A 114,094-nucleotide genomic window follows, 5' to 3' on the forward strand; every position below is an offset into this window, starting at 1 on the left:
GGGTCGAGCACGTAACCGGCCGCCCAGAGTTTGTTGGCCAGCACCTGCAAGACCACTTGCGGTTCGATGGCGGTTTCGCCGATGGCGGTGCCGGCGAGCACGGCCATCAGCAACACGGCGAGGGCGAGTAGGGTTCGCATCATTTCGACAGGTCGTAGCCGTCGATGGCACCGGCCAGTTGTTCCAGGCCATCGAACATGCGCAGGCTGGCCTGCAACGCCAGGGCATCAATAATGAGGATGCGGTTGTTTTTCACCGCTTCCATGTTGCGGGTCACCGGGTCGCTGCGCAGGAAGGCGAGTTTCTTTTCATGGTCGTCGGCCGGGTAGCGACGGCGGTCCATGCGCGCGATCACCAGGAAGGTCGGGTTGGCCTTGGCGATGGTCTCCCAACCGACGGCGGGCCATTCTTCGTCGGACTGCACCACGTTGTGCAGGCCGAGGGTTTGCAGCATCAATTCGGGAATGCCCTTGTGGCCGGCCACATACGGGTCGGCCGCCATCTCGCTGCTGGAAAACCACACCAGTGCGCTGGCGTGCTTGAGGCCTTTGCCTTGCGCGGTGGCGACCGACTTTGCCAGGCGTGCCTTGAGTTCGTCATTCAACTGTTGGCCACGCGCTTGCACGTCGAAAATCTCAGCCAACTGGCTGATGCTTTTATAGATCGTGTCGATGCGAAACGGCTCCAGCCGCGTGCCATCGGCGCCCACCAGGTTGTCCTTGCCTTCGCAGTCGGAGGGCAGCACGTAGGTGGGAATCTTCAGTTCGTGGAATTGCTCGCGGGTACCGACCACGCCTTGCGGGCCGACCACCCATTCCAGCTCGGCGGCCACCAGTTGTGGGCGTTTGGCGATCACAGCTTCGAAGCTCGGCTCGTTGTCGGCCAGGCGCTCGATCTTGTCGTTTTGCGCTTTGAACTGCGGTAATACGCTGTTGAACCACAGCGAGGTGCCGACCACTTTATTCGCCACGCCCAGGGCGTAGAGCATCTCGGTGGCGGCCTGGCCAATGGTCACGCTGCGTGCCGGGGCCTGTTGGAAGGTGACGCTGCTGCCGCAGTTTTCCACCGTGAGCGGGTAGTGAGTCGGCGTGGCGTGGGCCAGGGCACAAAAGCCCAGGCCGGTGATCAGGGCGCAAACGCGTAGCAGCATGGGGCAATCTCCGAGTGAACCGTACGGGAAACAGGGCAGGTACGGCTCGGAAACACACCTTTGAACGCTGCAGGTTTGCAGGGCGCGGATGTCCTTCCCGGACACCCCGCCGGTGAGTGATAACGCTGGGCCGGCAGGTCTCCTGACTGATGCGTCGTCGCCTCGCTCCGGCCTTCCCGGACGTGGTCCAGTGGCAATGGGGAGCAGGCTCGGCACCTACAGTTGCGGGGGCAGTTTCGATTGGCGCGATGGGCCGCGCTTCGAATTCCCTATTAGTCCCGTTTGGGAACCGGCGCGGTATGGTAGTCGATTGCGGGGTGCGGGGGGAATTGGCGCCATTCCTGCGAAGAATAAGAGCTATGCCTTGGGCCTGCCTACTGCTCGCCGGTTCAGTTGGGGACGCCTGCGCTTTTGAAGGCCTGGAGAAGGTGACCATGCCTACCAACCGAGTAACGCGCGAGCAAGTGCTGGAAGCGAGTAAAGGCAAGCTGCAAAAGCAGTGGGCAACGTGACGGTCGACTAATCGATAAGCACCGCAGATCAAAGGTGGGAGCTGGCTTGCCTGCGATGGCAGTGGGTCAGCCAAGGAGTTGTCACTGATGCACCGCTATCGCAGCATAGGTATCTACACAACTTTTTAAAGCAGCCTATTTCTCCTGTGGTGTCTGGGTTTGGGGCCGATTCGCGGCCCAACGCAGGACAAGTCTGCTCGCCACAACAGCCCACTGGCCACTAACCGGTTGTGTAGATACCTATGGCTATCGCAGGCAAGCCAGCTCCCACAGTTGAAGGGTGTTGCCGGTTTTATTTGCGATCCAGCCACACGGTCTGTGCGTTGCAGAATTCACGCACACCAAAGTGAGACAATTCCCGCCCGAACCCACTCTTTTTCACGCCGCCAAACGCCACGCGTGGGTCTGACACGCTGAACGAGTTGACGAATACTGCGCCGGTTTCCAGTTGGTTGGTGATATCCCGTGCCTTCGCCGAGTCGGTGGTGAAGACACTGGCGGTCAAGCCGAACTCGCTGTCGTTGGCCAGGGCCACGGCGTGGTCAGCATCGCGGGCGGTGATGATCGAGGCCACGGGGCCGAACAGTTCCTGTTTGAACGAGGTCATCTGGTCGGTGACGTTGGCCAGTACGGTCGGCTCATAGTAGTTGCCGGCGCCGGGCACTTTATTGCCGCCCAGCAGCAGGGTCGCGCCTTCTTCCAGGGTGGCCTGGACTTGGCCATGCAGCTCGTCGCGCAGGTCGAAACGGGCCATCGGGCCGACGTAAGTGAGGGTCGAGGTCGGGTCGCCCATTACCAGCGCGCGGCTGGCCTCAAGGAATTTGGCTGTGAAAGCTTCCACCACACCTGCTTCGATGATCAGGCGCTTGGCGGCGGCGCAGACCTGGCCGCTGTTCTGGAAGCGCCCGATCACGGCGGCCTGCACGGCGGCATCAAGGTCGGCGTCGTTAAGCACGATAAACGGGTCGGAGCCGCCCAATTCCAGCACGCATTTTTTCAGCGCTGCACCGGCTTGGGAGCCGATGGCGATACCGGCGCGCACGCTGCCAGTGAGGGTGACGGCGGCGATGCGTGGGTCGGCGATGGCCTTGGATACGCCCTCGTTGGTGACGTTGACCACTTCAAAAATACCTTCGGCAAAACCAGCTTTCTGGAACGCCTGCTGGATCAGGTAGGCGCTGCCCATCACATTCGGCGCGTGTTTAAGCACGTAGGTGTTACCGGCCAGCAAGGTCGGCACGGCGCCGCGCAGTACTTGCCACACCGGGAAGTTCCACGGCATGACGGCGAAGATCAGGCCCAGCGGGCGATATTCGATCTGCGCGCTGCCGTTGTCCACCAGGGTCGGTTCCGGTGCGAGCATGGCTGGGCCTTGGGCGGCGTACCACTCGCTGAGCTGTGCACATTTTTCGATTTCGGCGCGGGCCTGGGCGATGGGTTTGCCCATTTCCAGGGTGATCATCTGGGCCATGTCTTCGGCTTGCTCGCGCAATGCACCGGCCAGGGCCAGCAGCAGTTCAGCGCGTTGGCTCACCGGCTGGCGGCGCCAGCTGCGGAAAGCGTCAGTGGCGCGGTCTAGGGCGGCGTCCAGTTGCGCCGCGGTTTCGTAGGGGTAGCTGGCGACCATTTCGCCATTGGCGGGGTTGATCGACAAGGCGTGGGTCTGGTGAGTAATAGCGTTCATGGCACCGTCCGGCTGAATGAGTGGAATGGGGTCAGCCTACGGGGATGCATGTTTTCTGGAAACTGAATAATATTAAGTGATACGTTCTCGAATTGAGAATGGATGTTGGATTTTGGACGCGGAGCGTCCTTGGCGGCATTCCCACGCAGAGCGTGGGAACGCTCACATACGTTCACGATTGGAGAATGACTTGGATCTGGTGCAGCTGGAAATCTTCAAGGCCGTTGCCGAGCAAGGCAGCATCAGCGCCGCCGCGCAGTTGATTCATCGCGTGCCGTCGAACCTGACCACACGCATCAAGCAACTGGAGCAGGATTTGGGCGTGGAGTTGTTTATCCGTGAGAAAAGCCGCCTGCGCCTGTCACCAGCCGGCTGGAATTTCCTCGGTTATGCGCGGCGCATTCTTGATTTGGTGCAGGAGGCCCGCGCAACCGTGGCCGGGGAGGAGCCTCAGGGCGCGTTTGCGCTTGGCTCGCTGGAGAGTACGGCGGCTGTACGCATTCCGGCGCTATTGGCGGCGTATAACCAGAAACACACCAAGGTCGAGCTGGACCTGAGCACCGGGCCGTCGGGCACGATGATCGAGGGCGTGCTGTCGGGGCGCCTGGCGGCGGCGTTTGTCGATGGGCCGGTGCTGCATGCCACGCTGGAAGGCGTGGCGGTGTTTGAAGAGGAGATGGTGGTGATTGCGCCGCTGCACCATGCGCCGATCACGCGGGGCCAGGATGTGGCGGGGGAGAGCATCTACACCTTTCGTTCGAACTGCTCGTATCGCCATCACTTCGAACGCTGGTTTTCACAGGATGGCGCGGTGCCGGGCAAGATTTTCGAAATGGAGTCGTACCACGGCATGCTCGCCTGCGTCAGTGCCGGTGCCGGCCTGGCGCTGATGCCGCGCAGCATGCTGGAGAGCATGCCGGGGTTTACGGCGGTGAGTGTGTGGCCGTTGACCGACGCGTTCCGCCTCCTCAATACCTGGCTGATCTGGCGCCGGGGTACGGTGTCGCAGAGTTTGAACAGCTTTGTGAAGTTGCTGGAGGAACGCGGTCTGCAGGCGAAGTAGAACCAGTGTGGGAGCAGGCAAGCCAGCTCCCACATTGTGATCGTGTTTTTAACCGCCAAATTGCAGGGTGCCCATGGCCAGCTTGGCCATCAGTGCCGTGGCGCCCAACTGCACCAGCCACAAGGCCAACCCACCCAGAAACACACCCAGCGCCACTTGCAGCACCAGACTTTTCTGGCGCTTGGCTTGTGGGGCACGGGGTGTGTAGTCGTGCAGTTCGTCGCGGTCGGCGCGCAGGTCCAGGTCGTCGTTTCTCATAAGGCTCTCACAGCTAAGGGGCAGTCGGTCTTCAGTCTAGTGGCTTGGCCAACAAAAAGGGGGAAGCCATCGGCTTCCCCCTTCGTACGACGCTGGCAGGTTTATAGAACCTGAACAATCGCTTTTGTTACCGCACCAATGTTCGACTGGTTCAACGCGGCCACGCAGATACGGCCGGTGTCGAGCGCGTAGATGCCAAACTCGGTGCGCAGGCGGGTGACTTGCTCAACGGTCAGGCCGGAGTAGGAGAACATCCCACGCTGGCGGCCGACGAAGCTGAAGTCGTGGCCCGGTGCAGCCTTGGCCAGTTCGGCGACCATCTGCTCGCGCATGCCGCGGATGCGCAGGCGCATCTCGGCCAGTTCGGCTTCCCACTGGGCGCGCAGCTCAGGGTTGTTCAGCACCGCAGCCACGATCGCCGCGCCGTGGGTCGGCGGGTTGGAGTAGTTGGTGCGGATAACGCGTTTGACCTGGGACAGGATGCGCGCGCTTTCTTCCTTGGATTCGCTGACGATCGACAGCGCGCCCACGCGTTCGCCGTACAGCGAGAACGACTTGGAGAACGAGCTGGAGACAAAGAAGGTCAGGCCCGATTCAGCAAACAGGCGCACAGCAGCGGCGTCTTCGTGGATGCCGTCGCCAAAGCCCTGGTAGGCCATGTCGAGGAACGGCACCAGGTTCTTGGCCTTGATCACGTCCAGCACGTTTTGCCAGTCGGCCGGGCTCAGGTCAACGCCGGTCGGGTTGTGGCAGCAGGCGTGCAGCACCACGATGGACTGTGGCGGCAGGGCGTTGAGGTCTTCGAGCAGGCCGGCACGGTTGACGTCGTGGGTGGCCGCGTCGTAGTAGCGGTAGGTCTGCACCGGGAAGCCGGCTTTTTCGAACAGGGCCTGGTGGTTTTCCCAGCTCGGGTCGCTGATAGCGACGACGGCGTTGGGCAGCAGTTGCTTGAGGAAGTCCGCGCCGATTTTAAGCGCGCCGGTGCCGCCGACCGCTTGGGCGGTGATCACACGGCCGGCGCTCAGCAGTGGCGACTCAGCGCCGAACAGCAGCTTTTGCACGGCCTGGTCGTAAGCCACGATACCGTCGATCGGCAGGTAGCCACGGGCGGCGTGTTGCGCCACGCGAATGGCTTCCGCTTCGGCAACGGCACGCAAGAGTGGAATCTTCCCCTCCTCGTTGCAGTAAACGCCCACGCCAAGGTTGACCTTGGTGGTTCGTGTATCGGCGTTAAATGCTTCGTTGAGGCCCAGGATTGGATCGCGTGGTGCCATTTCGACAGCGGAGAACAGGCTCATTTTTGCGGCAGCTCTATGGGGGAATGGAGGGACGTGTCGCGCTCCAGCCGAATGCACTAGAGCGGTGCACAAACGGGGAGCTAGTATAGAGGCCATCCAGGCTCAGGGCGACAACCGAAACGGCTTTTCGGCCAAGTTTTTCGGTTTATTTGCCCACCGTTAGTCTTATTGCAATATTGATCAGCGACGGCAGGTAGGACGATTGCCTTGAAACCCGTCACATTCGCCACCACTTCTACAGCTATCATGGTTTTTTCCTGCAACCTGCGAAGTCTTTTCGCGGGTTGCTGAGCTATTTCGTCCCTGGCGGTTTCGAGTCTGGGGTGACTTCACGAGGTACGTTATGTCGGATTTCCAGCTCGTCACCCGTTTTGAACCCGCCGGCGACCAACCCGAAGCCATTCGCCAGATGGTCGAAGGCATCGAAGCCGGCCTGGCGCACCAGACGCTGCTCGGGGTGACCGGTTCAGGCAAGACCTTCAGCATCGCCAACGTGATCGCGCAGATCAACCGCCCGACTCTGGTGCTGGCGCCGAACAAAACCCTGGCCGCGCAGTTGTACGGTGAGTTCAAGGCGTTCTTCCCGAACAACGCGGTGGAGTACTTCGTCTCCTACTACGACTACTACCAGCCCGAAGCCTATGTGCCGTCGTCCGACACCTTTATCGAGAAGGATGCGTCGATCAACGACCATATCGAGCAGATGCGGTTGTCGGCGACCAAGGCGTTGCTGGAGCGCAAGGACGCAATCATCGTCACCACGGTGTCGTGCATCTACGGCCTGGGCAGCCCGGAAACTTATTTGAAAATGGTGCTGCACGTCGATCGCGGCGACAAACTCGACCAGCGCGAACTGCTGCGCCGCCTGACAAGCCTTCAGTACACCCGCAATGACATGGATTTTGCCCGCGCCACCTTCCGTGTGCGTGGCGATGTGATCGACATTTACCCGGCCGAATCCGACCTGGAAGCGATCCGCATTGAGCTGTTCGACGATGAAGTCGAGAGCCTGTCGGCCTTCGACCCGTTGACCGGCGAGGTGATCCGCAAACTGCCGCGCTTCACCTTCTATCCGAAAAGCCACTACGTGACGCCGCGTGAAACCCTGATGGGGGCGATCGAAGGCATCAAGGCCGAACTGGTAGAGCGTCTGGAATACCTGCGCGCCAACAACAAACTGGTGGAAGCCCAGCGCCTGGAGCAGCGCACCCGCTTCGATTTGGAGATGATCCTGGAGCTGGGCTACTGCAACGGCATCGAAAACTACTCGCGCTACCTGTCGGGGCGCGAAGCCGGCGCCGCGCCGCCGACGCTCTATGATTATTTGCCCGACGACGCGCTGCTGGTGATCGACGAATCCCACGTCAGCGTGCCGCAGGTCGGCGCCATGTATAAGGGCGACCGTTCGCGTAAAGAGACGTTGGTGGAATACGGCTTCCGTCTGCCATCGGCACTGGATAACCGGCCGATGCGTTTTGACGAGTGGGAGGCCATCAGCCCGCAGACCATCTTCGTGTCTGCAACCCCAGGCAACTATGAAGCCGAACATGCCGGCCGTGTGATTGAGCAGTTGGTGAGGCCGACCGGGCTGGTGGACCCGCAGATTGAAATCCGCCCGGCGCTGACCCAGGTCGATGATTTGCTCTCGGAAATCACCAAGCGCGTGGCCCTGGAAGAGCGCGTGCTGGTCACCACGCTGACCAAGCGCATGTCCGAAGACTTGACCGATTACCTGGCCGACCACGGCGTTCGCGTGCGTTATTTGCACTCGGACATCGACACCGTGGAGCGTGTAGAGATCATCCGCGACCTGCGCCTGGGTGTGTTTGATGTGCTGGTGGGCATCAACTTGCTGCGCGAAGGCCTGGACATGCCGGAGGTTTCGCTGGTGGCGATTCTGGATGCGGACAAGGAAGGCTTCCTGCGTTCCGAGCGCTCGTTGATCCAGACCATTGGCCGTGCCGCGCGTAACCTCAATGGTCGCGCGATTCTGTACGCGGATCGCATCACCGGCTCCATGGAACGGGCGATTGGCGAGACTGAGCGCCGTCGTGACAAGCAGATTGCGTTTAACCTGGAGCATGGCATCACCCCCAAAGGGGTGTTCAAGGACGTTGCCGACATCATGGAAGGCGCCACCGTGCCGGGCTCGCGCAGCAAGAAGCGCAAGGGCATGGCCAAGGCGGCCGAGGAGAGCGCCAAGTACGAGAACGAACTGCGCTCGCCGAGTGAGATCACCAAGCGGATTCGGCAGTTGGAAGAGAAGATGTACCAGTTGGCGCGCGATCTTGAGTTTGAGGCGGCGGCGCAGACGCGCGATGAGATCGGCAAGTTGCGGGAGCGGTTGTTGGCTGTTTGATTTTTCGCTAGCCGGTCTGGCCTCATCGCGGGCAAGCCCGGCTCCCACAGTTGATGTGTGAACACAGTCAAAATGTGGGAGCTGGCTTGCCTGCGATAGCGACACCGCGGTCTGCCAGAACCCCCCGCGCTGGTGTTACCATTCGCCCCTTGTTTCAATTTTCAGTTTTATCGCCCATTCGAGACCTGCCATGACCACCGTCCGCACGCGCATTGCGCCATCGCCTACTGGGGATCCCCACGTCGGTACTGCCTACATCGCCCTGTTCAACTACTGCTTTGCCAAGCAGCACGGCGGTGAATTCATCCTGCGGATCGAAGACACCGATCAGGTGCGCTCCACCCGTGAGTCGGAGCAGCAGATTTTCGATGCCTTGCGCTGGTTGGGGATTACCTGGGCCGAAGGCCCGGACGTCGGCGGCCCGCACGGCCCGTATCGTCAGAGCGAGCGCAGCGACATCTACAAGCAGTACACCCAGCAACTGGTCGACATGGGCCACGCCTTCCCGTGCTTCTGCACCGCCGAAGAACTCGACCAGATGCGTGCCGAGCAACAGGCCCGTGGTGAAACCCCGCGTTACGACGGCCGCGCGCTGCTGCTGTCCAAGGAAGAAGTGGCCCGGCGCCTGGCCGCCGGCGAGCCGCACGTGATCCGCATGAAAGTGCCGAGCGAAGGCGTGTGCGTGGTGCCGGACATGCTGCGCGGTGACGTCGAGATCCCGTGGGACCGCATGGACATGCAAGTGCTGATGAAGACCGACGGCCTGCCGACGTACTTCCTGGCCAACGTGGTCGACGACCACCTGATGGGCATCACCCACGTGCTGCGCGGCGAAGAATGGCTGCCGTCGGCGCCCAAACTGATTCTGCTGTACGAGTATTTCGGCTGGGAGCAACCGCAGCTGTGCTACATGCCGCTGCTGCGTAACCCGGACAAGAGCAAGCTGTCCAAGCGCAAGAACCCGACGTCGGTGACGTTCTACGAGCGCATGGGCTTTATGCCTGAGGCGATGCTCAACTACCTGGGCCGTATGGGCTGGTCGATGCCGGACGAGCGCGAGAAGTTCTCGCTGCAGGAAATGGTCGACCACTTCGACCTGTCGCGCGTTTCCCTCGGCGGGCCGATCTTCGATATCGAGAAGCTGTCGTGGCTCAACGGCCAGTGGCTGCGTGATTTGCCGGTGGAAGAGTTTGCCAGCCGTGTGCAGCAGTGGGCGCTGAACCCCGAGTACATGATGAAGATCGCGCCGCTGGTGCAGGGCAGGGTAGAGACGTTCAGTCAGGTCGCACCGCTGGCCAGCTTCTTCTTCGCCGGTGGCGTGAACCCGGACGCCAAGCTGTTTGAGTCCAAGAAGCTCTCCGGTGATCAGGTTCGCCAATTGATGCAGTTGATCCTGTGGAAGCTCGAAAGCCTGCGCCAGTGGGAGAAAGATGCCATCACCGCGACGATCCAGGCAGTGGTGGAATCGTTGGAACTGAAATTGCGCGATGCCATGCCGCTGATGTTTGCCGCGATCACCGGGCAGGCCAGTTCGGTGTCGGTGCTCGATGCGATGGAAATTCTCGGCCCGGACCTTACGCGTTTCCGTCTGCGCCAAGCCCTTGATTTGCTTGGGGGTGTTTCGAAGAAAGAAAACAAAGAGTGGGAAAAGCTGCTGGGCGCTATCGCTTAAGCAGGCTGTTGTTACGACGAAACCCCGGTTTTCCGGGGTTTCGCCGGTAAGTGATTGTTATCCCGGCAAAAAAGTTTGGAAATTGTTGAAAATAAATTTGACACACTTCCAAACCGCCATTAAGATTCGCCCCGTCCTCACCGATGAGGGGCTATAGCTCAGCTGGGAGAGCGCTTGCATGGCATGCAAGAGGTCAACGGTTCGATCCCGTTTAGCTCCACCAATTTACAGGTTCAAGGTCTGGCCACACCGTCCTTGAATTGATCAGAACTCAGCTCTGATCGGTTGTACAGAAGGTTTTGTCCCCTTCGTCTAGTGGCCTAGGACACCGCCCTTTCACGGCGGTAACAGGGGTTCGAGTCCCCTAGGGGACGCCAGTTTAAACAAGCAGCTCGAAAGGTCTGCTGCGTCGCGAGACGAAAAATCCGGGGCTATAGCTCAGCTGGGAGAGCGCTTGCATGGCATGCAAGAGGTCAACGGTTCGATCCCGTTTAGCTCCACCAATTTACAGGTTCAAGGTTCTGGCCACACCGTCCTTGAATCGATCAGTTCTCAGCGCTGATCAGTGTATAGAAGGTTTGTGTCCCCTTCGTCTAGTGGCCTAGGACACCGCCCTTTCACGGCGGTAACAGGGGTTCGAGTCCCCTAGGGGACGCCACGATTACCCGCTCTGCGGGATTTTTAAGGGTCATTCAATTATTGAATGGCCCTTTTGTTTGTCTGGCGTTTGGCCAATTCTCTCCTCAGTGCCCCTTATTCTGTCCTGACCAGCGGTCATGCCTGTCGCTTGCTAAATATTATTATGGTAATAATATTCAACCCATGAGAGACGGAGGCACTGATGAGCGATAAAAAAGCGCAAACCCGCGAACGCATTTTGCAGGCTGCCAGCGCGGCGTTGATCCAGCGCGGCCCGGCTGAGCCGAGTGTCGGCGAAGTCATGGGCGCAGCCGGGCTCACGGTCGGCGGTTTCTACGCGCACTTTGAAAGCAAGGACGCGCTGATGCTGGAGGCCTTCACCCAGTTGCTGGCTCGGCGGCGTGCGTCGATCGACGACATGGACGCGCAACTGACCGGTGAGGAGCGCAGAAGCCTGGTGGCGGCGTTCTACCTGTCGCGCAAGCACCGCGACTCCACCGACCACGCCTGCCCGATCCCCGCCACCGTGGGCGAGATGAGCCGCCTGCCGGACGAGTTCCGCCTGGCGCTCAACGAGCACACCGAATTGATGGCCGCCCAACTGGCCGCCAGCCCCGAAGACACCGACAAGGCCTTGGCCGACATGGCCTTGATGATCGGCGGCCTGGCGCTGGCCCGCGCGCTTGGCCCGGGTGAATTGTCCGACCGCGTGTTGCGCGCCGCCAAGTCGGCAGTGCGTTAAAAAGGAGTCGCATGATGGGCGCATTAACCTGGATTCGTGGTTTCCATGGCACCGTTGGCCGTTTGGCGCCGCGAACGGTGGCCAGCAAATTGCGCCGCACCTTCATGACACCGCGCAACTTGCCGCCGCGAGATTGGGAGCTGCCGCTGCTGGCGCAATCGGAGCGCATCACCTTGCGTTTCGGCTTGTCAGCGTTGTGCTGGGGCCAAGGCCCAGCAGTATTGCTGATGCACGGTTGGGAAGGGCGCCCCACGCAGTTCGCCAGCTTGATCACCGCGTTGGTGGACAATGGTTATTCGGTAATAGCCCTGGATGGCCCGGCCCATGGTCGCTCGCCGGGGCGTGAAGCGCATGTGTTGCTGTTTGCCCGCGCCATGCTCGATGCTGCCGCTGAATTGCCGCCGCTGCATGCGGTGGTCGGGCATTCCATGGGCGGCGCCAGTGCGATGCTGGCGGTGCAATTGGGGTTGCGCACTGAAGCGCTGGTGAGCATTGCCGCGCCCTCGCGCTTCCTGGATGTGCTGCGTGGCTTTACCCGCATGGTGGGCTTGCCGCCGCGTGCGCGCTCGGCGTTTATCCAGGAGGTCGAACAGACTTTCGGCATGCCGCTCAAGCACCTGGATGTGGCCCACTACCAGATGAACCTGCCGGGGTTGATCGTGCACGCTGAAGACGACACGTTCGTCCCGGTCAAAGCCTCGCAAGCCATTCATGAGGCTTGGTTCGACAGCCGCCTGCTGCGCCTGGAGCAGGGCGGTCATCAGCGGGTGCTGGCCGATCCACGGGTGATCGAGGGTGTGTTGGCCCTGTTGGCCGGCAGTCGTTTACAGGAGCGGCAAACCGCCTGATACACTGCCCGGCGACATTCATCGACTGGAGCAAGGCATGGGCTGGGATCTGGCAGCGCCGTTTATCATCGACCTGCAGGTCGCCGCTGAAGACATCGATGGCCTTGGGCACGCCAATAATGCGGTGTACGTGTCCTGGCTGGAGCGTTGTGCGTGGCGTCACTCCCAGCGTCTGGGGCTGGACCTCGCCGAGTATCGCCGGCTCGACCGCGCCATGGCCGTGGTGCGCCATGAGATCGACTACCTGGCGGCTGGTTATGAAGGTGACGAGTTGCAATTGGCCACCTGGATCGTTGACTGGGACCAGCGGCTGAAGATGACTCGGCGCTTCCAGTTGGTACGCCCCAGCGATGGTGCGACCCTGCTGCGTGCGCAAACCACCTTTGTTTGCATCGAGCTGTCCAGCGGCAAACCCAAGCGCATGCCCGCCGAGTTTCTCGATGGCTATGGCCCGGCGCTGACAGGGGGTTAACGGTTACTGTGGGAAACCCAGTAAACTGCGCCACGATTTTTGTTGAGTGTTTCCCATGCAAATTGCTTTGGCGCCCATGGAGGGGTTGGTCGACAACATCCTTCGGGACGTGTTGACCCGCGTGGGCGGTATTGACTGGTGCGTGACCGAGTTCATTCGCGTCAACGACCGCCTGCTCACCCCGGCCTATTTCCACAAGCTCGCCCCCGAACTGCTGCACGGTGCCCACACCGCAGCGGGCGTGCCGTTGCGCGTGCAGTTGTTGGGCTCGGACCCGGTGTGCCTGGCGGAAAACGCTGCGCTGGCGTGCGAATTGGGTTCCGAGGTGATCGACCTGAACTTCGGCTGCCCGGCCAAGACCGTCAACAAATCCCGTGGCGGTGCGGTACTGCTCAAGGAGCCCGAGCTGCTCAACCAGATCGTCGAGCACGTGCGCCGCGCCGTGCCGGCGCATATCCCGGTCACCGCGAAAATGCGCCTGGGCTTCGACAGCCCCGACGGTGCGTTGGTGTGCGCCACGGCCCTGGCTGAAGGCGGCGCGGCGCACATCGTGGTGCATGCGCGCACCAAGACCGATGGCTACAAGCCGCCGGCCCATTGGGAGTGGATTCCGCGGGTGCAAGACGTGGTCAAGGTGCCGGTGTTTGCCAATGGCGATATCTGGAGCGTCGAAGACTGGAAGCGTTGCCGCGAAGTCAGCGGCGCCGAAGACATCATGCTTGGCCGTGGCCTGGTGGCCCGCCCGGACCTGGCGCGGCAGATTGTGGCGGCGAAGGCAGGCGAAGAGGTGGTAGAGATGACGTGGGCAGACATGCAGCCGATGCTCCAGGAGTTCTGGCGCCAATCGGTGGTGCAACTGACCGAAAAGCAGGCGCCGGGCCGTTTGAAGCAGTGGCTGGCGATGCTCACGCGCAACTACCCCGAGGCAGTCGAGTTGTTTACCGCGCTGCGCCGCGAAACCGGGTTGGAGCAGGTCAGCCGCTTGCTGGGTATGAAGCATCCCGACCCGGCGTAGTGAAGCGATCACAGCCGCCTTTGTTTCAAAAATGCTCCGTATTGAAAGATACGGAGCATTTTTGCATTTAAAGGTATTGCCGGGGAGGCTCGCCAAGCTTGAGAGGTGGCGTTTTTTCGCTGTCGGAAGCTTTTTTAGTGCTGGAAAGCAACAGTCGCTGCCAACCCGGGTTTGGAAATTGATACAGAGTTGTTCTAAATAGTCAGTCGTTTTCTAATCAAGTAATAAATGTTGCGACAGGTGTTTCATTGAGTGCGGAGTATCACACGTTGTCGTTTTGTTGGTTAGTTAATCATGTCGCTTAATTGCAGCCTTGGCAGTTTATAAGTGCATGTGTCCGCTGTTATGCGGATAGGGGCGAGCGACGTCTCGGTTTTTCGTGAATAACAACGGGGAAAAGTCCTAAAGGTTGATTTGGTTTCCTTATATGAAGCGCGATTTCTGGAACTCAATAATCTCGCGCTTCACAAAAGTAGGGTCTGTGAAGCAGCGCTGTTGCTTGCAGCACTTATAATGACTGTCGCTGTTCTGGGTTTTAATTGCCCAGGCTGCGCTTAATTAGGAAATTGCTAATGTCTTTTTCGATCAACCATTCGCCCTCTATCAACTCTGATACGTTGCCCCTTGACCTGACAGTCTCGAAAGAACCCAATGTCGGTAAGCCTGTTGGCCTGCACGGGGCTGGTTTGGGGCACACTCCACCCGCCCCCCGAACTGAGTTTTCCACGGCTCTGCAGCGTGACGGGTTGAATAATGCCAACATGCTCACGAAACTGTTTGATATGTTTGAACAACTTGTCAGCGCCCTGCGTGAGATGTTTTCGGGCAAGGCCGAAACAGTTGCCCTAATGCCTCACACCGATACAACAGCCAATACCACGCAAGGTATATACCCTCAGAACGACGTGGCTGTGCACACCCAACCTCTGCTGAAGGACGCTGCGGCTGCCGCGTCTCAATTGAAAGGCAAGCTGCAAACAGGCTCGCTGTCCAAGGTTATTTCGGACGTTGCGGATCAACTAAAAGAGAAGTCGGATGAGGATTCGCATCCAGCAGCGCAACCAGTCCTCGGGAGCCGTGTTTCACATCCGATGCGCGAATCCGGTGTGAGCGTAACCAATCAGGCAAAACCGCAGGTCAAGGTGGAGGTCAATATCAACCATTGCCACTGTCCCGAGACCTTGGTTGAGCGCGATGGAATAACAACCGGTGTAAGTGTACCGGTTGATCACCGCCCTCGGACGCGGATAAACCTTAAGCCTGACAGCCCTGCCGAGCCGCACCCCACTGTTGGCGAGACGCTCAAGACGGTTTCGCCTATCACGCCTGTAGCGCCGGCACCGATTGACGACCACGACCACGACCACGACAGCCATAGCAAACCGCGCCACATCCATAGTGAGGTGCCAGGCTCGCCCAGGAAGACCCCGCAGGAAGACTTGGAGGTACTCACTAAGCCCAAGGTTGGCGTCACGAGCCCAGGCCCTGCTGAAAATGAGAATGATCGTTGGGACCAGGGCTTCTCCAGCCGCTCCCGGCTGAGGAACTGACACCCGCCAGGGTGTTTTTACTTCGCCGATAACGCCGCGTTTCCCCGGGCCCAAGGTTCGGGGAACCGTTTGAAAAACGTGGAGCAAGTCATGGTGTATTACCGAATTGATAACATCGCTTACCCAGATGTGCGTCAGCTGCCAAGCATGGATTTGCATGGCGCACCCAATGAGCGCGCGTCCTTTTACGCGCCAAAACATGCCGGTTCGCGGTGGAACTCGGTGCCGGTGCCCAGTGATAGGCCTGGGCAACAAAGGGCTCAAAGCCTGGTGGACAGGGTTGCCGCATTTTTAGCGCAAGTGGCCAGTGGTCCCTCGCAGCCAAAGGCTAAGGTCTTTCCCGATGTGCCCCCACAACCCCAAGTGAATCCCCAGGCGGTGAGGCGTGCCGCGCCAGCTGACTCGGCGCCCGTGCTGACTTGCGTGCCTGCGCAGGCGCATGGAGGCGATATCCCGGGTTTGTCCGATAAGCGTAATGGCGCAAAGCCATTGAATATTTGGAGTGGGTTCCGTCAGGGGCCAGGCGGTAACTGTGCCACGGTAGCGACGATCAAGGCTGCCATGCACACATTCGGTCAAAGCCCGACAGACATCTACCGCGAAGTCAGGCGGCTGGACGGTGGTTATCGGGTAACGATGCGCGACAATTACACGCTCACATTGACCGACCGAGAGTTGGCAGTCGCCTCGCGCGCTTCGCAGTTCATCGGCCCCGATAAAGGCATGCTCAAGGATGCGCACTTTTTGTTTGCCGTCAGTGCCAAGCGTGCACATGAGGAGAACAACGACACAACGGCGGGTGAGAGCTTTGACGCGGGTGTGGAGAGTTTGAATGATGGTGAGGATGAGGAAAAGCCTGGCGAGGGCTTCCTGCGGTTAGGGCTAATTCACTATATGAAAAACGTCAGCGTGCGTGAGCTTGCCGAAGGTCACGTGGGCGTGAGTAATCGGCGGGGGCACTCGGTAGCAGTCATCAATGGCCTTGAAGAGATCTGGGGGCGGCCCGGGGCTGAGCCTCGGCGAGGGGAGGCTGTGGCACTCAAGCGCACTCCTTGCTGTCAAGGCCTGGCCTCGCTGGGCGCGAATGATCAGGTAATAAAAGATAAGCGTTGACCGTAACTTTCTACTTATCGCAACTCATTGATTTAACTCTTCTTCTCAACGTGTATTGATTGACAGACTGCAGGAGTCATTTTTGTGGACGTAGCCAGGCTTAACCTCTCTACTCGTTCAACACCCGTACATTCCCTGCCTTTTACAGGGCCGATCTCACACTCCACAGACGTTAAATTGCTGGACGTTGTCAACGCATTCAATGCCCCTCAAAGACGCTTTGGTGAGGACTATGACGCCAGTGCTCACTTAGCGGTTATCAAAATGATGATGGTTACTTTTGGTCAACGCCCTTCGGACTTGTTTACGAAGGTCAAACGTGCCGAGCAGGGGTATGAGGTCACGCTTAGAGATGGCAACAAAGTTCAAGTGTCCGATCTCGAGTTACGGCAAACAGCCGCCGGCTCAAGAATTGTTGGACATGACCCGGCGGCGATCAGTGATGCGAACTTTGCATTGGCTGTGTTTGTTAAACGTAAACAACTAATGGGCGTTCAGGCACGTAATAGTCAGGGGTTTAAGAGTGCATTATCAAATTCGTTGCGTGGTGAGACGACTTATAATGTGCTCAAGGGCCTGGGCATGGCCGGTTTTTTACGCCAAGTACCGTCGGCGCAGTTGGCAGGCAGCGGGGTCGGCGTCATGCAAACCCATACATTTGGCGGTGCCCTGGTCTATGGGGGCGTGAGCCATGAATATGGGGGCCAGCGACCTGTCGAGCGTCCCTATGTCTACGTGCTGGTTAATCACAATACGTCCGTTGAGGTGCAGGGTAATGCCTCTGGTTTGAGTGCCAGCGCTCAGCCTCAGAGCCCCTCCGACCCCGGCGTGCCGCCAATGAGCGATTTGTCTTCCGACATCCCTGTTCGAGCAAAGGGGCAGAAACCTGTCGATATGGTAAGAAGTTTTGACGTCGCTGAACGACGGTTCGGTGAGGGCGATACCCGTCGGCATGCGTCAGTGATCAAAATGATGATGATGAGGTTTGGTCAAAGTCCGCAGGATGTGTTCGACAAGGTCGTGGCGGCCGCAGAGGGCTATGACATCACCATGAAGGACGGTTTTTCTTTACATCTGTCCAACGAAGAATTGAGTCGCACGGCCGGGGTCTCGCGGTTTACCGGCGGTGACGGCGGTATTGTGATGGATGCCAATTTCATCTTGGCGGCCTATGTAAAACGTGTGCAACTGTCCAGTACGGACCCTGATAAACAGGGGAGCTTCGAGCGCGCGTTATCCGCGGTCATGCTTAATGATACGGTGTACCGGGCATTAAAAGGGATGGGGATGATCGGTTTCCTGCGCATTGTCGAACCCGAAAAAATGTTGAAAAAAGGCGCCGTTGCCGTCTTGGATAATTACGCTGGTGAGTTTGTACTGGATGGCATCAAATACTCGTCGGGAAAACAACAGCCTGTTGTCAAAGACTATGGCTATATGCTCGCCATGCAGCCGTCGAACACTTCGTCGGCGCCACCGGGCGGGAACATTTCAAACCTCTCCAGTCGTCAGGTGGGCGTCAAGCCTGACAATATCTGGAGTGGGTTCTATCAAGGTTCAGAACTCAACTGCGTCACCGTCTCTGCGATCAAGGCCGCGATGATGAAGTACGGTCAAAATCCCCAGGGCATTTATAAACGCATTATTGAGACACCCGAGGGTTATACCGTGACCATGCGTGACTCATGCACGGTACACCTGACCCACGATGAGTTGAAAAAAGCGCAAAAAGGTTCGCACTTCTTCGGTGAAGATAAAGGTCTTTTGCACGACGCGATTTTCATGTTCGCGGTGAGCGCAAAGCGCGCGCAAATGGAAAATCACGAGTTTCGGGCTGAAGCGAGTTTTGAGGCCGCCATGGGGACGCTCAATGATAGAGAAACCCCTGGCGAAGCACTTCGGCGCCTTGGCTTGTATGCCTTCACGCGTAGCAGCACTGCCGAGGAATTGGCCAGTGGCGTTGCGGGCACTCTTGCCAATCATGGCCACTCCGTAGGCGTTTTTGACGGAATTATCGATTTTTATGGGTCAACAATAAAATTGGCCGGTTCGGACTGGGAGAAAGGCGCTCACGCGTTAAAACTGGTGTAGACCGGGTGAGGGCGGTTGGACCAGTAACTGCCTGAACGCCTTGATCGGCAACGGCCGGCTGTGCAAATACCCTTGGAACAAATGGCACCCCAGCTTTTGCAGGAACGCCAGTTGCTCCGGCGTTTCCACGCCCTCGGCAATTACATCAAGGTTGAGGCTGCGGGCCATGGCCACGATGGCGCGGATGATTTCCGCGTCGTTGGGGTCATGGGTGGCATCGCGCACGAAGGACTGGTCGATCTTCAGCGCATCCACCGGCAGGCGTTTGAGATAAGTCAGCGACGAATAGCCGGTGCCGAAGTCATCCATGGCAAAGCTCACGCCGAGCTTTTTCAGGCGGCGCATCTTGGCCACGGTGTCGTCCAGGTTCTGGATGACGATGCCTTCGGTGATCTCCAGCTTTAACAGGCTGCAGGGCAGATGATGCTGTTTGAGGCTGTGTTCTACCCGCTCCACAAAGTCGTTCTGGCGAAACTGCCGGGGGCTGATATTCACGCACAGGCTGAAATTTAGCGGGTCTACCAGGCCCTCGGCAATCAGCTGCGCAAAGGCGCCGCAGGCCTCATCGAGAATCCAGGTGCCGACCTCCAGGATCAGGCCGCTGTCTTCCAGTACCTTGATAAATTCGGTGGGTGACTGCGCGCCCAATTGTGGGTGCTGCCAGCGCACCAGCGCCTCGGCGCCGACAATTTTGTTGCCGCGTGCATCCACCTGGGGTTGGTAATGCACGCTGAACTCACCGCGTGACAGCGCCAGGCGCAGGTCGGTCTCCATGCGCAGACGCTCACTGGCGGTTTTCTGCATGCTGTTGTGGAACATTTGCGTGGTGTTGCGCCCCGAGTCCTTGGCGCGATACAGCGCAATATCGGCGCGCTTGAGCAGGTCGGCCGGTGTGGAGCCATGATCGGGTATAAGCGCCACGCCGATGCTCGGTGTGACCTGCAAGCGGTGGCCATCCAGGAACATCGGCTCCGACAGCAGTTCGCGCAGCGTGTCGGCCAATACTTGTACTTGGCCGCTGACCGCTGTACGTGTGCCTTCCAGGCCACTGAGCAACACCACGAATTCATCGCCGCCCAGGCGCGCCACGGTGTCTTCCAGGCGCACGCTGGCTTCCAGCCGTGCAGTGACTATTTTCAGCACGGTGTCGCCCACCGGGTGACCGAGGGAATCATTGATGTGCTTGAAGTGGTCAAGGTCGAGGAACAATAACGCGCCGCGCAGGTTATGGCGTTTGAGCAGGGCGATCTGCTGACTGAGACGGTCCATCAGCAGCGCGCGGTTGGGCAGGTTGGTCAGAGGGTCGTGGTAGGCCAGGTGACGAATCTGCGCCTGGGCGTTTTTCAACAGGCTCACATCCCGTGCAGTCAACAGCAGGCACGGGGTTTCATTGAGGGTGATGGGTTCGACCGAGACTTCCACCGCCAACACTTCACCGCGCTTGTTGTGCCAGAGCATTTCCAGGTGATGAATGCGGCCCTTGATCTGCAGTTCGGCCAACAATGCCGCGCGCTGGTTTTCATCGGCCCAGATGCCGATCTGGTAGAGCGTGAGGCCGATGGCTTCTTCGGCGCGGTAGCCGGTCAGGCGGCAGAAGCCGTCGTTGACCTCGACGTAACGGCCGGTGTCGCGCTCGGTAATGGAAATCGCGTCAGGGCTGGAGTGAAAGGCCTTGGCGAACTTCTCTTCACTGGCCTTGAGCGCGGCTTCCGAGCGCTGTTGCTGGGTGATATCGCGCAACGTCGTGACAATGCAGGGTTGGTCACCGACCTTGATCAACCGGCTGGAAATCACGCAGGTCAGGCTGTGGCCGTTCTGGTGATGCACCACCAGGGCCACATTGCTCAACGATTGTTCGCGGATCACCTGCTCAATGCGTTGCAGGCGCTGGCTCGAATCGTCCCACAGGCCGATCTGCTCGGCGCTGTTGCCGATGACGTCGGCAGCGGTCCAGCCGAAGGTCTGGGTAAAGGCCGGGTTGATCTCGATAAACACGCCGCTGTCCAGGCAGGTTACGCAGATTGGGTCGGGGCTGGCCTGGAACAGGCTGGCGAATTTTTCCTCGGAGGCGGTCAGGCGTTGTTCGCGTTCAACCTGGTCGGTGATATCGAGCAAGGTGCCGGCCATGCGCAGCGGCTTGCCGGCGTCATCGCGATACAGGCGTGCACGGCTTTCCAGATAGCGCGGGCTGCCATCTTCCATTTCCACGCGGTAGGTCAACTGATAGTTGCCGTCCGGGCCTTCGCGCAGGCTGCGGTAGGCGTTGCGCATGCCCTCGCGGTCGGCATCGGACATGCCTTCAAAAAACGCATCGAAGGCTTCGTGGAACGGTTCGGGCGGCAGGCCGTGCAACTGGGCGGCGCGGGCCGAACCGTAGAGCATGCCGGTGGGGATATGCCAGTCCCAGGTGCCCAGTTGCGCCGAATCCAGGGCCAGGTCGAGGCGCTCCTGGCTGTCCTTGAGGGCCTGCTCGGCGTTCTTGCGGTCGGTGGTGTCAAGAAAGGTGCTGATCAGGTAAGCCTCGCCCTCAAGCTCGACCTTTTGCGCGCTGAGGGTGCCATCGTGAATCTGGCCGTTGCTGGCGCAGAACTGCACGTCCATGGTGATCGGCTCGCCCTTGCGCTGGGTGGCCTTGACCAGCAGCGCGCGCTCCTCGGGGTGGCGCCACAGGCCCAGCTCCAGGGTGGTGCGGCCGATGGCCTCGGCCACGGGCCAGCCAAAGTGAATCTCGAAGTACTGGTTGGCTTCGCTGATGCGGCCGTCGGACTGGCGGGTGAGCAACACCATGTTGGGGCACAGGTGAAACAGCGTGGCGAAGCGTTTTTCCGATTGCATGAGGGCGTGTTCGCGCTCGCGTTGGCGAGTGGTTTCGCGAATTACCCCGATCATGCGGCGCCGGCCGGTTTTGTCCGGCGCCAGGCTGCCGTTGATTTCCAGCCAGTGATGGCTGCCATCCGGCCATTGGATGTGGTGGTGCATGGCCTGCTCGAACGGCTCGCCCGCCAGCACCGCATGGAACGCGCGCACCACCCGGGCGCGGTCCTGCGGCGCCAGCAGGTCCAGGTAGTCGAGGTCTTTGGGCAAGGGTTGCCGAGGGTCGTAGCCAAACAACGCCTGGGTGCCGCGTGACCAACTGATCCTGCCGGTATCGATTTCCCAGCACCACGCGCCAAGGCGGGCAGCATTGAGGGCCGCCAGCAATTGTGGAGCACTTTCCCAGCTTTGTTCCGCCTCTTGAGGGTCCAAGGCGTAAATGCGCGGCAGGGGCGGTACGGAATCGACGGGGTTGCGCATTATCAATGGGCCTTGGCTCAATGGGCGTTCGGCGCGGGATTATTCAGGCTTTATGGGCCGCACAGCTTCATGCCGGTATCCCTGGCAGATCGACCTGTGCATCCAATAGGCTCATGAAAGCCCGCGCAGCGTTCGACAGCGTCCTTTCGGTGTGCACGATATAGCCTAGCTGGCGACTGAGCTGTATGCCCGGCAAAGCGATACTTGCCACCTGATCATCGAGCATGGTGCGCGGCAAAACGCTCCAGGCCAGGCCGATGGAGACCATCATCTTGATGGTTTCCAGGTAGTTGGTGCTCATGGCGATGTTGGGCGTGAGGCCCTGGGCCTCGAACAGCCGTCTGACGATATGGTGGGTAAAGGTGTTGCCGCCGGGAAAGACCGCCGGGTGTTTGGCAATGTCGGCAAGGCTGACCATACCATTGCCGGTCAAGCTGTGTTCCGGTGCCACCACGAAGTCCAGCGGGTCGTCCCACACCGGCGTGGCGCGCACCAGGTTGTGCGGTTCAGGTGCCAGGGTGATGACCGCCACTTCGGCACGGCCATGGAGGATTTCTTCGTAGGCCACTTCCGAATCAAGGAACTGAATATCCAGTGCCACATTGGGATATTGCCGGGTAAAGGTGCGCAGAATGGGCGGCAGGCGGTGCAGGCCGATGTGATGGCTGGTGGCCAATGTCAGCCGGCCGCTGACTTCGCCGGTCAGGTTGGTGAGCGCCCGGCGTGTATCGTCCAGCACATTCAAAATCTGATAAGCGCGTGGCAGCAGGGCGCGCCCGGCTTCGGTCAGGCCGACTTCACGGCCCAGGCGATCGAACAGGCGCACCTTTAATTGTTGTTCCAGCCCGGCGATGCGTTTGCTGATCGCAGGCTGGGTCAGGTGCAGGCGATCACCGGCGCCGGAAAAGCTGCCGGTCTCGGCGATAGCGATAAAGGCGTTGAGGTTGGCCAGGTCCATGGTGGTATTCCAGTTGGTAATCCAAAGCATAAAAAATATGAATTTGAGTTATTTAATGTAGCGCCATACCATCAGCCTCACAAGCCAAAGGGTTATTGAAAAGCCCGGCGTATAGATGCACCTGTGATGAGGACCGACTGATGGCCGGCAAAACGCTTTACGACAAGCTTTGGGATTCCCATGAAGTGAAACGGCGCGACGATGGCTCGTCGCTGATCTATATCGACCGTCACATCATCCATGAAGTGACCTCGCCCCAAGCGTTCGAAGGCCTGCGACTGGCCGGGCGCAAGCCTTGGCGCGTCGACTCGATCATCGCCACCCCGGACCACAACGTGCCGACCACTCCGGAACGCAAGGGCGGGATCGACGCCATCGTCGACACCGTGTCGCGCCTTCAGGTGCAGACCCTCGACGACTACTGCGACGAATATGGCATCACCGAATTCAAGATGAATGATGTGCGTCAAGGCATCGTCCACGTGATCGGCCCGGAGCAGGGCGCCACCTTGCCGGGCATGACGGTGGTCTGCGGCGACTCCCACACGTCCACCCACGGCGCGTTCGGCGCCCTGGCGCACGGCATCGGCACCTCCGAGGTGGAACATGTGTTCGCCACCCAGTGCCTGGTCGCTAAAAAGATGAAGAATATGTTGGTCAAAGTCGAAGGCACCTTGCCTTTCGGCGTGACCGCCAAAGACATCGTGCTGGCCGTGATCGGCAAGATCGGCACCGCCGGCGGTAACGGCCACGCCATCGAGTTCGCCGGCAGCGCGATTCGCGACCTGTCCATCGAAGGCCGCATGACCATCTGCAACATGTCCATCGAAGCCGGTGCCCGCGTGGGCATGGTGGCGGCGGACGAAAAAACCGTTGAATACGTCAAAGGTCGCCCATTCGCACCGGCGGGCGCCGATTGGGATGCCGCCGTTGAAGCCTGGAAAGACCTGGTCTCCGACACCGACGCGGTGTTCGACACCGTGGTCGAGCTCGACGCTGCCCAGATCAAGCCGCAAGTGAGCTGGGGTACCTCGCCGGAAATGGTCCTGGCGGTTGACCAGAACGTGCCGGACCCGGCTAAAGAAACCGACTTGGTCAAGCGCGGTTCCATCGAGCGCGCCCTGAAATACATGGGCTTGCAAGCCAACCAGGCGATTACCGACATTCAGTTGGATCGCGTGTTTATCGGTTCCTGCACCAACTCGCGGATCGAAGACCTGCGCGCTGCGGCGGTGATCGCCAAGGGCCGCAAAGTGGCTTCGACCATCAAGCAAGCCATCGTGGTGCCGGGTTCGGGCCTGGTGAAGGCTCAAGCTGAAGCCGAAGGCCTGGACAAGATCTTCCTCGAAGCCGGTTTTGAATGGCGTGAGCCGGGCTGCTCGATGTGCCTGGCGATGAACCCGGACCGTTTGGAATCGGGCGAGCATTGCGCGTCCACTTCCAACCGAAACTTCGAAGGGCGTCAGGGCGCCGGCGGGCGCACTCACCTGGTCAGCCCGGCCATGGCCGCTGCGGCTGCCGTCAACGGTCGTTTCATCGACGTTCGCGAATTGATCTGAGGAATACCCGATGAGAGCTTTTACCCAACACACCGGCCTTGTCGCCCCTTTGGATCGCGCCAACGTCGACACCGACCAGATCATCCCCAAGCAGTTCTTGAAGTCGATCAAGCGCACCGGTTTCGGCCCTAACCTGTTCGACGAGTGGCGCTACCTGGACGTGGGCTACGCCTACCAGGACAACTCCAAGCGCCCGTTGAACAAGGATTTCGTACTCAACGCCGAACGCTATCAGGGCGCCAGTGTATTGCTGGCGCGGGAAAACTTTGGCTGCGGCTCCAGCCGTGAACACGCGCCGTGGGCGCTGGAAGAATATGGCTTTCGCAGCATCATCGCGTCAAGCTACGCCGACATCTTCTTCAACAACAGCTTCAAGAACGGCTTGCTGCCGATCATCTTGAGCGATGCCGAAGTGGATGAGTTGTTCAAGCAGGTGGAAGCTGATGTGGGCTACCAACTGACCGTTGACCTGGCCGCGCAGACCGTGACCCGTCCGGACGGCAAGGTGTATCACTTCGAGGTGGATGCGTTCCGCAAGCATTGCCTGATCAATGGCCTGGACGATATCGGCCTGACCTTGCAGGACGGCGATGCGATTGCCGCGTTTGAAGCCAAACACCGGGCGAGCCAGCCCTGGCTGTTTCGCGATGCCTGATTGGCGGTAACCGTGCGGGCCCCATCGCGGGCAAGCCCGACTCCCACCCTGGAATGCATTCCACTGTGGGAGCTGGCTTGCCTGCGATAGCGCCCGTACAACCACCCCAACACCCAAGGAAAGCCACCATGACCACCACCGCCCACACCCAAGTCGTGCAAAAACAATTCGGCGAGCAAGCCTCCGCCTACCTGAGCAGTGCCGTGCACGCCCAAGGCACCGAATTCGCGCTGCTCCAGGCCGAACTGGCCGGGCAGGGCGCTGCACGGCTGCTGGATTTGGGCTGCGGCGCCGGGCATGTGAGTTTTCAGGTGGCGCCACTGGTTAAAGAAGTGGTGGCCTACGACCTGTCCCAACAGATGCTCGACGTGGTTGCCGCAGCTGCTATAGACCGCAACCTGGCCAACATCCGCACCGTACACGGCGCCGCCGAGCGCCTGCCATTCGCCGACGGCGAGTTCGACTTCGTGTTCAGCCGCTACTCGGCCCACCACTGGAGCGACCTGGGCCTGGCGCTGCGCGAAGTGCGCCGGGTGCTCAAGCCCGGTGGCGTGGCGGCCTTCGTCGACGTCTTGTCACCGGGCAGCCCGCTGTTGGACACTTACCTGCAAACCGTCGAAGTGCTGCGTGACACCAGCCACGTGCGCGATTATTGCGCCGCCGAATGGATGCAACAGCTCAGCGAATCCGGCTTGCATGTGCGCACCAGCAGCCGTCAACGCCTGCGCCTGGAATACACCTCGTGGGTCGAGCGCATGCGCACGCCAGAGGTATTGCGCGCGGCGATCCTTGCGCTGCAACAGGCAATGGGCCAGGAAGTGCGCGATTACTACGAGATTCAAGCCGACGGCACCTTCAGCACCGACGTGCTGGTGGTTTTCGCTGAACGCTGATTGATTTTTCCCGACCTGCCCACGGGCGGGTCGCTTGATGAAATGAGGAACGCATGAGCAAGCAGATTCTGATTCTCCCTGGCGACGGTATTGGTCCGGAAATCATGGCCGAAGCGGTCAAGGTCCTGGAACTCGCCAACAGCAAGTACAGCCTGGGCTTTGAGCTGAGCCACGACGTGATCGGCGGCGCGGCCATCGACAAGCACGGCGTGCCGCTGGCTGACGAAACCCTGGACCGCGCCCGTGCGGCCGATGCCGTGCTGCTCGGCGCCGTGGGTGGCCCGAAATGGGACAAGATCGAGCGTGACATCCGCCCTGAGCGCGGCCTGCTGAAAATCCGCGCGCAACTGGGCCTGTTCGGCAACCTGCGCCCGGCCATCCTCTACCCGCAACTGGCTGACGCGTCGAGCCTCAAGCCGGAAGTGGTCGCGGGCCTGGATATCCTGATCGTGCGTGAACTGACCGGCGGTATCTATTTTGGCTCGCCACGCGGCGTGCGCGAGTTGGAGAATGGCGAACGCCAGGCCTACGACACGCTGCCGTACAGCGAGAGTGAAATCCGCCGTATCGCCCGTGTCGGTTTCGACATGGCCCGTGTGCGCGGCAAAAAGGTCTGCTCGGTCGATAAAGCCAACGTACTGGCCTCCAGCCAACTGTGGCGCGAAATCGTCGAGGAAGTCGCCAAGGACTACCCGGACGTCGAGCTGAGCCACATGTACGTCGACAACGCTGCCATGCAACTGGTGCGTGCGCCCAAGCAGTTTGACGTGATCGTCACCGATAACCTGTTTGGCGACATCCTGTCGGACCAGGCCTCGATGCTCACCGGCTCCATCGGCATGCTGCCGTCGGCGTCCCTGGACACCAACAACAAGGGCATGTACGAGCCTTGCCACGGTTCGGCGCCGGACATCGCGGGCCAGGGCATTGCCAACCCGCTGGCGACGATTTTGTCGGTCTCGATGATGCTGCGTTACAGCTTCAACCTGAGCGAAGCGGCGGATGCCATCGAGAAGGCCGTAAGCCTGGTGCTGGATCAAGGTTTGCGCACCGGTGACATTTGGTCACAGGGTTGCACCAAAGTCGGCACGCAAGAAATGGGCGACGCAGTAGTCGCCGCGCTGCGGAATCTGTAATCTCTCCGGCCCGCTTGCAGTTGTTGCTGCAAGGCGGCCCACTTTTTAACAAGGTGTAGTTGCGATGAAACGTGTAGGTCTGATCGGTTGGCGCGGTATGGTCGGTTCCGTGCTCATGCAGCGGATGCTGGAAGAGCAGGATTTCGATCTTATTGAGCCGGTGTTTTTCACCACTTCGAACGTAGGTGGCCAAGGGCCGTCCGTGGGCAAGGATATCGCCCCGCTCAAGGACGCCTACAGCATTGAAGAGCTGAAAACCCTCGATGTGATCCTGACCTGCCAGGGTGGCGACTACACCAGCGAAGTCTTCCCCAAGCTGCGCGAAGCCGGCTGGCAGGGTTATTGGATCGACGCCGCCTCCAGCCTGCGCATGCAGGACGACGCGGTGATCATCCTCGACCCGGTGAACCGCAAGGTCATCGACCAGCAACTGGATGCCGGCACCAAGAACTACGTCGGCGGCAATTGCACCGTCAGCCTGATGCTGATGGGCCTGGGCGGCTTGTTCGAAGCCGGCCTGGTTGAGTGGATGAGCGCCATGACTTATCAGGCGGCGTCCGGCGCCGGTGCGCAGAACATGCGTGAACTGATCAAGCAGATGGGCGCGACCCACGCCGCTGTTGCCGATCAACTGGCCGATCCTGCCAGCGCGATCCTCGACATCGACCGCCGCGTGGCCGAAGCCATGCGTAGCGACGCTTACCCGACCGAGAACTTCGGTGTGCCATTGGCCGGCAGCCTGATCCCGTGGATCGACAAGGAACTGCCAAACGGCCAGAGCCGCGAAGAGTGGAAGGCCCAGGCCGAGACCAACAAGATTTTGGGTCGCTTCAAGAGCCCGATCCCGGTCGACGGCATCTGCGTGCGCATCGGCGCCATGCGCTGCCACAGCCAGGCGCTGACCATCAAGCTGAACAAAGACGTGCCGATCGCCGATATCGAAGGGTTGATCAGCCAGCACAACCCGTGGGTCAAGCTGGTGCCGAACAACCGCGACATCAGCATGCAGGAGCTGAGCCCGACCAAGGTCACCGGCACCCTGAATGTACCGGTGGGCCGTCTGCGCAAGCTGAACATGGGCAGCCAGTTCCTCGGCGCGTTCACGGTCGGCGACCAACTGCTGTGGGGCGCTGCCGAGCCGCTGCGTCGCATGCTGCGGATCTTGCTTGAGCGTTGATCGCTTGAAGCCGTAAGAGAAACCCGCGTACTGGTGACAGGCGCGGGTTTTTTGTTGCCCTTGAGGCCGCCATCGCAGGCAAGCCAGCTCCCACATTTTGTTTTGTAAACACATTCAAGGGTGGGAGCTGGCTTGCCTGCGATGAGGCCATCAGCCTCACCACAAAGGCCAGCTTAATTGCCTCACCCCGAGCCACCCGGTAAAGTGCCGCTCCCCCCGCAATGCCCGAGGCAGCCTCCATGACCCAGACCTTTGAAATCGCCGTGATCGGCGCCACTGGCACCGTCGGTGAAACCCTGGTGCAGATTCTCGAAGAACTGGATTTTCCGGTGGGCACCCTCTATCTGCTGGCCGGCAGCAATTCGACCGGCGCCTCCGTGCCGTTTCGCGGCAAGAACGTGCGGGTCAAGGAAGTCGATGAGTTCGATTTCAAAAAAGCGCAGCTTGCCTTCTTTGCGGCCGGCCCGGCCGTTACCTTGAGCTTCGCCCCGCGCGCCACCGCTGCCGGTTGCGCGGTGATCGACTTGTCTGGCGCCTTGCCTGCTGAACAGGCGCCTCAGGTGGTGCCGGAAGCCAATGCCCATGTACTGGACAGTTTGAAAAAGCCCTTCCAACTGAGCAGCCCAAGCCCATCGGCGACCAACCTGGCCGTGGTGCTGGCGCCGTTGCGTGAATTGTTGGAGATCCAGCGTGTCAGCGTCACCGCCAACCTGGCGGTATCCGCCCAGGGCCGTGAAGCCGTCAGCGAGCTGGCGCGACAGACCGCCGAACTGTTGAACGTGCGCCCGCTGGAGCCCAAGTTCTTTGATCGGCAAATGGCCTTCAACCTTTTGGCACAAGTCGGCACGCCAGATGCGAAAGGTCATACAGCCCTGGAGAAACGTCTCGTACACGAACTGCGCGCAGTGCTGGAAACTCCATTGCTGAAGATTTCTGCAACCTGCGTTCAAGCCCCGGTGTTTTTTGGCGATAGCCTGACGGTGTCGTTGCAATTGGGCGCGCCGGTCGATCTGGCAGCGGTGAACCGTGCATTGGAAGCGGCGCCTGGCATCGAACTGGTTGAAGAGGGCGATTACCCCACGGCTGTGGGCGATGCGGTCGGCCAGGATGTGGTCTACGTCGGCCGTGTGCGTGCAGGTGTGGATGACCCGGCGGAACTAAATCTGTGGCTGACGTCAGATAACGTACGCAAGGGCGCGGCACTCAACGCCGTACAGCTGGCGCAGTTGTTGATAAAAGGCCTTGTGTAAAAGATACTTGGCGGCAATTTGTAGATTGATTCTAGCCAGGCGCTATGCTTGGCCCCAAGCGGTAAAGAAGCGCGTCGGTAACCTATCGGCTCGCCATGCCTTATGGCAGCGGTTACCAACCTTCTCGCAGGCCGGGGAGTGTTCAGACAAAGGATGAGGCTATGGTTCAAGTTCGCAAACTGGTGTTAGCAATAGCGGCCGCCTCGGCGCTGTCCTCCGGTATGGCGCAGGCGCTGCAACTTGGGGAGATGACCCTCAAATCGAAGCTGAACCAGCCGTTGTCGGTGGAAATCGAATTGCTCGACGTAGGCGGCCTCACGGCTGCCGAGATCACCCCGAGCCTGGCCTCCGACCAGGCGTTTGTAGATGCAGGCGTTGACCGCCAGGCGTTTCTCAATGACCTGACGTTTACCCCGGTGGTCAACCCCAGCGGCCGCAGTGTGGTGCGCGTCACCTCCAGCAAGCCGCTGCCCGATTCCTACGTACGTTTCCTGCTGCAGGTGCAGTGGCCCAATGGCCGCTTGATGCGCGACTACAGTGTGTTGCTCGACCCGGCCAAGTTCGAGCAGCCGGCGCCGACCGCCAACGCGCCCGCGCCGCGCTTGAGCGCACCGGCCAGCACTGCGGCCGCCAGCCCGGCGAAGACCGCCAGCAAATCCGCTCAACACACCACGACCTCTCACGACACCTTGTGGGAAATTGCCGAAAAGAATCGCAACGGTGCGTCGGTGCAGCAAACCATGCTGGCCATCCAGGCGCTTAATCCTGATGCCTTTGTCGACGGCAACATCAATCGCCTGAAAACCGGCCAGGTTCTGCGCCTGCCGGACCGCCAGCAAGCCACCAGCTTGCCGCAGCCCGAGGCGATTGCCGAAGTGACTGCGCAAAATGCTGCCTGGCGCGCAGGTCGTCGCGCAGCCAGTAACCCGGTGGCGGGCAAGCAACAGCTGGACGCGACCAAGCGCACCCAGGCGGGCAATGCGCCGTCGAGCACCACGGCCAAGGACAACTTGAGCCTGGTCTCGGCGGAGTCGGCCAAAAAAGGCGCAAAGGGCAAGGCCGGTGATAGCCGAGCGGTGAGCGATAAACTGGCGATGACCCAGGAGCAGCTGGACACCACCCGTCGCGACAATGAAGAGCTCAAAAGCCGTGCGGCCGACCTGCAAAGCCAACTGGACAAGCTGCAAAAACTGATTCAACTGAAAAACGATCAACTCGCCAGGTTGCAGGCCGGTAACCCTGAGCCGGCGGCGCAGGCGACAGCGGCGATGCCGGCTCAATTGGCAACTGAAGCTACGCCAACGCCTGCACCCGCTGAGGCGGCGCCCGTTGCCGCAGCACCCGCGCCTGAGCCAATCAAGGCGCAGGACACGCCTGCCACCAACGAAGGCAAGTTCAACGAGCTGCTGACCAATCCGATCGTCCTTGGTGTAATCGGTGGCGCGGCTGGCTTGCTGGTGTTGTTGCTTCTGCTGCTGTGGGCGCGCCATCGCAATGCGCGCCTCGAAGAGGAAAAGCACCTGCGCATGGCACGCGCGCTGGCCGAAGAACCGGCATTTACGCCAAATGTGGATCACGATCTGCCTGCGGATAGCTTCGAAGGCCTTGAGGTGGCAGCGCCGAACGTTAAATTGGCTGCTGCTCCTGCGCCGGCTGCGGTTGCTGAGCCTGTGGTGGTGCCATCGGTCGCCTCCGTGCTGGCGCCTTTGGCCGTTGCCGTCGCCCCGGAAAACTCCAGTGATGCATTGGCGCAAGCGCAATCCCATATCGACCGTGGCCACCTGAACCAGGCCGCCGATGTGCTGGAGCAGGCGATCAAGCGCGAACCCAAGCGCAGCGACCTGCGCCTGAAGTTGATGGAAGTCTATGGCCTGCAAGGCGACAAGGACGGTTTCGTCACCCAGGAGCGTCAACTGGTGGCCAATGGTGAAAACCATGCTCAGGTCGAGCAGCTCAAAAACCGCTTCCCGGCCATGGCCGTGTTGGCTGCGGGCGTCAGTGCTGCGGTGGCAGCGGCGGCCCTGGATGCTCAATACGTCAAGGACTTGCTCGAAGACAAGCCCGCCGCGCCTGCCCCGGAGCCTGAGGCGTTCGACACCGATTTCGACCTGAGTCTGGATGACCTGGAAGCGGCGTCACCCACCGTAGTCAGCCCGAAAGACGCGCCGAGCTTTGAGTCGGTGCTGCAACAGCAGACCGAAGCCAAGGCCAGCCCTGATGACCTGTCGGACTTCGACCTGGACTTGCAGCTTGAGGCTCCGTCTTCGCAGGCCGATGACGACTTCCTGTCGGGCCTGGAAGATCAAATGAAGGACGTGCCGGCTGTTGAGCCGCCGACCCTCAAGCCGGCTGCGCTGGACGATTTTGACCTGCCGGAGGACTTCGACCTGTCCCTGGCGGACGAGCCGCAAGCCCCGGCCGTTGCCAAGCCTGATGCATTCGCCTCGGAGCTCGATGACGTCAACGCAGAACTCGATCGCCTGTCTTCGAGCCTCGAGCATCCGCCGATCGAGCCTTCCTTCACCGCTGAAGACGCGGCGTTGGGCGCTGATGAGCCGGAGTTTGACTTCCTTTCCGGCACCGACGAGGTCGCCACCAAGCTGGACTTGGCCCAGGCCTACATCGACATGGGCGATGCGGATGGCGCAAAGGACATCCTCAATGAAGTGCTGACCGAGGGCAGTGAAGAGCAGCGCGATGAAGCCAAGGAAATGCTCGGCAAAATCTAACAATTGATACAAACCCCCTGTGGGAGCGGGTTTGTGTGGGAGCTGGCTTGCCTGCGATGGCGTCAACCGGGTCTCAACTGTAGACCGAGGTGCCTGTATCGCAGGCAAGCCAGCTCCCACACAACAAAAGCGCCCCGCATAGCTCCAGCGCCTTTATAATGCCCGCCTTCGCGCAACTCATCGGGCTCTCAGTTCTTGGCAAATATAGATAACGCGGCTGCCGAAATGGCGGCCGCAGGCTTTAACCGCATCGCCTTGGGCGTGGAATACAAAGGTTCGCGCTATCGCGGCTGGCAGCGCCAGGCTTCAGGTGTGCTGACTGTGCAGGAAACCCTCGAAAACGCGTTGTCGAAGGTGGCGGATTCGCCGGTCTCGCTGATGTGTGCCGGGCGTACCGATGCCGGTGTGCATGCCTGTGGCCAGGTGGTGCACTTTGACACCCAGGCCGAGCGCACGCTGAAAGCCTGGGTGATGGGCGCTAATATCAATTTGCCCCATGACGTCAGCGTGACCTGGGCCAAGGTCATGCCTGCGCATTTTCATGCGCGCTTCAAGGCCATTGCCCGGCGCTACCGCTATGTGATCTACAACGATCAGATCCGCCCGGCGCACCTGAATCAGGAAATCACCTGGAACCACCGCCCGCTGGATGCCGAACGTATGGCCGAGGCCGCCCAGCATCTGGTCGGCGTGCATGATTTCAGCGCCTTCCGTGCGGGGCAATGCCAGGCTAAATCGCCGATCAAGGAAGTCCATCACCTGCGCGTGACCCGTCACGGCAAGATGATCGTGCTGGATATCCGCGCCGGTGCTTTCCTGCACCACATGGTGCGCAATATTGCCGGTGTGCTGATGACCATCGGCACTGGCGAGCGCCCGGTGGAGTGGGCGCGGGAAGTGCTGGAGAGCCGCGTTCGCCGCACCGGCGGTGTCACGGCGCACCCGTTCGGCTTGTACCTGGTGGATGTGGAGTACCGCGACGAGTTTGAATTGCCGCAGCGCTTTATCGGTCCACATTTCCTCACAGGTTTCAGCGAACTTGACGGCTGACGCCTGCAAGCGCTTTTGTTACCATCCGGGACTTTCTCGGCCCAACCCCTGAGGTTTCCACGACATGCCAGCCGTTCGCAGCAAGATTTGCGGGATTACCCGCATAGAAGATGCGCTGGCGGCAGTCGAAGCGGGGGCGGATGCCATCGGTTTCGTGTTTTATGCCAAGAGCCCGCGCGCGGTAAATGTGTTGCAGGCGCGGGCGATTATCGCTGCGCTGCCGCCATTCGTGACCACCGTGGGGCTGTTCGTCAACGCCAGCCGTTGCGAACTCAACGAAACCCTGGATGCCGTGCCGTTGGATATGCTGCAATTTCACGGTGACGAAAGCCCCGATGAATGCGAAAGCTACCAGCGCCCGTACATCAAGGCGCTACGCGTCAAGGCCGGGGATGACATTGCTGCTGCGTGCGCCGCCTATACTGGCGCTCGCGGCATTTTGCTGGATACCTATGTCGAAGGCGTGCCCGGCGGCACGGGTGAGGCGTTCGACTGGACGCTGATTCCCGAAGGCTTGAGCAAGCCGATCATCCTCGCAGGTGGGCTCAATCCCGCGAATGTCGCGGCGGCCATCGAGCAGGTCCGGCCTTATGCGGTGGACGTCAGCGGCGGAGTGGAGCAGGGCAAGGGCATCAAGGATCACCACAAGATTCGCGCATTCATGCAGGCCGTGCGCAACAGCAGTGGCGCGATGTGACGGCTGGCAGTCTGCCGCCGTCCATAACTACCACTGTGTAGAACAGCACCGGTGCCGCCTGCGGGAGGCCCGGAAATGAAGTGGCAACCCTGCGTTGGCAGGTTGTCTGGAAGGCTGAGGATACAGGCGGGAAATGGCCGGTCGAACGTCTGACCCCGTCCAGCCTGTGTCATCGCCACATATGAATTTAGCTCAAGGGCATACGCGGGGCTGTGTTCAAGCCACCGGTACTGGAGAAAGAAAGCATGAGCAACTGGTTAGTAGACAAACTGATCCCTTCGATCATGCGGTCCGAGGTGAAGAAAAGCTCGGTTCCTGAAGGTCTGTGGCACAAGTGCCCATCCTGCGACGCGGTGCTGTACCGCCCGGAGCTGGAAAAGACCCTGGACGTTTGCCCCAAGTGCAACCATCACATGCGCATCGGCGCCCGTGCGCGCATCGACATCTTCCTTGATGCCGACGGCCGTAACGAGCTGGGCGCAGACCTGGAGCCGGTTGACCGTCTCAAGTTCCGCGACGGCAAGAAGTACAAGGACCGCTTGACCGCAGCGCAGAAGCAGACCGGCGAAAAAGACGCGCTGATTTCGGTCAGCGGCAAGCTGCTGGGTATGCCGGTGGTAGTGTCCGCGTTCGAATTTTCCTTCATGGGCGGTTCCATGGGTGCCATCGTCGGCGAGCGTTTTGTACGTGCCGCCAACTACGCGCTGGAAAATCGTTGCCCGATGATCTGCTTCGCTGCCTCTGGTGGTGCGCGCATGCAGGAAGCGCTGATCTCCTTGATGCAAATGGCCAAGACCTCTGCGGTACTGGCACGTCTGCGTGAAGAAGGCATCCCGTTCATCTCGGTACTGACTGACCCGGTTTACGGTGGTGTTTCCGCCAGCCTGGCGATGCTGGGTGACGTAATCGTCGGTGAGCCCAAAGCACTGATCGGCTTTGCCGGCCCGCGCGTGATCGAGCAGACCGTACGTGAAAAGCTGCCGGAAGGCTTCCAGCGCAGCGAGTTCCTGCTGGAGCACGGTGCGATCGACCTGATCATCCCGCGCGGTGAACTGCGCCCACGCCTGGGTAACCTGCTGGCGCAAATGATGGGCTTGCCGACGCCTGTGTACGTCGCACCTAAAATCGAACCTATCGTTGTTCCGCCGGTGCCAGCAAACCTATGACCCAACGTACCCTGGGCGAATGGCTCGCTTACCTTGAGCAGTTGCATCCGTCAGCCATCGACATGGGCCTGGAGCGCTCGCAACAGGTAGCGGCCCGCCTCGGGTTGGGCCGCCCGGCGCCGCGTGTAATCACGGTGACCGGCACCAACGGCAAAGGCTCTACCTGTGCCTTTGTCGCGGCGCTGCTGCAAGCCCAAGGGCTTAAAGTAGGCGTCTACAATTCTCCGCACCTGCTGCGTTATAACGAGCGGGTGCAGCTCAATGGCATCGAAGCCACTGACGCGCAGCTTTGCGAAGCCTTCGCTGCACTGGATGCCGGCCGTGGCGAAATTTCCCTGACTTACTTTGAAATGGGCACCTTGGCGGCTTTCTGGCTGTTCGAGCGTGCGCAGTTGGATGTGGTCGTGCTGGAAGTCGGGCTTGGCGGGCGTCTGGATACCGTTAACGTGGTGGACGCCGATATCGCGCTGGTAACCAGCATTGGTGTCGACCATGCGGACTATCTGGGCAACACTCGCGAGTCGGTGTCTTATGAAAAGGCCGGGATCTTCCGCCAAGGCAAGCCGGCGCTGTGTGGTGACCTGAACCCGCCCCAGCCTTTGCTGGACAAGGTGCGCGAGCTGGATTGCCCATTTTACCTGCGGGGCCGCGAATTCAATCTCGAAGTTGGCGACCAGCATTGGCAGTGGCGCGGGTGTGATGCGCGTGCCCAGGTGGTAGAGCTGCGGGATTTGCCGCTGCTGAACCTGCCGATGGAAAACGCCGCGCTGGCGCTGCAAGCGTACCTGTTGATGGATCTGCCGTGGAATCCCGAGCAGATTGCTGCCACGTTGCTGGCTACTCGTGTGGTGGGGCGCCTGGATCGCCGCACATTCGAGTGGGAAGGCAAGCGTTTGAACCTGCTGCTGGATGTGGGGCACAACCCGCACGCCGCCGAGTACCTGGCGCAACGTCTGTCACGCACGCCACCTGCCGGTCGTCGCCTGGCGGTGTTCGGGCTGTTGGCTGACAAGGATCTGGACGGTGTGGTTGCGCCGTTACTCGGCAATGTCCAGGCTTGGGCGGTAGCGCCGCTGGACACGCCGCGCAGTCGCCCGGCTGCCGAACTGCAAGTGGCATTGCAGAACCTTGGTGCGTCGGCGGCGTCGTATGCAAGCGTCACTGCAGCGCTTGAGGCGCAATGTGCGGTGGCGACGGCCGAGGACGAGATTCTGTTGTTCGGATCATTTTATTGTGTTGCCGAGGCGCTTGAGTGGTTGGCCCGGCGCTCCACGGAGGAAGCTGCACATGGCATTACTGGATAGCGCATACAAGCAGCGAATGGTCGGAGCCCTGGTATTGGTGGCGTTGGCGGTGATTTTCCTGCCGATGCTGTTTTCGCGCCAGGACGAACAGCGCCAGGTCGTGGTCGAGGCACCGGCAGCGCCACAGGCCCCATCGATGCCGCAAGTTCAGGTGGAGCCGGTGGTGGTGCCTGAGCCGCAGACGCTGCCTGAAGAACCGGTGCCGAGCGATGATGAGGTGGCTGCGCAAACGGCTCCAGCGGCGCCAGCAGTGCCGGTGCAACAGAGTGTGCCGGTGGTCAAGCCGGCGCCCGCTCCAGCGGCCCCGGTGGTGGCTGCCAAACCTGCTGCGCCAGCCCCTGCGCCCAAGCCGGTAGCGCCACAACCTGCCGCGCCGGGCAAGCCGGATGTCGGTCAAAGCCGTATCGACCCGAATGGTCTGCCGATCAGTTGGTCGATCCAGCTCGCCAGCCTGGCTAACCGTGAAAGCGCCGATGCCTTGCAGAAAAAGTTGCGTGCCCAGGGGTATAACGCCTATATCCGCAGTGCCGACGGCAAAAATCGCGTATTTATCGGGCCGCTGATCGAGCGCGCCGAAGCGGACCGCCTGCGTGACCTGCTGGGGCGACAGCAGAACCTGAATGGGTTTGTGGTGCGGTTCCAGCCTGAGCGCGGCTGAGTAAAGGGTTGGAATGCAGGGCAAATGTGGGAGCTGGCTTTTGTGGGAGCCAGCTCCCACATTGTTTTTGGGTGGTCTTGAGATTGCTCAACCCATTGATTTGCAAAGCACCCACAATCACAGCTTACCGATAGCCCAGCGCTCTGCTAAAATGCGCCGCCTTATCCGTACGTAGGCTGCACTGTGCCATTTACCTGGGTTGATTGGGCGATCGTAGCAATCGTCGCCATCTCCGCTTTGATCAGTCTAAGCCGCGGCTTCGTAAAAGAAGCACTGTCGTTGCTGACCTGGATCATCGCAGGAGTTGTAGCCTGGATGTTCGGTGGTTCACTGTCGGTTTACCTGGCCGGGTATATCGAAACACCTTCGGCTCGCGTGATTGCGGGCTGCGCCATCATGTTCATCGCCACGCTGTTGGTGGGGGCAATGGTCAATTATCTTATTGGCGAGTTGATACGTGTCACCGGCCTCTCCGGGACCGATCGATTTCTCGGCATGGCCTTCGGCGCCGCGCGTGGCGGCTTGCTGGTGGTTGTGGCGGTCGGGCTGTTGAGCCTGGGGCCGGTACAGCAGGATTCGTGGTGGCAGGAGTCGGTACTCGTGCCAAAATTTCTATTGGTTGCAGATTGGTCCAAGAACCTCATATTGGGGTGGAGCAGTCAGTGGCTGGCCAGCGGAATCAGCGTACCCGCTGATCTTCCGTTCAAGGAACACCTCTTGCCGGCCAAAACGCCTCAGTAAGTAGTGTTCAGTCAAGATTCATTAAGTAGGGGTTGCGTCGCATGTGTGGCATCGTCGGTATCGTCGGTAAGTCGAACGTCAATCAGGCGCTGTATGACGCGCTAACCGTCCTCCAGCACCGCGGCCAGGACGCTGCCGGTATTGTGACCAGCCACGACGGCCGGTTATTCCTGCGCAAGGACAATGGCCTGGTGCGTGACGTGTTCCATCAGCGTCACATGCAGCGCCTCGTCGGGCACATGGGCATTGGCCATGTGCGTTACCCGACTGCCGGTAGCTCGACCTCGGCCGAAGCTCAACCGTTTTACGTCAACTCGCCTTACGGCATCACCCTGGCGCACAACGGTAACCTGACCAACGTTGAACAGCTGGCCAAGGAGATTTACGAATCTGACCTGCGCCACGTCAACACCAACTCCGACTCGGAAGTGCTGCTCAACGTGTTCGCACATGAGCTGGCCCAGCGCGGCAAGTTGCAGCCGACCGAAGAAGATGTATTCGCTGCCGTGACCGACGTGCACAACCGTTGTGTCGGTGGTTATGCCGTCGTCGCAATGATCACCGGTTATGGCATCGTCGGTTTCCGTGACCCGCACGGCATTCGCCCGATCGTGTTCGGCCAGCGTCACACCGACGAAGGCGTCGAATACATGATCGCGTCCGAAAGCGTGTCCCTGGACGTGCTCGGCTTCACCCTGATCCGCGACCTCGCACCGGGCGAAGCCGTATACATCACCGAAGACGGCAAGCTGCACACCCGTCAGTGCGCGATTGCGCCGAAACTCACTCCGTGCATCTTCGAACACGTCTACCTGGCGCGTCCGGACTCGATCATCGACGGTGTTTCGGTGTACAAGGCGCGCCTGCGCATGGGCGAGAAGCTGGCCGAGAAAATCCTGCGCGAGCGTCCCGAGCACGATATCGACGTGGTGATCCCGATCCCGGACACCAGCCGTACCGCTGCGCTGGAGCTGGCCAACCACTTGGGCGTCAAGTTCCGCGAAGGTTTCGTCAAGAACCGTTATATCGGCCGTACCTTCATCATGCCTGGCCAGGCGGCGCGCAAGAAGTCGGTGCGCCAGAAGCTCAACGCCATTGAGCTGGAATTCCGCGGCAAGAACGTGATGCTGGTCGACGACTCCATCGTGCGCGGCACCACCTGCAAGCAGATCATCCAGATGGCCCGCGAAGCCGGTGCGAAGAACGTGTACTTCTGCTCCGCCGCGCCTGCCGTGCGTTACCCGAACGTGTACGGTATCGACATGCCGAGCGCCCACGAGCTGATCGCCCACAACCGTTCGACCCAGGATGTAGCCGACCTGATCGGTGCCGACTGGTTGATCTATCAGGACCTGCCAGACCTGATCGAGGCGGTCGGTGGTGGCAAGATCAAGATCGCCGAGTTTGACTGCGCCGTGTTCGACGGCAAGTACGTGACCGGTGATGTCGACGAGGCTTACCTGAACAAGATCGAGCAGGCGCGTAACGACTCGTCGAAGATCAAGACCCAGGCGGTCAGTGCGATCATCGATCTGTACAACAACTGAGTAAACACCGGCCCTGAGGGGCCGGTTTTGTATCTTAAATAGAGTATTGAGTAAGGAGTCGCAGCATGAGTCAGGAATGGGATGCCGGTCGGTTGGACAGCGACCTCGATGGCGTAGCTTTCGATACCCTGGCTGTGCGCGCCGGTCAGCACCGCACCCCGGAAGGTGAGCACGGTGACCCGATGTTCTTCACCTCCAGCTATGTGTTCCGCACCGCAGCCGACGCGGCTGCGCGCTTTGCCGGTGAAGTGCCGGGCAACGTTTACTCGCGTTACACCAACCCGACCGTGCGTGCGTTCGAAGAGCGTATCGCGGCCCTGGAAGGCGCTGAGCAGGCGGTGGCCACGGCGACCGGTATGGCTGCGATCCTGGCAGTGGTGATGAGCCTGTGCAGTGCTGGCGACCATGTGCTGGTGTCGCGCAGTGTGTTCGGCTCCACCATCAGCCTGTTCGAGAAGTACTTCAAGCGCTTCGGCATCGAAGTGGACTACGTGCCCCTGGCGGATCTGTCCGGCTGGGATGCGGCGATCAAGGCCAACACCAAGCTGCTGTTCGTCGAGTCGCCGTCCAATCCGCTGGCCGAGTTGGTAGATATCGCCGCGTTGTCCGAAGTGGCCCACGCCAAGGGCGCGATGCTGGTGGTCGATAACTGCTTCTGTACGCCGGCGCTGCAACAGCCGTTGAAGCTGGGCGCGGACATTGTTGTGCACTCTGCCACCAAGTTCATCGACGGCCAGGGCCGTTGCATGGGCGGCGTAGTCGCCGGCCGCAGCGAGCAGATGAAGGAAGTGGTGGGTTTCTTGCGCACCGCCGGGCCGACTCTGAGCCCGTTCAATGCGTGGATCTTCCTCAAAGGCCTGGAGACCCTCAGCCTGCGGATGAAGGCCCATTGCGCCAATGCCCAGGCCCTGGCCGAGTGGCTGGAGCAACAGGACGGGATTGAGAAAGTCCATTACGCCGGTCTCAAGAGCCACCCGCAACACGCGCTGGCCCAGCGTCAGCAGCGTGGTTTCGGCGCGGTGGTGAGCTTTGAAGTAAAAGGCGGCAAAGACGGCGCCTGGCGCTTTATCGACGCAACGCGCCTGATCTCCATCACGGCCAACCTGGGTGACAGCAAGACCACCATCACCCACCCCAGCACCACCTCCCACGGGCGCCTGGCGCCACAGGAGCGTGAAGCGGCCGGCATCCGTGACAGCCTGATCCGCATTGCAGTGGGCCTGGAAGACGTAGCCGACCTGCAAGCTGACCTGGCTCGCGGGCTGGCTGCCTTGTGATCGAGTGGTCCATGGAAACAGCAGCGGCCGGTAACGGCCGTGTTGCGCTGGTGACGGGCGCCGCCCGAGGCATTGGCCTCGGCATCGCGGCATGGCTGATCAGCGAAGGCTGGCAGGTGGTGTTGACCGACTTGGACCGCGAGCGCGGCTCCAAGGTGTCCAAGGTGCTGGGTGACAACGCCTGGTTTATCAGCATGGACGTGGCCGACGAGAAGCAGGTCGCCCAGGGCGTTGCCGAAGTGCTCGGCCAGTTCGGTCGCCTGGACGCGTTGGTGTGCAACGCCGCCGTGGCCGACCCGCGCAATATCACCCTCGAAAGCCTCGACCTGGCGTACTGGAACCGCGTGCTGGCGGTAAATCTCAGCGGGCCGATGCTGCTGGCCAAGCACTGTGCACCGTACCTGCGTGCCCATGGCGGCGCGATCGTCAACCTGGCCTCGACCCGCGCGCGTCAATCGGAGCCCGACACCGAGGCCTACGCGGCGAGCAAGGGCGGGCTGTTGGCCCTGACTCACGCGCTGGCCATAAGTCTTGGGCCGGAGGTGCGGGTCAATGCCGTCAGCCCTGGCTGGATCGATGCGCGTGATCCAGCGGCGCGGCGTGCCGAGCCTTTGACCGATGCCGATCATGCCCAGCATCCGGCGGGCAGGGTGGGCACGGTTGAGGACGTGGCGGCGATGGTGGCGTGGCTGCTGTCGCGTCAGGCAGGGTTTGTCACTGGCCAAGAGTTTGTGGTCGACGGCGGCATGAGCAAGAAGATGATTTACAGCGAGTAGGGCGGGTAGCCGCCTTGAAGCAATTTTGTCTTTTTCAGAAAAACTTCAAGCAGGCTATTGACTTAGGTCTGCTACCTGCGTAAATTTCGCGGCCTCAACGAAGCAAAGGGTGATTAGCTCAGCTGGGAGAGCATCTGCCTTACAAGCAGAGGGTCGGCGGTTCGATCCCGTCATCACCCACCACTTCTTGAGAGTTTTGCCTTCGGGCAAGACGCAACGTTAAAGGTTGCACCGACGCGCAGCGGTAGTTCAGTCGGTTAGAATACCGGCCTGTCACGCCGGGGGTCGCGGGTTCGAGTCCCGTCCGCTGCGCCATATTTTCCAGGTCCGATTTGTCGGGTTTGAGATTGAAAGGCTTAGGCTGATCAGTCAGACGTTTAAAGACAGTTGAGGGTTTAGGCTCAACTGGTGAAGCGATACGCAGCGGTAGTTCAGTCGGTTAGAATACCGGCCTGTCACGCCGGGGGTCGCGGGTTCGAGTCCCGTCCGCTGCGCCATATCTGCCCCAAGGCCCACTGAACGCCTTGGAGCACAAAGCAAGTGTTAAGCTGCTTTGATCCGATAGCAAAGACCCTGGTCGAAAGACCGGGGTTTTTTGTGTCTGCGATTTGATATTTTGGGTTGAGCTTCTTCTGAAGCTGCCACTGGTCAATGTGGGAGCTGGTTTGCCTGCGATAGCTACACCTCGGTCCAAGGTATGGCCATCGTCGGCAGCCAGCTATCGCAATCAGAACCCCAGCTTATCCCGCAGCCCGTAATACCAGGCACCCAGCGCCGCAAACGGTGTGCGCAACAGTTGCCCGCCCGGGAACGGGTAGTGCGGCAGGTCGGCAAACGCATCAAAACGCTCTGCCTGGCCTCTCAACGCTTCTGCCAGCACCTTGCCCGCCAGGTGCGTGTACGTCACGCCGTGGCCACTGCAGCCCTGGGAGTAATAGATGTTGTCGCCCAGGCGACCCACCTGTGGCAGGCGCGACAGGGTCAGCAGGAAATTGCCGGTCCAGGCGTAATCTATCTTCACATCCTTGAGCTGCGGGAAGGCCTTGAGCATCTTCGGGCGGATGATCGCTTCGATGTTGGCCGGGTCGCGCGCGCCATACACCACGCCACCGCCGAAGATCAGGCGCTTGTCACTGGTGAGGCGGTAGTAGTCCAGCAAGTAGTTGCAGTCCTCGACGCAGTAGTCCTGCGGCAGCAAGGTCTTGGCCAGTTCATCGCCCAGCGGCGCGGTGGTGATGACCTGGGTGCCGCACGGCATCGACTTGGCCGCCAGCTCCGGCACCAGGTTGCCCAGGTAGGCATTGCCCGCGACGATGATGAACTTGGCCCTGACCTTGCCCTCGGCGGTGTGTACCACAGGGTTGGCGCCGCGCTCGATGCGCACCGCCGCAGACTGCTCGTAAATCGTGCCGCCCAGGGACTCCACCGCCGCTGCTTCGCCCAGTGCCAGGTTGAGCGGGTGAATATGGCCGCCGCTCATGTCCAGCAGGCCGCCGACATAGTTGTCACAGGCCACCACTTCGCGGATACGGCGCTCATCCAGCAACTCAAGCTGCGTATGGCCGTAGCGCTCCCACAGGCGCTGCTGCGACTCCAGGTGGCCCATGTGCTTGCTGTTGAGTGCAGCGAACACACCGCCGTCCTTCAAGTCGCACTGGATCTGGTACTTGGCCACGCGCTCACGAATGATCCTGCCGCCCTCAAACGCCATCTGCCCCAGCAACTGCGCCTGCTTGGGGCCAACGCTGCGTTCGATCACGTCGATGTCGCGGCTATAGCTGTTGACGATCTGCCCACCATTGCGGCCCGAGGCGCCAAAGCCGACCTTGGCGGCTTCCAGTACCGTCACGCGAAAACCGTTCTCCAGCAGAAACAGCGCGCTGGACAGGCCGGTATAACCGGCGCCAATCACGCAGACATCGGTTTCGACTTCACCTTGCAGCACCGGGCGTGGCGGAACCGCATTCGCGGACGCGGCGTAATACGACTGGGGGTAGGGGGTGTTCGCCATCCTGGAACCTCTGTTTTATATTTTTTACGAGTGCGCCGATCCTACCTGAGTTGAAAATTGCCTGCCAGCCACCCGAAAACCCCGGGCATGCCTTTCACAAATAAAAAATTCGCATATTCATAGGGTTAGCTGCAAAAAAGATGTTGACACCCCTTCGGAATTCCGTAGAATGCCGCCTCACAGCAGGCACGTAGCTCAGTTGGTTAGAGCACCACCTTGACATGGTGGGGGTCGTTGGTTCGAGTCCAATCGCGCCTACCAAACAAAATCCGCTCTGCTGGGCGGTCTGGAAGGGCTCACCGAAAGGTGGGCCCTTTTTTGTTGCCTGCGATTTGTAAAACTTCCTTATCAACACTCCCGCCGCCATCGTTATGCTTTTACCCGTCGTGCTGCTGCTCTTCTGCAAGCTTATCGAATGCCGCCTGGGCGTTCATCACAGCTTCAGAATGTTGGAGCGTCCACCTATATAACGCACGAAATGGCTCTTCCAGCGTATGCCCCAGGTCCGTAACGCTGTACTCGACGGCGACTTGAGAAGAGGGAATGACGCGGCGCGACAAAATGCCATTGCGCTCCAGGCGACGCAGGCTTTGCGTGAGCGCTTTTTGCGTAATGCCGTCGAGTCGACGTTTGATTTCATTGAAGCGCAGCGGGCTTTTACAGAGCGTTGCCAGTATCAATACGGACCATTTGTCCGCGATCTGATCGAGCAGTATCCGGCTGGTGCAATCAGCGGCGTAGACGACTGGAGGGTTCTCGTTTTGCCCCAACGCCTGAATAGCTTTTTCCTGCATGTAGTTTCCTCGGGTATACCTGAGCACTTTTAAGTGCCTTATTGATATTAGGTATACACCTTATACCATGGAGTTTCCTTTTGCTCGGAGCATCTCTCAATGAGTTCTACGAATCTCGACTCTCTATTTCAGCCGTTCACGATCAAGTCCTTGACCCTGAAGAATCGAATTGTAATGGCGCCTATGACGCGCGCTTTCGCCAAGGGCGGTGTGCCTGACGAACAAATCGCCGCTTATTACCGCAAGCGTGCGGAAAACCAGGTCGGGTTGATTCTGTCTGAGGGGACTGTGGTGGATCGTCCGGGCGCTCGTAATATGTCGCGGATTCCGTTTTTCCATGGCGATGAATCACTCGCAGGCTGGAAAGCAGTAATCGATGGTGTTCATCGCGCCGGTGGCAAAATGGGGCCGCAGATCTGGCACGTCGGGGCCGCGCCCAGTTTCCAGGAAGACTGGGCGCCCGCCGGTGGGTTTGAGAGCCCGTCGGGGCTTGCCGGTCCTCAAAAACCACTGGGGCAGGCCATGAATGATGAGGCGATTGCCGACACCATTGCGGCGTTCGCCAAGGCCGCTGCTGACGCCAAGCGGCTGGGGTTTGATACCGTCGAAATACACGGTGCCCACGGATACCTGCTGGACCAGTTTTTCTGGACAGGTACGAATGAACGCTCCGACCACTTCAACGGCGCAACGATCAAGGAGCGCTCACGGTTCGCGGCGGAAGTGGTCAAGGCCATACGCGCAGCCGTAGGGCCGGATTTCCCGGTCATTCTGCGTCTGAGTCAGTGGAAGCAGCAGGATTACAGCGCCCGTTTGGCTACGACGCCTGAAAGCATGTCCGATTGGCTGGTGCCACTGGTGGAGGCCGGCGTGGACGTTTTGCATTGCTCTCAACGGCGCTTCTGGGAAGCCGAGTTCCCGGAACTGGACGGCGAGCAGGGTCTGAACTTTGCCGGCTGGGCCAAAAAGCTGACAGGCGCTGCGACTATCAGTGTCGGCTCTGTGGGGTTGTCCGGCGACTTCCTCGGCGCCTTCAGCGGCGAAAGCTCCCAACCGGCAGCGATCGACAATTTGGTGCAGCGATTGGAGAAAGAGGAGTTCGACTTGATCGCTGTTGGGCGAGCACTGCTGAGTGACGCGCAGTGGGTGAGGAAAATTCGAACGGGCAATTCGGCCGACTTGAAGCCTTTTGACGTAAAAGATTTGGCCGAGCTGGCCTGAGTCTCACACTTCTGACACGTGCAAAACCTTGAGTGTTGAAGGGCTCACCGAAAGGTGGGCTCTTTTTTTGGCTGGAATTTTGCCAATACCTGCCCATACCGCTTTGCGGGTTACTGCGCTGAGAACTGCTAGCAGAACAGCGTAGCCACCGATAACAGGCAGATAATCTGTGCAAACATCTGGCACCGTATCTCACCATTTGTTGTCGCCATACTCGTTTGTCCGGCGTACATAGCGGCTGCCTCCATCGGCAATACTGCGCTGAGCGCTGCGCAGGACCGCGCAACACTGTATTGAGTATAGGTCTGGAACGAGATCCATGCTGTCGAGACGACTTAAGGTGATTGAGCGCCGCTGGGTTAATGAAACTGGCGCAGATCCACTCAGGTTTGGTGCGCCCAAGGCATACTGAGGAGCGATTGAATTCAACCCATGGAGTCCGTAATGGAATTGGCAATGGAAGTATCGTTCGACGTGACGGCGCAGGAGCGCGAGGCCATTCTCAAGCCGCTGCGGGCTTTCAACCGCAGCCACACCGGCCAGATGCCGTCCGAAACGGTCGGTATTTTGCTGCGTGATCCCGCTTCTCAAGAAGTAGTGGGCGGTCTTTACGGGGAGATTTCCTTCGGGTGGTTGTTCATTGAACTGTTGAGCATTCCCGACCAGATGCGCACCCAAGGCACGGGCACGCGATTGATGCGTGCGGCTGAAGACCTGGCCCGTGAACGCGGATGCGAGGGCATCTGGCTGGACACTTTCAGCTTCCAGGCGCCCGGGTTTTATCGCAAGCAGGGCTTCACTGAATTTGGCCACATTGCTGATTTCCCGCCGGGCCATAAACGCCATTTTTTCCACAAGCGCTTGAGCTGAACTCCCTCAAAGCGCCGGGCCACCCGGCGCCCATCACCGACAAAATTTATTGGTTTGCAGCAACAATTTTTCTTGTTGGACACCTCCCGCCCCCAAGCAGCACAGTTGCCGCCACTGACGCTCGACCTCCCAGGTCAACAATAAAAAACCACGTCGGGCTGCACGCCACTTTCATGCTGTGAACCCTTTGTTCACGTCCTGCCGTCATGGCGCCGCAGCGCGCATTCTAGGACTTAATCGTCATGCAAACTGTTGTGAACCTATGGCCGTTGATCGGCGTACTTGTCATCGTGGTTGGCTTTGTCCTGCGCTTCAATCCGTTGCTGGTGGTGACCGCCGCAGCCATTGCCACCGGGCTCGCAGCCCACTTCCCGCTGGAAAAAATCCTCGCCAGCATGGGCGAAGGCTTCCTTCAGACCCGCGCCTTGCAATTGATCCTGTTACTGCCCCTGGCCGTTATTGGGCTGCTGGAGCGCCATGGCCTGCGCCTGCATGCGCAGAACTGGATCGCCCGCTTCGAGCGCGCCACGGTGGGGCGCTTGTTGATCATGTATCTATTTGTGCGCGAGTCCACGGCCGCCATGGGCCTCACCAGCCTGGGCGGGCATCCGCAGATGGTGCGCCCGCTGTTGGCACCGATGGCCGAAGGCGCAGCGGAAAAACGCTACGGCAAGCTGCCGGACAAACTGCGCCACAAGGTGTTGGCCATGTGTGCGGCGACCGATAACGTCGGGCTGTTTTTCGGTGAAGACATCTTTGTTGCCTTTGGTGCGATTGCGCTGATGCACACCTTCCTGCTCGGTTCGGGGATTGATGTGGAGCCGTTGCACATTGCGGTGTGGGGCATTCCGACGGCGATCTGTGCGTTTATCATCCATGCGATTCGCCTGCACCGGTTCGACCGAAGGCTTACCCGCGAGATGACGCCCGTCGCGACGCCGGTGGAGTCTGCGCAATGATTATCTCGATTGAGTACCTGTACTGGCTTGCTGGCATTCTGCTGTTGATTACCGCAGGCATGATCCTGCTGGATCGTACCCATCCCAAGCGCTGGTCCAGCGCGGTATTCTGGTTGCTGTTTGCCATTCCGTTCCTGGTCGGGGAGCGTTTGCCGCCGGTGGTTATCGGCGTTGGCGTGGTGGTGATGGCGTTGATCGCAGGTTTGGGTGGCGTGGGGCGCGGTGTGCATGCCCAGTTGCATGACAAGTCTGCCCGCGCCAGTGCCGGTCGGCTTGGCCACAAGCTGTTTATCCCGGCGTTGGCCATTCCGCTGACCACCGTGATTGGCTCGGTATTGCTCAAGCACACCGAAATCGGTGGTGTGCCATTGCTGGACCCGAAAAACACCACTTTTGTCTCCTTGGGCATCGGCTGCCTGATCGCCCTCGGCCTGGCCTGTTGGTTGACCCGCGACACACCGGTGCAAGCCTTGCGTGAATCCCGACGCCTGACCGAAGCCTTGGGCTGGGCCATGGTGCTGCCGCAAATGCTCGCCATGCTCGGCTTGCTGTTCAATGAAGCCGGGGTCGGCACCGCGGTTGCCCATGTCACCACCACCTATATCAACCTGGATTTCAAGCTGGTGGCGGTGATGGTGTATGTATTGGGCATGGCGCTGTTTACCGTGATCATGGGCAATGGTTTTGCGGCGTTCCCGGTGATGACCGGCGGTGTCGGCGTGCCGGTGCTGGTGGGCATCTACGGCGGCAACCCGGCGGTAATGGCGGCGATTGGCATGTTCTCCGGCTATTGCGGCACATTGATGACGCCGATGGCGGCCAACTTCAATATAGTTCCGGCAGCCTTGCTGGAGTTGCCGGACAAGAACGCGGTCATCAAGGCGCAATTGCCCACGGCATTGATGATGCTGGTGGTCAATATTGTGCTGCTTTACCTGTTGATGTGAGGCCAGGATGCAAACGTTACTGTTGATGGGCTTCGAGCCCTTTGATCAAGACCCGGTCAACCCGTCCTGGGAGGCTGTACGCCAGTTGGATGGGATGCTATTGGGCGAGGATGTGCAGATTGTTGCGCGCCGACTGCCCTGTGCATTTGCCTTGGTGGGGGAGTGCCTGGCTGAGTGGCTCACGCAATTGCGCCCGGCGATGGTGATCGCTACGGGCCTCGGCCCTGGACGCAGCAGCATTTCCATGGAGCGGGTGGCGATCAACGTTAACGATGCGCGCATCCCGGACAACCTGGGTGAGCAACCTGTCGATACGCCCGTGGTGATCGACGGGCCGGTGGCGTACTTCAGCACATTGCCGATCAAGGCCATGGTCAAGGCGTTGCGCGAGGCCGGGGTGCCTGCGGCGGTTTCGCAGACCGCGGGTACGTTTGTGTGTAATCAGGTGTTTTATCTGTTGCAGCACGCGCTGGCCGGCACGGACGTTCGCAGTGGGTTCATCCATGTGCCGAACTTGCCGGAGCAGGTGGGGACTGGGCTGGCATCGATGCCATTGGTGACAACCTTAGAAGGCTTGCGCCTGGCGGTGCAGGTGGCATGGAACACACCGGTTGATGTGGTGCAGGCCGGTGGCCAGGTCAGTTGACCCGGCTCGCGGTGTTCAGGCTTCGCGCCTGGGGAAAAACAACTCAAAACAGGTCACTCCGGCCTTACTGGTGACCCGGTAGCGGCCGTTATGCAGCTGCATGATGGTCGCGACAATCGACAGCCCCAGCCCATTGGACTGGGCCGAGCGTTCCCGTGACTCATCCACCCGGTAAAAACGCTCGAACAGGCGCGGCAAATGCTCGGCGGGAATCGTCTGCCCCTGGTTGCTGACGCGCAAGTTGATGCCCTCGGCGTCTGGAATGGCCTGAATCAGCAACTGCGAACTGGGTGCGCCGTACTTGATGGCGTTTGCACACAAATTTGCCAAGGCGCGGCGCAACAGCATCGGCTCGGCCCAGATCAGGCCTTCGCCCTCGGCCTGAATGTGAATATCCACATCGCTCGCCAACCCTTCGAAGTAGTCGGCTATACGCTCCACTTCATCCGCCGCACTCAGTTCCTGGCGTTGGCGCAGTGCGCTGGCCGGGTCGGTACGGGCGAGGAACAGCATGTTGTCGAGCATTCGTGCCAGGCGTTCGAGTTCTTCGACATTGGACGCCAGCAGTTGCTGGTAGCTCTCAATGTTACGGCTCTGTTGCAGGGCGACCTGGGTTTCCCCCAGCAAGTTGTTGATCGGCGTGCGCAGCTCGTGGGCCATGTCGGTGGATACCTGGCTCAGTTGCACAAAGCCCTTGGCCAACCGTTCAAGCATGGTATTGAAGGCGTCGATCATCGGCAGCAGCTCTTTGGGCGCGCCGTGGCTGTCGAGGCGTTCGGCCAGGTTGCCCACGCCGATACCTTGGGTGTGCACGGCCAGGCGCCGCAGTGGCACCAGCCCGCGGTGCACCAGCAGGTAGCTGACGATGGCGAGAATGACCGCGGCGATGCTGGCGAGGATAAACACGCTCAAGCGATAGCTGGCGAGCATCGCCGTGCGTTCGGTCATCAGGCGCCCGGTGGTGACTTGCAGGCTGCCCAGGTCGCCCGAGTCGATGGACGCGGCCACGGTGGCGAAAGGCACGCCATTGATACCGGGTAAATGGTGCACGTCGGCAAAGCCCAGTTCACGGTTGGTGGGCACGGGCGGCACATCTGGCATTGCAATGTTGCCCGGGTTTACCAGCAGCAACGGCTTTTGCCCCGGCGCCGCGATGCTCAGCACCGACTCGCTGTTGCCCAGCATGTTCTGGAACAGCTCTGGCTTGGTCTTGATCAGGTCCAGGGTGTTGCTGTCCTTGAGCAGGTTGCGCAACTGGTCGGCGCGATAAATCAGTGCGGCGTCGTCACGCTTGATCAGTTCACGCTCAAGCTCGCGGTACAACGCAACGCCCAAGGTGGCGAGCAGCGCGAAGGCGAGCAGGGCGAAGATCAGCGCCAGGCGCAGGGTCAGCGAATAATGGCGGCGAGGGTTCATGGCTGGGTGTCGAAGCGGTAGCCGATGCCCCGCACGCTGTGGATCAATTTGAGCTGGAATGGGTCGTCGATTTTCAGGCGCAGGCGCCGCACGGCGACGTCGACCACATTGGTGTCGCTGTCGAAATTCATGTCCCAGACCCGCGAAGCAATCATCGAGCGTGATAACACCTGGTCCTGGTGGGTGGCGAACAGGTGCAGCAGGGCGAACTCCTTGTTGGTCAATGTAATGCGCGTGCCGCCGCGGGTGACGCGGCGTTTGAGCACGTCGATCTGCAGGTCGGCGATGTGCAGTTGCTCTTCTTCGCGACTCGGGCCGCGACGCGTCAGGGTACGCAAGCGCGCGACTAGTTCGGCGAAGGAGAAGGGCTTGATCAGGTAGTCGTCGGCGCCCAGTTCCAGGCCCTTGATGCGGTCGGCGATGTCATCGCGGGCAGTGAGGAACAGCACCGGCGTGTCAGCCTCTTTGCGCAGGCGGCGCAGCACTTCCCAGCCGTCCATTTTCGGCATCATCACATCCAGCACGATGACGTCGAAGGGCGTTTCCAGTGCCTGGTGCAAGCCGTCTACGCCGTCGCGGGCAAGGCTCACCGAGTAACCCAGTTCCTGCAGGCCATTGAGCAGGTAATTGCCGGCCTTGGGTTCGTCTTCGACTACGAGGATGTTCATGGGAAGTGCCCTGGTTCGCTGCGTTGCGCAAGTGTAGCCGGATCAATTGTCACTGGGGCAACCGATGCCTTGCACCTGGTAGTCCAGCACGTGTTCACGGTCTTGGGAGTCGAGGTATTTGAGTTGTGCCGGGACGATCCCGCATTGGCCGTAGGTGTCGGTGCTCGACAGCACTTTGGCCACGTCCAGGTGCACGAAGAAGCCGGTTTTGTCGTGGATCACGTTAGCGTCAGGGGCGGTGTCGGCAGCGAACGCAGAGCCGGTAGCAAGCAAAGCGGCAAAGCCCAGGATAAACAGTTTCATGGCAGTAGCTCTCTTTAAGGGTTGGCTGCCGGGGCTGGCAGTGAGTTCACAGTAACCAGGCACCCCAAACAGCCAGCCAACAGGATCATGACAAGTTTGTAATGCGTGGTTTAAGGCTGGCGGCCGGACGCTTCGAGGATCAGGTCGGTGATTGCCTTGGCGTGGGACACCAGCGACAAGTGGCTCGACGGCAGTTCGATGGTGGTCGCGTTCATGCGCTTGGCCAGAAAACGCTCCAGGTCCGGGTTGATGGTCTGGTCATTGCTCGACACTGCGTACCAGGACGGCTTGGTGTGCCAGGCGGCATTCACCGTGCGGCCGTTGAACAGGGTCTTGGCGATAGGCTGCTGTACCGCGTACAGCTGCAGGGCTTTGGCGCGCGGCACGTCAGCGGCGAAGTACTTGAGGAAGGCGTCCTGGTTCAGCGTCAGGTAACCGTCGTGCTCGACGACACCGGCGCGCACCGGCGTGCTGGGGTATTTGGCAGACAGGGCGACGAAGTCTTCGTTGGCGTCCGGTGCACGGGCGGCCACGTACACCAGTGAGCTGACCTTGGGGTTCGCCCCGGCGTCGCTGACCACGGTGCCGGCGTAGGAGTGACCGACCAGCACGGTAGGGCCGTCCTGTTGGTCCAGCACGCGGTTGGTGGCAGCGACGTCATCGGCCACCGAAGTCAGTGGGTTTTGTACGGCGGTCACATGCAGCCCGGCGGCCTGCAGGCGCGTGATCACCTCGGACCAGCTCGAGCCGTCAGCCCAGGACCCGTGCACCAGCACCACATTGTTGGCCTTGATCGGCGCGACAGTGCCGGCCATGGCGGTGCCGGTGCCCAGCATCAACAGGCTGGCGGCGATCAGGCAGAGTTTGCTGGCAGGTTTCATCGTGCGGCCCTTCATCATCAGTGGGAAGTTGTGCCACCCGGTGTGGGTGACTGACGACGCCACTGTATGAAGCGAGGGTGCTGACAAGCCTTACAGGCTCATTACAAACCTGTCATTCAATCGCAGGGGCCGCCAGATACCGCTGGCGTTTACAAGCGAGGAGGTGACCCGTAGATTGCATCGGGCCGATTATTTGTTACCGCCTATGAGGAAGCCACGCAGTGTCCATTCGAGGTCCAGCCGTATTCACCCAACGTTATCGCGCCTTCCTGTTTGATATGGATGGCACCCTGCTCAACTCGATTGCCGCCGCCGAGCGCGTGTGGAGCATCTGGGCTGAACGCCACGGTCTGGAGGTGGCGGCGTTCCTGACCACCATTCATGGCGCACGCGCCATTGACACCATTACCCGCCAGGCGCTGCCAGGGGTAGATCCCGAAGTTGAAGCACAGTGGATTACCGAGGCCGAAATCAACGACGTCGAAGGCGTGGTGGCGATTCCCGGTGCTGTTGAGTTTCTGAATAGCGTGCCTGGCGATCAATGGGCACTGGTCACGTCTGCGCCCAAGGCGCTCGCGCTACGACGCCTGGCTGCGGCCGGTATTACGCCCCCGGCCGTGCTGGTGACGGCCGAGGACGTTGCCAGCGGCAAGCCCGATCCCGCCTGTTACGTGCTGGGCGCCCAGCGTCTGGGTGTGCCGGTGCAGGATTGCCTGGTGTTCGAAGACGCTTCGGTGGGGATTCGCGCCGGGGAGGCGGCCGGCGCGGATGTGCTGGTTGTAACCAATACACACCTGACGCCGATCGTCACGGCGCATGCCTGCATTAACGACTATCAGCCGCTGCAGGTTCTGCGCGATGCAGAGGGCACGTTACGCTTGCAGCGCCTGGAAGACTGAAACGAAAAAGCCGAGCCCGTTATTGGTCTCGGCTTTGTGCGCAGGAAGGCGAGTCGGGTGGCGCCTGCAGTCGGCTGCTCTTGATGCCTTGGCGCGAAAGCACCATTTCCCTGAGGATTTCATTGGCAAGCCGGGCAATCGCCTCGGGGCCATGGTAGTGCGCGCGCACGATGCCGGTAATCGCGAAATGGTCGGTTTCCGGACCACTAAGGATGGCGGAAAGGGTGCCGTCAGCGTGTAACGTACAGGTGATCGCATAGCTGGGCAAACGCGCCGCCAGGGCCGCTTCGATTTGAGATTTGCTGAGGGTATCCATCTGCGTCAATGCCTTTCAGAAACCGTGCAAGCCCAAGCATAGATCCTGCCGCCGACCTGTAAATACCGGCGATCTAATAGCAGATTAGCCGCCATCAACGTGCGGTTTTCGGGTGCTCACGTTGCGCGGCGCGCTGGCATAATTTGCGCAAAATGGCTTTCTGGATAGGCTGCAGGCAGAACACGAACAGGTAACCGCACAAGAAGAGTGTAAGTTCCATCGACGAACGCTTGCCGGGGTCACTGACTGTTTCGATCTCGAACTTCACGCCATATCCCAGCACCACGAAGGCCAGCCCTATCAGCAGGGCGATCCCCCAAGACTTGGAGGCAAGCGGTTGTTTTGCAATCGGTCTCATCGACGTGCTCCTGAACGCACACTGATGGTAGGGTTATAGTCAGTGGATTCGGCCGCGAATTACGCAACAAGTTCCAGTCGCCAAGACAGTTTTATCTTGCAGCGTAGCTGAAAGCATAAAGCACGCCGATCATGCAGGAAGCGCGAGTGGGCGGAAGGGTTTTCGCCAGCCATCACAATGAACGAAAAGGCTGGCTACTGAGTGAGGAGTCAAGGAGTCTGGTTTTTGTCCGGAGCTGTCAGGCCAGCCTGAATGCGCTGGTAGATCTCCTCGCGATGCACGGCAACGTCCTTGGGTGCGTTGATGCCGATTCGTACTTGCTGGCCGCTGACGCCCAGGATGGTGATCGTGATGTCATCACCGATGTTTATGCTTTCACCAACTTTGCGGGTGAGTATCAGCATGGACTTCTCCTTGATTACTTTTAAGGACACATGTTTCAGACAGGGCAGGTGTCGGATGTGTGTAGCTTACTGCTAAGCGCTTCCCTGTGACTGCCTCTTTTAGGACGCATAGAGGCGACATTAATTCCCATGGCGGCATCATACAGGTCTGCGATACATCATTCGCATTGTTTAAGCCAACGTTTATGACGGCCAGAATAGACAGTGAATGATAAAGTTGCCTCTTTATCCTTAAAGGAGCAGGGCAGTGCGTAAAGTAGCGATGGCAATTGCGGTGTTGGCGTTGGCCGGTTGCGGTGAAGGTAAACCGGTTGACGCCCCCAAGGCCAAGCCTGCCGTGACCGAGAGCCAGCCACAAACCGGGGCGATTGCCGCTCAGGAATGGGATGTGTGGGTAGGCCCGCCGGACCATAAGCTGCAAGCAATCACCGACCTGACTGCCTGGTTGCTCGAACATGGTTTCAACTTCTATATCGTCAAAACAGACGGCAAGGACGAGGTGTATCTAGGCCCGTTCGCGAGCAAGGCCGAGGCTGAAGCCAAGCAGGCGCTGCTGACCGAAAAGCTCGCACGGGCCAAGAAAAACGATACCGAATCAGAGGTTATCGAGCACAAGGTCGCGCAATAACCGGCAGGGTGGGCGGCAACTCCGCCCACGCTCAACCGCAGGTCTTCAGGTTTACCGGGCCGACGAACTCGTTACCGCGCCCCATCACACACGCCACAGTCTGGTTGCGCTGGCGCTCCCAGGGTTGCACCGGATAGGTCTTGTTCCAGGCTTCATACAGCTGGCGGTCCTGTTTTGACAGGCGCAAGCCGTATTGTTTGCTCATGTAAAAATACGTTCGGGCGATCATTCCGCGAATAGACGGGCGGGGCATGACTTTTTTGGCCTTGAAATCGACCTGGGTCAGGCATGAGCCGTACTGCCCGCGTTGCGCCGGCAGCCAGCCAAAACTGAAGTTGTTACGGTCGCCATTGACCTCGCCGATGCTCGGCACCAGGTTGTGCAGGTCCGCCTCGGCGCGCTTGAACACATCATCGTGACGCGTACAGTTTTTGCGCCCGCCGGCTTGCCAGCACTGGCGCTGATGCCCGATCTGCCAGGCCGGGACGATATGTTCCCATTCGATGCGTGCGGCACGGTTGGCATTTTTGCGCGGTACGTAACCGCAGGCTTTCAAATCGACCCGGTTGCCGGTGTATTTGCAGCCACAGTAGAACTCCGTGGATTGCGGGGCGTAGAGCTTCCAGGCGACTTTCTTGGCCTCGCTGAAGGTTCGAGGCGCCTGTGCGTGGGCTGTAACGGCAAAAAACAGGCAAAAAACAGCAATAAAACGGCCACTCATTGAATCAATCTTCCTTCGGCACAACCCAGAAAATCTGCACGCCACCGTCATCCCGGTAGGCGAGGGTGACGTTGTCGTTCTCCGCAATCTCCTCCAGCAAGCGCGCCCATTCCTCCTCAGGCTCATCCGGCAAGCGGAAGATCAAGGCCGCCTTGGCTTTCTGGGCGTTGGTCGAATTGATGATTTTTTGCACGCGAACGGCAAGGCGTGCGTAGGCGTCAGGGGTTGGCGCTGCAGAAGAGGACGTTGCCACGGAGTATTCCTTAGTGTGCTGTACGGGCATACAGTATTTAACTGTTACGATTTTCGCAACTGCTTAAAATTCAGAAGGTTTATCTGGCGGCGATTCGAGCGGGGGTTATGCAGCGCGGGGAGTTGTATCCAGGTGTAAGAGGAGAGGTAGAGGCGGGCAAACCCGCCTCTACGCGTGTTACCGGGGGATCAGTATTCCCAGAACATCCGTTGCAGCTCTTTGCTGTCCTGGGTCTTGGTCAGGGCAACCATCGCCAGAATCCGGGCTTTTTGTGGGTTCAGGTCATGTGCGACGACCCAGTCGTACTTGTCGTCAGGCTGTTCGGCATTGCGCAGAACGAAACCACCGGCATTCACGTGGGAAGAACGAATGATCTGCACACCTTGCTTGCGCAGTTCCTGCAGGGCAGGCACCACCTTGGAAGATACCGAACCATTGCCGGTACCGGCGTGGATGATGGCTTTGGCACCGGCCTGGGCCAGGGCTTTGACGGCGGTGTCGCTCACGTTGCCGTAACCGTAGGCGATTTCAACGTCCGGCAGGCTCTTGATGGTCTTGATGTCGAATTCGGAATCCATGGTGTGACGCTTGGCAGGCAAGCGGAACCAGTAGGATTTGCCTTCAACCACCATGCCCAGCGGGCCCCATGGGCTCTTGAACGCTTCAGTCTTGATGTTGATCATTTTGCTGACGTCGCGACCCGATTGGATCTCGTCGTTCATGGTCACCAGCACGCCCTTGCCGCGCGCGTCTTTGCTGCCGGCAACGGCCACGGCGTTGTACAGGTTGAGCATGCCGTCCGCCGACATGGCGGTGCCTGGGCGCATGGAACCGACCACCACGATTGGCTTGTCGGTTTTTTCCACCAGATTGAGGAAGTAAGCGGTTTCTTCCAGGGTGTCGGTGCCGTGGGTGATCACGATACCGTCCACGTCCTTGCTGTCGGCCAGTTCGGCAACACGACGGCCCAGTTGCAGCAGGTTTTCGTTGTTGATGCTTTCGGACGCAATTTGCATCACTTGTTCGCCGCGTACGTTGGCGATCTGACTAAGCTCAGGAACGCCGGCGATCAGTTGTTCGATGCCGACTTTGGCCGCCTGGTACGTGGCACTGTTGGCCGCACTGGCGCCGGCGCCAGCAATGGTGCCGCCGGTGGCGAGGATCACGACGTTGGACAGTTTGGTCTTGGTTTCAACTTCCTTTGCCTGGGCGGCAACGGGGAACAGCAGCAGGAGGGCGAGGGCGCCCGGAACAAAAGTCTTCAGTGCAGATTTCATTATTTTTCTCTCTGGTTTTTGATGAGTGCTGTAGCAGGTTCATCGAGAACACCCGGGCCGTTCTGAATGCCGCGAGGTGCTTGGAAAGAGCAGGATTTGTACCAAGCCCATGATGTTCGCAGTCATAAATTAACGTGTTGATTTAAAACAACTTATATTGAATTTTAAGATGAGTGGGCAGCGTGCTCGTCCGGCATTCCGAACAGCAGGGTGGTATTGCGTTCGGTTGTCCGAAAACCATGATGGAATATCAACGGTGGGTGTGGGACTTGGGCGCCATAGCCTGTCGTTTTAGACAACGACCGGGAGAAGCTGAGGTTCAATCCTGCGACCCGCAGGGTGTAAGGGAAGGTAACCGAGCGCTTGGATGAAAGACGCTTTTCACCCGTTGACAAATCTCGACAAGGTTCTCATAGTTTGAACAACGCAAACGTTTGCGAGATGTTTCGCAGTGCAAGCGTTGCTCACAATAATCATAAGATCGGAGTGAACCCATGAAGCTGCCATTTGCTGGACGTCTTCTTGCTGTCGCTGTGCTTGCTGCCGCATCCGCTGCTCTGCCCCTTTCCTCTGCTTTTGCCGATGACGCCGCCGCCAAACCCAAGGTCGGCCTGGTGATGAAGTCCCTCGCCAACGAATTTTTCGTGACCATGCAGGACGGCGCCAAGGCTTATCAGAAAGAACACGCCGCCGATTTCGACATGATCACCAACGGGATCAAGAACGAAACCGACACCAGCGCGCAGATCGATATCGTCAACCAGATGATCCTCGCCAAAGTAAACGCCATCGTGATCGCGCCGGCTGACTCCAAGGCACTGGTCACCGTGTTGAAGAAAGCCTCCGATGCCGGCATCAAGGTCGTCAACATCGACAACCGCCTTGACCCGGACGTGCTCAAAAGCAAAAACCTTGATATCCCGTTCGTAGGTCCGGACAACCGCAAAGGCTCCAAGCTGGTGGGTGACTACCTGGCCAAGCAACTGAAGGCAGGTGACAAGGTCGGCATCATCGAAGGCGTGCCGACCACCACCAATGCCCAGCAGCGCACCGCAGGCTACAAGGATGCGATGGACGCGGCAGGCATGAAGATTGTTTCCACCCAATCGGGTAACTGGGAAATCGACCAGGGCCAGAAAGTGGCGTCCGCCATGCTGAGCGAATACCCGGACCTCAAGGCGCTGTTGGCGGGTAACGACAACATGGCCCTGGGCGCTGTCTCCGCCGTACGTGCGGCAGGCAAGGCCGGCAAGGTATTGGTGGTTGGCTACGACAATATCGAAGCCATCAAGCCTATGTTGCAAGACGGCCGCGTACTCGCGACCGCCGACCAGGCCGCGGCCCAGCAAGCGGTGTTCGGTATCCAGAACGCGCTCAAGCTGGTCAAGGGTGAAAAAGTCGATGCCAAAGACGGCGTGATCGAAACCCCGGTCGAACTCGTCCTCAAGAAGTAATCCTGGCAGCACCCAACAGCGCCCGCTCGTCCTGAGCGGGCGCCTGGAGATTTTCCTATGTCATCTTCCGCCCCGAACGCTGTCCTCTCGGTCAGCGGTATCGGCAAGACCTATGCCCAACCGGTACTGTCCGACATCACCCTGACGCTCAATCGCGGGGAAGTGCTGGCGCTGACCGGTGAGAATGGCGCAGGTAAAAGCACCTTGTCGAAAATCATCGGCGGGCTGGTCACGCCGACCACCGGGCACATGCAGTTCAATGGCCAGGATTACCGTCCCGGCAGCCGCACCCAGGCTGAAGAGCTGGGCGTGCGCATGGTCATGCAGGAACTCAACCTGCTGCCGACCCTGACCGTGGCCGAAAACCTGTTCCTGGACAACCTGCCCCGCAACTGTGGCTGGATCAACCGCAAGCAACTGCGTAAAGCTGCGATCGAAGCCATGGCCCAGGTCGGCCTGGATGCGATCGACCCGGACACCCTGGTGGGGACGCTGGGCATTGGCCATCAGCAGATGGTCGAGATCGCCCGCAACCTGATCGGCGACTGCCATGTACTGATCCTCGACGAACCGACGGCCATGCTCACGGCCCGTGAAGTCGAGATGCTCTTTGAACAAATCACCCGCCTGCAGGCTCGGGGCGTGGCGATCATTTATATTTCACACCGGCTTGAAGAGCTCGCCCGTGTTGCCCAGCGCATTGCAGTACTGCGTGACGGCAAGCTGGTCTGCGTCGAGCCGATGGCCAATTACAACAGTGAGCAGTTGGTGACCTTGATGGTCGGCCGCGAGCTGGGTGAGCAGATCGACCTGGGGCCACGCACCATTGGCGGCCCGGCGCTGACGGTCAAAGGCTTGACCCGCTCGGACAAGGTTCGCGATGTGTCCTTTGAAGTGCGTGCCGGTGAGATCTATGGCATTTCAGGCCTGATCGGCGCCGGCCGCACTGAATTGCTGCGTCTTATCTTCGGTGCCGACTTGGCCGACAGCGGCACCGTGGCCCTGGGTTCGCCAGCCCAGGTGGTGAGCATTCGCTCGCCGGTGGACGCAGTGGGCCATGGCATCGCGCTGATCACCGAAGACCGCAAGGGCGAAGGCCTGCTGCTGACCCAATCCATCAGCGCCAACATTGCCTTGGGCAACATGCCGGAAATCTCCGGTGGCGGCGTGGTCAACAGCCGCGACGAAACTGCCTTGGCCAAGCGCCAGATCGATGCCATGCGCATCCGCAGCTCCAGCCCGGCGCAGTTGGTGTCCGAGTTGTCGGGCGGCAACCAGCAGAAGGTCGTGATTGGCCGTTGGCTGGAGCGCGACTGCGCGGTAATGCTGTTCGATGAGCCGACTCGCGGTATCGACGTCGGCGCCAAGTTCGACATTTATGCCTTGCTCGGCGAATTGACGCGCCAGGGCAAAGCGCTGGTGGTGGTATCGAGTGACCTGCGCGAACTGATGCTGATCTGCGATCGCATCGGTGTGCTGTCTGCCGGGCGCTTGATCGAGACCTTCGAGCGCGACAGCTGGACCCAGGACGAATTGCTCGCCGCCGCCTTTGCCGGCTATCAAAAACGTGACGCGCTGCTCAACGACGCAGTGCTTAGGGAAACACCATGAAAATCACTTCTTCCCCGGGCAAAACCGGCGGCAACTTCTACGGCCTGGGCACCTACCTGGGGCTGGCCGGCGCCTTGCTCGCGATGATTGCGCTGTTCTCGGTGCTCAGCGACCACTTCCTGTCCTATGACACCTTCAGCACCCTGGCCAACCAGATCCCGGACCTGATGGTGCTGGCGGTGGGCATGACGTTCATCCTGATCATCGGCGGCATTGATCTGTCGGTGGGCTCGGTGCTGGCACTGGCCGCTTCGGCGGTCAGTGTGGCGATTCTGGGCTGGGGCTGGAGCGTGTTGCCAGCCGCATTGCTGGGCATGGGCTGCGCTGCGTTGGCGGGCACCATTACGGGTTCGATTACCGTGGCATGGCGCATTCCGTCGTTTATCGTGTCCCTTGGCGTGCTGGAAATGGCGCGTGGCGTGGCCTACCAGATGACCGGCTCGCGCACCGCCTATATCGGTGACTCCTATGCCTGGCTGTCGAACCCGGTGGCTTTCGGGATTTCGCCGTCGTTCATCATTGCCCTGTTGGTGATCATCGCCGCTCAGTTGGTGTTGACCCGTACTGTATTCGGTCGCTACCTGATCGGCATCGGCACCAACGAAGAAGCCGTGCGCCTGGCCGGCATCAACCCCAAGCCTTACAAGATCCTGGTGTTCAGCCTGATGGGCCTGCTGGCCGGGGTGGCGGCATTGTTCCAGATTTCCCGCCTGGAAGCGGCGGACCCGAATGCCGGCTCCGGCCTGGAGCTGCAAGTGATCGCCGCCGTGGTGATCGGCGGCACCAGCCTGATGGGCGGGCGTGGTTCGGTTATCAGCACCTTTTTTGGCGTGTTGATTATTTCGGTACTGGCCGCCGGCCTTGCGCAGATCGGTGCGACAGAGCCAACCAAACGCATCATTACCGGCGCCGTAATCGTGATTGCCGTGGTCCTCGACACCTACCGCAGCCAGCGCGCCAGTCGGCGGGGCTGAACCATGGCAACGATCAAGGATGTGGCCGCGCTTGCAGGTATTTCCTACACCACTGTGTCCCATGTGGTGAACAAGACGCGGCCGGTCAGCGAGCCTGTGCGCATCAAGGTGGAAGCGGCGATCAAGCAACTGGACTACGTGCCGAGTGCCGTCGCGCGCTCGCTCAAGGCCAAGACCACTGCGACCATCGGCCTGCTGGTGCCCAACAGCCTTAACCCGTATTTTGCCGAGCTGGCGCGGGGTATCGAGGATTACTGCGAGCGTAATGGCTATTGCGTGATCCTCTGCAACTCCGACGATAACGCCGAAAAGCAGCGCAGCTATCTGCGCGTGTTGCTGGAAAAGCGCATCGACGGCCTGATCGTGACCTCGGTGGGCGGCGACGACAGTGGCCTTGCCGCAGGCTTGAGCGCGGTGCGCACCCCCATGGTAATTGTCGACCGAGCACTGGACGGCATTGATGTCGACCTGGTGCGCATCGATCATGAGCAGGGTGCCTACCTGGCAACCCGGCATTTGCTGGAGCTTGGTCACCGCGACATCGCCTGCATTGGCGGCCCCAGTCATACCCGCGTGGCGCAAATGCGTCTTGCCGGCTATCACCGCGCGCTGCGTGAGGCGGGCGTGGAAGTGCCAGCCAATCGCACCCAGGAAAGCGATTTCACCAGCACCGGTGGTTATGCCGCAGCGGTACAGCTACTGTCGGAAAACCCGCCCAGCGCGATTTTCGCCAGTAACGATATGATTGGTTTCGGCGTGTTGCGTGCAGCCGCCGAACGCAATATCCGTGTGCCTGGCGAGCTGTCGGTGATTGGTTTTGACGATATTCAAATGGGTCGCTACGTGTACCCGGCGCTGACGACGGTCGGGCAGTCGATCGTGCAACTGGGCGAGACGGCGGCCGAGCTTTTACTGCGACGAATTGCAACACCCCAACTGCCGATCGATCAGCGCATCGTGACGCCGAGCATTGTTTTGCGTGAGTCGACGGCGCCGTTTGCCGGTGTGTTCGCCCAATACCGCTGAACCGAATTGATGAGTACTGATGTATGCCAGCAAAAGTAGTGGTAATAGGCAGCTTGAACATGGACCTGGTCACCCGCGCCAGTCGCTTGCCGCGCGCCGGTGAAACCCTGATCGGCCAGACGTTTTCCACCGTGCCGGGCGGCAAGGGCGCCAATCAGGCGGTGGCCTCTGCGCGCCTTGGCGCTGAGGTGGCGATGATCGGCTGTGTGGGCACGGATGCCTACGGCGCGCAATTGCGTGATGCGCTGCTGGTGGAGGGCATCGATTGCCAGGCCGTCAGCACGGTGGATGGCTCCAGCGGCGTGGCGTTGATTGTGGTGGATGACAGCAGCCAGAACGCGATTGTGATCGTGGCTGGCAGCAACGGTGAGCTCACGCCCGCGTCGTTGCAGGCGGCTGACGCGGTACTGCAGGCAGCAGATGTCATCGTCTGCCAGTTGGAAGTGCCGATGAGCACGGTTGGCCAGGCGCTCAAGCGCGGTCGTGAATTGGGCAAGACCGTGATCCTCAATCCGGCACCGGCCAGTGGCCCGCTGCCAGAGGAATGGTATGCCTCGATCGATTATTTGATCCCCAACGAAAGCGAGGCCAGCGCCTTGAGTGGTGTGACGGTCGATTCACTCGACGGCGCCAAGGCTGCCGCAACGCTGCTGCTCAAGGCGGGTGCCGGCAAGGTCATTATTACCCTTGGCAGTCAGGGCGCGTTGTTTGCCGATGGCAAAGGTTTCGAGCACTTGCAGGCGCCCAAGGTCAAGGCGGTGGACACCACGGCTGCCGGTGACACCTTTGTTGGCGGTTTTGCCGCGGCGCTGGCCAATGGCAAAAGTGAAGCCGAGGCTATCCGGTTTGGCCAGGTGGCTGCCGCGCTGTCGGTCACGCGGGCGGGTGCGCAACCCTCGATTCCTACGCTGCAGGACGTACAAGGTTTTATGCCCTCATGAAAAAGACACCATTGCTCAATATTGCGCTGTCGCGCGTGATCGCATCCCTCGGCCACGGTGACATCCTGGTGATCGGTGATGCCGGCCTGCCAGTGCCGCCAGGCGTCGAGTTGATTGACCTGGCGCTCACCCAGGGCATTCCGGATTTCATCAGCACCCTGCGCATTGTGCTCAGCGAGATGCAGGTAGAAAGCCATGTGTTGGCCGAAGAGATCCTGCTCAAGCAGCCACCTGCGCTGACGCCACTTAATGTGTTGACCGAACAGGCCGCCTTGGGCGAGCGCCGTTTGGTCAGCCATGAAGAATTCAAGCAGCTCAGCCACAAGGCCCGCGCCGTGGTGCGCACGGGCGAGTGCCAGCCGTATTGCAATATCGCGCTGGTGTCCGGCGTTACCTTCTAGAGTTTCCCTACGACAAGGAGTGTTTCATGCAACGTGGTCTCCCAACCCTGAAAAATCTATTTCGGAGTGTCCTGCTTTTGTCCGCACTCACCGCAGCCAGCGCCCACGCGGCGGAAAAAATCGACCTGATCATCGACACCGACCCAGGCGCCGATGACGTCGTGGCGTTGCTGTTTGCCATGGCGTCCCCGCAGGAGCTGAGCATTCGTGCGCTGACCACCGTCGCCGGTAACGTGCGCCTCGACAAGACCTCCCGCAACGCGCGCCTGGCCCGCGAGTGGGCAGGGCGCGAAGACATCCCGGTGTACGCCGGCGCGCCAAAACCCATGCTGCGCACGCCGATCTATGCGGAGAATATCCATGGCAAGGAAGGTATTTCCGGGGTCGCCGTGCATGAGCCGAAAAAAGGCCTGGCCGAAGGCAATGCCGTTGACTACCTGATCAAGACCCTCAGCACCGCCAAGCCTCACAGCATCACCATCGCCATGCTCGGCCCGCAGACTAACCTGGCACTGGCGTTGACCCAGGCGCCGGAGATCACCCAAGGCATCAAGGAAGTGGTGGTGATGGGCGGGGCGCATTTTAATGGCGGCAATATCACCCCGGTGGCTGAGTTCAATCTGTTCGCGGACCCTGTCGCGGCTGAAATTGTGCTCAAAAGTGGCGTCAAGCTGACTTACCTGCCGCTGGACGTGACCCACAAGGTGCTGACCAGTGACGCGCGCCTGAAACAGATTGCCGACATCAAGAACAATGCGAGCAAGGTGGTGGGCGATATTCTCAATGAATACGTCAAGGGCGACATGGAGCACTACGGCATCCCGGGTGGCCCGGTGCATGACGCTACCGTGATTGCCTACCTGCTCAAGCCTTCCCTGTTCAGCGGCCGTGAAGTCAACGTGGTGATCGACAGCCGCGAAGGCCCGACCTTCGGCCAGACCGTCGTCGACTGGTATGACGGCCTCAAGCAGCCGAAGAACGCATTCTGGGTTGAGAACGGCGACGCCCAGGGCTTCTTCGATCTGTTGACCGAGCGCCTGGCCCGTCTGAAGTAAGGTGTTTGCCGGTCGGCGCTCGCCGGCCGGGTCTTATTCGCGCTCGGGGTTATGAGCGCCCATGTGGTCGGCCGGGTATTTCTCGAATACCTGGCCGATGAACGCCTGTGCGGCCTGAGTGCCGAGCTCCTTGACCAGCAGGTCGATTCCGATGATGGCCAACTCCTCCGGGCTTCCGGGGCTGTAGGAGCCTTGTCCTTGAGGCCACTTGGCTTTGATGTCGGCTTGGAGGGTTACGGTACTCATGGTCGGGGCTCACGGGGCGGGAAGGCTGGGCAATGCGCTGGAACGCGGTTCTAACCGGGGCAGTTAACCATTTTTGCGTAGGGTTTGGCAGTGCTACTTAGGCATGAGACGTTTCGGGATGAGGCCGATGCTGTGCGACACTGTTACCCCATTCAATTGCCGGGGACACCAGGTGCAGATCGATTTGAACAACCCCGAGAACCTCACGCTGGAAGCCGTGCGCCAGTTGCTCGCGAGTGCCAGTGACGACGAGCACACCCAGTTGCGGGTGACCAAGGGCGGTATCGCGTTTATTTCTTCCGGGAAGGCCGTAGGCGGAGTCGACATCGACGGCCTGCTGTTTCGCCTCGAGACCTGGGCCAAAGGCTCGGGTTATGTCGGTAACGTCGCGGCCAGCGATGAAGTCTGGGTCCGGCAGATTTTCAACGCGCTCCAGCAGAACTGGCCGAAGCCGCCGTTTGACTACATCGATATCTACTGAATTCGTTCATATCTGGTGACGATTGATCCGGCGAATGCTCGCCTTGAGTCAGGCAGACTTGCTCTTAGGCGATTTACGTCTTGAAACCAAACCGCCAGATCGCTGTCGCACGATCTCTGTCCATTTTTTTCATAGGAGGCTTCATGCCTTGGAAGCTCGCATCATTCGGTACTTTGTTGGCAGCACTCGCGTTGGCGGGTTGCAGCACCCCGGGTGCCCCTGAGCCGGGCAAAGATGCCGCCGTTGCCGATGCAGGTCACACTCGCTGCGAGTCGAAGGCTGCCGAATTCGCCATCGGCCAGAAAGCCTCGCCTCAATTGCTGGAGCAGGCGCGTACCCGTGCCGGCGCGCAGAACGCACGGATCCTCAAGCCTAACGACATGATCACCCTGGAATACCGCTCCGACCGTCTGAACCTGAACACCGACGACAACCTGGTGATCACGCGGGTCAACTGCGGCTGATCGCCTCCTGGCTTTTGCAGCGCCCATAAAAAACCCCGTCACATGGACGGGGTTTTTTTAGCTCAGCGGAGAATTACTCGCCGCGAACCTGTGCAGCTTGCATACCCTTTTGGCCTTTCTCAGCCACGAAGGAAACGGTTTGGCCTTCTTTCAGGCTTTTGAAACCGTCGCTTTCGATAGCTTTGAAGTGTACGAACAGGTCGTCACCGCCACCTTGAGGAGTGATGAAGCCGAAGCCTTTTTCATCGTTGAACCATTTAACGGTGCCGGTTTGGCGATTAGACATGGTGTATCTCCAAGAAACATATATTTTCAGTAGTGCTGTGCTGCTCAGGCCAACTGGGCACACCGGGGTATCATAGTCGAAATGTTCGGCTTGTAAGCCCCCCCAAGGCATTGTTTGCTAATCAATAGCGTTGCGTTTAGTGCCTTGGTTGGCTGAAAGCCCCGATCTACGGGGCTTTGCAGCGAAATACCAGCTGTTAAAAAAAGCCGTAAAAGCTGCGTAATTTGTGCGAAATGGCAGTTTTCAGGCTGTTTTTTCAGTCAAATGGCCGTCTGATCAGTGGTCGTTGTTATTTTTTCTTCACGACTTTGCAGGACGAAATAGCCGCGACAGCTTTGTTTTTGAGCTCGGGGCTGGAGTTCGGGTTAGTCATGAGCTCTTTGATTTCAGCGGTGCTCAATTCGGCATTGATCTTGTCCGCGCCACATTCGCAATGGCTTTTGGCGGTTTTGGCGTCCACGTTTTGTTGGGCTGCCGAGCTGCAATCCTTGATGAAGCTGTCACGGGCGCCTTCAGGCCAGTTCGAAGGGGCGGCGGCGTGCGCGCCAACAGACAAGAAAGCCAGGGAAGCGGCGAGAGCGAGGGTCGAGGTAAAGCGCATCATGAAGTGCTCCTTTGATTCGTGGGCAAACAGCGATTCTCAGCGGGTTTGAGGGCTTTCGTACAGCTCAAGTTCACTTTTACAGGCATCAAACACGGGATTTTATGTTTCATCAGGCGCGGCAGGCGCGATGACCGTTCATCTGTGCTAGCATCACCCGCTTGGCTATTTCCAGGCGCGCCCATTGCCGCCTTGCCATGTTTTTTGAGTTCACTCCAGTCACTCTGGTTCGATTATCGGTTGGCCGAAAGGCTCCTGCCGCTGTAAGGCAGGCGTTCATCATTGAACGGCCTGGTGTTGGATCTTGTACTGGCTCATCCCAACCCACGTGACCTTTGGTAGGGGTCACCACTAGGAGAGGAGGCGCCATGCCAACTATTACTCTTCCCGACGGCAGTCAACGTTCATTCGATCATTCGGTTTCCGTAGCCGAGGTCGCCGCATCCATTGGTGCAGGTCTTGCCAAGGCCACCGTGGCCGGCAAGGTCGACGGCAAGCTGGTTGACGCCAGCGACCTGATCACTGGTGATGCCAGCCTGCAAATCATCACGCCCAAGGATCAAGAGGGGCTGGAGATCATTCGCCACTCTTGCGCGCACCTGATTGGCCATGCGGTCAAGCAGCTGTACCCAACGGCAAAAATGGTGATCGGCCCGGTCATTGACGAAGGCTTTTACTACGATATCGCCTATGAGCGTCCTTTCACTCCGGACGACCTGGCCGCTATCGAAGCGCGCATGCACGCGCTGATCGAAAAAGATTACGACGTGATCAAGAAGGTCACGCCGCGCGCCGAAGTGATCGACGTGTTCACCGCCCGTGGCGAAGACTACAAGCTGCGTCTGGTGGAAGACATGCCGGACGAACAGGCCATGGGCCTGTATTACCACGAAGAATATGTCGACATGTGCCGTGGTCCGCACGTGCCGAACACACGCTTCCTCAAGTCGTTCAAGCTGACCAAGCTGTCCGGTGCCTACTGGCGCGGTGATGCGAAGAACGAACAATTGCAGCGGATCTACGGCACGGCCTGGGCTGACAAGAAGCAACTGGCGGCCTACATCCAGCGCATCGAAGAAGCTGAAAAGCGCGACCACCGCAAAATCGGCAAGCGACTGAACCTGTTTCACCTCCAGGAAGAAGCGCCGGGCATGGTGTTCTGGCACCCGAACGGCTGGACCCTGTACCAGGTGCTCGAGCAGTACATGCGCAAGGTTCAGCGCGACAACGGCTACCTGGAGATCAAGACGCCTCAGGTTGTTGACCGCAGTCTGTGGGAGAAATCCGGGCACTGGGCCAACTACGCCGACAACATGTTCACCACGCAGTCGGAAAACCGCGACTACGCCATCAAGCCAATGAACTGCCCATGCCACGTGCAGGTGTTCAACCAGGGCCTGAAGAGCTACCGCGAGTTGCCGATGCGCCTGGCCGAGTTCGGTGCCTGCCACCGTAACGAACCGTCGGGTGCGCTGCACGGCATCATGCGTGTGCGTGGCTTCACCCAGGACGACGCCCACATCTTCTGCACCGAAGAGCAGATGCAGGCTGAATCCGCCGCGTTCATCAAGCTGACCATGGATGTTTATCGCGATTTCGGTTTCACCGAAGTCGAAATGAAACTGTCCACTCGTCCGGAAAAACGTGTTGGTTCCGACGAACTGTGGGACCGCGCTGAATCTGCACTGGCCGCTGCGCTAGACAGCGCGGGCCTTGCGTACGATCTGCAGCCGGGTGAGGGCGCCTTCTACGGTCCGAAGATCGAGTTCTCGCTGAAAGATTGCCTTGGTCGCGTCTGGCAGTGTGGTACCCTGCAGCTCGATTTTAACCTGCCGATCCGTTTGGGAGCCGAATACGTCTCCGAAGATAACAGCCGCAAGCACCCGGTTATGCTGCACCGGGCGATCCTCGGCTCGTTCGAACGGTTCGTCGGTATCCTGATCGAGCACTACGAGGGTGCATTCCCTGCGTGGCTGGCTCCGACCCAGGCAGTGATCATGAATATCACTGATAAACAGGCCGATTTTGCCGCTGAAGTTGAAAAAACTCTCAACGAAAGCGGATTTCGTGCCAAGTCCGACTTGAGAAATGAAAAGATCGGCTTTAAAATCCGCGAGCATACTTTGCTCAAGGTTCCCTATCTTTTGGTTATCGGAGATCGGGAAGTCGAGATGCAGACTGTCGCTGTGCGTACTCGTGAAGGTGCTGACCTGGGCTCGATGCCCGTCGCCCAGTTCGCTGAGTTCCTCGCGCAAGCGGTTTCCCGGCGTGGTCGCCCAGATTCGGAGTAATTATTATTAAGCGTGAAATGAGACAAGATAAACGAGCTGCACCGAAAGCCCCGATCAACGAGAATATCTCGGCACGCGAGGTTCGGTTAATTGGCGCTGACGGCGAGCAGATTGGCATCGTCTCGATTGATGAAGCGCTTCGTATTGCTGAAGAGTCCAAATTGGACCTGGTGGAAATCTCCGCCGATGCAATCCCACCTGTTTGTCGGGTGATGGACTACGGCAAATCGATCTTCGAGAAGAAGAAACAGGTTGCCGCAGCGAAGAAGAACCAGAAGCAGATTCAAGTAAAAGAAATCAAGTTTCGTCCAGGGACGGAGGAAGGGGATTACCAGGTAAAACTGCGCAACCTGGTACGTTTCCTGAGTGATGGGGACAGGGCCAAGGTATCCTTGCGATTCCGCGGCCGTGAGATGGCCCACCAGGAGCTGGGGATGGAACTCCTCAAGCGGGTTGAAGCTGACTTGCTCGAGTACGGTTCGGTCGAACAGCATCCTAAGATGGAAGGACGCCAGCTTATTATGGTCATCGCCCCGAAAAAGAAGAAGTAATCAACAGGGCACGGCAGGCCTTCTGATTATGTTTATCAACTGAATGCGGAGTACCGAACATGCCAAAGATGAAAACTAAAAGTGGTGCTGCTAAGCGGTTTCTGAAAACTGCTAACGGTATCAAGCACAAGCACGCTTTCAAGAGCCACATTCTGACCAAAATGTCGACCAAGCGTAAGCGTCAACTGCGCGGTAGCAGCTTGCTGCATCCGTCTGACGTGGCAAAAGTCGAGCGCATGCTGCGCCTTCGTTAATTTTAGTCAAGAATAGAGGAATAACTCATGGCTCGTGTAAAGCGTGGCGTCATTGCCCGTAAGCGTCACAAAAAAATTCTGAAACTTGCTAAAGGCTACTACGGCGCGCGTTCACGCGTATTCCGTGTTGCCAAGCAAGCGGTAATCAAGGCAGGCCAATACGCCTACCGCGACCGTCGTCAGAAAAAACGTCAGTTCCGCGCTCTGTGGATCGCTCGTATCAATGCTGGTGCACGTGTTAACGGTCTGTCCTACAGCCGTTTCATCGCTGGCCTGAAAAAAGCGTCCATCGAAATCGACCGTAAGGTTCTGGCTGAACTGGCCGTGAACGAAAAAGCGGTGTTTGCTGCGATTGTCGAGAAAGCTAAAGCCACCTTGGCTTAAGTACCCCCGACAGTCACCTTGGGCTGCTCCTGTAGCCCAAGGTGGTAAACGTCATAAATAGGGGAAGAGCCTTCAAGCTCTTCCCCTATTTTGTATCTGGAGTCTGTACATGGAAAACCTGGATGCGCTCGTTGCCCAAGCTCTTGAGGCTGTGCATAGCGCTGAAGATGTAAATGCCCTGGAGCAAATCCGGGTTCACTACCTTGGCAAAAAAGGTGAATTGACTCAGGTGATGAAGACCCTGGGGAATTTGCCGGCTGAAGAGCGTCCGCAAGTCGGCGCGCTGATCAACGTCGCCAAGGAGCGTGTCACCGAGGTGCTCAATGCGCGCAAGGCGTCGCTCGAGGAGGCCGATCTTGCGGCCAAGCTCGCCGCCGAGTCCATTGACGTCACCTTGCCTGGTCGTGGCCAGGCCTCGGGCGGTCTGCATCCGATCACCCGGACTCTGGAACGTATCGAGCAGTTCTTCACCCATATCGGTTACGGCATTGCCGAAGGCCCCGAGGTCGAAGACGACTATCACAACTTCGAGGCGCTCAACATCCCAGGCCATCACCCGGCCCGGTCGATGCACGACACCTTCTATTTCAACGCGAACATGCTGTTGCGCACCCATACCTCGCCGGTACAGGTCCGCACCATGGAAGCGAACAAGCCGCCGATCCGCATCGTCTGCCCAGGCCGTGTGTACCGCAGCGACTCTGATATCACCCACTCGCCGATGTTCCACCAGGTCGAAGGCCTGCTGGTCGATCGCGACATCAATTTCGCCGACCTCAAAGGCACCATCGAAGAGTTCCTGCGGGTGTTCTTCGAGAAAGAGCTGGCGGTGCGTTTCCGTCCATCGTTCTTCCCGTTCACCGAGCCATCCGCTGAAGTCGACATGGAATGCGTGATGTGCAGCGGCAAAGGCTGCCGCGTCTGCAAGCAGACCGGCTGGCTGGAAGTGATGGGCTGCGGCATGGTTCACCCTAACGTGCTGCGCATGTCCGGGATCGACCCGGAAGAGTTCTCGGGCTTTGCCTTCGGCATGGGCGTTGAGCGCCTGGCCATGCTGCGTTACGGCGTGAACGACTTGCGTCTGTTCTTCGACAACGACTTGCGGTTCCTCGCGCAATTTCGCTAGTCGTAACGAATCTTTAGGAGAGCAGGATGAAATTCAGTGAACAATGGCTGCGTGGCTGGGTAAGCCCGCAGGTAGATCGCGACGAGCTGGTTGCTCGTCTGTCGATGGCCGGCCTTGAGGTCGATAGCGTAACGCCGGCCGCCGGTGTTTTCACCGGCGTGGTGGTGGGCGAGGTGCTGAGCACCGAGCAGCACCCCGATGCCGACAAGCTGCGTGTGTGCCAGGTCAGCAATGGCGTGGAAACCTTTCAGGTCGTGTGCGGAGCGCCAAACGTGCGCCCGGGCCTGAAGATTCCGTTTGCCATGATCGGCGCCGAACTGCCGGGCGACTTCAAGATCAAGAAAGCCAAGCTGCGTGGCGTTGAGTCCAACGGCATGCTGTGTTCCCAGGCCGAGCTGCAAGTCGGCGAGGGCAACGATGGCCTGATGGAACTGCCGGCCGATGCGCCAGTGGGTCAGGACATTCGCGTTTACCTGGAACTGGAAGACGCCAGCATCGAGGTCGACCTGACCCCGAACCGGGGTGACTGCCTGTCCCTCGCCGGTCTGGCCCGTGAAGTGGGCGCGCTGTACAACGCCCCGGTCACCCGCCCGGTGGTGGCCGCAGTCGCTGCAGTCCACGACGAAGTGCGCCCTGTCGACGTACTGGCGCCAAACGCCTGCCCACGTTACCTGGGTCGTGTGATCCGCAACGTCGACCTGTCCAAGCCAACCCCGCTGTGGATGGTTGAGCGCCTGCGTCGCGCCGACGTGCGCAGCATCGATGCCGCCGTGGACATCACCAACTACGTGATGCTGGAGCTGGGCCAACCGCTGCACGCCTTCGATCTTGCCGAAATCAATGGCGGCATCCGTGTGCGCATGGCCGAAGAAGGCGAGAAGCTGGTATTGCTCGACGGCCAGGAAGTCAGCCTGCGCGCCGACACCCTGGTAATTGCCGACCATTCCCGCGCCCTGGCGATTGCCGGCGTGATGGGTGGCGAGCACAGCGGCGTGTCCGAAACCACCCGCGATATTTTCCTTGAGAGCGCATTCTTCGACCAGATCGCCATCGCTGGCAAGGCCCGTTCCTACGGCCTGCACACCGATGCCTCGCACCGCTACGAGCGTGGTGTGGACTGGAAGCTGGCCCGTGAAGCCATGGAGCGCGCCACTGGCCTGCTGCTGGAAATCACTGGCGGCGAAGCCGGCCCGATCACCGAGACCGTCAACGAGCAGTTCCTGCCGTCGATTGCACCGATCACCCTGCGCGCCAAAAGCGTCGAGCAAATGCTTGGCCTGGTGATTGAACCTGCGCAGATCGAGCAACTGCTGTCCGCACTCGGCCTGGGTATTTCCGCCGGTGGGGAAGGGCAGTGGCACGTAGAAGTGCCAAGCCATCGTTTCGACATCAGCCTGGAAGTCGACCTGATCGAAGAACTGGCCCGCCTGTACGGCTACAACCGCCTGCCGGTTCGCTACCCGCAAGCGCGCCTGGCACCGCAACCCAAGGCCGAGGCGCGTGCGCACCTGCCAGAGTTGCGTCGCCTGCTGGTTGCCCGTGGCTACCAGGAAGCGGTGACTTATAGCTTCATCGATCCAAAGCAGTTTGAGCTGTTCAACCCAGGTGTTGAGCCGTTGCTGTTGGCTAACCCGATCTCCAATGACATGGCCGCCATGCGTTCGTCGCTGTGGCCGGGCCTGGTCAAGGCACTTTCCCATAACCTGAACCGTCAGCAAGACCGCGTGCGCATGTTCGAAAGCGGCCTGCGTTTTGTCGGCCAGCTCGACGGTCTGAAGCAAGAGCCGATGCTGGCGGGTGTTGTCTGCGGTAGCCGCCTGCCAGAAGGCTGGGCACAGGGCCGCGATGGCGTGGACTTCTTCGACGTTAAAGCCGATGTGGAAGCGGTGCTGGGCTTTGCCGGTGCACTGGATGACTTCACGTTTGTGTCTGGTAGCCACCCGGCATTGCACCCGGGCCAGACTGCACGTATCGAGCGCGAAGGGCGTTTGGTGGGTTTTGTCGGTGCCATCCACCCTGAGCTGTCGAAAACATTGGGCCTGGACCGTCCGGTCTTTGTTTTTGAGCTGGTTCTGGCTGAAGTGGCGTCGGGCAAGATGCCTAAATTCAGCGAGTTGTCGCGCTTCCCTGAAGTGCGTCGTGACCTCGCGCTGATCGCCGACCGTGAAGTGGCCGCCACTGCCGTTCTGGACGTAATCCGTGAAAATGCAGGGGAATGGCTGACAGACCTCAGGCTATTTGACGTCTATCAGGGTAAAGGCATTGATCCGCATAGAAAAAGCCTTGCAGTTGGCTTGACCTGGCAGCATCCATCGCGCACTCTTAATGACGATGAGGTGAATACCACGACACAAAATATCCTCACCTCGCTCGAACAAAGGTTGAACGCCACGTTAAGGAAGTGACGTATGGGGGCTTTGACGAAAGCTGAGATGGCGGAACGTCTGTACGAAGAGTTGGGTCTGAACAAACGCGAAGCCAAGGAATTGGTCGAGCTGTTCTTTGAAGAAATTCGGCACGCTCTGGAAGACAACGAACAGGTCAAATTGTCCGGTTTCGGCAATTTTGACCTGCGGGACAAACGCCAGCGGCCTGGCCGCAATCCAAAAACGGGAGAAGAAATCCCGATCACGGCTCGCCGTGTGGTCACCTTTCGTCCAGGGCAGAAGTTGAAGGCCCGAGTTGAGGCTTATGCTGGAACCAAGTCATAACGACGAACTACCCGTCATCCCAGGCAAACGCTACTTCACCATTGGTGAAGTCAGCGAGCTCTGTGCGGTCAAGCCGCACGTGCTGCGCTATTGGGAGCAGGAGTTTCCTCAACTCAACCCCGTCAAACGCACCGGGAACCGTCGGTATTATCAGCGCCAGGATGTGCTGATGATCCGACAGATCCGTGCGTTGCTGTACGACCAGGGGTTCACCATCAGCGGCGCGCGCCAGCGTATGTCCGGTGATGAAGCCAAAGACGACACCACCCAATACAAGCAAATGATCCGCCAGATGATCTCCGAACTCGAAGATGTGCTGGTGGTTCTGAAGAAGTGATACAAGCTTTTAAAATACTTCCACATTTCAAAAGCTTGCGGTATATTCCGGATCGCTTCGTTACGAAGCAAACCCAGTAACACGCCTAGTCGGGGCGTAGCGCAGTCCGGTAGCGCACTAGCATGGGGTGCTAGGGGTCGAGTGTTCGAATCACTCCGTCCCGACCATATTCTCGATCAAGCCCAATCTGAAAAGGTTGGGCTTTTTCATGCGCGCGTTTTTTGGGGAACGCCCCAATTTTTCACCCTTGTACCGTCTGCCATACCCAAGCGCATCCCTAAGCAGGCAGTACTCTTATACGGTTTTTCGGCGCTTTAGAATGAAAGTATCCGAGATGAAAGGTTGCATAAAGCACCCAGCGTCTTGGAGAAACTCATGAGTTGTGAACAGCAAACCCCTACCACCCATGCTCGTGGCATTGATGTGTCGCGCTGGCAAGGAGAGATCGACTGGCGCCGCGTCGCGTCAGCCGGTGTCACCCATGCCATTGTGAAGATGACCGAAGGGGGCACCTACACTGACCCTCGGTTTGCAACAAACTTTGCCGGGATGCTGGCCCACGGTTTGACTGCGGGGGTTTACCACTACTTTCGTGCACTGAGCAGTACCCCCGGCGAACAACTGGCCAATATTCGGCAGCGGATCTGCGAGGCCAACTTCGAGGTCGGGAAGCACATCCTGGCCATTGATGTAGAAACCTCGCGCAACGAAACGGCGAGCGCGGATCAGATGGCCGATGCCTTGTACGAACTGGTAATGCTGCTCAGCACGCAGGTGCTCGATGGCGCCCATCCATACATCTACACGTCACCCAGCATCTGGGCTGACCGTGTGGCGTGGCGCAAGTACGATTTCAGCCCGTGCCCGTTGTGGATCGCCCACTGGGATGCCAAGCAGCCGACAGTGCCCGAAACCTGGCGTAGCCACGGCAAGCGCTGGCACTGGTGGCAGCACAGCAGCAAAGGCCAGGTCGATGGCATTCAAGGTGCCGTGGATCTGGATTGGATCAAGCGCTGAAGGCTTCAGCCAGCCGAACGCCCGCGCTGGCTGAGGTACTCCACAAACGGCCCGATATCCGTACTGCACAGCAAATGCGCCACCTCACGCACCTCAGCCTCCGGCCAGTCCCACCAGGCGGATTGCTCAAGGATCAGCCGAGTCGGTTCATCAAAACGCCAGCGGATATGTTTGGCCGGGTTGCCGCCCACAATGGCGTAAGGCGCCACATCCTTGGTCACAATCGCGCCTGCCGCCACGACTGCGCCATTGCCGATCGTCACGCCCGACAGAATCTTCGCGTGGGAGCTGATCCAGCAATCATTGCCAATGATCACGTCGCCTTTGCTGCCACCAAAGTCGGTAATGTGCGCGAGGCTTTTCATCTTGGCGGGGAAGGGGTAGCAACTGAGCCAGTCGGTGCGATGATGGCCGCCCAAATACACTTCCACATTGCCGGCAATCGAGGTGTAGGCGCCGACACGCAGGGTCGTGCCTTCATGCCAGTCGTGCACCTTCAAATCGCCGTAGGTGCCTATGCCAAAGCTGTAGTTTGGATAGCGGTTGCGCAGTTTTTGCGTCGAGCGCTCCAGCGGGGAGAGCGCGCGTAGTGCCTTGCGCGCTTTTTTTTCGCGCCATTTACGCAATAACTTCATGCGGTGAGCCTTTATGCAGAGATTGAAATCAGGCGACATCGTGAGCAATGGCTGCCCTCTATGCAAGACGAAGGCTTTATCTGCTGAAAAAAATCGCCAACCCCTGTCCCTTTTTTGCGCCTCGCCTGTCATTCCAGGCAAGTGAACAAAATCGAGAGCTTCTCCCCATGCCCGCAGTCCGACCCATGCGCTTGCGCCCGTTGCTGAACCTGAGCCTGATGCTGAGCCTCAGTGCCAGCCCGTTATTTGTCCCGCTCAGCTATGCCGAAGACAGCACCGCCCGCCGCAGTTACCAGGTGCCGGCCGGTAGCCTGAGCGCCGCATTGACGCGCTTCGCCGGGCTCGCCGGGGTCAACCTGTCGGTGGACCCGGCGCTGGTCAGCGGTCGCAGCAGCGCCGGCTTGTCGGGTGAATACGGCGTGGAGGAGGGCTTTGCGCAGTTGCTGACGGGCTCGGGCCTGCAATTGCAACCGATGGGCACGCAGGCCTACAGGCTGATGCCGGTGCCGGAAAGCGGCAGCCTGCAACTGGCACCCACGTCCATCGTCGGTACCACTGGGTTGGCCGATGGCGATACCTATGCCGGTGGCCAGGTGGCGCGGCGTGGCTCGCAAGGCCTGCTCGGCTCACGGGACTTTATGGAAACCCCGTTCAGCATGACCACCTATACCGCCGAGGCGGTGAAGAACCAGCAGGCGCGTACCCTCGGCGATCTGGTCGCCAGCGACCCTTCGGTGCGCGCCACCAACCCGGCGGGCGGGCGCTACGAGCAGTTCACCATTCGCGGGTTCAGCCTGTTCAACAGTGATGTGGCCTACAACGGCCTCTACGGCGTACTGCCGACGTACACCATCGACATGGAAATGGCCGAGCGCGTCGACATCCTCAAGGGCCCGAGCCAGTTGATCAACGGCATCTCGCCGCGCGGCAGTGTGGGCGGCGGGATCAACGTGGTGCCCAAGCGCGCTACCGACAAGGACATCACCTCGCTGACCGGCACCTGGGCCTCCGGCAGCCAGGCCGGTGGCGCCGTGGATGTGGGGCGGCGCTTTGGTGAGGACAACAAATTCGGCATCCGTTTCAATGGCGTGAAGCAGTCCGGCGATACCGAATGGGATCACCAGAGCGTCGACCGTGAAATGGCGGTGCTGGGCCTGGATTTTCGCGGTGAGCGCCTGCGCCTTTCCACGGATATCGGCCACACCGAGCGCGCCACCGATGCGCCGCAGGAACGTGTACAAGTCGGCGCCAATGCCCGGGTGCCGAGCGCCAAAGACGTACGGCATAACTACGCACAGCCGTGGAGTAAAGCCCGCACCGATGACACCTTCGGCACGGTTATCGGCGAGTTCGACCTCAGCGATAACGTGATGCTGTATGGCGGCGTCGGCGCGCGTAAAAGCAACCACGACTTCTTGCGTCACGCGGTGTCCGTCACCAACAACGCCGGGGATTTCAGCGTATTGCCACGGGATTTCACCCGCGATGAAAACGTGCGCACCGCCACCGCCGGGGTGCGCAGTTGGTTGCATACCGGGCCGGTCAGCCATGAGATCAACCTGGCGGCCAGCTACTTCTACATGGACTTTGAAAACGGCGGCGCCCGGTACGCGGCGGCGCCGAGCAACCTGTACAACCCGGTAGAAACCCCAACCCCTTCACGGCCAACACGCCTGGATTCCAAGGTCTACACCGAGAACCGCTTCAGTGGCGTGGCGCTGTCCGATACCCTGGGCTTTTTCGACGAGCGTTTATTGCTGACCCTCGGCGCGCGCTGGCAGCGGGTCAAGGTCGACGACTGGACCGACAACGTCAAAGGCGCTACGGCCTACGATGAGGAAAAAGTCTCGCCCTCCGGCGGCATCCTGTTTAAAGCCACCGACAAACTGTCGCTGTACGCCAACTACATGGAAGGCTTGAGCCAAGGCAAAATCGCGCCGTCGACCTCGATCAACGAAGACGAAATTTTCCCGCCGTTTGTCAGCCGTCAGGTTGAAGTGGGTGCCAAATACGACGCCGGCGCGTTTGCCGTGACGGCGGCGGTGTTCCGTATCAAGCAGCCGGCCTACGAAACCAACGCCACTACGCGGGTGTTCGGGCCCAATGGCAAACGCCAGAACGACGGCGTGGAGCTGAGCGTGTTCGGCGAACCGCTCAAGGGCGTACGCCTGCTGGGCGGCGTGATGGTTATCGACAGCGAACTGACCCACACCACCAACGGTACTTTCGACGGCAACCGCGCCCCGGCCACGCCCAAGTACAACGTCAACCTGGGCGCCGAATGGGATGTGCCGACGGTGGAAGGCCTGACCCTGACCAGCCGGGGTATCTACTCAAGCTCCCAATACCTGGACCAGTCCAACGTCAAGGAGATCGATGCCTGGACCCGCATTGACGTCGGTGCGCGCTATGCCTTCAAGGTCGACGATAAGCACATCACTTTGCGGGCGAACGTCGAGAACGTCGCCGATAAACGCTACTGGAGTTCAGCGGGTGCTTCGGATGACAGCGAGCCGGGCCTGACCCTGTCCACGCCGCGCACCTATTTGCTGTCGGCCACGGTGGACTTCTAAACGCAACTATCACGAGGGGAAGGCCAATGTGGGAGCTGGTTTGCCTGCGATACAGGCACCTCGGTCTGTCAGTAAGACCCGGTCGATGCTATCGCAGGCAAGCCAGCTCCCACACAAATCAGCTCCAATTAAGCCTGCTCCCACATCGCCCCGGCCACACCCCAGACTCACCACGTTAATAAGAATGTTTTTTGATTGCATCGCCTCAATATGGAATAGTACCCGCCGTTTTCCCCGGCCCGTCCAGCCGGGGTGTTTTAACGCCGAGGTCTTTGTCATGCGAATGTTGCGCTCCATCCCGACCCTTGCCGCCTGCCTCCTGGCGTTGTCTTCCAGCGTGTTGAACGCCGCGCCTATCGACCTTAATGATGGCCAGCACGCGGTGCACCTGCCGGATGCGCCCAAGCGCGTGGTGGTGCTGGAGTTCTCATTTCTCGACAGTCTCGCCGCCGTCGACGTTACGCCGGTCGGCGCTGCGGACGATGGCGATGCCAACCGCGTCTTGCCGCGTGTGCGCCAGGCCATCGGCCAATGGAAGTCCGTGGGCTTGCGTTCGCAACCGAGCATCGAAGAAATCGCCCGGCTCAAGCCGGACTTGATCGTCGCCGACCTCAATCGTCATCAGGCGTTGTACAGCGACTTGGCGAGCATCGCGCCGACCTTGTTGCTGCCATCACGTGGAGAAGATTACGAAGGCAGCCTTAAATCCGCCGAACTGATCGGCACGGCCCTGGGCAAAAGCGCGCAGATGCACGCGCGCATCGCCCAGAACCGTGAACACTTGCAGGCCATTGCCAAGCAGATTCCGGCGGGTGCCAGCGTGTTGTTCGGGGTTGCCCGTGAAGACAGCTTTTCCGTACACGGGCCTGACTCCTACGCCGGCAGCGTGCTGCAAGCCATCGGCCTGAAAGTGCCTTTGGTACGTGCCAAGGCTGCGCCGACTGAATTTGTCAGCCTGGAACAATTGCTCGCGCTTGACCCTGGCTGGTTGCTGGTTGGTCACTATCGTCGCCCAAGTATCGTCGACACCTGGAGCAAGCAGCCGTTGTGGCAAGTGCTCGGCGCGGTGCGTAATCATCAGGTGGCCGAGGTCGATGGCGACAGTTGGGCGCGTAACCGAGGTGTATTGGCGTCGGAGCAAATCGCTGAAGACACCCTGGCGATACTCAAGGGCGGCAAAGCCGTATTGAGCCAGTAACCGTGCAGCGCAGTTTCGCGGCGGCAGGCATTGTGCTGCTGGGTGCCGTGTTGTTCTGGTACTCGCTGTACAGCTGGTCGCCGTTCACTATCACCGCGACGGATGCCTGGAACGGCCTGATTCACCAGGGCAGCGTGGGCGGCAATATGGCCTATATCGTGGCGCAGCTGCGCGTGCCCCGAGCGTTGTGCGCGGCGTTGGTCGGTGCCTGCCTGGGCCTGGCCGGTGCATTGATGCAAGGCATCACCCGCAACCGCCTGGCATCGCCGTCGTTGTTCGGCGTGACGGCTGGCGCGGCATTGGGATTGGCCTTGTTTTCCACCGGTTTGGTCGCGCCGCCCTTTGCCGGTGGCGCCCTGTTGATGACCTGCCTGGGCGGCGCGCTGGCCTGGGTCACGGTGTTCAGCCTCGGCGGCGCGTGGTCGCCGAACACCGCGCAAGGTCGGCTGGTGTTGGCCGGTGTGGCGGTTGCTGCGTTGTGCGCGGCCTTGACCCGGCTCACGGTGATTCTGGTCGAGGCCCAGGCCCAAAGCGTGCTGAACTGGCTGGCCGGGTCGCTGGCCAATGTGGGTGCGGCCCAGGTGCAACTGCTCTGGCCATGCACGCTGATCGGCGGCGTGTGGGCGCTGTGGTGTGCGCCGCGGCTGAACCTGATCAACCTCGGCGAAGACGCCGCGCGCTCGTTGGGCGTCGGTATCGCCAGCCTGCGCTTGCAGGTGTTTGTCGCCAGCTTGCTGTTGGTGGGCGCCAGCGTGTGCGCGGTCGGCCCCATTGGCTTTGTCGGGCTGATCGCGCCGAATATCATTCGCCAGTTTCTCGGTAACGACTACCGCTGGCTGATCCCGCTCAGCGCGGCGTTGGGCGCGGTGATCGTGCTGGGCGCCGACTTGCTCAGTCGCGCGGTGGCCTTTCCAGTGGAAACCCCGGCGGGCGTGGTCACTGCGTTGATCGGCGCACCGTTCTTCCTGTTTCTTGCCAGGCGCACCCTATGATTCGGCCACGCTTACGTTTATGGCTGCTGCTGGGCTTGCTGCTGGTGGCACTGCTGGCGAGCCTCAGCGCCGGTACGGTGTGGCTCAAACCTGCCACCGTGCTGGAGCGCCTGCTGGCCCACGACGCCCTCGATTTTGAAGTGTGGAACCACCGCCTGCCACGCAGCCTGATCGCCATTCTGGCTGGCTGCGCCTTCGGCCTGGCCGGCGCGATTGTGCAGGGCGTGATCCGCAACCCGCTGGCCTCGCCGGAAATTCTCGGCGTGACCCAAGGTGCCGGGCTGGCGCTGACCGTGGCGATCATCAGCTGGCCACACCTGCCGATTGCCTGGCTGCCACTGGTGGCCTGCCTGGGCGGCGCCGGTGGGGCCTTGCTGCTGGCGCTGTACAACACCGGCGTGAGTTTTTCCGGGGTGCGTTTTGCGCTGTCGGGGGTGGCGATTGCGGTGACCTTGTCCAGCGTCACCGAGTTTTTGATCCTGTCCCATCCGTTGGATATCAACACCGCGTTGCTCGCGCTGACGGGCAGTTTGTGGAGCCGTAATTGGCACCATGTGGCGCTGGTGTTGCCGTTTCTGCTGTTGATCCCGTTGGGCCTGTGCCTGGCTAAACCCCTGAACCTCATCGCGCTTGGCGATGAGGCCGCCCACAGCCTGGGCACTGCGCTTGGCCGTACCCGCTGGTGGGCGATGGCCTGCGCGGTGGTGCTCACCAGCCTGGGTGTCGGCGTGATCGGGCCGATTGGTTTTATCGGCCTGGTCGCACCGCACATGGCGCGGCGTCTGGTGGGTGGGCATCACCAGTACCTGCTGCCGGCTGCGATGCTGATTGGCGCGTTATTGCTGGTGCTGGCCGACACCCTCGGGCGCACATTGATCGCGCCCAGCGAAATCCCGGCGGGCGTGCTTACGGCGGTGATTGGTGCGCCGTATTTTCTTTGGTTGCTGGCACGGTTCAAGGGTTGATGACATGAGTATTTTGCAGGCCCACCAACTCGACATCGGCTACGGCGCCACGCGTATCGTGCAGGACCTTTCGTTCGCACCGCCGACAGGTCGCGTCACCGCGCTGATCGGCCCCAACGGCTGCGGCAAGTCCACCTTGCTCAAGGCGTTTGCGCGCATCCTCAAGCCGACCCAGGGCGAGTTGACCCTGGATGGCCACGCCTACGCCAGCTTGTCCGCTCGGCAACTGGCGCGGCAGATCGCATTTTTACCGCAGGTATTGCCGGTGCCGGAAGGTGTCAGCGTGCGCCAGTTGGTCGCCTACGGCCGCAGCCCGCATAACTCGTTGTGGGGGCGCCTGAGCGGCAACGATCAAGCCCAGGTGACCCAGGCCATGCAGCGCCTGGAGCTGGACAGCCTGGGCGACCGCGCGTTGGCGGATTTGTCCGGCGGCCAGCGCCAGCGCGCCTGGCTGGCCATGGTGCTGGCACAGAATGCGCCAGTGGTGTTGCTCGACGAACCCACCACTTACCTCGACATCAGCCATCAGGTGGAACTGCTCGACCTGATGGGCGAACTGGCCGCCGAGGGCAAAACCGTTATCACCGTACTGCACGACATCAACCAGGCCTGCCGCTACGCCGACCACCTGGCGGTGATGCACGCCGGCAAGCTGGTGGCTGACGGCCCGCCCGCCCAAGTGATCAGCGCCGAGCTGATGCGCCAGGTGTTCGACGTGCAAGTGCAGATCATGCAGGAGCCGGTTTCCGGCACGCCAATGTGCCTGGTGGAAAAAAGCACTCGCATCCACGCCTGACCCTGTTCGCTCTCACGCACTAATGCTCGTTCCCACGCTCCGCGTGGGAATGCAGCCCGTGACGCTCCGCGTCACAAGGTTGCAGGGCGGGACGCGGAGCGTCCCATGAGGCATTCCCACGCGGAGCGTGGGAACGATCAGCAAGAAAACATTATTTATATGAATAAAGTTATTCGCTAATAATGAAAGTAGAGAATATTAGCTTATGCCCAAATAGCATTATATTTTTAAAATCCATTCCGTTATGTTTGATCGCAACAGCCTACCCCTGACCTCGGATGGTACCCAGCGTGATTCAGATTCTGCGCGCCATAACCGGGTAAAGACCCCGCGGCAGAATCGTTGGAAGGGAGTTCAACGTATGTTGCCGATTCAAACCCCTCGCTCGCTCCACACCTAGTTCCCATCGCAGCTGCACCCTGAAAAACGAGCACCGCGCCCGCCCGCGCGACTGCCCGACTTCGCGATTCGGAAAGCCTGGAGTGGTCATGAAGCAAGTTTTACCCCCCACCGCCGCACTCACGCTGGCCCTGTTGGCCGGCACTGCATCCGCCCAGGACGACAGCACCCTGTCCACCGTGGTGGTCACCGGTAACCGTGGCGCCGAGCAGCGCACCGTCACCAGCAGCCCGGTGCCGATCGATGTGGTCAGCGCCAGGCAACTGCAAAGCACCGGCAAGCCCGGCTTGATGGAAGCCTTGAGCGCGGTGATCCCGTCGCTGACCCTGCCGGAAAAAACCGGCTGGGACGCCAGCGGCATTGCCCGTGCGCCCAACCTGCGGGGCTTGAGTGCTGCCGAAGTGCTGGTGCTGGTCAACGGCAAACGTCGTCACACCAGCGCCACGCTGAACATCAATGGCATCAACACCGGCGCGGCGCCGGCTGACCTGGATTTGATCCCCATCAGTGCCATCGACCATGTGGAAGTGCTGCGCGACGGCGCCGCCGCCCAGTACGGCTCGGATGCCATCGCCGGGGTCATCAATGTGATCCTCAAGGCTGATACCAGCGGCACCGCCGTCACCAACGTCGGTCAGGGCTACGACGGCAAGAAGCAAACCGTGCAACAAAGCCTCAACAAGGGTTTTGAAATCGGCAACGGCGGCGTCGTGCAATTGGCCCTGGATGCCCGCAGCCAGAATGACGACAACAAAGCCAGCGCCAACGGCTACACCTATGAGCAAGCCTACAACCAGGCCGGCAGGTCGACCTACGGCGGTTACGGCACGCCCAAGACCAACCTGCTGACCCTGGGCTACAACGCCGAACTGCCGATTGATGACAGCCTCAGTCTGTATTCCTTCACCACCTACTCGCGGCGCAAGGCCGAGCAGGGGCAGAACTACCGCCTGCCGACCATCACCAATACCATCACCACCGGGCCGAATGGCTACCCGGCCGGGTACACGCCGACCTGGTACATCGACGAGGACGATTTCCAGGCCGCGTTCGGCGGCAAAGGCACCGTTGGCGCGTGGGACTGGGATTTGTCCACCACCTACGGGCGCAACGAGGCGGAACAGGGCACCACCCACAACCAGAACCCGTCGCTGGGCGAGTACACGCCCAACAGCTTCACCTCCGGCACCTGGATTTCCACCGAGCTGACCACCAACCTCGACTTCAAGCGTGGCTTTGATGTCGGCCTGCAAAAACCGTTGGACCTGTCCTTCGGCTTCGAGCATCGGCGCGACACCTATGAGGTGCAGGCCGGTGACTACGCGTCCTATGCCAATGGCGGCTACTGCGTGGCGCCGGGCAACTGCGCGTCATCCGGGGCGCAGGTCACCAACGGCATTTCGCCGGATGAAGAAAGCAGCGCCTCGCGCAACAGCCTCGCCAGTTACGTCGATGTGGGCTTCAACCCGCTGCCGGACTGGTACATCGGCACGGCCTTTCGCTACGAGCATTACAACGAAGGCGTCGGCGCAACCCGCAGCGGCAAACTGACCACACGCTACGATTTCACCCCGCAATTTGCCGTGCGCGCCACCGTCAGTAACGGCTTTCGCGCGCCGTCCCTGGCCAATAGCCTGTTCAGTGCGCGCTCCACCACTTATGGCGTGGTCGACGGCGTGTATCAGTCGATCAACTACGGCGTATTGCCGGTGGGTTCGGCGGCGGCCAAGGCCCTCGGCGCCCAGGAGTTGAAGCCCGAGCGCTCGACCAACTTCAGCCTGGGTTTCACCCTTACGCCCACCGACCGCCTGAACTTCACCGCCGACGCCTACGTGATCAACCTGCGCGACCGCATCACCCTGACCGGCACCTTGCTCGGCCCCGAAGTCACCCAGGTACTGCAAAGCAACGGCATCAACTCCACCTCCGGCGGCCAGTACTTTATCAACGGCGCCGACACCCGCACCAAGGGCGTGGATCTGGTCAGCAACTACAACCAGGACCTCGGCCAGTTCGGCGCCTTGAAGTGGACCGCCGCGTTCAACTGGAACCAGACCAAGATCCTCAACTACAAGGCGTCCACCGATATCCTCGGCACGCCCTATGACCTGATGGACCGCCAGGCCCGTGGCCTGATCACCGATGTGCAGCCCAAGACCAAGCTCATCCTCGGCGGCGACTGGAGCATAGACCGCTTCAACCTCAACCTGGCCCTGACCCGCTACGGCGCCTACAAAGAGGTCAATTCCTCGGCCAATCGCGATCTGGACCGGGTTTACAACGCCCGCTGGATCACTGACCTCGACCTTGGCTACAACCTCACCAAAGCCCTCAACATCGCCGTCGGCGCCAAGAACCTGTTCGACCTTTACCCCAAGAAACAAGGCGTGCCGAGCAGCACCATGCTCGCCAGCTACGGCACTTATTCGCCCTACGGTTTTACCGGCGGGTACTACTACACCCGGCTGACTTACGCCTTCTAAGGCCGCAACCCGCGAGGAATAGAACATGCCCATTGTCGCCAAATCCTATGACCTGATCGACGAGGTCAGCCCGGTTCGCCAGCGCCGCGTTGCAACGCCCATCAAGGCCCTGCAAGTGGTTCCCGCCCGCCACCCGTGGCGCTGGGCCGGGTCGATCTTCGCTGCGCTGGTGCTGCTCGCTATCGTGCATTCACTGGCCACCAACCCGCGTTGGGAGTGGGGCGTGTTCGGCCAGTGGTTCTTTTCTGTCTCGGTGCTGCGTGGCCTCGGCCAGACGCTGCTGCTGACGCTGCTCAGTACCGTGTTCAGCATCCTCTTCGGCACTGCATTGGCGCTGGCACGGCTGTCGGGCTCGCCATTGCTGGCGGCGTTGGCCTGGGGCTATATCTGGTTTTTCCGCTCGATGCCGGCGCTGCTGGTGCTGATCATCCTCTACAACTTTGCCTACCTGTATGACCACATCGTGCTCGGCGTGCCGTTCACCCGCGTAGTGTTCGCCGAGTGGTCGACCGTGGATGTGCTCAGCCAATTCACCGTGGCGGTGTTGGGCCTGAGCTTGATGCAGGCAGCCTATGCGGCGGAGATCATTCGTGGCGGTTTGATTGGCGTGGATGCCGGCCAGCATGAAGCGGCGGCGGCCCTCGGTTTGCCGGCTTCGCGACGGATTTTTCGCATCATTCTGCCCCAGGCGCTGCGCTCGATTTTGCCGTCGGGTTTCAACGAAATCATCGGCCTGGTCAAGGGCACGTCCATCGTCTACGTGCTGGCTCTGCCGGAGCTGTTCTACACCGTGCAGGTCATCTACAACCGCACCCAGGCGGTGATCCCGCTGCTGGTGGTGGCGACCGTGTGGTACCTGATCATCACCACGGTGCTGACCAGCGCCCAGTACTACGTCGAGCGCCACTTTGCGCGCGGTACGGCGCGGGTACTGCCGCCCACACCGCTGCAACGCCTGCGCGGCTGGCTCAAGGAGAAAACCCATGGCTGAAGCACGCGCCGGGCGCATTCAGATCCAGGGCGTGGGCAAGCGCTTTGGCAACCAGCAGGTGTTGAAAGACATCGACCTGACCATCGACCCAGGCAAGGTCACGGTGATTCTCGGGCCGTCCGGCTCGGGCAAATCCACCTTGCTGCGCACCATCAACCACCTGGAAAAAATCGACAGCGGGCACATCACCATCGACGGTGAATACGTCGGCTATCGGCGCAAGGGTGACCTGCTCTACGAATTGAAAGAACGCGAGATTCTCAAGCGCCGCATCGACGTGGGTTTTGTGTTCCAGAACTTCAACCTGTTCCCGCACCTCACCGCCTGGGAAAACGTCGCCGAGGCACCGCTGGCGCACAAGCGCTGGAGCAAGGCCGGGGCGCAGGCCAAGGCCTGCGAGCTGCTGGCCAAGGTCGGCCTGGCCGACAAAGTCGATGCCTACCCACGGCAGCTCTCCGGCGGCCAGCAACAGCGCGTGGCTATCGCCCGCGCCCTGGCGCTGGATCCCAAAGTGCTGCTGTTCGATGAACCCACCTCAGCCCTCGACCCGGAGCTGGTGGGCGAAGTGCTCGACGTGATCAAAGGCCTGACCCAACTGGGTGTGACCCTGGTGATCGTCACCCACGAAATTGGGTTTGCCCGCGAAGTGGCCGACCACGTGGTGTTCCTGTGTGACGGTCAACTGATCGAAGAAGGCCCGCCCGAACAGATGTTTCGCCAACCCCGACATCCCCGCACCGTGGCCTTTCTGGGCAAGGTGCTTTAGTTCAAGGAGTGACTGCCCATGTTCATCAATACTGCCCGCGTGGCCTTGCTGACGCTTGCCGTCGGTGCTGCGCAAACCGCGTTCGCCGTGCAACAGGTGGATTTCAGCCCCGACCGTGTGCGCATCCATGTGCCGCGCAATGAAGCAGCGATTGCGCAGATCCCGCCGGGTTTCAAGTTCGCCCAGCCTGGCAAATTCACCGTGGCGGTGTCCGGCGTTGCCGGGCCGCCGCTGGCGCTGTTGGCCAATGACGACAAGACCACCATTGGCAGCGAAGCCGACACCGCGCAGTTGGTGGCCGACAGCCTCGGCCTGCAACTCAATGTGGTGCAGACCAGTTGGGAGGATTGGCCGCTGGGCGTCAGCTCCGGCAAGTACGACGCGGTGATCAGCAACGTCACCGTGACCGAGGCGCGCAAGAAGCGTTTTGACTTCGCCACCTATCGCCAGGATGTGCTCGGCTTTTACGTCAAGAGCACCAACAAAATCACCGAGATCAAACAGGCCGCCGACATTGCCGGGCTGAAGATTATCGTCGGCTCCGGCACCAACCAGGAAAAGGTCTTGCTGGCCTGGAACGAGGCCAATGAAAAGGCCGGTATCGAGCCTGCGCTCCTGCAATACATCGACGACCAGGCCGCCGCGCAACTGGCGGTGCAATCGGGTCGCAGCGATGCGCTGTTCGGGCCTAACTCGGTGTATGCCTATTCGGCGGCGGTCACCGGTGGCATCAAGCGGGTGGGCACGGTGAACGGCGGCTGGCCGTTGAAGGCAGATATTGCCGTGACCACACGCAAGGACAACGGCCTGATCCAACCGATTCACACCGCCCTGCAAGGCGCGATTGCCGGCGGCCAATACGAACAGGTGCTGCAACGCTGGGGCCTGGACATCGAGCGCGTCGACACCTCGCTGATCAACCCACCGGGCCTGCCGGACTAGGAGCATCGACATGGGACTGACACGCCGTGAAGCGCTGTCGAGCATCGCCGCTGTAGGCGGCGAAAAGGCCGTCAAGGATGCATTGGCGGTATTGGGTTTGGGGCCGTCGTCACATCGCCGCCCGCAACCGCTGAAACTCAACGCGGGCCTGGGGCAGGGCACTCGTGTGCTGGTGCTGGGCGCCGGGATTGCCGGGTTGGTGACGGCCCTGGAACTCAGCCGCGCCGGGTTCAGCGTGCAAATACTGGAGGCCCGCAACCGCGTGGGCGGGCGCACCTGGACCCTGCGCAATGGCGACCGCGTGGACTACAAGGACGGCCGCACGCAAACCGTAGCGTTTGATAACGGCCTGTATTTCAACGCCGGTCCCGCCAGGATTCCGAGCCAGCACCGCACGCTTCTCGACTATTGCAGCGAGCTGGGTGTGCCGTTGGAAGTGCTGGTCAACAGCAGCCACGGCGCCCAGGTGCGGCCCGACCTGCAACAGCCGGCGTTCACCGTCGGCCAGGCGATCAATGACACGCGCGGGCATTTGTCCGGCTTGCTGGCCAAAGCCGTGCAGCGCGATGCCCTCGATGATGTGTTGAGCAGTGAAGAGCGCACGCGCTTGCTGGCGTTTTTGCAGGTGTATGGCGATCTGTCGCAGGAACTGGCCTTTGAAGGCAGCTTGCGCTCCGGTCACCTGGAGTCGCCTGCCCACCCCGGCGCACTGCCCGCCAGCCGCAGCCCGCTGGCGCTGGACCGGCTGCTGCATCCGGAGTTGTGGGGCGCGTTATTGCACACCGAATTCCCGGAATTTTCCGCCACCATGTTCCAACCTGTCGGCGGCATGGACCGCATCACCGACGCCTTCTACCAGCGCGTGCGCGAGCACGTGCAACTGGGCGCCCAGGTGCGGCAGATCCGCCAGCTTGAAGACGGCGTGGCGGTGACCTACCACGACCAGCTCAGCGGCCGCGAACAGGTGGTGCGCGCCGATTACCTGGTCTCGACCTTGCCGTTGCCGCTGTTGGCTAAACTCGACACCGACTTCAGCGACCCGGTCAAAGCCGCCTTGCTCAGCACCCGCAGTGATCAGGCGACCAAAGTGGCGTGGCAATCGCCGCGCTTCTGGGAAACCGACTATCGCACCTACGGCGGCTTGTCGTGGATCGAACACCCGGCGCGCCTGCTGTGGTACCCCAGCAACGACCTCAACACCCGCGACGGTTTGTTGGTGGCCGGCTACGTGACCGGGGAGGGCGCCGACGTGTTTGGCGCCAAGCCGTTCGACCAGCAGTACGCCACGTCCAAAGAAGCCGTGGAACTGCTGCATCCGGGTTATTCAAAACACCTGCGCCACCCGCTGGCGGTGTCCTGGGAACAGATCCCCTACAGCGAAGGCCCATGGCTGCAACGCGAACACTTCCCGGCCGACGCCAGTGCCTTGCTGGAACAGGCCCACGGCCGCGTGTACTTCGCCGGCGACGGCCTGGTGCAAAGCGGTGTGGGCATCTGGCAGGAGTCGGCAGCCAACTCGGCGCGGCATGTGGTCGCGCAGCTGGCCGAGCGCGTTACCCAACAACAACAGATTGCGGCACTCGCCGCCTCCTGAGGAGCATCACCATGAGCGACAGCATCCAACGCACCAGCGTCGGCGATTTTCCCATCTCGCAAACCGTCACCGTACCGGCCTCCGCCAGCCTGATTTTCGTCAGTGGTACCTTGCCCGACCTGGCCGACCCGAACGTGCCAGGGGTTTACGGCAACACCGAAGTGCAGACGGTGTCGGTGTTCAACAAGCTGCGCAAGATCCTCCAGCAGCAAGACCTGGACCTGGGCGATATCGTGCAATTGCGCGTGTTTCTGGTGGGGGCCGAAGAGACCGACGGCAAGCTCGACTTTGCCGGGTTGCAGCGTGGTTACACGCAGTTCTTCGCCACGCCAGAGCAGCCGAACAAGCCTGCGCGCACGGCGTTGCAGGTGGTGGCATTGCCGTTGCCAGGGGCGCTGGTGGAAGTGGAGGCGATTGCGGCCAGAACGGCCTGACTCTATTGAATGCGCTGTTGTGGATAGCTTGCTTGCTGTGGCTTGTTGTGGCGTGCAGGCTTGCCCTGCGTTGGGGCGCGCAGCGGCCCTGAAACCAGGCGCTGAGTTCCTTCAGGAGAATCCCGGTGCCTTTACTGGGGCTGCTGCGCAGCCCAACGCAGGGCAAGCCTGCTCGCCACAACAAGCCTGCTTGCCACAATAAGCCACTAGCCACAACAAGCTGCTCACCACCATTGGTGGCAGGCCCGTGAACAGATCATCGGATTGTCAGTAACCGCATGTCACCTTTTTGTCGCTTGCAGTCTCTACTTTGTCTTGAGCGTTTTTATCTCAAGCACCCCAGGGATTGATTAGTGCCATGCCAACTCTCACCCGCCGCACCCTGCTGAAGGCCGCCGCCATCGGCTCCGCCTACACCCTGCTACCCGACTCCATCCGCCAGGCGCTGGCGATCCCCGCCAACAACCGCACCGGCACGATCATGGACGTCGAACACGTAGTCATCCTGATGCAGGAAAACCGCGCGTTCGACCACTACTTCGGCACCTTGCCCGGCGTACGTGGTTTCAGCGACCGCTTCACCATTCCGCTGCCGGGCGGCCGCAAAGTCTGGGAGCAACAGGGCAAGGGGCGGCGCGTATTGCCTTATCATTTGGACAGTTCACGCGGCAATGCCCAGCGTGTCGACGGCACGCCACATTCCTGGGTTGACGAACACGCCGCCTGGGGCAGCGGCCGCATGAATGCCTGGCCAACCTACAAGACCAACACGTCAATGGGCTATTACCGCGAGCAGGAATTGCCGTTCCAGTTTGCGTTGGCCAACACCTTTACCCTGTGCGATGCCTACCACTGTTCGGTGCACGCCGGCACCAACCCGAACCGGCTGTTCCATTGGACCGGCACCAACGGCCCGACCGGCGCCAATGTGGCTGCGGTGGTCAATGAATGGGACGGCCCTGGCGCAGTGAGCGTGGGTTACACCTGGAAAACCTACCCTGAGCGCCTGGAAGAGGCGGGCGTGAGTTGGAAGGTCTACCAGTTCTTGCCGGATAACTTTGGCGACAACCCGCTGGCTGGTTTTCGCCAGTACCGCGCCGCCAGCGTTGCGGCCGGCAACCCGGCGGAACCACCGAAAGACTTCAAGGCCTTTGTGCCCTACAGCGATCAACTCAACGCCCGTGTGCCGTTGTACAAAGGCAACGGCAACACACTGCCATCGGCAAACGGCAGTGACCTGGAAGCGATCATCCAGGGCTTTCGCGATGACATAAAAAACGGCCGCTTGCCTCAGGTGAGCTGGCTGGTCGCCCCGGCCAATTACTCCGAACATCCTGGGCCTTCCAGCCCGGTGCAGGGTGGCTGGTTCACCCAGGAGATTCTCAAGTCGCTGACTGAAAACCCGCAGGTTTGGAGCAAGACTGTATTGCTGGTCAACTACGATGAAAACGACGGTTTCTTCGACCACGTCCCTTCACCGTCAGCCCCGTCCAAGCGTGCCGATGGCAGCTTTGCCGGCAAATCCACGGTCAAGTTCGACAGCGAAATCTTCACGCACCCGGCGCCGCCCGGCACCACGCAACAGCCTGCGCCTGACGGTGGTGTTTACGGCCCTGGCCCACGGGTGCCGATGCTGGTGCTGTCGCCCTGGAGCCGCGGCGGTTGGGTCAACTCCCAGGCGTTCGATCACACCTCGGTGCTGCAATTTCTGGAGAAGCGCTTCCAGGTGCGCGAGCCCAATATCAGCGCCTGGCGCCGCGCCGTATGCGGCGACCTCACCTCGGCGTTCAACTTCGTCAACCCCAACACCGAGTTGTTGCCGCCACTGCATGAAACCACCCGCCGGGCGGCGGATTTGCTGCGCCAGCGCCAGGAACAACTGGCCCAGGTTGTGGTGCCTGCTGAAGGTCGGCAACAGGCGCCGCATCAGGCGCGCATGGCTCGACCATCCCGTGCGTTGCCATACCAGTTGAACGTCGAAGGTGACGTTGATCGTCGCGCCGGTGAGCTGACGTTGAACTTCTTCAACCATGGCGAACAGGGCGCGGTCTTCCACGTCTACGACCGACTGCACCTGGAAGACATCCCGCGGCGCTACACCGTGGGCGCCGAACAGCACCTCAGTGATACCTGGCCAGTGGCTGGCGGCTATGACCTGTGGCTATTGGGGCCGAACGGCTTTCACCGATCATTCAAGGGTGATCTGCAACGCCGCGAACCCGAACTGTCAGTGGCTTACCAGGGGGACAGCGTTCAACTGACGGTGATCAACCCCAGCAAGCATCCAGCCTCGGTGACGATCAAGCGCTGCCCTTACACCCATCAAGGCCCATGGCTGCTGGAGATTGCTGGCCACAGCTCGCAGCAACGCACATTCTCCCGTCAGCCGAGCGGTGGCTGGTATGACTTCACCGTGCGTAATGAGCATGGCTGGGTGCGCCGTGTGGCGGGGCGGGTTGAGACGGGGGCGCATAGCATCAGTGACCCGTTGATGGGCAAGCCGGTGTAGCAAACCCTGAGGCGGCGGATAGCGTTGAACCGATCCGCTGCCTTTGGCCGGGAGTTAGTATTTTGAGAAATATCCTACGTTCATAAAGGATTAAACATCCGCGCTTTTTCCGGGCAGTTTTAGACAATCGTTGGGTCCACCACCCACGAGCCCACGCCAATGACGAGCCAGCCTTTACGCGTCCTGATCCTTGAGGAGCACGCCTTTCAGCGCGCCGTCGTCGTGAGCCAGTTCAAACGGTTGGGGCATGCGGTGATCGAGGCGACGCATGCCACTGAAGCCTTGGCCCTCCTGGAAAGCGTTCACGGGGTGGATGTCGTACTGTGCGACTTGTCCATGTCCGGCATGGATGGGCTGGAGTTTTTGCAACATGCCGCGCAACAAGGGTGGCTGCATGGCGTGATTGTCAGCGGCCATCAGCCGACCGGGATCAGCCAAGCCCTGCAACAGTTCACCAGCCTGCTCGGCGTGTGTTTGCTTGGCCATGTCGAAAAGCTGGCGACCCTCAATCAGCTCGAAGAGGTATTGCATCGTCATCAGCCTGTTGGGGGGATCGTGCCTGCGGTTTCACCTGCGTTGCCATTGTTTACTCAGGCGCAAGTATGCGACGCATTAGCTGCCGGCCAGCTGCACGCGTACTACCAGCCCAAATTCAGCCTGTGGACCAACGAGATGATCGGCGTGGAAGTGTTGAGCCGCTGGCAGCACCCGCTTTACGGTCTGTTACCGGCAATGGCCTTCATGCCGGTGCTGGAGCGTTGCGGGCTGCTCGACCCATTGTTGTTTGCGCAGATGCACCAGGCCTTGACCCTGCAACAACACGTCAGGGCAAGCGGCATGACCTTGAACCTGGCGTTCAATCTGCACGCCAAGCAATTGGCTCAGGGTGGGTTGGGCAGGAAGATCAAGGACGTCATGGCGCCGTTCAAGGCACCGCGCTCCAGCGTGACTTTCGAGCTGACCGAAAGCGGCATGCTGGAAGCCTCGGCGAGCAGCCTGGCGTGCCTGATGCGTTTGCGCATGCTCGGTTGCAACCTGTCCCTGGATGACTTCGGCGCCGGGTTTTCATCCTTGCAACGCCTGTGTCAGCTGCCGTTCAACGAGATCAAGCTGGATGCCGAGTTTGTGCGCGGCATGACCACCGACCCACGTTGCCGTGCGGTGATCCACAGCACCCTGGCGCTGGGCGACAGCCTGGGCATGAGCGTGGTGGTGGAAGGCATCGAAACCCAGGAGCAGCAGCGGCAATTGCTGGCGATGGGCTGCAGGGTGGGCCAGGGGTATGTGTATGCGCCGGCGATGAGTGGCGAGCAGTTGTTGTGGCGGTTGCAGAACGTGGCTTGATGGGCGTTGAGCGAATACAGGTGGCAGGGCGCTCACCACCATTTCCAGCGGCCCTGTTTTTTCAGGGTGGCGATGATGTCTTCGCGCTTGAGGCGGATTTCGACCATCTTGTGGCGCAGTTCGCGGCAGCGGTTGCTGTTGAGGATCAGCAGGCCGGTCAGTGGGCTAAGCAATGACATAGCGTAGAGAAAAAGCGGCGGGCGGTACGCAATTGCGGGTAGGGATATCAGCAAGCAAATTAAGTAAATACCGACACTGATCCATACCGCGCGGATATGCCCATAGTTGACCTGAGCCTTGGAAAAAAACAGGACAAGGCCTGCTGCGATGCTGCCGAGAAAACAGATCTTAATTGCAAGGTCTTCCGGAAGTCTGGAGAGAAAGGTCAGCAACAGTAAGGCGGCAGTCATTGCAATCGTGGAGCAGCCGGTAATTAGATCGGCGCCAATCACTAGCGCGTAGCGTCTCCTGAACGTTTGTGGGTTCTCAAAATAGAAGTATGCGTAAGCGCGATCCTCAGAGGTCAGGGCTTTGCGATCTTCATATATTTCATCCTTTTCGGATCCGCTAAGACCTTTTTTTGGTACATGCTTGCTCACTGGCTGACTTCCTCGTAGATACCAATAGCCCACGTCTTGATATTTCCTGGCATCGAGCTGCTCGCGAAACCCAGGGTTGCAGCCAAGGTGTCTTTTATGTGATTGGCGGTAGCAAGTTGCATTTCTGTGGCACTGATTCGTTTTGGTAATACGCCGGTGGCTTGTTTCACCTTGAGGATTTTTAGGGTTAATCGAGGATCACGAAGCCTGAGCAATTCATCATTCAGTCTCGCTCGTTCTTGCCGGTTCAGACCTTTGAGTACTTGTTTGAGAGGTTTGCCAGTGACTCTTGTTGCTGTGTTTATTGTTTTGATTGTGGTCAAGGCAGAAGTGGCGACGCCAAGTAATGCAATGGCATCCAGCGTCGTAACAACGGCCTGATACCAGGTTTCGTTATCCAGAAGATCAAGGTATTGGGGCGCAAACGCTTCTACACTGGTTCGACCTAACCCGATGGCGCATTGGGTCATACTGGCAGCCAGAGCAGCCTTGCCGATAAACGTAATTACCGCGCTCGTCCCCGCCGTAAAGGGCATCAACATCACGCCACTGGTAATGACTACCCAACTCAGAATCGCCCCCGTACAGGTCACCGCCGTGCCAAGCGCTTCAGCCACCCATTCCGACTCGCGCGGCTCATGCTCCAACATCCGCTTGAACTCCACCGGCCCCACATACTTGGGCGCCTCACGCAGCACGACCTTGATCGGTCGCACACTGCAAATCGCCTGAAACTCACGCAGTACCACCACGTTAAACATGTCATCGATATACACCACCCCCGCGCCAATCAGCGCCGGGTCGCTATCGATGGTGAAGAACAACTTGCGCAGATCAATACTGCTTTCAATCCGCTGACGCGTGGTGCGGTGGGCCGAAGGGAATCCATCTTTGAGCAGGGAAGCCGTCATCCTTAACTCCTGTTATTGCGGGAGTCGAGAGCCTAAAGATGAGGCGGTGCCGCTGAATGTCGGAAGGTTCGCCATTTAACGTCGGGTGCATCTCTAACTGCCTTCTGCGTCTTGCGCGCACCGCTGCGGCTGAGGAAAAGTGCGCCCCACGTCACTACCGACGCATACCAAGGCAAGGAGCAAACATGGCAGTCGATATGTTTTTGAAGCTGGGTGATATCAAGGGTGAATCAAGGGACCAGGCTCATCGCGACGAGATCGACATCACCCAATGGGCGTGGGGCATGTCGCAGTCGGGTTCGATGCACAGCGGTACGGGCGGCGGTGCGGGCAAGGTCAATATCGCCAACCTGAACCTGACCAAACCGCTGGATAAATCCAGCTCCAACCTGATGATGGCCTGCGCCAGCGGCAAGCATTACCCCGAGGCCAGGTTGGTGGTACGCAAGGCCGGCGGTGCGAGCCCGGTGGAGTATCTGGTGATTACCCTGAAGGAAGTCATGGTGGTGTCCTACAGCACGAATGCTGAAAGCAACACCGACGTCGTGCATGACAGCGTCGCTCTCAATTTCGCCAGCGTCGACGTCAGCTACCAGCCGCAGAAGGCCGACGGTACCAAGGACGGCGGGCCAGTGAAGTTTGGCTGGAACATTCGGCAGAACATCAAAGCCTGAGCACCAGCCAGCCTCTTATTGTTCCAACTGCAATGCCTGCTGTTTGAGCTTGCGTTTTTGTTCAAACGGCAACTTCTCATCATCCCCATACGGCGCGCTGTACCAGTTGCCGTAACTCGGGTTCGGCAGCAGGAACCAGCGCTGCCCCAGCCAGCTCACATAGGGTTCCACCGCTTTACGTTGGGCGGCAAGGGTGTTGTGTTCGGCCTGCACGAAATCACCCAGCGAGTCCCCGGCCATCAGCAATACGCGGGCATGGCTGGCGACCCACTGACGGCGACATGTCTTGCCGTAGCCGGCGCTTTCGCAACGGCCGATGGGCGTGCTGGCGGCCAGGACCTGCGTGTCACTGGTCACCGGAAAACCACGCAGGCGCAGGTTGGCGACAGTGGCCGCGACCTGGCTGTGTTCGCGGTTGGTGAGGTAGTAAACCTTGATGCCTTTTTGCTCGGCGGCTTGCAGGAAAGCCACTGCGCCCGGCAATGCCTGGGCCTTGGCCTGGTCGACCCAGGTGTTCCAGCGATCGTAGGAATAGATTTGATTGTTAATGATGTCGCGCGCGTTCAGCGGCACGTTGTCCAGCAGGGTTTCGTCGATATCCACCACCACCGCTGGAGGCAAGCCGTTCAGGTTGCGGGGTGGAAAGGGCAGGGCATCCCAGGTCGGGTCGGCCAGGGCCACGTCGAGTTGGCGGGTGGCGTTGGCGAACAGCTGGCGGTAGATCAACTCGTGCTCGATGGAGGTCTGGGTCCAGAGCACGGCGTCGAGTTGGTCGTTGGCCGGCGGGGTCTGCTGGCAGCCGGTCAGGGCGGTGGTCAGCAGGCAGACACTGGCGAAAATCAGGTGGCGCATGGGATGTCTCGGCGGTGGCAGCGTGTGGGCAGCACCTTAGCCTAATCAGGCTATACATCAATCCCGAATGTGGGAGCTGGTTTGGTGATGTAAGGGCCAGAGCAACGTCAGCAGCAGAGCCATACTCGGTCAAAGGTGGGAGCTGGCTTGCCTGCGATGGCATCAACTCGGTTTACCTGATACACCGAGGTGTTTGCATCGCAGGCAAGCCAGCTCCCACAGAAAAGCAGACGAGCCACCACCCCTCAAGGCCCACACACCAACGCCTGCCGCTCATAGTTCAACGCCTTGTTCTGCGGCGGTAGCGCATAGCTTGCACTGCAGCGCTGCTCGCCCCACTTGATGACCAGCGTCCCCTGGTCCTGCTCCACCAGCGCCAGCGCATTCCCGTTCGGATCTGCAATCGCCAGTTGCTTACCTGCCGAGTCTTCCAGCGAAGCCCCGAACGACAATGGCTTGTGCTGCGCATCAAACAGCTCGAACAACACCCGTCGCCCGGTGGTGCCGCTGTAACGCGCAACTACAATAGCGCCACGGCGCGGCACCAGTTGCTGGGTGGCGTTGGTGATTTCCACATCGCCGCCCAGGTCGCGGGTGTCCAGGCTGATCCAGTTCACCCGGTAAGGTTGCGCCGTGGGGATCACCGCATAGCCGTTGTAGCCGGTCTCGACGCCGCTGTAGCTGCCGATTTTAGCCCCCGAGATACCCGGCACTTCAGCCAGGGCGAAGGTTTCGCTGACGGTCTGCCCCAGGTTGACGCCACCTGCGTGCGCCACCACGGAGCCGGCGAGGTTGAGGTTCTGCGAGTTGTAGCCCTGACCCTGGCTGTAACCCAGGCTCACATCCGCCATAGAGGTGCGGCTGTTGATATTCACCGAGCCGGAGTCGCCGCTGGTATCGCTATGGCCCGCCTGCACCGAATAGAAGGTGTCACTGGTATCGGCGACGTAACCGTTGATACCCGCTTGCGTGGTGGTGTCGCCGCGCTGATGGCTGGTAGTGACAAAGGCTCGCGGCGCACGGGCCTGGCTGCCCAGTGGGAATGAGACGGACAGGTTCACTTGGGTGTCGCTGCTGGGCTCGCCATAGGTGACGATTTGCTGGGTGCGCGTCACGCCAAGGTTGTAGCTCAGGTCGCCCCAATTGCCGGTGTAGCCGGCGGACAAACTGCGCGAGCCGCCACGGTTCCAATAGCGCTGGTCACTGGCGTTGACGTACAGGCTGCCAAACTCGCTGTTACGTCCCAGGCTCTGGTTGATGGTCAGGTCGGTACGGGTTTTTGAATGGCCGGTGCGCACGCGCACGTCTTCGCTGTTGTCTTCCACGTGGTCGGTGAGGGTGCGGTAGCCCTCGGTGGAGTAACGGTAGGCGGCCAGGGTGAAGTTGGTGTCGGTGCCGGCAAAGGTCTTCGCGTACAACGCCCGCACGCTGCTGCCCTGGTGGGTTTGCCCGCGCGCTTTGCTGGACGAGTGCGTGGTATCCAGGGAGAAGGCGCCGAACGCAGTGTTCCTGCCAGCGCCGATCGACAGCGCGCTGTAGTCCTCGCTGGCTTGCAGGCCGACGATGCCGCTGAGGTTGCTGGTCAAGCCATATGCCAGCGTGCCGCTGAGAAAACGCGGGCTGCCCAGGCCGTCGGCATTGCTCTTGAACGTGCCCGCCGAGAGGCTGTACTTGACCTGACCTTCACGCACCATGATCGGCAAACTGGAAAACGCCTGCATCGTCACCCGCCGGCTGCCGTCGGCTTCGATCACGGTGATTTGCAAGTCGCCGTTGGAGCCGCTGGGGTAGATGTCGTTGATCTCGAACGGGCCGGGCGCAACGTTGGCGGTGTAGAGGATGTAGTCGTTCTGGCGGATCTCTACGGTCGCGTTGGTCTGCGCCACGCCACGAATCACCGGCGCGTAGCCGCGCTCGCTGTCGGCACGCATGCCGTCGTCGGAGGCCAGTTTGAGGCCGCGATAGCGCACACTGTCGAACAGGTCGGTGTCGGAGAAAATCTCACCGGCGCTGAACTGGCCCTTGATCGCGGTCACGTCGTGCTGCACGTAGGTGCGGTTGCTGGTGAAGGTGTTCGAGCGGTCGGTGCCGCTGCTCATGTTCGATTCGTTGCGCAGGCGCCAGGCGCCCAGGTTGATGCCGTTGCGCAGCCCGAGGTTATTGGCGATGCGGGTTTTATAGTCGCCGGCGGTGCGGCTGCTGTTGAGCTGGTAGTTGATGAACGCGGCCGGCACGCCGTCGTCCCACAACTCTGGGTCGACATACCCGCGCAAGCCGCGCTGCATGGCCACTTGCGGAATACTTGCCAACAGGCGCAGGCGGCTGCTGTCGTAACGCACGCTGGCGTCTTCGATCATGTCCGCGAGGGCATAACACTCTTGCGGTTGTTGCGGGTCGAGTTTGCCTTCGGCCTGCAATCGGCCCATGTCGACGCCCAATTGCTTGAGCAGGTCGAGGGTCAGGCAGGCTTCGACCCGGCCGTTGTTCGGGTTGCGCTTGAAGTCGATATCACGCCGGCCCACGAGCACTTCGTTGCTGTACAGGTCGACCCGGTAATTGCCCGGCAGCACGCTGTTGGCTGAGAGTAGTTGCTGCAAATCGACTGGCGACTGCGAGCCCTGCAGGAACGTGGTGTTGAAGCTTTGCGCTGCGTCATCGGCCACCGCCCAGGTCGGCAGGCTGGCAGCCATCGCGAGCGACAGCGTCTTCAACTTCAGTACGCCACGTGCGGGCCTGTTGCTGGAAAGAAAAGACATGCGAAGACCTATGACATCCCTGATTGACGGACAGCCGGGCACGCAAACACGCACGCGAAGTGAGCCTGTGGGTTAGAGAAGCTACTTAGGGTTTGAGGCGCGATTCAGTCGCGTGCGCAGGTAGCGCAGCGCCGCTCGACAGGGGCGCGCTGTAGTGGTTCTGCGCGCCATAGTCATTGATGCTGGAAAACGACAGCTGCACCGGGCCGTTGGCGATGGCTGTTGCGATCGGGAACTGTTTTTGCTCGCCAGGCGCAATCATGGTGGAGTCGCTGGCCAGCACCGACTGTACTTTGATGTCGGCCATGGACACGTGATACAGCGTCGGGTTTTTCACCTGCAGCAGGGTCTGGCCGCCGTGTTTGGCCAGTGTCCATTCAAGTTGCGCAGGCGCTTGCAGCGCGCTGCCGGTAAGGCCGGCAGGGCGGTAGAAAATCTTGATGCGCTGGCGGATGGCCAACTGCAAGGTGTTCTCGGCGGCGCTGGCCTTGGGGATTTCCTGCACGTTGAGCCACACCACCGACTCGCGGTCCGTGGGCATGCCTTTGCCTTCGTACAGAATGCGCAGCAATTGTTGTTCCTTGGCGAATACCCGCGCCAATGGCGGGGTGACGGCAAACGGTGCGCGGCTGGCGCTGGCATCGTTCATGTCGACCCAGGATTGAATCAACACATCCTGGTTGCCGTTGCGCACGGTGATATTGGCTTCCTTGTGGTCGCCATCAAACACGATGCGGGTGGCATTCAATGAAATGCTGGCGGCGGCCTGGGCAGCCATAAGCAAGCCCAGTAGCCCCAAGCATGCGGCGATAGAACGAGGCGGCATGAGGGTTATCCGGTGTAATCAAAAGACAATGGCGAGGCCGCAGGGCCTCGCGCGTTCGGTGCCTGGGGCGCCGAGTTATTCGTATTGCAGGATGAACGGCAGGGTGGCATCACCGCGACCGGCGGTGGACGAACCGGCGGCTGCGGTGGTGACGTAGGCGGCCGCGAAGCTCAGGGTGGCGTCGCCGCCAGTAGTGCCGGCGCCGTGCATGGTGCTTTCGATGCGCGCGGTGCTGGAAGAGCTGAGGTCGATCAGGCTGCCTTTGCTGTCGAGCAGGGCGATACCGACGTTTTGTGCAGTGGCCGAACCCGGGTTCAGGGCCAGGACTTTTTTGCCGGTGACCAGGCCCGAACCGCCGTTGTTGGCGTCAAAGATCATCGCGACTTTGGTGCCCTGGTTGCAGTTGACGTTCAGGTTGAAGTCTTTGGCGGTGACACGGCCTGCGGTTGGGTTTTCGGCGGTGCCCATGTCCTTGATCGACACGTTGCCCATGTCCACCGAAATGGTGCGGTCGGAGTTGGCGCCGTCGACCGAGCAGGCATCGTTGTTGATCACGCCGGTGAAGGTGATTTTACCGCTGCCGCCCAGGGTCGGCGTCGGTGCCGGGTCGACGGCAAATGCGCTGCCGGAAGCGGCGATAATGGCCGAGGCGATAACAGCCAGGGAAAACTTCTTCATGATGATGTCCGTTAGTGTTAGTTGGAAAATGCTGTTGTTGAACTGCGAGAGGAGAATAAGCGGCGAGGGCAAGCGAGCGAATAAGACGATTCTTATAAGTCAGGAAACGGACGGTTTAGAGCGGTGCAAGGGCGTGTGAATACTCAGCAAATAAAGGGCGAAGCCATTGTTTTAAATGGCTTGCTAGTTGTCGGTTAGTTGAAAATGTTACGTGCCAGGCAATAAGCGAGCAGGTCCTGGTCACTGCTCACTTCAAGTTTGCGCATGGCCGAGATCTTTTGCGCGCTGATGGTCTTTGAACTGCGATTCTGGCTGCGCGCAATATCACTGACGCTCATGCCGGAAATAAATAAGCGCAGGATCTCGAACTCTTTGGGCGACAAACTGGTAAAGCGCTCGTCAATAGCCGTAAGCGTCTCGATCACCGAGGTTTTTGGCGGTTCCAGGCTGCGATAGGCGCTCTGCTGGGCGATCGCCTTGAGCGCCAATTGAATCTCGGTGTGCAACTGGCTTTTCTGGATGATGCCGACCACACCCAGCTCTTGCAGGCGGGTGAGGATCAGGTGGTTGGAAATCATCGTCAGGATCAGGATCTGCACCTGCGGAAAATGCCGCTTGAGGTACTCCACCAATTTGAGGCCGTCGCCGTAGGGCGAGTCGCCCGGCATGTTGTAGTCGGTGATCACAATGTCGGCGCCCTGGTGCTGCAACAGCGCGATCAGGCCGGCCGAGCACACGGCCTCGCCGACCACCTGGAAGCGTGTGTCGCGCTCTACCAACTCGCGAACACCCAGCAATACGATCGGGTGATCGTCCGCGATTACCACGTTGAATTTTTTCATAAAGGGCCGTCCGTAGTGCCAGTTCAAGTGAGTGAAGAGTGCCCGGGCTGGAGAGTTTCCAGAACGGCCGACAGACGCTGCATCACCGCCTTCACCTTGAGTTCAAGTGCCGTGTCGAGGCTGCCGCGGTTAAGTGCGCTTTCCAGTTCGATGCACGCTTGGGCCAGGTTCAGCGCCTGGACTGCGCCCAGGGCGCCGGCGACCGAATGCAGCAATTGGCCCAGGCCGTGGGCATCACGTTGCGTCAGGGCGGTATCGATACGCTGCAAGTCCTGCTGCACGCTGCTGATGAACAACGGGCGCATCTTGTCCGACAGCTGCACGCTGTCGTCGCAGGACGCAGTGGCAGGCTCCGGCGCCGGCTTGACCTTGCACAGCTTGATCAACTGCCCGCGCAGGGTTTGCAGGCTTAACGGCTTGACGATCCAGGCGTTCATGCCCACCGCCAGGCAGCGCACGCCTTCCTCGCGCATGGCGTTGGCGGTCACGCCGATAATCGGCAGGTGCGGGTCATGCTCACGCAAGGTCCTGGCCAGTTCATAGCCATTCATCAACGGCATATTCACGTCGGTCAGCACCAGGTCAAACGCCTGGGGTTGCCACTGTTGCAGCGCCTGCTCGCCGTTGGCGGCCAGGCTCACCGAACAGCCGAGCGCTTCGAGCTGTTCCTTGATGATCGCCTGGTTGACCGGGTTGTCCTCGGCCACCAGGATGCGCAACCCCAACTGCCCGATGCTTTGTGGCCGGGCCGCTGCGGGTTGCTCATGCTTGCCGTGCTGCGCCAGGGACACGGTGCTGGCGATGCTGCGCACATCGTGCAGGTCGACCACCCAGCCTTGCGCCGTGTGCAGCGGCGGGCTGTGTGCGCCCGGCAGGCACAGCACGCGTTGGCCGCCCCATGGCTTGGCGGGCTCGCTGGGCAGCAGGTCCACCAGCACCGCGTGGCGGCTGTCTTTTTCCTGGGTGGTCGCCGCCAAGGCCGCTGCGATGCCTAGCCGATTGAGCCAGTCACTCATCGACTGCGCCAGTTCGCGCACCGGCGCCTGCACGTACACCGGCGTCGGGCTGGGTTCGATCAGCGGCAGGTTGGTCAGCGTGCCGCAGCACAGCGGCAGGCGCATTTTCAGGGTAAAGCTGCTGCCCAGCCCCGGCTCGCTGACCACCCGTATCTCACCGTCCATCATCTGCGCCAGCCAGCGGCAAATGGGCAGTCCCAGCCCGGCGCCGCCTTCGCTGGCGGTGTCCGGCGCCTGGTAAAACAGGTCGAACAGCTTGGCCTGCTGCGCTTCGGGAATGCCGACGCCGGAGTCGGTGACTTGCCATTCCAGGTCGACATGCTCGGCGTCCAGCGCCATCACCCGGGCACGAATCACCACGCGCCCGATGTCGGTGAACTTGATCGCATTGCTCACCAGGTTATTGAGGATCTGGCGAATGCGCATCGGGTCGCCCATCAGGCAGTCCGGTAACTGCGGGTCGATGCAACTGTAGAGTTGCAGACCCTTGCGCTGGGCGAAAGCGGCGTAGGTATGCAAGGTGTCTTCGAGCATGTCCAGCGGGCAGAAGTCCACGGCTTCTATTGCCATTTGCCCGGACTCGATCTTCGACACATCCAGCACATCGCTGATCAGCTGGAACAGCGTGGCGGACGAACGTTGAATGGTGTGTAGGTAAGTCTTCTGATGCGGATCCAGATCGGTCAGGCCGAGCAATTCCAGGGTGCCGAGCACGCCATACAACGGGGTGCGGATCTCATGGCTCATGGTCGCCAGGAACAACGTCTTGGCCTCGTTGGCGGTATCGGCGGCGTGACGTGCCTCTTCCAGCGCCTGGGCGTCTTCAATGTGCCGGGTGATGTCGTTGAAGGCATACAGGCGCACGTCCTCGGCCTGATAACGGGTCGACACGAAACCGATTTGCAGGTGCCGGCCTTCGATCTCCAAGTGGCTTTCGCCGTTCTCGACGCCGTCGTGTTGACCGGCCATGGCCGCCACCAGACGTGCGGTGCCCGGCCACTGCTGGGCGCGCTGGTTTTCGATCAGCACCTTGCCGTCGCTGCGCCGCACCACGCACAAGCCGGTGGGCGCGGTGTCGATGATCACGCGGCTGAACGCCACGCTTTCGGCGATGCGTTCGTGGGCCAGGCGCGCCGGACTGATCACCTGGCGCCGGTACCAGCGGCTGCCGGCCCAGCCCAGGGTTATCAGGCTGACCAGCAGCAGCGCCAGGGTGCTCAATGGCCATAAGGCCGAGTGGAAGAAGTGCGAGTAGTTCAGGCCATAGACTGCGCTCCAGGGCCGGTCGCCAGCCTGGGTAATCTTGAATTCAAAGCCATGTGCCGTGAAGTGCACGCCATTGCTGAGCGACGGCTCGGTGGCTGGCCCTACCAAACGGGTGCCGTCGGGCGCAAACAAGGTGAAGCGATCAAACGCGGAGTGATCCAGCGCGCGCTGCACATCGTCGACCTGCGACAGGTCGAGCAGGGTGCCGATCACCGTCTGGCCCTGGCCGTCGAGTGACAGGCCAATGTAGGCCAGCAAGTGCTCGGGCTCCGGCCCTGCTTTCCAGTACACCCAATCCTGCTCCAGTACCTGTGGCGTCTGCGCAAGGCTTTGCTGCACAGCATTGACCAGCGCCACCTGGTTGCCGGTCTCTTCAGTGCTTTCGCGACGCTGATAGCCCACGGAGGGAATGGTGATGGTGTAGTGGGTCTGGCGATTGAACAGATAAGTTTGCGGTGCCTCGTACGGTGACGAAGACCAGAAGGCGCTGTAGTAGCTGGTCAGGTGCGCGCCCAGGGCAAAAATCGGTGGCCGGGCAGCTACGCCGACCTGCTGCTCATCGAACTTGACGTCGAACGGTACCGAAAACGAGTACTTCTGGCCTTCATATAACGTGCGGCGGTTCTCGACCATTCGGCTCTTGAGGCTGACCTGCACGCTGGTCGCCCGCAGCAATTCGGCCTGGATGCCTGGGTGCGTCAAGCTCTTGAGATAGGTTTGCTGCTCGCTGAGGTTTTCCATTAGCCGCGCAAAATGAAAGCGTGTTGCGCCATAACGGGTTTCGACCCCGCGTTGCAATGACCAGTAGTTGGTGAGGAGCAGCAGCAACGCGATTCCAATCAGCACCATCAGGCCTTTGTTCAAGCGTACGGAGCTGCGGGTAAAGGCTTCGAGTATCGCGTTGTTGTGCTTCATCAGGGGTTTCCGCAGGCGCAGGACAAATCGGCACTGGATGGAGCTTGCGCTTTATAAAGGGCAAATAATCCGGGGCCTCCAGCTAGTGAGATGTCGCGGGGCCATCATTGTTCAGTAGTTGCTGAAATTGGTCCGAAGACACCGCGTGGGAGATCAGGAAACCCTGCACCTGATTGCAGTCGATTTTGCGCAGCAGCGCCAATTGCGCTGGCGTTTCCACACCTTCGGCGACCACTGTCAGGCCGAGCTTGCGGCCCAGCGCGATGATGCTCGCCAGCGCCTGGGCGATGCCTTCGTTGTCATGGCTGCCTTGCACCAATGCCTGGTCGATCTTCAGTTCGGTAAACGGTGTTGAGACGAGGTTGAGGTATGAGCTGTAGCCCTTGCCAAAATCATCCTGGGACAAGCCGAAGCCTTTGATGCGCAAGCGGCAGGCCCCGGCGTAGAAGTTGCTGATGTCTTGGGGCACCGAGCATTCCATCAACTCGAAGCAGATCATTCCGGGAATGCCGTCGTGGTGCAGCACAAACTCCAGCAGGCGGTCCGCCAGGTCATGGCTGTTGAGCAGATGGGTGGGCAGGTTGATCGCCACCGGGATTTCATAGCCGCGTTGGCGCCACTGCTCCTGGGCGTGAATCGCCTGTTTGAGTACCAGCCACAACAGCCGTTCTTCCAGCTCGAAGGCCTTGATCGCCGGCAGGAACGCGGCCGGCAGCATCACGCCTTGCTCGGGGTGCATCCAGCGCACCAGGGCTTCGGCGGCGACGATACGCCCGTTGGCGAGGGACTTTTTCGGTTGGAACCAGGCCTGCAACTGGCCGCTGCTCATGGCCTGCACCAGCGTATGGCGGTCGATGTCCATGTGCTCGGGCAGTTCGGGGGAGGGCTTGCGCACCGTGTTCCTCAACTGATCGACCAGATTGCGTAAGGCCTCGGCGTTAACGGGCTTGGAGATCAGCCCGATCACTTCCACATCGAGGTTTTTCGCCACCAGGCTGGCTGCCATCAGCATGCGCCGCGAGGCGGCGCTCATGATCGCCAGGGCCGGCTTGCTGCGCAAGTTGGCCAGGCACTGGATAAATTGCACGCCGTCCATGCCGGGCATCAGCAGGTCGGTCAGTACCAGGTCGAAATCGCGCTGGCGTAAACGCTCCAGCGCTTCTTTGCCGTCCTCGGCGGTTTCCAGCCTGAAATCCCCCAACTCACTGAGCAAGTGCTGCAGGTAGATGTGCTGCAGGGGATGGTCCTCAACAATCAAAATACTAAGGGGCTTCATGGGTGATCCGTGCATAAGGCGCCAGGGAGTTGAATAGAGCCCGCAACGCAAAGGGTTTGACCAGGCAATGGTTCATGCCGGCGGCCAGGCACAGGTCGGCCTCGCCGCGCATGGCGTTGGCGGTGGCCCCGATAATCGGCAACGGGCAGCCTTGGCGGCGCAGTTCGCGTGCCAGTTCATAGCCGTTGATGTGGGGCATGTTCACGTCCGTCAACACCACGTCGAAGCTACCGGCGGTGTACAGCTGCAACGCTTCCTGACCATCGGCCGCGAGCTCCACGGTGCAGCCGAGTTCTTCGAGTTGGTCACGCAAAATCAGCTGGTTGATGATGTTGTCCTCGGCTACCAGCAAGTGCAGGTTGAGTTTGTTCAGGTCGCGCTGGCGTGTTTGCTCATCGGCACGGGCCACCCACAGCCCTTGCGCCTGGCTCACGGCCTGATGAATCGCACCCAGGTGGTTGAGGTTGACGTGCCAGGCGCCGGCCTCGGCTTCCACGGCGGTGCAGGCATTACTGCTCACGTGAATCACCGGCCCCGGCCATTCGGGCGCCAGCAATGGGTCGACGCTGCCGGGGTGCACTTGCAGCAGCAGATGCGTGTCCGGCAACGTCGGCAGGCCGGCCTGGGCCCTGGCACCCCAGCGGCGCAGCCAGCCGCTGACGGAGTTGGCCAGTTCCGGGATCGGCGACGCTACATAGATGGTCTCGGCCAACAGCGCGGTCATCGGCGTGGTCGGCGCTTCTTCCAGCGGCAGGATCAGGCTGAAACTGCTGCCCAGGCCCAACTCGCTGACCATGCGGATGTTGCCGTTCATCAATTCGGTCAGGCGCTGACAGATCGGCAGGCCCAGGCCGGTGCCGGCGACCACATTGGTGTTGCCTTCACTCTGGTAAAACGGTTCGAAAATCATCGCCTGGTCTTCCTGGGCGATGCCTTTGCCGGTGTCCGAGACCTGCCACAACAGGCTGGAGCGTTCACCGTCACGGCCCAGTACCTTTACCCGCAATACCACGCGGCCGTAGTCGGTGAACTTCACCGCATTATTGAGCAGGTTATTCAGAATCTGGCGAATGCGCGTCACGTCGCCGATCAACCTTTCGGGCAGCTTCGGGTCGAAGCAGGCATACAACTGCAAGCCCTTGCCTTGGGCGGCTGCGGCATAGCCCTGAATGATTTCGTGGACCAGATCCAGCGGTGAAAACTCGCTCATTTCCAGCGCCAGCTGCCCGGCTTCGATCTTCGACACATCGAGCACATCGCAGATCAACTGCAACAAGGTCGACGACGAGCCTTCGATGGCGTGCAGGTAGTCCCTTTGCTGGGCATCCAGTTGCGTGCGCGCCAGCAATTCGAGGGTGCCGAGCACGCCATACAGCGGCGTGCGGATTTCATGGCTCATGGTTGCCAGGAACAGGGTCTTGGCGGCGTTGGCAGCGTCCGCCGAGTGGCGTGCTTCTTCCAGCGCTGCTTCGACTTGCTTGCGCGCACTGATATCGCTGAACGCGCAAAACAGCACGTCCTCGCCTTTATAGCGGGTGGGGGCACTGCTCAGGTACAGGTGGCGGCCGTCGATGGTTTCAAAGTAATCACTGCGTTCGCATGGGCCTTGGGCGAAGGCTTGCTCGATCCAGCCGGCCCGCAGTGCCTCGCGCTCCGGGCCGTTGCCCAACCATTGCTGGGCCAGGGTGTTTTCCAGCACCACCTGGCCGTCGGTGCGGCGCAGCACGCAAAGGGCCACGGGCGCGATCTGAATCACATCGCGGCCAAAGGCTTCGCTTTCGATCAACGCCTGGATGCGATGGATCGACGGAATAATGAAACGCTGGTCGACGCGGCGCATCACCAGCCAGATCAGCGTGAGGCTCATCAGGCAGAACAGCAGCGAGCCGAGCAGCTGTTTCCACAGGCCGGTGACCACCGCGCGCAGGTCGATGGAATACATCAGTTGCCATTCCGAAGACTTCAAGTGCTTGCGAATCACCAGGTGGTCGGGCAGCAAACCGTTGCCGACAAAGCCGAAAAAGCTTTCTTCGCCGGGCCGCAAATGTTGTTGCTTGAGCTGGGTGTCGGTGCTGTTGGTAAACACCAACATGCCCTGGGAGTTGAGCATCATGAACTCACCGGCACTTTGGTCGCTGAGGGTTGAAGACACTTCACGACTTTCCATCTCAAGGCCCAGCCAGCCGGACTCAGGGTCGCGCTCGTCGAGGCGGATGAAAATGTAGAGGTGCGAATGGCCTTCGGTGTTGTCGCTCAGCCACAACTCGTTAAGTGTGGCCGGGTCGCTGTGCTGCAGGGCCTTGAGGCGGTTGAGCATGCACTTGGAAATCGGCAGTACCTGCGCGGTGGCGTCGTACAGCCGCGTCACCTGTGGGCTGGGGCCGGCGTTCACATACAGCAGGTTGAGCTGCTTGGCCTTGAGGTAGTCGCGCATGCGTGCGGTCAGCCAGATGCTCCACTGGTTGCCGGGTGTGTTGCCCAGTTCCAGGTGTTGTTCTTCCTCGGAGGAGGGGTAGAGCCTGGACTGTTTGCGCACCGCCGACAGGCTCAGGCTTTGCAGCAGCGCCTCGCGGTTGGTGAAAAAAGTATGGGCTTCGGCGATGGCGCTGCTCATGTAGCCGCGGCGCTGGGAGATGTCGTTGTTGAAGGTCGACAGCAGAAAGGTATAGACCCCGCTCAGGATGCCCACGAGCAGCACGCTCGCAAAAATACGAAGCAGCCTTCTGGCTGCTTCGGGTCGGGAGAGGACGGGGTTGATCTGGAGCAGGTAACTTTTCAATCGCATCGGCGCAGAGTAGTGGCATATCAATGCCAACGGCATAAGACGATCCTTAAAGTCGTCGGCTACTTGTAAAACATGTCCACCACCACTGCGGCTTCGAAAGCCCCCGGAATCGGCAGGGTGCGCCAGCTCAGGTCGGCGCGAAAATCATTGCGTGCCTGGCCGGAGCCCATCAGTGTCTGCAACGTAAACCAGTCATTGAAGGGCAGGCGCTGATCGCTGTCGGCGCGAGACAATGAGATGCCCACCGAGCTGTTGTTGGCCGGCACCAGCAAGCCGTTGATGACACTGCCGCCACCCGGGGTGGTGGCGAAGCGTGCATTGACGGTGTAGGGCGTGTCACAGACTTTGCGCAGGCTGAGGTTGAAGTTCGCGGTGCTGGCCACGGCGCCGACCTGCGCCTTGCGTGATGGGGTGGGGAAGTTGACGACACTGGGGGTAATGGTCAGTTCGGGCGCGCAGGGCACGAAGCGGATGTCGTTCATGCCGGTGACGATGTAGTTGAGGTTGCTGTTGGGGTTGGTGTTGAGCCCGCGTACGCCGTCGAGTTGGAACACGCGATATTGAGCCAGGGTGCTGGCTTGACCGCTGGGCGGTGTCTTGCCGTATTTTTCGATGAATACACTGAAGTTCAGGGTAAAGCGCGCTTTGTCCCAGCCTGTGCAATTGGACCAGTTGCAACCGCGGTCCGAGTAAAAACCGGTGCCGACCTTACCGGTGCTTTGGGTGATGGGTGCGTTGTTGTAGCGGATGCCTACGCGGATGCCTTGGCCGATGCTGACGTTGGCCGGGTTGACGTAGAAATACACTTCTTCGCGGCCGTGGTTGCGGTCGTCCTTGCACAACACATTCGTGGAGCGTGGGCCCGACTCCCAGATGATCGTACCGTCCGGTGCATCAGCCGCAACCGCCAATGAGGTGCCAAGCGGGTTGATATCGACATAGGCGCCGCTGCCATCTTCCACGCACGACAGTGCATAGCTTGTGGCAGGAAGGGCCGCGCAGCCGCACAGTAGAAGGGGCAGTAAACGTTTGGTGAGAGACATAAATGCAAGTTTCCCGCGATTGATCACTTGAGCACCGCGCTATGGCGGGCCTGCAAACCGATATCGTTGATGTCGGTGAAGTGAAGGGTGGATCCTGTAGGTAAAGCAGTCGCTGTACTCAGGCGCTTGCTCTCAAGGGGTTTGAGCAGCAGGTAGTCGCTGAGCTGCTGGGTGTCCGTCTGCACATTGATCAACGACAGGTGGAATGCGCTTGGGTTGTGGGCGATGACGCTGTGATCATCGCGGCTCCACACCAACTGCTGCAGCGCCTCGGCCGAGCCACCCTTGAGCGCCGGTGGCCGATAGAACAGCTTGAGCCGTTGGCGTATCGCAAACTGCACGCTGTTGGGGTCGGCGGATTTGAGCGGAATCTCCATGATATTGAGCCAGAACAGCGATTCGCGATCGGCGGGCAGACCTTCACCGGCATACAAGATGCGCAGCCTGTGATGCTCGCCGGCGCCCAGTTGCACCAACGGCTCGGTGGCAGCAAACGGCACGGGGCTGTCGGCTGATTCGTCCTCGCTGGTGATCCAGGTTTGCACCACCACTTGCTGTGAGGCCGGGTTGACCACGCTGATGCCGGCGGCCTTGTCCTGGCCGTAATAAATCAGGCGTGTGCCTTCGATCTTCAGCGCCGCGCTGGCTGGCGGTGGCGCGAGCACCAGCAGCCCGCCGGCCAGCAGCATCATTCTGAGTAAAAACATGAACACAAAAATTCCATGGCAACGTGTGGGAACGCAGCCATGGTAGGGGCGGGTGAGTGCGAGGGCTTTGAGGCGATTCTTAAAAGCGTGCAGCGCCCGTTTCAGAATCGCCTTAAAGGCATGTTCGAGCCCCGACAGTTACCGTGTTCGACGTTGAATGATCGACGCTGATGCCCAACTGTCAGGTTTACCCTATGTCCAATAAAGCCTTACGCCTTCTGATTGCCGATGCAGACCTGCTGCAGCGGATCAAGCTGGAGAAAATGCTCAACCAGCTGGGCTACCACCGCATCGCCCCCTTGAGTTCGTTCGACGAATTGCAGGCGTTGACGCGCTCCGGTTGCGTGGCATTCGACCTGTTGGTCATCAATACGGCGCTGGTGCGTTCGCGGCAGGTCAACCTGTTGAAGTACTGCCATGACAACCCATTGATTCGCCATACGCTGATCTACGACGGGCAATGCGCACAGAGCTCGGTGGTGTCGGTGTCGGTGAGCCAGACCTTGCACCTGTCACTGTCGCAGTCGCCGGATTTCAACTCCCTGCGCCGCTGCATGGAGATTGTCGACCCCCTGCATAGTCTGCCGACGGTTGAGCGACCGATGTTGCGCGCTGTCGACAGCCGGGTCGCTGCACCCTCGACGGCTGCGCGTAGCGTTTACCTGGGCGACCCGGCAGTGATGGCGTGCGCCGTCGGTTTATCGCCCAAGCGCTGAGCCGGCCTCAGGTGCGCCACACCGGCAGGCTGTTGTGGGCCAGTGCCCAATGCGGTTGGCCAGGCTTGAGGCACACGCCGCCGACCCAGCGCTCATGCCCGGCGTGGTCCAACCAATAAGCCTCGCCGCCCAGCACTTGGTGCGCCAGTGGCGTCAATGCCAGTTCGCGGCGCGGCCAGTCGCGTTCGGTCGCGGTTTCGACCAGCAAGGGGTTCGGGCCGTCGATCAGTGGCCGCAACAACGCGTGGAACATCATGTCGCCCAGGAACGGCAGCGGCTCACGCTTGGCCATCAGTTCGGCGAACACCCGGCCGAACGGCACCGGCCCGGCCTCGGCGATGTAGCGCAGCGACAAGCGTTCAGTCAGTGACAGGCCATCCTCAATACCGGGCAACTCCTGCAACTGGCGCAGCAACGCGTTGGCTAGAAAGGGCAGGGCCGGGTGGTTGCCGTGGGCCAGTTGCGCAAGCTTGACCGGCGAGCTGTCGCAGTAAGCCGCCCAGGCCTGTCGGGCCAGTTGCACCGCTGCGTCATCGATCAAGCGTCGCTGGGGCCACAACCACGCCAATACATCGGGCGCCAGCTGGCCGATGCCGATAAAGCGTTCGACACCCGGAATACGGTCGACTTCGATCAGCTCGAGCTTTTTCGGCGCGCGCTCAAGACCGGCCAGCGCGCGGACCAGAAACAGCTGATCATAGGCGTCCGCTTCGCACCACAGCACGCTGTGATCGGCGCTGGCCAGGGCCTGCAGGTGGTCGTATTCATCATTGACGCGGTGGGTTACTTCAGCAGCGTCCAGCGCAAAGGCCTGGCTGATAAAGGCACTGCGCATCGCGCGGAAATCTTCACTGGGCAGGTCGCGCACCGGCCCCATGCATAACGGATCGGTGAGCATGCGGAACTGCCCCTTGAACCCGGCCAGTTGCAGGCTGTGGGCAATGTCACTGCCACAGCGCCAGTGGGTGGTGCGGGCTTCATCGCTGGCAGCAAAGTCCGGGTGGCGGGCGGCGAAGTCGATGGCGTCGACATGCGCCTTGAGTTTGGGCCAACTGCTGAAACCCAGCTGCCTGGCGACCTGCCATTGGGCCTGGGACAAGGTGGCGTGCGGGTCGAGGGTTTTCAGGCGTGGCAACAGTTCCTTAGCGCGCTTGCGCTGTTGCTCAAGGTTGAGGCGGCCGTCGGTAGTCGAGGATAAGAGGCGTTGCGACATACGATCTCCTTGCACAAACCTTTTCCGCTTTCAGGTTGGGAGTCGTAGAAATGTGATATTCAGTCAGGATCCTGGGCGCAGCCCTTTCCGCGGAAGGTGGCGTGGAGTGCGCCAGGCACGAAATATAGGCAGTGGAGTAGTCGATTGCAAGCCGTTAAGCCGAGTACGAGTTGATGACCGACACCGTATTGATCGAAACCCGCGCCCTCACGCGCAGGGACGAGCGGCGCCAAGTCGCGTTGCTGCAACCCACGGATTTCAGCCTGAAACGCGCCGACCGTGTGTCCATCACCGGCTCCTCCGGCTCCGGTAAAAGCGTGTTCCTGCGCGCGCTGGCGTTGCTGGATGCGCCCACTTCGGGGCAGATCCTGTGGAACAACCAGCCGATTGCGAATGCGCAGATTCCCCACTATCGCAGCCACATCAGCTACCTGTCGCAACGCCCGGCGCTGCTGGAGGGCACGGTGGAGGACAACCTGCGTTTCCCGTTCAGCCTCAAGACCCTGCGCACGCGCCGCTTCGACCTGCAAGCAGTGACCAAGCTGCTGGAACATGCCGGTAAAAGCCCGGACTTCCTGGGCAAAAACGCCGGCGACCTGTCCGGCGGAGAATCCCAGGTGGTGTCATTGATCCGCACCTTGCAACTGAACTCCGAAGTGCTGTTGCTGGATGAACCGACGGCCGCTCTCGACCCCACGTCCTCGCGCGATGTCGAGGCACTGATCAGCGCCTGGTATGCCGCCGACAACGCCCGCGCCTATATCTGGGTATCCCACGACCTCGACCAGGCCCGGCGCATGAGCGCCATTCACCTGCACATGAGCGCCGGTGTCCTGAGCGGAGCCGCCCAGCCATGAACTATCAAAACCTCACGGCATTGGACATGGGCATCGCCGCCTCGCTGATCCTCATTAACGGCGCGCTGTCGCTGTTGCTGCGTCTGGGCCTGGGCCGCCAATTGCTGTGGGCGGCCGTGCGTACCGTGGTGCAATTGCTGGCCATCGGTTACCTGCTGGGTTGGGTGTTCGAGTTTGCCTACTGGTATGTGGTGCTGCCGCTGATGTGTGCGATGACTTTGATCGCCGGGTTATCCGCAGCGGGGCGTGGGCGCCGCACTTACCGTGGGCAACGGGTCGACAGCATTCTGTCGGTGTGGGGCAGTTCGTGGCTGGTCACGGCGGTGGGGTTGTTTGCGGTGATCCGTATCCATCCGTGGTACGAGCCGCAGTATGCGATTCCGATCCTCGGCATGATCCTCGGTAATACCCTCACCGGCGTGTCC

At 60.3% G+C, this 114,094-nt stretch carries 104 protein-coding genes, 9 tRNA genes and 1 riboswitch (2 of these 114 running past the window's edge); of the genes, 77 read left to right on the plus strand and 36 right to left on the minus strand.

All coding sequences use genetic code 11. The annotated features are described in order from the left end of the window. The 3 genes from AB4P96_RS11820 to AB4P96_RS11830 form a co-directional block, all read right to left on the minus strand. A protein-coding gene (locus AB4P96_RS11820) for an iron ABC transporter permease (RefSeq protein WP_017138720.1) crosses the window boundary here: on the minus strand, positions 1-143 show its beginning. The gene continues 862 nt to the left of window position 1, outside the view; 143 of the gene's 1,005 nt are visible here — the first part of the coding sequence; it begins with the start codon at positions 141-143; its stop codon lies beyond the left edge, outside the window. Next, on the minus strand, positions 140-1,150 hold the full coding sequence (locus AB4P96_RS11825) for an ABC transporter substrate-binding protein (protein WP_395600801.1): 1,011 nt from the start codon (positions 1,148-1,150) through the stop codon (positions 140-142). Before AB4P96_RS11825 ends, AB4P96_RS11820 begins: the two co-directional genes overlap by 4 nt. A 114-nt stretch (positions 1,151-1,264) precedes the next feature. Then, a riboswitch (cobalamin riboswitch) is annotated at positions 1,265-1,459 on the minus strand. A gap of 495 nt (positions 1,460-1,954) precedes the next feature. Next, positions 1,955-3,346, minus strand: a complete 1,392-nt coding sequence (locus AB4P96_RS11830) for an aldehyde dehydrogenase family protein (RefSeq protein ID WP_395600802.1) — start codon at positions 3,344-3,346, stop codon at positions 1,955-1,957. A 190-nt stretch (positions 3,347-3,536) separates the two neighbouring features. Between AB4P96_RS11830 and AB4P96_RS11835 the strand changes: the two genes are divergently transcribed. Next, positions 3,537-4,409: a LysR family transcriptional regulator gene (locus AB4P96_RS11835; protein ID WP_395600803.1), complete on the plus strand. Its 873-nt coding sequence runs from the start codon at positions 3,537-3,539 to the stop codon at positions 4,407-4,409. 48 nt (positions 4,410-4,457) lie between these two features. On the opposite strand, the gene AB4P96_RS11840 is transcribed toward AB4P96_RS11835, so the two are convergent. Beyond that, positions 4,458-4,667 (minus strand): hypothetical protein, encoded by a 210-nt coding sequence (locus tag AB4P96_RS11840; RefSeq protein ID WP_049712317.1) that lies wholly within the window; start codon positions 4,665-4,667, stop codon positions 4,458-4,460. Positions 4,668-4,768: 101 nt separating this feature from the next. Further along, positions 4,769-5,965, minus strand: coding sequence for an amino acid aminotransferase (locus AB4P96_RS11845; RefSeq protein WP_017138725.1), 1,197 nt, complete (start codon positions 5,963-5,965; stop codon positions 4,769-4,771). Between the two features lie 343 nt (positions 5,966-6,308). On the opposite strand from AB4P96_RS11845, the gene uvrB reads away from it, so the two are divergent. The 13 genes from uvrB to AB4P96_RS11910 all read left to right on the plus strand — a co-directional run bounded on the left by uvrB (position 6,309) and on the right by AB4P96_RS11910 (position 18,466). Next, the gene (gene uvrB, locus AB4P96_RS11850; RefSeq protein ID WP_099548995.1) at positions 6,309-8,324 is read left to right on the plus strand and encodes an excinuclease ABC subunit UvrB; all 2,016 of its coding nucleotides are present in this window, start codon (positions 6,309-6,311) and stop codon (positions 8,322-8,324) included. 190 nt (positions 8,325-8,514) lie between these two features. Then, positions 8,515-9,996, plus strand: a complete 1,482-nt coding sequence (gene gltX, locus AB4P96_RS11855; protein WP_017138727.1) for a glutamate--tRNA ligase — start codon at positions 8,515-8,517, stop codon at positions 9,994-9,996. A 147-nt stretch (positions 9,997-10,143) separates the two neighbouring features. Further along, positions 10,144-10,219, plus strand: a tRNA-Ala gene (locus tag AB4P96_RS11860). Positions 10,220-10,297: 78 nt separating this feature from the next. Further along, positions 10,298-10,373, plus strand: a tRNA-Glu gene (locus tag AB4P96_RS11865). A 50-nt stretch (positions 10,374-10,423) separates the two neighbouring features. Further along, positions 10,424-10,499, plus strand: a tRNA-Ala gene (locus AB4P96_RS11870). A gap of 79 nt (positions 10,500-10,578) precedes the next feature. Then, positions 10,579-10,654 (plus strand) — tRNA-Glu (locus AB4P96_RS11875). A 183-nt stretch (positions 10,655-10,837) separates the two neighbouring features. Further along, positions 10,838-11,377 (plus strand): TetR/AcrR family transcriptional regulator, encoded by a 540-nt coding sequence (locus AB4P96_RS11880; RefSeq protein WP_017138728.1) that lies wholly within the window; start codon positions 10,838-10,840, stop codon positions 11,375-11,377. A 14-nt stretch (positions 11,378-11,391) separates the two neighbouring features. Continuing rightward, positions 11,392-12,225: an alpha/beta hydrolase gene (locus tag AB4P96_RS11885; protein ID WP_017138729.1), complete on the plus strand. Its 834-nt coding sequence runs from the start codon at positions 11,392-11,394 to the stop codon at positions 12,223-12,225. Positions 12,226-12,262: 37 nt separating this feature from the next. Continuing rightward, positions 12,263-12,697: a thioesterase family protein gene (locus AB4P96_RS11890; protein WP_017138730.1), complete on the plus strand. Its 435-nt coding sequence runs from the start codon at positions 12,263-12,265 to the stop codon at positions 12,695-12,697. A gap of 55 nt (positions 12,698-12,752) precedes the next feature. Further along, positions 12,753-13,712 carry a tRNA-dihydrouridine synthase gene (locus AB4P96_RS11895; protein ID WP_017138731.1) on the plus strand — a complete coding sequence of 320 codons (960 nt, stop codon included), beginning with the start codon at positions 12,753-12,755 and terminating at the stop codon, positions 13,710-13,712. A gap of 572 nt (positions 13,713-14,284) precedes the next feature. After that, positions 14,285-15,262: a hypothetical protein gene (locus AB4P96_RS11900; RefSeq protein WP_176991847.1), complete on the plus strand. Its 978-nt coding sequence runs from the start codon at positions 14,285-14,287 to the stop codon at positions 15,260-15,262. A gap of 78 nt (positions 15,263-15,340) precedes the next feature. Then, positions 15,341-16,375, plus strand: a complete 1,035-nt coding sequence (locus AB4P96_RS11905) for a hypothetical protein (protein ID WP_329606432.1) — start codon at positions 15,341-15,343, stop codon at positions 16,373-16,375. A gap of 177 nt (positions 16,376-16,552) precedes the next feature. Next, entirely contained in the window at positions 16,553-18,466 is a 1,914-nt protein-coding gene (locus tag AB4P96_RS11910) for a hypothetical protein (protein WP_395600804.1), read from the plus strand. Here AB4P96_RS11910 and AB4P96_RS11915 read toward each other — a convergent pair. Both AB4P96_RS11915 and AB4P96_RS11920 read right to left on the minus strand, forming a co-directional pair. Beyond that, the gene (locus AB4P96_RS11915) at positions 18,452-21,760 is read right to left on the minus strand and encodes an EAL domain-containing protein (RefSeq protein WP_017138735.1); all 3,309 of its coding nucleotides are present in this window, start codon (positions 21,758-21,760) and stop codon (positions 18,452-18,454) included. The genes AB4P96_RS11910 and AB4P96_RS11915 overlap by 15 nt on opposite strands. 67 nt (positions 21,761-21,827) lie before the next feature. Beyond that, a complete protein-coding gene (locus AB4P96_RS11920) occupies positions 21,828-22,718 on the minus strand; it encodes a LysR family transcriptional regulator (RefSeq protein WP_017138736.1) in 891 nt (296 codons plus the stop codon). 140 nt (positions 22,719-22,858) lie between these two features. Here AB4P96_RS11920 and leuC point away from each other — a divergent pair, with 140 nt between their 5' ends. The 19 genes from leuC (at position 22,859) to AB4P96_RS12015 (ending at position 41,830) form a co-directional block, all read left to right on the plus strand. Then, positions 22,859-24,277, plus strand: a complete 1,419-nt coding sequence (gene leuC, locus AB4P96_RS11925; protein WP_395600805.1) for a 3-isopropylmalate dehydratase large subunit — start codon at positions 22,859-22,861, stop codon at positions 24,275-24,277. 10 nt (positions 24,278-24,287) lie between these two features. Then, on the plus strand, positions 24,288-24,932 hold the full coding sequence (gene leuD / locus AB4P96_RS11930) for a 3-isopropylmalate dehydratase small subunit (RefSeq protein WP_395600806.1): 645 nt from the start codon (positions 24,288-24,290) through the stop codon (positions 24,930-24,932). 128 nt (positions 24,933-25,060) lie between these two features. Continuing rightward, positions 25,061-25,825: a class I SAM-dependent methyltransferase gene (locus AB4P96_RS11935; RefSeq protein ID WP_236446627.1), complete on the plus strand. Its 765-nt coding sequence runs from the start codon at positions 25,061-25,063 to the stop codon at positions 25,823-25,825. A 53-nt stretch (positions 25,826-25,878) separates the two neighbouring features. Continuing rightward, positions 25,879-26,961 (plus strand): 3-isopropylmalate dehydrogenase, encoded by a 1,083-nt coding sequence (gene leuB, locus AB4P96_RS11940; protein ID WP_021491199.1) that lies wholly within the window; start codon positions 25,879-25,881, stop codon positions 26,959-26,961. A gap of 64 nt (positions 26,962-27,025) precedes the next feature. Continuing rightward, positions 27,026-28,138, plus strand: a complete 1,113-nt coding sequence (gene asd / locus AB4P96_RS11945) for an aspartate-semialdehyde dehydrogenase (RefSeq protein WP_017138739.1) — start codon at positions 27,026-27,028, stop codon at positions 28,136-28,138. A 239-nt stretch (positions 28,139-28,377) separates the two neighbouring features. Further along, a complete protein-coding gene (locus tag AB4P96_RS11950; protein WP_176991850.1) occupies positions 28,378-29,388 on the plus strand; it encodes an aspartate-semialdehyde dehydrogenase in 1,011 nt (336 codons plus the stop codon). A 161-nt stretch (positions 29,389-29,549) separates the two neighbouring features. Continuing rightward, the gene (locus tag AB4P96_RS11955; protein ID WP_395600807.1) at positions 29,550-32,117 is read left to right on the plus strand and encodes a FimV/HubP family polar landmark protein; all 2,568 of its coding nucleotides are present in this window, start codon (positions 29,550-29,552) and stop codon (positions 32,115-32,117) included. Between the two features lie 225 nt (positions 32,118-32,342). Next, positions 32,343-33,167, plus strand: coding sequence for a tRNA pseudouridine(38-40) synthase TruA (gene truA, locus AB4P96_RS11960; protein ID WP_026013815.1), 825 nt, complete (start codon positions 32,343-32,345; stop codon positions 33,165-33,167). A 64-nt stretch (positions 33,168-33,231) separates the two neighbouring features. Continuing rightward, positions 33,232-33,864 (plus strand): phosphoribosylanthranilate isomerase, encoded by a 633-nt coding sequence (locus AB4P96_RS11965; protein WP_017138743.1) that lies wholly within the window; start codon positions 33,232-33,234, stop codon positions 33,862-33,864. 245 nt (positions 33,865-34,109) lie between these two features. After that, positions 34,110-35,030, plus strand: a complete 921-nt coding sequence (accD, locus tag AB4P96_RS11970) for an acetyl-CoA carboxylase, carboxyltransferase subunit beta (RefSeq protein ID WP_003234319.1) — start codon at positions 34,110-34,112, stop codon at positions 35,028-35,030. Beyond that, entirely contained in the window at positions 35,027-36,334 is a 1,308-nt protein-coding gene (gene folC / locus AB4P96_RS11975; protein ID WP_099548305.1) for a bifunctional tetrahydrofolate synthase/dihydrofolate synthase, read from the plus strand. Before accD ends, folC begins: the two co-directional genes overlap by 4 nt. Next, positions 36,318-36,992 (plus strand): SPOR domain-containing protein, encoded by a 675-nt coding sequence (locus AB4P96_RS11980; RefSeq protein WP_170037950.1) that lies wholly within the window; start codon positions 36,318-36,320, stop codon positions 36,990-36,992. The genes folC and AB4P96_RS11980 overlap by 17 nt, the downstream gene beginning before the upstream one ends. Positions 36,993-37,175: 183 nt before the next feature. After that, complete coding sequence (locus AB4P96_RS11985; RefSeq protein WP_003212681.1) at positions 37,176-37,733, plus strand: CvpA family protein; 558 nt, start codon at positions 37,176-37,178, stop codon at positions 37,731-37,733. A 41-nt stretch (positions 37,734-37,774) separates the two neighbouring features. Further along, on the plus strand, positions 37,775-39,280 hold the full coding sequence (purF, locus tag AB4P96_RS11990) for an amidophosphoribosyltransferase (protein ID WP_017138746.1): 1,506 nt from the start codon (positions 37,775-37,777) through the stop codon (positions 39,278-39,280). A gap of 65 nt (positions 39,281-39,345) precedes the next feature. Then, positions 39,346-40,557, plus strand: a complete 1,212-nt coding sequence (locus tag AB4P96_RS11995) for an O-succinylhomoserine sulfhydrylase (protein WP_017138747.1) — start codon at positions 39,346-39,348, stop codon at positions 40,555-40,557. An 11-nt stretch (positions 40,558-40,568) separates the two neighbouring features. Continuing rightward, a complete protein-coding gene (locus AB4P96_RS12000; protein ID WP_020372699.1) occupies positions 40,569-41,333 on the plus strand; it encodes an SDR family oxidoreductase in 765 nt (254 codons plus the stop codon). 107 nt (positions 41,334-41,440) lie between these two features. Then, positions 41,441-41,516, plus strand: a tRNA-Val gene (locus tag AB4P96_RS12005). Positions 41,517-41,571: 55 nt separating this feature from the next. Then, positions 41,572-41,648 (plus strand) — tRNA-Asp (locus AB4P96_RS12010). A 105-nt stretch (positions 41,649-41,753) separates the two neighbouring features. Continuing rightward, positions 41,754-41,830, plus strand: a tRNA-Asp gene (locus tag AB4P96_RS12015). Positions 41,831-42,060: 230 nt separating this feature from the next. Here AB4P96_RS12015 and AB4P96_RS12020 read toward each other — a convergent pair. Then, entirely contained in the window at positions 42,061-43,344 is a 1,284-nt protein-coding gene (locus tag AB4P96_RS12020; RefSeq protein WP_017138749.1) for an FAD-binding oxidoreductase, read from the minus strand. Positions 43,345-43,528: 184 nt separating this feature from the next. On the opposite strand from AB4P96_RS12020, the gene AB4P96_RS12025 reads away from it, so the two are divergent. Beyond that, positions 43,529-43,605: transfer RNA gene (locus AB4P96_RS12025), tRNA-Val, on the plus strand. A gap of 116 nt (positions 43,606-43,721) precedes the next feature. On the opposite strand, the gene AB4P96_RS12030 is transcribed toward AB4P96_RS12025, so the two are convergent. Beyond that, a complete protein-coding gene (locus AB4P96_RS12030; protein WP_017138750.1) occupies positions 43,722-44,138 on the minus strand; it encodes a helix-turn-helix domain-containing protein in 417 nt (138 codons plus the stop codon). A gap of 99 nt (positions 44,139-44,237) precedes the next feature. On the opposite strand from AB4P96_RS12030, the gene AB4P96_RS12035 reads away from it, so the two are divergent. From AB4P96_RS12035 to pcp, 5 genes are all read left to right on the plus strand, one after another. Beyond that, a complete protein-coding gene (locus AB4P96_RS12035) occupies positions 44,238-45,359 on the plus strand; it encodes an NADH:flavin oxidoreductase (protein ID WP_017138751.1) in 1,122 nt (373 codons plus the stop codon). A gap of 444 nt (positions 45,360-45,803) precedes the next feature. Next, entirely contained in the window at positions 45,804-46,229 is a 426-nt protein-coding gene (locus tag AB4P96_RS12040; protein ID WP_017138753.1) for an N-acetyltransferase, read from the plus strand. A 242-nt stretch (positions 46,230-46,471) separates the two neighbouring features. Next, complete coding sequence (locus AB4P96_RS12045; protein WP_099549907.1) at positions 46,472-47,188, plus strand: DUF969 domain-containing protein; 717 nt, start codon at positions 46,472-46,474, stop codon at positions 47,186-47,188. After that, positions 47,185-48,135: a DUF979 domain-containing protein gene (locus tag AB4P96_RS12050; RefSeq protein WP_169988581.1), complete on the plus strand. Its 951-nt coding sequence runs from the start codon at positions 47,185-47,187 to the stop codon at positions 48,133-48,135. The genes AB4P96_RS12045 and AB4P96_RS12050 overlap by 4 nt, the downstream gene beginning before the upstream one ends. A 7-nt stretch (positions 48,136-48,142) precedes the next feature. After that, entirely contained in the window at positions 48,143-48,781 is a 639-nt protein-coding gene (gene pcp, locus AB4P96_RS12055) for a pyroglutamyl-peptidase I (RefSeq protein ID WP_395600808.1), read from the plus strand. A gap of 15 nt (positions 48,782-48,796) precedes the next feature. On the opposite strand, the gene AB4P96_RS12060 is transcribed toward pcp, so the two are convergent. The 4 genes from AB4P96_RS12060 to AB4P96_RS12075 form a co-directional block, all read right to left on the minus strand. Then, positions 48,797-50,197, minus strand: a complete 1,401-nt coding sequence (locus AB4P96_RS12060) for a heavy metal sensor histidine kinase (RefSeq protein WP_395600809.1) — start codon at positions 50,195-50,197, stop codon at positions 48,797-48,799. Next, positions 50,194-50,865 carry a heavy metal response regulator transcription factor gene (locus tag AB4P96_RS12065; protein ID WP_017138758.1) on the minus strand — a complete coding sequence of 224 codons (672 nt, stop codon included), beginning with the start codon at positions 50,863-50,865 and terminating at the stop codon, positions 50,194-50,196. The genes AB4P96_RS12060 and AB4P96_RS12065 overlap by 4 nt, the downstream gene beginning before the upstream one ends. A 42-nt stretch (positions 50,866-50,907) precedes the next feature. Continuing rightward, complete coding sequence (locus tag AB4P96_RS12070) at positions 50,908-51,168, minus strand: DUF2790 domain-containing protein (protein WP_058419832.1); 261 nt, start codon at positions 51,166-51,168, stop codon at positions 50,908-50,910. Positions 51,169-51,278: 110 nt separating this feature from the next. After that, positions 51,279-52,049, minus strand: a complete 771-nt coding sequence (locus AB4P96_RS12075; RefSeq protein WP_395600810.1) for an alpha/beta fold hydrolase — start codon at positions 52,047-52,049, stop codon at positions 51,279-51,281. A gap of 221 nt (positions 52,050-52,270) precedes the next feature. Here AB4P96_RS12075 and AB4P96_RS12080 point away from each other — a divergent pair, with 221 nt between their 5' ends. After that, complete coding sequence (locus tag AB4P96_RS12080; RefSeq protein WP_395600811.1) at positions 52,271-52,948, plus strand: HAD-IA family hydrolase; 678 nt, start codon at positions 52,271-52,273, stop codon at positions 52,946-52,948. A 19-nt stretch (positions 52,949-52,967) separates the two neighbouring features. Here the strand turns inward: AB4P96_RS12080 and AB4P96_RS12085 are convergent, their stop codons facing one another. The 3 genes from AB4P96_RS12085 to csrA form a co-directional block, all read right to left on the minus strand. Continuing rightward, complete coding sequence (locus AB4P96_RS12085) at positions 52,968-53,264, minus strand: hypothetical protein (protein WP_017138762.1); 297 nt, start codon at positions 53,262-53,264, stop codon at positions 52,968-52,970. Between the two features lie 94 nt (positions 53,265-53,358). Beyond that, positions 53,359-53,622: a hypothetical protein gene (locus AB4P96_RS12090; RefSeq protein ID WP_017138763.1), complete on the minus strand. Its 264-nt coding sequence runs from the start codon at positions 53,620-53,622 to the stop codon at positions 53,359-53,361. Positions 53,623-53,831: 209 nt separating this feature from the next. Beyond that, entirely contained in the window at positions 53,832-54,026 is a 195-nt protein-coding gene (gene csrA, locus AB4P96_RS12095; protein WP_003192511.1) for a carbon storage regulator CsrA, read from the minus strand. A gap of 262 nt (positions 54,027-54,288) precedes the next feature. On the opposite strand from csrA, the gene AB4P96_RS12100 reads away from it, so the two are divergent. Continuing rightward, positions 54,289-54,654 carry an SPOR domain-containing protein gene (locus tag AB4P96_RS12100; protein WP_017138764.1) on the plus strand — a complete coding sequence of 122 codons (366 nt, stop codon included), beginning with the start codon at positions 54,289-54,291 and terminating at the stop codon, positions 54,652-54,654. 31 nt (positions 54,655-54,685) lie between these two features. On the opposite strand, the gene AB4P96_RS12105 is transcribed toward AB4P96_RS12100, so the two are convergent. From AB4P96_RS12105 to AB4P96_RS12115, 3 genes are all read right to left on the minus strand, one after another. Further along, positions 54,686-55,375: an endonuclease gene (locus AB4P96_RS12105; RefSeq protein ID WP_056861270.1), complete on the minus strand. Its 690-nt coding sequence runs from the start codon at positions 55,373-55,375 to the stop codon at positions 54,686-54,688. 4 nt (positions 55,376-55,379) lie between these two features. Then, a complete protein-coding gene (locus AB4P96_RS12110) occupies positions 55,380-55,628 on the minus strand; it encodes a DUF1654 domain-containing protein (protein ID WP_017138765.1) in 249 nt (82 codons plus the stop codon). Positions 55,629-55,816: 188 nt separating this feature from the next. Next, a complete protein-coding gene (locus AB4P96_RS12115; RefSeq protein WP_017138766.1) occupies positions 55,817-56,905 on the minus strand; it encodes an asparaginase in 1,089 nt (362 codons plus the stop codon). A gap of 494 nt (positions 56,906-57,399) precedes the next feature. Between AB4P96_RS12115 and AB4P96_RS12120 the strand changes: the two genes are divergently transcribed. Genes AB4P96_RS12120 through AB4P96_RS12150 form a run of 7 tightly spaced genes read left to right on the plus strand, consistent with a single transcriptional unit; the run spans position 57,400 to position 64,367 of the window. Continuing rightward, positions 57,400-58,359: a sugar ABC transporter substrate-binding protein gene (locus AB4P96_RS12120; protein WP_017138767.1), complete on the plus strand. Its 960-nt coding sequence runs from the start codon at positions 57,400-57,402 to the stop codon at positions 58,357-58,359. 57 nt (positions 58,360-58,416) lie between these two features. Next, positions 58,417-59,970: a sugar ABC transporter ATP-binding protein gene (locus AB4P96_RS12125; protein ID WP_017138768.1), complete on the plus strand. Its 1,554-nt coding sequence runs from the start codon at positions 58,417-58,419 to the stop codon at positions 59,968-59,970. After that, positions 59,967-60,944: an ABC transporter permease gene (locus AB4P96_RS12130; protein ID WP_099549914.1), complete on the plus strand. Its 978-nt coding sequence runs from the start codon at positions 59,967-59,969 to the stop codon at positions 60,942-60,944. Before AB4P96_RS12125 ends, AB4P96_RS12130 begins: the two co-directional genes overlap by 4 nt. Positions 60,945-60,947: 3 nt before the next feature. After that, positions 60,948-61,970 carry a LacI family DNA-binding transcriptional regulator gene (locus AB4P96_RS12135; protein WP_099549915.1) on the plus strand — a complete coding sequence of 341 codons (1,023 nt, stop codon included), beginning with the start codon at positions 60,948-60,950 and terminating at the stop codon, positions 61,968-61,970. Between the two features lie 23 nt (positions 61,971-61,993). Then, positions 61,994-62,911, plus strand: a complete 918-nt coding sequence (gene rbsK / locus AB4P96_RS12140; protein WP_177034806.1) for a ribokinase — start codon at positions 61,994-61,996, stop codon at positions 62,909-62,911. After that, positions 62,908-63,312, plus strand: coding sequence for a D-ribose pyranase (gene rbsD, locus AB4P96_RS12145; protein WP_099549917.1), 405 nt, complete (start codon positions 62,908-62,910; stop codon positions 63,310-63,312). Before rbsK ends, rbsD begins: the two co-directional genes overlap by 4 nt. Before the next feature lie 26 nt (positions 63,313-63,338). Further along, complete coding sequence (locus AB4P96_RS12150; RefSeq protein ID WP_017138773.1) at positions 63,339-64,367, plus strand: nucleoside hydrolase; 1,029 nt, start codon at positions 63,339-63,341, stop codon at positions 64,365-64,367. A gap of 33 nt (positions 64,368-64,400) precedes the next feature. Here the strand turns inward: AB4P96_RS12150 and AB4P96_RS12155 are convergent, their stop codons facing one another. Beyond that, positions 64,401-64,613 carry a hypothetical protein gene (locus AB4P96_RS12155; RefSeq protein ID WP_395600812.1) on the minus strand — a complete coding sequence of 71 codons (213 nt, stop codon included), beginning with the start codon at positions 64,611-64,613 and terminating at the stop codon, positions 64,401-64,403. A gap of 172 nt (positions 64,614-64,785) precedes the next feature. Here AB4P96_RS12155 and AB4P96_RS12160 point away from each other — a divergent pair, with 172 nt between their 5' ends. Together AB4P96_RS12160 and AB4P96_RS12165 are read left to right on the plus strand one after the other, a co-directional pair. Next, entirely contained in the window at positions 64,786-65,094 is a 309-nt protein-coding gene (locus tag AB4P96_RS12160) for a hypothetical protein (RefSeq protein ID WP_026013818.1), read from the plus strand. Positions 65,095-65,237: 143 nt separating this feature from the next. Next, a complete protein-coding gene (locus tag AB4P96_RS12165) occupies positions 65,238-65,558 on the plus strand; it encodes an I78 family peptidase inhibitor (protein WP_017138776.1) in 321 nt (106 codons plus the stop codon). Positions 65,559-65,631: 73 nt separating this feature from the next. On the opposite strand, the gene AB4P96_RS12170 is transcribed toward AB4P96_RS12165, so the two are convergent. Next, positions 65,632-65,844, minus strand: coding sequence for a cold-shock protein (locus AB4P96_RS12170; protein ID WP_003234260.1), 213 nt, complete (start codon positions 65,842-65,844; stop codon positions 65,632-65,634). 289 nt (positions 65,845-66,133) lie between these two features. After that, positions 66,134-66,448: a hypothetical protein gene (locus AB4P96_RS12175; protein WP_017138777.1), complete on the minus strand. Its 315-nt coding sequence runs from the start codon at positions 66,446-66,448 to the stop codon at positions 66,134-66,136. A 365-nt stretch (positions 66,449-66,813) separates the two neighbouring features. Between AB4P96_RS12175 and thrS the strand changes: the two genes are divergently transcribed. From thrS to AB4P96_RS12225, 10 genes are all read left to right on the plus strand, one after another. Then, positions 66,814-68,736 (plus strand): threonine--tRNA ligase, encoded by a 1,923-nt coding sequence (thrS, locus tag AB4P96_RS12180; RefSeq protein ID WP_017138778.1) that lies wholly within the window; start codon positions 66,814-66,816, stop codon positions 68,734-68,736. Continuing rightward, positions 68,736-69,287 carry a translation initiation factor IF-3 gene (infC, locus tag AB4P96_RS12185; RefSeq protein ID WP_015884933.1) on the plus strand — a complete coding sequence of 184 codons (552 nt, stop codon included), beginning with the start codon at positions 68,736-68,738 and terminating at the stop codon, positions 69,285-69,287. Before thrS ends, infC begins: the two co-directional genes overlap by 1 nt. 59 nt (positions 69,288-69,346) lie before the next feature. After that, positions 69,347-69,541, plus strand: coding sequence for a 50S ribosomal protein L35 (gene rpmI, locus AB4P96_RS12190; protein WP_002553160.1), 195 nt, complete (start codon positions 69,347-69,349; stop codon positions 69,539-69,541). Positions 69,542-69,568: 27 nt separating this feature from the next. Then, positions 69,569-69,925 carry a 50S ribosomal protein L20 gene (rplT, locus tag AB4P96_RS12195; RefSeq protein WP_003174975.1) on the plus strand — a complete coding sequence of 119 codons (357 nt, stop codon included), beginning with the start codon at positions 69,569-69,571 and terminating at the stop codon, positions 69,923-69,925. A 109-nt stretch (positions 69,926-70,034) separates the two neighbouring features. After that, complete coding sequence (gene pheS, locus AB4P96_RS12200) at positions 70,035-71,051, plus strand: phenylalanine--tRNA ligase subunit alpha (RefSeq protein ID WP_034117607.1); 1,017 nt, start codon at positions 70,035-70,037, stop codon at positions 71,049-71,051. A 26-nt stretch (positions 71,052-71,077) separates the two neighbouring features. After that, a complete protein-coding gene (pheT, locus tag AB4P96_RS12205; protein ID WP_236460741.1) occupies positions 71,078-73,456 on the plus strand; it encodes a phenylalanine--tRNA ligase subunit beta in 2,379 nt (792 codons plus the stop codon). A gap of 3 nt (positions 73,457-73,459) precedes the next feature. Further along, entirely contained in the window at positions 73,460-73,762 is a 303-nt protein-coding gene (gene ihfA, locus AB4P96_RS12210; RefSeq protein WP_002553164.1) for an integration host factor subunit alpha, read from the plus strand. Further along, entirely contained in the window at positions 73,743-74,099 is a 357-nt protein-coding gene (locus tag AB4P96_RS12215; RefSeq protein WP_003219935.1) for a MerR family transcriptional regulator, read from the plus strand. The genes ihfA and AB4P96_RS12215 overlap by 20 nt, the downstream gene beginning before the upstream one ends. 90 nt (positions 74,100-74,189) lie before the next feature. Beyond that, a tRNA-Pro gene (locus AB4P96_RS12220) sits at positions 74,190-74,266 on the plus strand. A gap of 208 nt (positions 74,267-74,474) precedes the next feature. Then, positions 74,475-75,116: a glycoside hydrolase family 25 protein gene (locus AB4P96_RS12225; RefSeq protein WP_170040376.1), complete on the plus strand. Its 642-nt coding sequence runs from the start codon at positions 74,475-74,477 to the stop codon at positions 75,114-75,116. 5 nt (positions 75,117-75,121) lie between these two features. On the opposite strand, the gene AB4P96_RS12230 is transcribed toward AB4P96_RS12225, so the two are convergent. Continuing rightward, positions 75,122-75,751: a CatB-related O-acetyltransferase gene (locus tag AB4P96_RS12230; protein ID WP_236446538.1), complete on the minus strand. Its 630-nt coding sequence runs from the start codon at positions 75,749-75,751 to the stop codon at positions 75,122-75,124. A gap of 167 nt (positions 75,752-75,918) precedes the next feature. On the opposite strand from AB4P96_RS12230, the gene AB4P96_RS12235 reads away from it, so the two are divergent. The 13 genes from AB4P96_RS12235 (at position 75,919) to AB4P96_RS12295 (ending at position 93,737) form a co-directional block, all read left to right on the plus strand. After that, entirely contained in the window at positions 75,919-78,324 is a 2,406-nt protein-coding gene (locus tag AB4P96_RS12235) for a TonB-dependent siderophore receptor (protein WP_395600813.1), read from the plus strand. A gap of 283 nt (positions 78,325-78,607) precedes the next feature. Then, the gene (locus AB4P96_RS12240; RefSeq protein ID WP_370589443.1) at positions 78,608-79,522 is read left to right on the plus strand and encodes a Fe(3+) dicitrate ABC transporter substrate-binding protein FecB; all 915 of its coding nucleotides are present in this window, start codon (positions 78,608-78,610) and stop codon (positions 79,520-79,522) included. A 2-nt stretch (positions 79,523-79,524) separates the two neighbouring features. Continuing rightward, the gene (gene fecC / locus AB4P96_RS12245) at positions 79,525-80,514 is read left to right on the plus strand and encodes an iron-dicitrate ABC transporter permease FecC (protein WP_169988569.1); all 990 of its coding nucleotides are present in this window, start codon (positions 79,525-79,527) and stop codon (positions 80,512-80,514) included. After that, entirely contained in the window at positions 80,511-81,479 is a 969-nt protein-coding gene (locus AB4P96_RS12250) for an iron chelate uptake ABC transporter family permease subunit (RefSeq protein ID WP_138450896.1), read from the plus strand. Before fecC ends, AB4P96_RS12250 begins: the two co-directional genes overlap by 4 nt. Before the next feature lie 4 nt (positions 81,480-81,483). Then, on the plus strand, positions 81,484-82,275 hold the full coding sequence (fecE, locus tag AB4P96_RS12255) for a Fe(3+) dicitrate ABC transporter ATP-binding protein FecE (RefSeq protein WP_395600814.1): 792 nt from the start codon (positions 81,484-81,486) through the stop codon (positions 82,273-82,275). A 488-nt stretch (positions 82,276-82,763) separates the two neighbouring features. After that, entirely contained in the window at positions 82,764-85,157 is a 2,394-nt protein-coding gene (locus tag AB4P96_RS12260) for a TonB-dependent receptor plug domain-containing protein (protein ID WP_395600815.1), read from the plus strand. A gap of 25 nt (positions 85,158-85,182) precedes the next feature. Continuing rightward, positions 85,183-86,148, plus strand: coding sequence for an amino acid ABC transporter permease (locus tag AB4P96_RS12265; RefSeq protein ID WP_236461992.1), 966 nt, complete (start codon positions 85,183-85,185; stop codon positions 86,146-86,148). Next, on the plus strand, positions 86,141-86,914 hold the full coding sequence (locus AB4P96_RS12270; RefSeq protein WP_017138708.1) for an amino acid ABC transporter ATP-binding protein: 774 nt from the start codon (positions 86,141-86,143) through the stop codon (positions 86,912-86,914). Before AB4P96_RS12265 ends, AB4P96_RS12270 begins: the two co-directional genes overlap by 8 nt. A gap of 18 nt (positions 86,915-86,932) precedes the next feature. Beyond that, positions 86,933-87,856: an ABC transporter substrate-binding protein gene (locus AB4P96_RS12275; protein WP_395600816.1), complete on the plus strand. Its 924-nt coding sequence runs from the start codon at positions 86,933-86,935 to the stop codon at positions 87,854-87,856. A 10-nt stretch (positions 87,857-87,866) separates the two neighbouring features. Continuing rightward, positions 87,867-89,450: an FAD-dependent oxidoreductase gene (locus AB4P96_RS12280; protein WP_099549948.1), complete on the plus strand. Its 1,584-nt coding sequence runs from the start codon at positions 87,867-87,869 to the stop codon at positions 89,448-89,450. A gap of 11 nt (positions 89,451-89,461) precedes the next feature. Next, positions 89,462-89,884, plus strand: a complete 423-nt coding sequence (locus AB4P96_RS12285) for a RidA family protein (RefSeq protein WP_017138711.1) — start codon at positions 89,462-89,464, stop codon at positions 89,882-89,884. A 358-nt stretch (positions 89,885-90,242) separates the two neighbouring features. Continuing rightward, positions 90,243-92,393: a phosphocholine-specific phospholipase C gene (locus AB4P96_RS12290; protein WP_170040390.1), complete on the plus strand. Its 2,151-nt coding sequence runs from the start codon at positions 90,243-90,245 to the stop codon at positions 92,391-92,393. A 159-nt stretch (positions 92,394-92,552) separates the two neighbouring features. Further along, a complete protein-coding gene (locus AB4P96_RS12295) occupies positions 92,553-93,737 on the plus strand; it encodes an EAL domain-containing protein (RefSeq protein WP_170040392.1) in 1,185 nt (394 codons plus the stop codon). 32 nt (positions 93,738-93,769) lie between these two features. On the opposite strand, the gene AB4P96_RS12300 is transcribed toward AB4P96_RS12295, so the two are convergent. Together AB4P96_RS12300 and AB4P96_RS12305 are read right to left on the minus strand one after the other, a co-directional pair. Then, positions 93,770-94,336, minus strand: coding sequence for a hypothetical protein (locus AB4P96_RS12300; RefSeq protein WP_395600817.1), 567 nt, complete (start codon positions 94,334-94,336; stop codon positions 93,770-93,772). Next, the gene (locus AB4P96_RS12305) at positions 94,333-95,247 is read right to left on the minus strand and encodes an NAD synthetase (protein ID WP_170040394.1); all 915 of its coding nucleotides are present in this window, start codon (positions 95,245-95,247) and stop codon (positions 94,333-94,335) included. Before AB4P96_RS12305 ends, AB4P96_RS12300 begins: the two co-directional genes overlap by 4 nt. 185 nt (positions 95,248-95,432) lie before the next feature. Between AB4P96_RS12305 and AB4P96_RS12310 the strand changes: the two genes are divergently transcribed. Next, positions 95,433-95,921: an Hcp family type VI secretion system effector gene (locus AB4P96_RS12310; protein ID WP_395600818.1), complete on the plus strand. Its 489-nt coding sequence runs from the start codon at positions 95,433-95,435 to the stop codon at positions 95,919-95,921. 15 nt (positions 95,922-95,936) lie between these two features. Here AB4P96_RS12310 and AB4P96_RS12315 read toward each other — a convergent pair whose 3' ends face one another. The 10 genes from AB4P96_RS12315 to AB4P96_RS12360 form a co-directional block, all read right to left on the minus strand. Further along, a complete protein-coding gene (locus tag AB4P96_RS12315; protein WP_236462008.1) occupies positions 95,937-96,773 on the minus strand; it encodes a 5'-nucleotidase, lipoprotein e(P4) family in 837 nt (278 codons plus the stop codon). Between the two features lie 245 nt (positions 96,774-97,018). Continuing rightward, a complete protein-coding gene (locus tag AB4P96_RS12320) occupies positions 97,019-99,529 on the minus strand; it encodes a fimbria/pilus outer membrane usher protein (RefSeq protein WP_395600819.1) in 2,511 nt (836 codons plus the stop codon). Between the two features lie 85 nt (positions 99,530-99,614). Further along, positions 99,615-100,355 (minus strand): molecular chaperone, encoded by a 741-nt coding sequence (locus tag AB4P96_RS12325; RefSeq protein ID WP_395600820.1) that lies wholly within the window; start codon positions 100,353-100,355, stop codon positions 99,615-99,617. A 75-nt stretch (positions 100,356-100,430) separates the two neighbouring features. Then, the gene (locus AB4P96_RS12330; RefSeq protein ID WP_017139590.1) at positions 100,431-101,033 is read right to left on the minus strand and encodes a fimbrial protein; all 603 of its coding nucleotides are present in this window, start codon (positions 101,031-101,033) and stop codon (positions 100,431-100,433) included. A 194-nt stretch (positions 101,034-101,227) separates the two neighbouring features. Beyond that, positions 101,228-101,875, minus strand: a complete 648-nt coding sequence (locus AB4P96_RS12335; protein ID WP_099549954.1) for a response regulator — start codon at positions 101,873-101,875, stop codon at positions 101,228-101,230. Between the two features lie 23 nt (positions 101,876-101,898). Further along, entirely contained in the window at positions 101,899-105,072 is a 3,174-nt protein-coding gene (locus AB4P96_RS12340; RefSeq protein ID WP_395600821.1) for a response regulator, read from the minus strand. Between the two features lie 82 nt (positions 105,073-105,154). Beyond that, positions 105,155-106,348: an EAL domain-containing protein gene (locus tag AB4P96_RS12345; protein WP_017139586.1), complete on the minus strand. Its 1,194-nt coding sequence runs from the start codon at positions 106,346-106,348 to the stop codon at positions 105,155-105,157. Further along, the gene (locus tag AB4P96_RS12350) at positions 106,335-109,133 is read right to left on the minus strand and encodes an ATP-binding protein (RefSeq protein WP_138450264.1); all 2,799 of its coding nucleotides are present in this window, start codon (positions 109,131-109,133) and stop codon (positions 106,335-106,337) included. Before AB4P96_RS12350 ends, AB4P96_RS12345 begins: the two co-directional genes overlap by 14 nt. 59 nt (positions 109,134-109,192) lie before the next feature. After that, complete coding sequence (locus AB4P96_RS12355; RefSeq protein ID WP_026013883.1) at positions 109,193-110,176, minus strand: fimbrial protein; 984 nt, start codon at positions 110,174-110,176, stop codon at positions 109,193-109,195. 23 nt (positions 110,177-110,199) lie between these two features. Further along, positions 110,200-110,883, minus strand: coding sequence for a molecular chaperone (locus tag AB4P96_RS12360; RefSeq protein WP_178111066.1), 684 nt, complete (start codon positions 110,881-110,883; stop codon positions 110,200-110,202). Positions 110,884-111,077: 194 nt separating this feature from the next. Here AB4P96_RS12360 and AB4P96_RS12365 point away from each other — a divergent pair, with 194 nt between their 5' ends. Further along, the gene (locus AB4P96_RS12365) at positions 111,078-111,599 is read left to right on the plus strand and encodes a hypothetical protein (RefSeq protein ID WP_017139582.1); all 522 of its coding nucleotides are present in this window, start codon (positions 111,078-111,080) and stop codon (positions 111,597-111,599) included. Between the two features lie 7 nt (positions 111,600-111,606). Here the strand turns inward: AB4P96_RS12365 and AB4P96_RS12370 are convergent, their stop codons facing one another. Further along, positions 111,607-112,812, minus strand: coding sequence for a DUF1835 domain-containing protein (locus tag AB4P96_RS12370; RefSeq protein ID WP_395600822.1), 1,206 nt, complete (start codon positions 112,810-112,812; stop codon positions 111,607-111,609). 173 nt (positions 112,813-112,985) lie between these two features. On the opposite strand from AB4P96_RS12370, the gene AB4P96_RS12375 reads away from it, so the two are divergent. Both AB4P96_RS12375 and AB4P96_RS12380 read left to right on the plus strand, forming a co-directional pair. Beyond that, a complete protein-coding gene (locus AB4P96_RS12375) occupies positions 112,986-113,669 on the plus strand; it encodes an ATP-binding cassette domain-containing protein (RefSeq protein ID WP_177034821.1) in 684 nt (227 codons plus the stop codon). After that, positions 113,666-114,094, plus strand: partial view of an ABC transporter permease gene (locus AB4P96_RS12380; protein ID WP_017139579.1) — the 5' portion only. 366 nt of this gene lie beyond the right edge of the window; the window shows 429 of its 795 coding nt (coding positions 1-429); its start codon is at positions 113,666-113,668; its stop codon lies off the right edge, out of view. Before AB4P96_RS12375 ends, AB4P96_RS12380 begins: the two co-directional genes overlap by 4 nt.

The organism is Pseudomonas sp. B19125, from assembly GCF_044218855.1.
GTDB lineage: Bacteria > Pseudomonadota > Gammaproteobacteria > Pseudomonadales > Pseudomonadaceae > Aquipseudomonas > Aquipseudomonas edaphica.

Bases quoted from the DNA above. Each gene is read 5' to 3' on its own strand.
- AB4P96_RS11900 (WP_176991847.1), top strand. From the start codon at position 14,285: ATGTCTTTTTCGATCAACCATTCGCCCTCTATCAACTCTGATACGTTG.
- AB4P96_RS12260 (WP_395600815.1), top strand. From the start codon at position 82,764: ATGAAGCAAGTTTTACCCCCCACCGCCGCACTCACGCTGGCCCTGTTG.
- AB4P96_RS12370 (WP_395600822.1), bottom strand. From the start codon at position 112,812: ATGTCGCAACGCCTCTTATCCTCGACTACCGACGGCCGCCTCAACCTT.
- AB4P96_RS12130 (WP_099549914.1), top strand. From the start codon at position 59,967: ATGAAAATCACTTCTTCCCCGGGCAAAACCGGCGGCAACTTCTACGGC.
- rbsK (WP_177034806.1), top strand. From the start codon at position 61,994: ATGCCAGCAAAAGTAGTGGTAATAGGCAGCTTGAACATGGACCTGGTC.
- AB4P96_RS11880 (WP_017138728.1), top strand. From the start codon at position 10,838: ATGAGCGATAAAAAAGCGCAAACCCGCGAACGCATTTTGCAGGCTGCC.
- AB4P96_RS11950 (WP_176991850.1), top strand. From the start codon at position 28,378: ATGACCCAGACCTTTGAAATCGCCGTGATCGGCGCCACTGGCACCGTC.
- AB4P96_RS11840 (WP_049712317.1), bottom strand. From the start codon at position 4,667: ATGAGAAACGACGACCTGGACCTGCGCGCCGACCGCGACGAACTGCAC.
- AB4P96_RS11830 (WP_395600802.1), bottom strand. From the start codon at position 3,346: ATGAACGCTATTACTCACCAGACCCACGCCTTGTCGATCAACCCCGCC.
- AB4P96_RS11920 (WP_017138736.1), bottom strand. From the start codon at position 22,718: ATGGACCTGGCCAACCTCAACGCCTTTATCGCTATCGCCGAGACCGGC.
- AB4P96_RS12335 (WP_099549954.1), bottom strand. From the start codon at position 101,875: ATGAAAAAATTCAACGTGGTAATCGCGGACGATCACCCGATCGTATTG.
- pcp (WP_395600808.1), top strand. From the start codon at position 48,143: ATGCAAACGTTACTGTTGATGGGCTTCGAGCCCTTTGATCAAGACCCG.
- leuD (WP_395600806.1), top strand. From the start codon at position 24,288: ATGAGAGCTTTTACCCAACACACCGGCCTTGTCGCCCCTTTGGATCGC.
- AB4P96_RS12060 (WP_395600809.1), bottom strand. From the start codon at position 50,197: ATGAACCCTCGCCGCCATTATTCGCTGACCCTGCGCCTGGCGCTGATC.
- accD (WP_003234319.1), top strand. From the start codon at position 34,110: ATGAGCAACTGGTTAGTAGACAAACTGATCCCTTCGATCATGCGGTCC.
- AB4P96_RS12105 (WP_056861270.1), bottom strand. From the start codon at position 55,375: ATGAGTGGCCGTTTTATTGCTGTTTTTTGCCTGTTTTTTGCCGTTACA.
- AB4P96_RS12355 (WP_026013883.1), bottom strand. From the start codon at position 110,176: ATGTCTCTCACCAAACGTTTACTGCCCCTTCTACTGTGCGGCTGCGCG.
- AB4P96_RS12250 (WP_138450896.1), top strand. From the start codon at position 80,511: ATGATTCGGCCACGCTTACGTTTATGGCTGCTGCTGGGCTTGCTGCTG.
- AB4P96_RS12085 (WP_017138762.1), bottom strand. From the start codon at position 53,264: ATGGATACCCTCAGCAAATCTCAAATCGAAGCGGCCCTGGCGGCGCGT.
- AB4P96_RS12225 (WP_170040376.1), top strand. From the start codon at position 74,475: ATGAGTTGTGAACAGCAAACCCCTACCACCCATGCTCGTGGCATTGAT.
- gltX (WP_017138727.1), top strand. From the start codon at position 8,515: ATGACCACCGTCCGCACGCGCATTGCGCCATCGCCTACTGGGGATCCC.
- AB4P96_RS11935 (WP_236446627.1), top strand. From the start codon at position 25,061: ATGACCACCACCGCCCACACCCAAGTCGTGCAAAAACAATTCGGCGAG.
- AB4P96_RS11965 (WP_017138743.1), top strand. From the start codon at position 33,232: ATGCCAGCCGTTCGCAGCAAGATTTGCGGGATTACCCGCATAGAAGAT.
- AB4P96_RS11995 (WP_017138747.1), top strand. From the start codon at position 39,346: ATGAGTCAGGAATGGGATGCCGGTCGGTTGGACAGCGACCTCGATGGC.
- AB4P96_RS12305 (WP_170040394.1), bottom strand. From the start codon at position 95,247: ATGACGGCTTCCCTGCTCAAAGATGGATTCCCTTCGGCCCACCGCACC.
- AB4P96_RS12030 (WP_017138750.1), bottom strand. From the start codon at position 44,138: ATGCAGGAAAAAGCTATTCAGGCGTTGGGGCAAAACGAGAACCCTCCA.
- AB4P96_RS12350 (WP_138450264.1), bottom strand. From the start codon at position 109,133: ATGCGATTGAAAAGTTACCTGCTCCAGATCAACCCCGTCCTCTCCCGA.
- AB4P96_RS12315 (WP_236462008.1), bottom strand. From the start codon at position 96,773: ATGCGCCACCTGATTTTCGCCAGTGTCTGCCTGCTGACCACCGCCCTG.
- purF (WP_017138746.1), top strand. From the start codon at position 37,775: ATGTGTGGCATCGTCGGTATCGTCGGTAAGTCGAACGTCAATCAGGCG.
- csrA (WP_003192511.1), bottom strand. From the start codon at position 54,026: ATGCTGATACTCACCCGCAAAGTTGGTGAAAGCATAAACATCGGTGAT.
- AB4P96_RS12000 (WP_020372699.1), top strand. From the start codon at position 40,569: ATGGAAACAGCAGCGGCCGGTAACGGCCGTGTTGCGCTGGTGACGGGC.
- AB4P96_RS12285 (WP_017138711.1), top strand. From the start codon at position 89,462: ATGAGCGACAGCATCCAACGCACCAGCGTCGGCGATTTTCCCATCTCG.
- AB4P96_RS12330 (WP_017139590.1), bottom strand. From the start codon at position 101,033: ATGAAGAAGTTTTCCCTGGCTGTTATCGCCTCGGCCATTATCGCCGCT.
- AB4P96_RS12345 (WP_017139586.1), bottom strand. From the start codon at position 106,348: ATGAAGCCCCTTAGTATTTTGATTGTTGAGGACCATCCCCTGCAGCAC.
- asd (WP_017138739.1), top strand. From the start codon at position 27,026: ATGAAACGTGTAGGTCTGATCGGTTGGCGCGGTATGGTCGGTTCCGTG.
- AB4P96_RS12175 (WP_017138777.1), bottom strand. From the start codon at position 66,448: ATGATGCGCTTTACCTCGACCCTCGCTCTCGCCGCTTCCCTGGCTTTC.
- AB4P96_RS12100 (WP_017138764.1), top strand. From the start codon at position 54,289: ATGGCAATTGCGGTGTTGGCGTTGGCCGGTTGCGGTGAAGGTAAACCG.
- AB4P96_RS12155 (WP_395600812.1), bottom strand. From the start codon at position 64,613: ATGAGTACCGTAACCCTCCAAGCCGACATCAAAGCCAAGTGGCCTCAA.
- uvrB (WP_099548995.1), top strand. From the start codon at position 6,309: ATGTCGGATTTCCAGCTCGTCACCCGTTTTGAACCCGCCGGCGACCAA.
- fecE (WP_395600814.1), top strand. From the start codon at position 81,484: ATGAGTATTTTGCAGGCCCACCAACTCGACATCGGCTACGGCGCCACG.
- AB4P96_RS12065 (WP_017138758.1), bottom strand. From the start codon at position 50,865: ATGAACATCCTCGTAGTCGAAGACGAACCCAAGGCCGGCAATTACCTG.
- AB4P96_RS12075 (WP_395600810.1), bottom strand. From the start codon at position 52,049: ATGAAACCTGCCAGCAAACTCTGCCTGATCGCCGCCAGCCTGTTGATG.
- AB4P96_RS12365 (WP_017139582.1), top strand. From the start codon at position 111,078: ATGTCCAATAAAGCCTTACGCCTTCTGATTGCCGATGCAGACCTGCTG.
- AB4P96_RS12340 (WP_395600821.1), bottom strand. From the start codon at position 105,072: ATGAAGCACAACAACGCGATACTCGAAGCCTTTACCCGCAGCTCCGTA.
- AB4P96_RS12090 (WP_017138763.1), bottom strand. From the start codon at position 53,622: ATGAGACCGATTGCAAAACAACCGCTTGCCTCCAAGTCTTGGGGGATC.
- AB4P96_RS12120 (WP_017138767.1), top strand. From the start codon at position 57,400: ATGAAGCTGCCATTTGCTGGACGTCTTCTTGCTGTCGCTGTGCTTGCT.
- AB4P96_RS12360 (WP_178111066.1), bottom strand. From the start codon at position 110,883: ATGTTTTTACTCAGAATGATGCTGCTGGCCGGCGGGCTGCTGGTGCTC.
- folC (WP_099548305.1), top strand. From the start codon at position 35,027: ATGACCCAACGTACCCTGGGCGAATGGCTCGCTTACCTTGAGCAGTTG.
- leuB (WP_021491199.1), top strand. From the start codon at position 25,879: ATGAGCAAGCAGATTCTGATTCTCCCTGGCGACGGTATTGGTCCGGAA.
- AB4P96_RS12215 (WP_003219935.1), top strand. From the start codon at position 73,743: ATGCTGGAACCAAGTCATAACGACGAACTACCCGTCATCCCAGGCAAA.
- AB4P96_RS12310 (WP_395600818.1), top strand. From the start codon at position 95,433: ATGGCAGTCGATATGTTTTTGAAGCTGGGTGATATCAAGGGTGAATCA.
- AB4P96_RS11885 (WP_017138729.1), top strand. From the start codon at position 11,392: ATGGGCGCATTAACCTGGATTCGTGGTTTCCATGGCACCGTTGGCCGT.
- AB4P96_RS12040 (WP_017138753.1), top strand. From the start codon at position 45,804: ATGGAATTGGCAATGGAAGTATCGTTCGACGTGACGGCGCAGGAGCGC.
- AB4P96_RS12135 (WP_099549915.1), top strand. From the start codon at position 60,948: ATGGCAACGATCAAGGATGTGGCCGCGCTTGCAGGTATTTCCTACACC.
- AB4P96_RS12050 (WP_169988581.1), top strand. From the start codon at position 47,185: ATGATTATCTCGATTGAGTACCTGTACTGGCTTGCTGGCATTCTGCTG.
- truA (WP_026013815.1), top strand. From the start codon at position 32,343: ATGGCGGCCGCAGGCTTTAACCGCATCGCCTTGGGCGTGGAATACAAA.
- AB4P96_RS12115 (WP_017138766.1), bottom strand. From the start codon at position 56,905: ATGAAATCTGCACTGAAGACTTTTGTTCCGGGCGCCCTCGCCCTCCTG.
- AB4P96_RS12240 (WP_370589443.1), top strand. From the start codon at position 78,608: ATGTTGCGCTCCATCCCGACCCTTGCCGCCTGCCTCCTGGCGTTGTCT.
- AB4P96_RS12230 (WP_236446538.1), bottom strand. From the start codon at position 75,751: ATGAAGTTATTGCGTAAATGGCGCGAAAAAAAAGCGCGCAAGGCACTA.
- AB4P96_RS12295 (WP_170040392.1), top strand. From the start codon at position 92,553: ATGACGAGCCAGCCTTTACGCGTCCTGATCCTTGAGGAGCACGCCTTT.
- AB4P96_RS11890 (WP_017138730.1), top strand. From the start codon at position 12,263: ATGGGCTGGGATCTGGCAGCGCCGTTTATCATCGACCTGCAGGTCGCC.
- leuC (WP_395600805.1), top strand. From the start codon at position 22,859: ATGGCCGGCAAAACGCTTTACGACAAGCTTTGGGATTCCCATGAAGTG.
- AB4P96_RS12070 (WP_058419832.1), bottom strand. From the start codon at position 51,168: ATGAAACTGTTTATCCTGGGCTTTGCCGCTTTGCTTGCTACCGGCTCT.
- AB4P96_RS11895 (WP_017138731.1), top strand. From the start codon at position 12,753: ATGCAAATTGCTTTGGCGCCCATGGAGGGGTTGGTCGACAACATCCTT.
- AB4P96_RS12165 (WP_017138776.1), top strand. From the start codon at position 65,238: ATGCCTTGGAAGCTCGCATCATTCGGTACTTTGTTGGCAGCACTCGCG.
- AB4P96_RS12280 (WP_099549948.1), top strand. From the start codon at position 87,867: ATGGGACTGACACGCCGTGAAGCGCTGTCGAGCATCGCCGCTGTAGGC.
- AB4P96_RS11845 (WP_017138725.1), bottom strand. From the start codon at position 5,965: ATGAGCCTGTTCTCCGCTGTCGAAATGGCACCACGCGATCCAATCCTG.
- pheT (WP_236460741.1), top strand. From the start codon at position 71,078: ATGAAATTCAGTGAACAATGGCTGCGTGGCTGGGTAAGCCCGCAGGTA.
- AB4P96_RS11915 (WP_017138735.1), bottom strand. From the start codon at position 21,760: ATGCGCAACCCCGTCGATTCCGTACCGCCCCTGCCGCGCATTTACGCC.
- AB4P96_RS12150 (WP_017138773.1), top strand. From the start codon at position 63,339: ATGCAACGTGGTCTCCCAACCCTGAAAAATCTATTTCGGAGTGTCCTG.
- rplT (WP_003174975.1), top strand. From the start codon at position 69,569: ATGGCTCGTGTAAAGCGTGGCGTCATTGCCCGTAAGCGTCACAAAAAA.
- rpmI (WP_002553160.1), top strand. From the start codon at position 69,347: ATGCCAAAGATGAAAACTAAAAGTGGTGCTGCTAAGCGGTTTCTGAAA.
- AB4P96_RS12375 (WP_177034821.1), top strand. From the start codon at position 112,986: ATGACCGACACCGTATTGATCGAAACCCGCGCCCTCACGCGCAGGGAC.
- AB4P96_RS12270 (WP_017138708.1), top strand. From the start codon at position 86,141: ATGGCTGAAGCACGCGCCGGGCGCATTCAGATCCAGGGCGTGGGCAAG.
- ihfA (WP_002553164.1), top strand. From the start codon at position 73,460: ATGGGGGCTTTGACGAAAGCTGAGATGGCGGAACGTCTGTACGAAGAG.
- AB4P96_RS12035 (WP_017138751.1), top strand. From the start codon at position 44,238: ATGAGTTCTACGAATCTCGACTCTCTATTTCAGCCGTTCACGATCAAG.
- AB4P96_RS12020 (WP_017138749.1), bottom strand. From the start codon at position 43,344: ATGGCGAACACCCCCTACCCCCAGTCGTATTACGCCGCGTCCGCGAAT.
- AB4P96_RS12235 (WP_395600813.1), top strand. From the start codon at position 75,919: ATGCCCGCAGTCCGACCCATGCGCTTGCGCCCGTTGCTGAACCTGAGC.
- AB4P96_RS12170 (WP_003234260.1), bottom strand. From the start codon at position 65,844: ATGTCTAATCGCCAAACCGGCACCGTTAAATGGTTCAACGATGAAAAA.
- AB4P96_RS11980 (WP_170037950.1), top strand. From the start codon at position 36,318: ATGGCATTACTGGATAGCGCATACAAGCAGCGAATGGTCGGAGCCCTG.
- AB4P96_RS12290 (WP_170040390.1), top strand. From the start codon at position 90,243: ATGCCAACTCTCACCCGCCGCACCCTGCTGAAGGCCGCCGCCATCGGC.
- AB4P96_RS12045 (WP_099549907.1), top strand. From the start codon at position 46,472: ATGCAAACTGTTGTGAACCTATGGCCGTTGATCGGCGTACTTGTCATC.
- rbsD (WP_099549917.1), top strand. From the start codon at position 62,908: ATGAAAAAGACACCATTGCTCAATATTGCGCTGTCGCGCGTGATCGCA.
- AB4P96_RS12265 (WP_236461992.1), top strand. From the start codon at position 85,183: ATGCCCATTGTCGCCAAATCCTATGACCTGATCGACGAGGTCAGCCCG.
- pheS (WP_034117607.1), top strand. From the start codon at position 70,035: ATGGAAAACCTGGATGCGCTCGTTGCCCAAGCTCTTGAGGCTGTGCAT.
- AB4P96_RS12275 (WP_395600816.1), top strand. From the start codon at position 86,933: ATGTTCATCAATACTGCCCGCGTGGCCTTGCTGACGCTTGCCGTCGGT.
- thrS (WP_017138778.1), top strand. From the start codon at position 66,814: ATGCCAACTATTACTCTTCCCGACGGCAGTCAACGTTCATTCGATCAT.
- AB4P96_RS12325 (WP_395600820.1), bottom strand. From the start codon at position 100,355: ATGCCGCCTCGTTCTATCGCCGCATGCTTGGGGCTACTGGGCTTGCTT.
- AB4P96_RS12125 (WP_017138768.1), top strand. From the start codon at position 58,417: ATGTCATCTTCCGCCCCGAACGCTGTCCTCTCGGTCAGCGGTATCGGC.
- AB4P96_RS11825 (WP_395600801.1), bottom strand. From the start codon at position 1,150: ATGCTGCTACGCGTTTGCGCCCTGATCACCGGCCTGGGCTTTTGTGCC.
- AB4P96_RS12320 (WP_395600819.1), bottom strand. From the start codon at position 99,529: ATGTCTTTTCTTTCCAGCAACAGGCCCGCACGTGGCGTACTGAAGTTG.
- AB4P96_RS11955 (WP_395600807.1), top strand. From the start codon at position 29,550: ATGGTTCAAGTTCGCAAACTGGTGTTAGCAATAGCGGCCGCCTCGGCG.